The organism is Sphingomonas sp. FUKUSWIS1, assembly GCF_000733135.1.
GTDB classification, from domain to species: Bacteria; Pseudomonadota; Alphaproteobacteria; order Sphingomonadales; family Sphingomonadaceae; genus Sphingomonas; species Sphingomonas aerolata.
On sequence record NZ_JPJC01000013.1, the window covers coordinates 1 to 85,248 of the forward strand.

The following is an 85,248-nucleotide window of genomic DNA, read 5'->3' on the forward strand; positions in this document are numbered from 1 at the left end:
GGGCCTGTCCGCGCCGATCCGCACCCCGCACATCTCGCCGGTCCGCAGCCGCCGCCGCGCGACGCTGCATGCCGAGGCCAAGGGCGGCAGGATCACGCTCGGCTTCACCGCCGAGAAGGCGCATCTGATCGTCGACATCAAGGAATGCTGGATCCTCGATCCGCGCCTCTTCGCGCTCGTCCAGCCGCTCCGCACCCTGCTCAAGCGTCTCAACTTCCGCCGCCGCGCGGACATCCACCTGACGCTCGCGGATCAGGGCGCCGACATCCTCATCACCGGCTTCGCGCCCGAAGGCCTCCCCGCCGCCGAAGCGCTCACCCGGTTCTGCGAGGAGCACGGCATCGCCCGCGTCGCGTTCGACGACGGTCTAGGCCCGGAGACGCGCTGGGAGCCCGATGCGGTGACGATCACGCTGGGCGGCGTCCCCGTGCCGCTGCCACCCGCCTCGTTCCTCCAGGCGACGCCCGACGGCGAGGCCGCGCTCACCGCCGCGGTGCTCGAGGCGATCGGCACGCCCGCCACCGTCGCCGACCTGTTCGCCGGGCTCGGCACCTTCACGCTCGCGATTCCGGCCAAGGTCTATGCCGCGGAGGGCGCGCGCGACGCGCTGACCGCGCTCAAGGCCGCCGCGCACCGCCTGCAACGCCCCGTCTTCCCCGAGCACCGCGATCTCTACCGTCGCCCGCTGACGGTGGCCGAGCTCGACCGGTTCGACGCGGTGGTGATCGATCCGCCCCGCTCGGGCGCGCGCGAACAGGCCGGTGCGCTCGCCGCGTCCAGGACCCCGGTAATCGTCTACGTCTCGTGCAACCCGGCGAGCTTCGCGCGCGATGCCAAGGAGCTGTGCGACGCCGGCTGGCGGATCGACTGGATCCAGCCGGTCGGCCAGTTCCGCTGGTCGACGCATGTCGAACTCGCTGCGAAGTTCGTCCGCTAAGGTGTTAATTCCTTAGGGATAAACAGCGGTTACGAAGAACAACCCATCGGGCGGTGCATTGAGCCCCAGCATCGCCCGATCCTTCGCCGCCAGCGCGTCCGCGACATCGCCGACCGCCCAGCGCCCCATGCCGACCAGCGCCAGGCACCCGACCATCGATCGTACCTGGTGATGCAGGAACGACCGCGCCGCCGCGTAGACGAACAGCCGCTCGCCCTCGCGCACGACGTCGAGCCGGTCGAGCGTCCGCACCGGACTGTCCGCCTGGCAATGCGCAGACCTAAACGTCGTGAAGTCATGCCGCCCGACCAGCGCGCGCGCCGCCTCCGCCATCGCCTCCGCATCGAGCGGTTGCGGCACCTGCCACGCCAGCCCCGCCTCGAAGCTCAGCGGCGCGCGCCGGTTGACGATCCGGTACTCGTACGACCGCCCGATGCACGAGAACCGCGCATGCCAGTCGTCGGGCACCACCTCGCACGCCAGCACCGACACCGGCGCCGGTTTGACCAGAGCATTCAGCCCCTCCATCAGCCGGAACGCCGCGAGCGGCTTCACGATATCGACATGCGCGCGCATCGCGATCCCGTGCACCCCCGCATCGGTCCGCCCCGCCGCCTGCACCGACACGGCCTCGCCGGTCATCTTGAGCACCGCCGCCTCGAGCGCGGCCTGCACGCTCGGCCCATGCTTCTGTCGCTGCCAGCCCATGAACGGCCGGCCGTCAAACTCCACCGTCAGCGCGAACCGCGTCAAAGCTGGGTCCCCGAGGGAATCGCAAACCCGCGCAGCAGCTCCTCGGCCGAGGTGACGCCGCGCCCGGCCCGCTGCACCAACGTGGGCCGGATCGCGCCGTCGCCGCACCCGATCGTCAGCTCGGCGTTCACCGTCAGCCCCTCGCACCCGAGAAAGCTGAACGGCAACACGTCCGCCGCCAGCACCTTCACGCGCTCGCCGGCGACCTCGAACCACGCGCCCGGCGCCGGGTTCATCGCGCGCACCAGCCGCTCGACCTCGACCGCCGACCGCTCGAAATCGATCCGCGCCTCCGCCTTGTCGATCTTGGCCGCATAGGTGACGCCCTCCTCGGGTTGCGGCCGGGCAGGGTAGGCGTCGAGATCGCCCAGCACCTCGACCATCAACCGCGCCCCCATCGCCGACAGCTCGGCGGTCAGATCCCCCGCCGTCTTCCCCGCAACGTCAGTTCGCCCCTCAAGCCGAACCGGCCCGGTATCGAGCCCGGCCTCCATCTGCATGATCCCGACGCCGGTCTCCGCATCGCCCGCGAGGATCGCGCGCTGCACCGGTGCCGCCCCGCGCCACCGCGGCAACAGCGAGCCATGGACGTTGAGGCACCCGAGCCGGGGCGCCTCGAGCACCGCGCGCGGCAGGATCAGGCCATAGGCGGCCACCACCGCGACATCCGCCTCCAGCGCCGCAAACGCGTCCCGCGCCTCAAGCCCCTCGGGCAGCGACGCCTTGAACGACACCGGCGTCCGAACCTCTATGCCCAGCGCCTCCGCCCGGACCTGGACCGGCGACGGCACCAGCTCGCGTCCGCGTCGCCCGCCCGGTCGTGCCGGCTGGCAATAGGCCGCCACCAGTTCGTGCCCCGCCGTGACGAGGGCCTCCAGCACCGGCACCGCGAAGTCCGGCGTTCCCATGAAGATGATCCGCATGCCCCTCTCGAACACGCTGGCGGGGAGCGACGCAACCCCCTATCTGGTCGTGATGGCATCCCCCGAGATCGAGGCGCTGACGCAGGCGCTGGCCCGGCTCCCCGGCCTCGGCCCCCGGTCCGCACGCCGCGCCGTGCTGCATCTGCTCAAGAAGCGCGACGCCGCGCTGGGGCCGCTGCGCGAGGCGCTGACCGCGGTCGACGAGCGGCTGGAGAATTGCAGCGTCTGCGGCAATGTCGACACGACCAACCCGTGCGCGATCTGCGCCGACCCGCGCCGTGACCAGCGCTCGCTCTGCGTCGTCGAGGAGGTCGCCGATCTCTGGGCGCTCGATCGCTCGCGGCTGTTCCCCGGTCGCTTCCACGTGCTTGGCGGTCGCCTGTCCGCATTGGAAGGCATCCGGCCCGAGGATCTCAGCATCGACAATCTCGTCCGCCGGATCGAGGCGGGGGGGATCGACGAGGTCGTGCTCGCGATGAACGCCACGCTCGAAGGCCAGACCACCGCGCATTACATCGCCGAGCGCATCGAACGATTCCCCGTCCGCGTCACACAGCTGGCGCACGGCCTGCCGGTGGGTGGCGAGCTCGACTATCTCGACGAGGGCACGCTCGCCCAGGCGCTGCGCGCGCGTCGCCCGATGGCCTGATGGTCGCGGCCTAACCCAAATGCTTGACGGCTCAACCCGCGGAACCTAGCTGCGCAGCATGACCGTCATGACCGTTCTCGAAGTCCCCGATCCCCGCCTGCGCCTCGTCGCGGAGCCGGTGGCGTCGGTGGACGATTCCACCCGTACGCTCGTCGCCGACATGATCGAGACGATGTACGACTTCAACGGCATCGGCCTCGCCGCGACTCAGGTCGGCGTGCAGCAGCGCGTCCTCGTCATCGACCTTCAGGAAGAGAAGGACGAAGAGGACAAGCCGATCAGGAATCCCAAGGCCTATATCAACGCCGAGATCCTTTCGGTCAGCGAAGAGATGTCGACCTATAACGAGGGCTGCCTTTCGATCCCCGAGCAATATGCCGAGGTCGTCCGCCCCGCCCGCTGCCGCGTGAAGTGGCTCGACGAGACCGGCGCCGCGCATGAGGAAGAGCTCGACGGCCTGCTCTCGACCTGCATGCAGCACGAGATCGACCATCTCGACGGCGTCCTCTTCATCGACCACATCAGCCGCCTCAAGCGCGACATGGTCCTCAAGAAACTCGCCAAGGCCCGCAAGCTCGGCTGACCCGGCGCCGGTTGTTAAGTCGACCGGCCAAGCCACCAATTCCCCGGCGAAGGCCGGGGCCCAGGCAGGGAAGCCCCGCGTAATCGCGGGCGGCACACGCCAAGAAGACTGCCCAGCAAACACCGGCGCCCACCTCCGATAGCTCCGCAGCGAGGGGCGGCGCACCCCCAAAAGCACCACCCCGGCGAAGGCCGGGGCCCAGCTGGCACGTCCCCGGCGATAACGCACTACCGCCCGCAAAGCCCAACTCTGCTACAGTAGCGACCAAGGGCAACGCCCGAAGGTAGGAAAATCCCTCTGTCCCACCCACGTCGTTCGTGCTATGTTCCAACGATGACTTTTCAGACCGTGCCCCCCCAGCCGCCCGCGCCCAAACCCTGCATGGCCGGTTCCGCAGCCGGAAATTGTACGGATCTCGGCGCAAAACACGCTTATCGTCTCAACATTCACAACATTGGGACGCTGGCATGACCGAACTCGTGATCGTCGCGCTGCTCGCGGCCGCCGCCGGGCTCCTGCTCGGCTGGTTGCTCGCCTCGCGTCGAGCCGGCGCGCTCGCCAGCGATCTTGCGGTCGCCAGGACCCGTGCCGCCGACTATGATCTGGTCCGTACCGCGCGCGACGCGGTCGAGCAGGAGCGCAATGCCGCACTCCAGGATCTCGCCACGCTGCGCGCGCAGAATGCCGAACGCGCCGGGGAGGCGGACCGCCTGCGTACCGATCTCGCGACGATCCGCGCCGACCGCGACGCCGCGCGCACCGAACTCGCTACCGAGCATGCCCGCAGCGAGGCGTTCGAGGCGCGGCTGGTCGAGTTCCGCGACGCCAAGGACGTGATGGCGGCTCAGTTCGGCGACGTCGCCAACAAGCTGCTGAGCGACGCGCAGAAGACCTTCCTCGATCGCGCCGACGCCCGCTTCCGCCAGTCCGAGGAATCCGCCGGGCAGAACCTCAAGTCGATGCTCCAGCCCGTCAGCGACCGGCTGCAGCGCTATGAAGAGGGCGTCGCCAAGGTCGAGGCGGAACGCCGCGACGCGTTCGGCGATCTCAAGGGGCAGATCGAACAGATGCGGCTCGGCCAGGAAAAGGTCTCGACCGAGGCCGCCAAGCTCGTCAATTCGCTGCGCAACGCGCCCAAGTCGCGCGGCCGCTGGGGCGAGCAGCAGTTGAAGAACGTGCTCGAGACCTGCGGGCTGAGTGAACATACCGACTTCCAGACCGAGGTCAGCGTCGCGGTCGGTGATGCCGATGAGCGCGCCGGCGCCCGGCTGCGCCCCGATGCGATCATCCGCGTCCCCGGCGGCCGCGCACTCGTCATCGATGCCAAGGTCTCGCTCAACGCCTATCAGGATGCGTTCGGCGCGGTCGACGAGGCCGAGCGTCTGGTCGGTCTGGCGGCGCACGCCGCGTCGATGCGCGCGCATGTCAACGGGCTCGGCAACAAGGCCTATTGGAGCCAGTTCGCCGACACCCCCGACTATGTGATCATGTTCGTCCCCGGCGAACATTTTCTCTCCGCTGCGCTTGAGCACGATCCGACCCTCTGGGATTTCGCGTTTGAAAAGAGGGTGTTGCTGGCCACTCCTACCAATCTGATTGCGATCGCGCGGACCGTCGCCGCGGTCTGGCGGCAGGAGAAGCTCGCCAACGAGGCGCGCAAGATCGGCGAGCTCGGCAAGGAGATGCACGATCGGCTCGCCAAGGTCGCGGACGATCTCCGCAAGGTCGGGGTCGGTCTCAACAGCGCGGTGAAGAACTTCAACGGCTTCACCAACTCGTTCAACGGCCGCCTGATGGTCACCGGCCGCAAGTTCCGCGACCTCAATATCGAGACCGGCGCGCGCGATCTCGAGGACGTGTCGTCGATCGACGCGCTGGCGCTGGGCGAGGGGCCGGCATTGATCGAAAAGCCAGAGCCCGCGGACGTTTAATCCGTCTTTTCAACGCTGTCGGGCAAGAACCTCATAGGCCATCACCGCGGTTGCGACCGCGGCGTTGAGGCTGTCGGCCTTGCCCAGCATCGGAATCTTGACCAGCGTGTCGCAGCCTTCGGCCATCTCTGCCGGCATGCCCTGCGCCTCGTTGCCGGTCAGCAAGAAGGTCGGGGCGCTGTACGTCGCCGCCCGGTAATCGGTCTCGGTGTCGAGGCTCAGCCCGACCAGCTGCCCGGGACCGCTGCGGAGCCACGCCTCGAACGGCGCCCACTCGGTCTTGACGACCGGAATGGTGAACAGCGCCCCCATGCTCGCCCGCACCGCCTCGACCGAGAACGGATCGACCGACTCGCCGATCAGGATCAGCCCGCCCGCACCGACGGCATCGCCGGTCCGCAGGATCGTGCCGAGATTGCCCGGATCCCGCAGGCGCTCGGCGACCAGCCAGATCCCCGCACTGGTCCGGTCCAGATCCTCGAGTGCCGCGTCGAACTCATCGAACACGCCGACCACCGCCTGCGGATTGTCCTTGCCCGACAGCTTGGACAGGATGTCGGGCGTCGTCTGGATCGATTCGCCGCCCGCCTCCTCGACATCCATCGACAGCGCATGGACCAGCGGATGGTTGGCACTCGCCGCAGCGTAGAAAAGCGTGCGGGGCAGCCGGCCGGTCTCGCGAGCCTCGGTCAAGATCCGCAACCCCTCGGCAAGGAACTGACGTGCAGCCTTGCGATGTCGTTTGTCGCGAAGATCGCGGACATATTTGATCAACGGGTTCGAAAAGGCGGTAATTTCGCGAGGCATTTATCGGCCCTTCGGCGCGCGGAAACAGGGGAGGTTGGTAAACACGCGCTGCTCATGCCCTCCGCAACCCGGCGCGGCAAGCGCTGCGGGGAAGGGGGCTCAATCCTCGCCGAACTTGGCTTCGACAAGCTCGACCAGCCGGGCGACGGTTTCGTCCGCGCCATCGCCGGTCGCCGATATGACGATCGAGTCACCCATCGCGGCCCCGAGCATCATCAGCCCCATGATCGACGTTCCCGTCACGCTCCCCGCGCCGTCCTTCTCGACCAGCACGTCGCAAGGTTGCGAGGAGGCAAGTGTGACAAACTTTGCGCTGGCCCGGGCATGCAATCCCCGGCGGTTGGTGATCAGGACCGTGCGCGCAACCGCGGTCACGCGGCCGCCTCGCCGAGAACCTCGGATGCGACGGATATATATTTCCGGCCGGCTTCACGCGCGGCAGCGACCGCCGCCACGACCGTCATCGCCTTGCGGGCCGATCCCAGCCGGATCAGCATGGGCAGGTTCATTCCCGCGATCACCTCCACCCGGCCCCGCTCCATCAGGGAGATGGCAAGGTTGGACGGGGTACCGCCGAACAGATCGGTCAGGACGATCACGCCGCGTCCCGCATCGACCTCGGCGATCGCCGTCGCGATATCCGCGCGGCGTTCCTCCATATCGTCATCGGGGCCGATCGCGATTGCCGCGACGCGTTCCTGTGGGCCGACGACATGGACCATTGCGGTCACGAACTCGTCGGCGAGCCGCCCGTGGGTCACCAAAACTAGGCCGATCATATCAGACGCTTCATACTCATAAGCCGACCGGTGGTCCCTCAAGCGAGTCCTGCGGCGCGGCCCCCAGGTCGCGATGGTTTACCGTGGGCGAAAAACCCTCTGCGCGCAACCGTCCGGCGATCCGTTCGGCGACATGAACCGATCGATGTCTCCCTCCGGTACACCCGATCGCAACGCTGACATAGGACTTGCCCTCCGCCTTGTAGCGCGGCAGCAACAGGAGCAGCAGATCCTCGATGCGGCTGACAGCGGCTTCATAGGCCGGATCGGCCATGACATATTGCGCAACCTCGGCATCCAGTCCGGTCCCAGGACGCAGCTGCGGATCCCAATGCGGATTTCGCAAAAACCGCATGTCGAAGACAAGGTCAGCGTTGCGCGGTAGCCCGCGCGCGAAGCCGAACGACTGGATCGACAGCGTCGGAGCACCCTGATCGTCCTGCGCGAAGCTGTGGCGGATCTGTTGCGCCAGCTCGTTGGCCGCCAATGTGGTCGTGTCGATCAACCGGTTCGCCCAGTCGCGCAGCGGCCGCAGCATTTCACGCTCGCGCGCGATCCCGTCGCCCGCGGGGCGATCGGGGGCTAGCGGATGACGCCGCCGTGTTTCCGAATAGCGTCGCTCGAGTTCTACCCCCGAACAGTCGAGAAACAGCGTCCCGATTTCCAGACCGTGCCGATCGCGGAGATCGCGGATGCGCCCGATGATGCGATCCGCATCAAAATCGCGCGTTTGCGAGCCAATACCAATCGCCAGGGGGGTGGAATCATCCATTTGTCCCTTTGCGCGCGGCGTATCTAGCAACCGATCGAGCAGCATCAGCGGTAGGTTGTCGACGATCTCCCAGCCCAGATCCTCAAGCGTCTTGAGGACGGTCGATTTGCCCGCGCCCGACATGCCAGTGATCAGCAGGATCGGCTTTGATTGGCGCGTCATGCGGCGAGAATTCCGTGTTTCAGAGCCAGTTCAACCTTCAGTGGAGCGGACGCCTGGAGTGGTTCGAGCAGGAGGACCGGGATATCGGCACCAGCGATCCGCCGCGCCTCAAGCTCGGGCATCCGCGGGACCTGACTTCCTAGCCGTACGAGCAAGGCGATGGGTATGTCGACAACATAGGGCATGACGATAATGCCGAGGCCGCGAACCTCGATCCGGCCTGCGATGGAAGCGGGTGGGTGTGCCAGCAACCGGGCACCCGAGCGCACCACGATGGTCTGGTCGTCGCTGACCAGCATTGCGCCGCGGTCGATAAGGCGAAGGGCGAGGTCGGACTTGCCGATGCCGGAAGGTCCTTCCAGCAGGACGCCCTGGCCGCCGATCGAGACGGTCGTCGCATGCAGGCGATCGGACGAGAGGACAGACAGAACTAGGGCTCCCTCATCGTGCATACAGCGGCAGATGGATTACGAACCGGGCACCGCCCAGCCGATCCTCGCGCGATTCGACGGTGATCGTGCCCTGATGCCCCTCGACGATGGTGCGCGCAATGGCGAGCCCCAATCCGGAGTGACGCCCGAAGGCTTCGCCGTCAGGTCTGACCGAGTGGAAGCGGCGAAAGATCGCATCGCGTGCGTCTGGAGGGACGCCCGGGCCCTCATCCTCGACACGAAGGACGACCTCGTGCGCGCCGCGCATTGCAGACAACGTGATCAGGCCGCGGTCGGGCGAGAAGGATACCGCGTTATCGATCAGGTTCTCGATCACACGCTCGAGCCGGGCGCCTTCGCCGAGCACGACGAACGGGCCATCGTCGCTGCGATCGAAGCGAAAACGGATTTCACGTTCGACGTCGCGAGCGAGGCGCTGCGACAGCAAGCCGTCGATCAGGCTGACCATGTCGATCGGTTCGAACTTTGCCCGGCTGAGCTGTGCGTCCAGTCGCGACGCGTCGGAGATGTCGGAGATCAGCCGATCTAGTCGATGGACATCGTCTCGCACGATCGCCATCAGCTGCTCCTTGAGGGCGGGATCCTGCACGCGTGACAGCCCTTCCACCGCAGACCGTAACGACGCCAGCGGGTTCTTCATCTCATGCGTAACGTCGGCGGCGAACGCTTCGGTCGCGTCGATGCGGGCCCTGAGCGCCAGGCTCATGTCCGACAGCGCCCTGGCAAGCATGCCCAGTTCATCCCGGCGCGACGGCAGTCGAGGGACCACGACTTCGCGCGCGCGCCCGAGCCGCACCCGCACCGCCGCCCGAGCGAGACGGCGCAGGGGCCGGACGATGGTGCGTGCAAGGAACAGCGACAGCAGCACGGACACGATTGAGACCAGCAACAGCACCATGCTCAGGCGGAAGCGTTCGATACGCACGGTGCGCGTGATGTCACGCGCGTTCACCGTCGTCATCACCACGCCGCCGCCCGGCACGCGGGCCGCAGCCGTTATCACTGGGGTGCGGTCGGGCGCGCGCCAGACCGTCGTGGAGATGCCATGCCGCAACCGTACGTCCTCGACGTCGGGCCAGCGTTGCCGCGGGCCGCGTTCGCGGTAAAGCGGTGCGCGGGGCGCCATCACGACCACGTCGATGACCGCGTCGAGAAAGCGCGCGGCATCCTGCCCCCAGTCTTCCTTGTCCGGGTCGTGCAGCACGAAACTGCGTAGCCCCAGTGCGCGACTGTCCTTGATGATCTGCCCGTCGCGGTCGAAGACCCGGATCTGCGAGCCCGTATCCTGCGCCAGCCGAACGATGAGCGGCTCACGCAGCGCCGGATCGACTGCGGCGATTGCCTCACCGATCAGCCGCGCCTCGCGTGCGGCCTGCGCGACGCGGCTGTCGACGATACGGCTGCGATAGGAATCGAGGTAGAAAAAGCCGCCTGCGAGCAGCAAGAGCGCGAAGATATTGACGGCGAGGATGCGCCGCGTGAGCGAGATCTGACCCGACCAGCGTAATGTCAGGTCGCGACCGTCATCCTCGTTACGATCGCCCACGTCGTCGCCCGAATCGCTCCGTCCCATGCTAATCTTCGGAGAACCGATAGCCTGCCCCATACAGCGTTTCGATCGCGTCGAAATCTGGATCGACCTGTCGGAACTTGCGACGAAGCCGCTTTATGTGGCTGTCGATCGTCCGGTCGTCGACATAGATGTCGTCCTGATAGGCTGCGTCCATCAACTGGTTGCGCGTCTTGACGATACCCGGCCGCTGCGCGAGCGTTTCGAGGATCATGAACTCCGTCACCGTCAGCGTCACGGGTTCGCCAGCCCACAGGGTCCGGTGGCGCGCCGGGTCCATGCTGAGCCGTCCCCGGTCAAGCGGCCCGGCCGCCTCGGCCTCCGTCTCCGTGCCAGGCGACCGGGTCAACTCCGCGCGCCGCAGGATCGCCCGGACCCGCGCAATCAGCAATCGCTGCGAGAACGGCTTCGCGATATAATCGTCCGCCCCCATCGCAAGGCCAAGCGCCTCGTCGAGTTCGTCATCCTTGCTGGTCAGGAAGATGACAGGTATCTGGCTCTTTTCGCGCAGCCGCCGCAACAGTTCCAGACCATCCATACGGGGCATCTTGATGTCGAAGATCGCCAGATCGGGGGGATTGTCCGTCAAGGCCTTCAGCGCGGTCTCGCCATCCGAATAGACCCGCGTGACAAACCCTTCGGTCTGAAGGGCGATCGACACGGACGTCAGGATGTTTCGGTCGTCATCGACGAGCGCGATCGTTGCCGTCATGGTCTGGCTGTCATCTTCTTGGCGCCCGCCGGGATAAATCTCGGGCTGCGTAGGGCAAAGTGCTAGCGTACTCAACCGGGGTACACCAGACCGCGGCGTGAGTTGCACGCCCTCCGGTCGAATTGACCCGGATCACAGGCCCGCCTAGATCGAGCCTCAACGACATACATACGTATGCGCAAGTGTCTTATGGAGAGATGCCGTGTCCGATTTGCGAACCCCTGCCTCAGGGCTCGATGCGCAGGGAATTGAAACACATGCGGAGGTGCACTGGAATCTGGTGACCGCGCAGCTGGTCGAAGCCGCGCTCGACCGGGGTGAGGGGCGTCTGTCCGCCGACGGGCCCCTGGTCGTCGAAACGGGCGCCCATACCGGACGTTCGGCTCAGGACAAGTTCATCGTCCGCGACGCGGAAACCGGCGCGACCGTCTGGTGGGGCAAGAGCAACAAGCCGATGGCTGCGGCGCACTTTGCCGCACTGAAGGCAGATTTCTACGCCGCGCTGGCGCAGAAGAATACGCTGTTCGTTCAGGACCTATATGGCGGATCGCAACCCGATCACCGGGTGAATGTTCGCGTCGTCACGGAACTCGCCTGGCACAATCTCTTCATCCGGACGATGCTTGTCCGTCCGGAAGCGTCGGCGCTGAAAGGCTTTCAAGCCGACTATACGATCATCGATCTGCCCAGCTTCCAGGCCGATCCCGCGCGGCATGGTTGCCGCAGCGAAACCGTCATCGCGGTCAATTTCACCGATCGGCTCATCCTTATCGGGGGTACGAAATATGCCGGGGAGATGAAAAAGTCGGTCTTCGGCCTGCTCAACTACCTCCTGCCGCCGGCCGGGGTGATGCCGATGCATTGTTCGGCAAACATGGGCGCAAACGGCGATACCGCGGTGTTCTTCGGGCTTTCTGGCACCGGCAAGACGACCTTGAGTGCCGATGCCAGCCGAACGCTGATCGGCGACGATGAGCATGGCTGGTCCGATACCGCCGTCTTCAACTTCGAAGGTGGCTGCTACGCCAAGATGATCCGTTTGTCGGCCGATGCCGAGCCCGAGATCTTCGCGACGACGAAGCGGTTCGGAACGGTTCTCGAGAATGTCGTGATGGATCCCACCACGCGCCTGCTTGATCTTGACGATCACACGCTCGCGGAAAATAGCCGGGGCGCCTATCCGATCGACTTCATTCCCAACAGCTCGGCGGACAATATGGGTCCGGTTCCGCGGAACATCGTGATGTTGACCGCCGATGCCTATGGTGTGCTTCCGCCGATTGCCAAACTGACGCCGGATCAGGCGATGTACCACTTTCTGTCAGGCTATACGGCCCGCGTCGCCGGCACTGAAATCGGCGTGACCGAGCCCGATGCGACGTTCTCGACCTGTTTCGGCGCTCCGTTCATGCCGCGGCATCCCTCGGTTTATGGTAATCTCCTGAAAGCGCGGATCGCCCGCGGCGGGGTCGACTGCTGGCTGGTGAATACGGGTTGGACCGGGGGCAAATATGGTGTCGGCAGCCGGATGCCGATCAAGGCTACGCGTGCGCTTCTGAACGCTGCGCTGGACGGCAGTCTGAAGACTGCCGAATTTCGTACGGACCCTAACTTTGGGTTTCAGGTTCCGGTGAGCGTACAGGGCGTCGACGACGCCATCCTCGATCCGCGGACGACATGGGCAGATACCGATGCCTATGACGCGACAGCGGCAAAGCTGGTCGATCTGTTCGTCGAGAATTTCGCGCAGTTCTCGGAGCATGTCGATGCCAGCGTAATGCAGGCGGCGCCGAAGGTGACCGAAGCTGCGTGACAAACCGAGCGGCCCGGTAGGTTCGCGGGTGCCGGACCGGGATGGGGCGTCGAGCCCTTCTCGGTCCCGCCATCGACATTAAACGGGCCGTCCGAGACGTTGCGACGCCCGTCTACTGAGGTTCCACAGCCACCGCGCCGTCCATCACCGCGACGATCCTGACCCGCGTGCCGACCGCCGCGTCGGGCCCGCGTGCGGGCCAGCTGCCGTCACCGACGAGAACACGGCCTTGGCCACCAACGAGCGCCGTCTCGACGATCACGATCTGGCCGATCAATCGCGCCGCGCGGTCGTTCAGCAGCGGATCCCCGCCCTCGACCGGATAGTCACGATACCATCGTTTGCCGATCGTGACCGCGACCACACTCCAGACCGCGAAGGCTACAAGCTGTACGGCGACCGGCAGGTCCGGAAACGCGAGCGCCATCACCCCGGTGAACGCTGCGGCGATCGCCAGAAAGACCAGGAAAACGCCCGGAACAGCCAGTTCCGCGATTCCCAACACCAGCGCAGCGATCAGCCATGCAACGGCCGGTCCGACTCCATACATTAGCTTTTCGGCACTTCGTTGGCGTTCGACAGTTCAAATGGTCCCCTGGGTGACGGCTTCGCTGCCGAGGTGGCTGACGGCACCGTGTCGCGCAGGGCATCCTTCGCAATCTCGCCAATGCCACCCAGCGTTCCCATCAACTGGGTCGCCTCGACGGGAAACAGGATCGTCTTCGCATTGGGCGACGTGGCGAATTTGCCGATTGCCTCGACATATTTCTGCGCGATGAAATAGTTGATCGCCTGCGCGCCGCCCTCCTCGATCGCCTGCGACACGGCCCGGGTCGCTGACGCTTCGGCAACGGCCGCACGCTCGCGGGCCTCGGCATCGCGAAAGGCCGATTCCTTGCGGCCCTCCGACTCCAGGATCCGTGCCTGCTTCTGGCCCTCTGCCCGGAGGATTTCCGAGGCGCGTGAGCCTTCCGCGTCCAGAATGTTTGCGCGCTTCTCGCGCTCGGCCTTCATCTGGCGGCCCATGGCGTTGACGATGTCTGCTGGCGGACGGATGTCCTTGATCTCCACCCGGGTGATCTTGACGCCCCACGGCGTCGTTGCGTGGTCGACGACGCTCAGCAATCGCGCATTGATCTCGTCGCGCTTGCTCAATGTCTCGTCGAGATCCATCGAGCCCATGACGGTGCGAAGGTTCGTCGTCGTGAGCTGCAGCAGCGCCTGATACAGGTCGGACACCTCATAGGCGGCCTTGGCCGAATCCAGCACCTGGAAGAACACGACCCCGTCGGTCGATATCATCGCATTGTCCTTGGTGATGATCTCCTGCCCGGGAATATCGATCACCTGCTCCATCATGTTCACCTTCCGCCCGACGCGGTAGAAAAACGCCGGATAGAAATTGAAGCCGGGCCTTGCGACCGTGGTGAACCTTCCGAAATGTTCGATCGTGTACTGATAGCCCTGACGTACGATCTTGATACTGGTCATCAAATAGAACAGCACCAGCGCCACTGCGAGCCCGGCGACAATCAACCCCATCGGAATATCCCCCATGCGTGTAGTGCCCGGCTATAGCACGCCGTTCGCAGAGGGGCCTAGCCGTACGCGCCCGCTTTGGTTACATGGCGCGCCACCCCACACCCAGGATCGGCAGCTTTCATGGATATCCGCCTCGGCCTCACTTTCGACGACGTCCTACTGTATCCGGGGGAATCGGACGTGCTGCCAAGCCAGGCGGACACGCGGACCCAGGTAACACGGGGGATAGCCCTCAACATTCCGATCCTGTCCTCCGCAATGGATACTGTGACCGAAGCGGACATGGCGATCGTCATGGCGCAGCTCGGCGGCATCGGCGTGCTACACCGTAACCTGACGATCGAGGAACAGGTTGTCGCGGTCCGTCAGGTCAAGCGGTTCGAATCGGGGATGGTGGTCAACCCGATCACGATCAAGCCGACCGCCACTCTGGGCGAAGCGCAGGCGTTGATGGCCGGCCATCGGATCAGCGGCATTCCGGTCGTCGAGTCGGATGGCAAGCTGGTCGGAATCCTGACCAATCGCGATGTTCGCTTTGCCGGGAACCCGCAGCAGCCGGTCAGCGAGCTCATGACGCACGAGAATCTTGCGACTGTATCGACCGAGGTCGGCAAGGAGGAAGCGCGCCGGCTGCTGCACCAGCGTCGCATCGAAAAGCTGCTGGTCGTCGATGCCGAGTATCGTTGCGTCGGCCTCATTACGGTCAAGGATATCGAAAAGGCCGTCATGTTCCCCGATGCGACCAAGGACGAAGCGGGCCGCCTGCGTGTCGCAGCGGCGACGACCGTCGGCGACAAGGGCTTCGATCGCACGGAACAGCTGGTCGACGCCGGATGCGACCTGATCGTCATCGACACGGCACATGGTCATAATCGTGACGTCGGGCGTGCCGTTGAGCGAGTGAAGAAACTGTCCAACTCGGTCCAGGTCGTTGCCGGGAACGTCGCGACGGGCGACGCCACCCGCGCGCTGATCGACGCGGGCGCGGACGGCATCAAGGTCGGCATCGGCCCCGGGTCGATCTGCACCACGCGGGTGGTCGCTGGCGTGGGCGTGCCGCAGTTGACGGCCGTGATGGATTGCGCCGAAGCCGGTCACAAGGCCGGCGTACCGGTGATCGCGGATGGCGGTATCCGCACGTCGGGCGACATGGCCAAGGCGCTGGCTGCAGGCGCATCGACCGTGATGATCGGGTCGCTGCTCGCCGGGACGGACGAGGCGCCGGGCGAAACCTTCCTCTACCAGGGCCGCGCGTATAAATCCTATCGTGGCATGGGTTCGGTCGGCGCTATGGGTCGCGGGTCTGCGGATCGCTACTTCCAGGGCGATATCAAGGACCAGCTGAAGCTGGTTCCCGAGGGCATCGAAGGGCAGGTTGCGTATAAGGGTCCGGCACGCGACGTCGTCCACCAGCTCGTCGGCGGGATCAAGGCAGCGATGGGCTATACCGGGTCGGCGACGATTCCGGATCTGCAGGCACGCGCGGAATTCGTCCAGATCACCGGTGCCGGCCTGATGGAGAGCCATGTCCACGACGTCACGATCACGCGCGAGGCCCCGAACTACCCGACGCGCTAGCATCGACGCCTCCCGATGCCGCAACGGGATCGGGAGGGCCCGCCGGCCGGGAATGTGGCAAGCGGATACCTGAAATCATTCCCTTCTACGTCCGGGAGGGGGTAGGGGCAGGGGATGATGATGATCCCCTACCAAATCACTGCCCGATATTGCGCAATCCCGGGAGGTCGGCCTTGACCCCGTCGGCGCGGACGCAGGCCGCGATCGAGCTGCTCGACCAGATCATCGCCGCTGCCCGCGAGAGTGGCGCGGCAGCGGACACGCTCATCGCCCGCTACTTCGCCACGCGTCGTTACGCTGGGTCGAAGGACCGTCGCGCCGTGCGTGAGCTCGTCTATGCGGCGATCCGCAAGGCAGGAGATCGACCTGAGAACGGCCGTGCCGCGATGCTGCTGGTGGCCGATGCTGACCCCGCGCTGGCCGCGACCTTCGACGGCTCGACCCATGCACCAGCGCCGATCGGCAAGGATGAACCGCGCGCACGCGCCGGCGTCGCGCCGCAATGGCTGACCAAGGCGTTGCGGGCATCGGGGCTCGATGGCGCGGCGCTCACCGATCTTGCGGGGCGTGCGACGCTCGACCTGCGGGTCAACACGCTCGTCGCGGATCGTCCCGCCGTGCTCGCCGCATTGCCCGACGCTGAGGCGACACCGCACGCTCCCGACGGAATCCGGCTGCCGACCGGCACGAACGTCGAGGCATTGCCGCTGTTCAACGAGGGAGCGCTGGAAGTCCAGGACGAGGGCAGCCAGATCGTCGGGCTCGCGATGCAGGCCAAGCCCGGCCAAAGGATCGTCGACCTCTGCGCAGGCGCTGGCGGCAAGACGCTCGCGCTCGCCGCGATGATGGCGAACACGGGTACCCTCCTTGCCTGCGATACCGATCGTAACCGGCTATCACGGCTGGCGCCGCGCGCGACCCGTGCGGGCGCCGCGATCATCGAGACGCAGTTGCTCAACCCGACCCGTGAGATCGAGGCGTTGAGCGAATGGGCAGGCCGTGCGGACGGCGTGCTCGTTGATGCGCCTTGTTCGGGAACAGGCACGTGGCGACGCAATCCCGAGGCGCGCTGGCGCCTGACGCCCGACCGCGTGTCCAGATTGCAGTCGACCCAACAGCAGGTCCTGTCGGTCGCGGCAACGCTGGTCAAACCGGGCGGTACGTTGGTGTATATCGTCTGTTCGCTGCTCGATGCGGAAGGCACGGACCAGGTTACGTGGTTCCTGGGCGCGCATCCCGGCTGGACGACCGCGCCGCTGTCGTTGCCCGCAGGCGCTGTCCACGGCCACGGGGTTCGCCTCGAGCCCGGCCGCGACGGCACCGACGGATTTTTTGTCGCGCGCCTTATCAGCCCATGCTAGCCAAACCCGCTGTGCCCCGCCTGGAGACCATCATGCGTTTTTCGACCGTTGCCGTTGCCGCCGCGCTGACGGTCGTGTCCGTATCGACGTCACTGAGCGGCCAACGGCCCGATACGCAGATTGATGCGCGGTCGTTGCAACTGCTCGCACAGGGGCGCAGCCTGAAGGCGGCCGGCAATCTCGACGGTGCGACCGACATGCTCGAAACCGCGGTCGCGGTGGATCCGCGCAATCGCGCGGCGTTCGTCGAACTGGGCAGGGTCGCAGAGGCACGCGAACTGCCGGGCAAGGCGATCCGCCTTTACCGCGAGGCGCTACTGCTCGAGCCCAACGATGTCACCGCGTTGCAGGGGCAGGGCAGTGCGTTGGTGATGAAGGGCGCGGTCGTCCGGGCCCGCGACAACCTCGCCAAGATCCGCACCATCTGTAAGGGGCAGTGTCCCGAGGCCGTGCAGCTTGCCGCGATCATCGCCAAGGGTCCGCCCATCACGACTGCGCAGGTCGTAAAGCCCGCTACCCCCGCCAAGGACTGAGCGGGACGACCTCAGCCGCTGACAGTGAGCGGCCGCGTCTTCGCGGCGCGCGCCAGTGCCACGAAATCCAGCACCGACAAGGTCTCTGCGCGTCGCGTCCCATCGATCCCGATCCGCTCCAGCGCATCGAGAGCGCCAGGTACTGATTTCAAGCTCTGGCGGAGCATCTTGCGACGTTGTCCAAAAGCGGCGCCGGTCAGTCGTTCGAGCAGGGCGAAGTCGACGCCCTCGGGCGCAGCCTGTGGCGTGATGTGGACGACTGCGGACATTACCTTGGGTGGCGGCGTAAAGGCCGACCTGTGGACCGGCATCGCAATCCTCGACGCGCTTCGCCATTGCGCGAGCACCGCAAGGCGTCCGTAATGATCGCTGTTCGTGGTCGCAACGATCCGTTCGGCGACCTCTTTCTGGAACATCAGCGTCAGCGATTGCCACCATGGTGCCCAATCCGCCGACAGCCAGCCGACCAGCAAGGCAGTACCGACATTATAGGGCAGGTTGGAAACGATGTGAGGCTTTGTCGTGAACAGCGACGGCGCGTCGATCGCCAGCGCATCGCCTTCGATGACCGTTAGCTGCCCCGGGAATGCTTCCCCCAGTTCGGCTAGCGCGGGAATGCAGCGATGATCCCGCTCGATCGCCGTCACGCGCGCACCCGCCGCAAGCAAAGCGCGGGTCAGTCCACCGGGACCTGGGCCGACCTCGAGGACTTCAGCGTCGTGCAGGTCACCCGGCACAGCGGCGATGCGCGCCAGCAATTGCCCGTCGAACAGGAAATTCTGCCCCAGCGCCTTGCTGGCATTGAGGCCATGCCGCGCGATCACCTCGCGCAGCGGGGGGAGGGCCGGTGCCGGGGCGATCATCGACTTTCGGCGCTTTGCGCGGCACGCCGATCGGATGCCTGGCCGGCCATCGCGATAGCCGCGATCATGGCACCCGGTTCGGCGAGGTTTTTACCGGCGATCGGGAATGCCGTGCCGTGGTCAGGCGACGTACGCACGATAGGCAGCCCGAGCGTGATGTTGACGCCTTCGTCAAAATGGATGGTCTTGAGCGGCACGAGCGCCTGGTCATGATAGCAGCAAAGTACCGCGTCATAGGTCGCGCGCGCGCGCGGGTGGAACAAGGTATCTGCCGCAAAAGGCCCGGTCGCATCGATGCCCTCCGCGCGCAGCAGATCGATCGCCGGGGCGATGATATCAATCTCCTCACGACCGAGCGCGCCCTGTTCGCCCGCGTGCGGATTGAACCCGGCAAAGGCGAGCCGCGGGGCCGCAATCCCGAAATTCCGCGTCAACCCGCGAGCCGTTGCCCGCCCCTTTGCGACGATCAAATCGACCGACAGCAGGGACGCGACGTCGCCGAGCGGTACATGCGTCGTGATCGGCACGACACGGAGCGACGGGCCGGCGAGCATCATCACGGCATTCTCGCCCGCGACGCCGAACCGTTCAGCGACGAACTCCGTCTGCCCGGGATGGGTGAAGCCAATCGCATAAAGCTTTGCCTTCGATACCGGCCCCGTGACCAGTGCGCGTGCTGCTCCGGTCTTGACCAGTCCCACCGCAAGCTCGAGCGCATGCAAGGCGCAACGGGCGCCCTCGACATCCGGATTCCCGGGCACGATCTCGCCCGCGTCTTCGACGCTCAGCACCGGCAGCGCACCGGCGAATACCGTGGCCGTTTCGGTAGGATCAGCGATCCGGACCACGGGCCCGGACCAGACCCGCTCGATCGCCCGGATGTCGCCGATCGCAACGAACGGGGCCAGATCGTGCGCAACACGCGCGGCCCAAGCCTTGGCGATGATTTCAGGTCCGATCCCCGCGGGGTCGCCCATCGAGACGGCGAGGGGGCGCGACTGCGGCATGTCAGGATCAGCGATATTCGACGACGGCGTCACGACGCAGATCGCGCAGTTTCTGCTGGGCCCGCAAATTGACGCGCTGCTGCTCGAGCTGTCCCTGGATCTGCTCCGAACTCGGCAGATTGCCTGACTGCGGATCGTCGCGTCCGCACAGGACGAGGGCACGTACGCCCTGTTCGGCGGACCCAAACGGCGGGCTCGATTCGCCGACTTGCAACTTGAGCATCACTTCCTGAAGCTGCGGCGGAAGATCGCGGATTCGGACAGTATCATTGTCGACAACGTCGGCTCCGATGCCCGCGGCGACCTTTTCGACGGTGCCACACCCACGCAGATCCTTCGTAGCCCTTGCAAACGCCTCGGCACGCGCTGCGGCCTGCGCCTGCGAGGTATTGGGCGGGAAGCGCAACGTCAGCTGCTTCAGGCTGAGCCGCGCGTCGCGTGGGTCGGCGGTCAGCACCTGGCGCTTGTCGGTCAGGTACAGGATGGAATAGCCGCCCGACACCTCGATCGGACCGGCCACCTGGCCGACCTGCATCGACTGCGTCGCCTGGGCGAGCTCCGGCGGCAGCGTCGATGCACGAACCCAGCCGAGATCGCCGCCGACCGCGCGGGTCGACGCCTCGGAGAATTGCCGCGCATAGGACTCGAACGGCTGCGTGCCCTTCTGGATTTCCTGGATCAGCTGGCGGGCATTGGCATAGACCTGTTGCCCGTTCGTCGCATTCCCGGCGAGGTAGATTTCCTTCAGGTTGAACTCGTCCGTACCCTTGGCCGCCTCGAGACGGTCGATGATGCCTTTGACCTCCTCGTCGCCGACGTTGACGAAGGGCTCGACGCGGCGCCGCAGATAGCGCTGCCAGGCCAGTTCGCCTTCGATCTGACGCTTGAGCGAGCGATCCGACGAGCCGGTCTGCCGCAGATAGGCCGCCATGGTGGCAGGGGTACGGTTGAACCGCTTCGACACCGCGTCATAGCTCTGCGTCAGTTCGGCGGGCGTGATCGTGATGTCGGCGGTCTTTGCCTCCTGGATCTGCAGCGTTTCGTCGATCAGCTGCCGCAGGACCTGGAGCTTCAACCGGTCGCGGTCTTCGGGCGAGAGCTTGGCGCCCTCATTGGCCATCGCGATCAAGGCGACGCGCTGATCGACGTCGGTGCCGGTGATCACGGAGTCGTTGACGATCGCCGTCGGCTTGCGGACGTTCGGATCGACCTTGCCGAAGATCTGAAGATTCGTCGGCAGATTAAGCCCGGTATTGTCGGGCACGCTCTGATCGGACACGGTCTGCCCGGATCCTCCAGCGGGCGCGGGCGCAGGCGTTGGCGCGGTCTGGGCAATGGCGCTTGCGGTCAGTGCGGCAAGGACCACAGCGCCGATTACGCGGCCACCACGCGCCGTCAGTCGAACATCATGCTTCAAGGTGTCGGTATCCCATCATCGCGTATCATCGCACGTGCCGCGCGGCCTACCCTGGCTTAGCTGAATGCGGGCTTAGCGGCCAAGATTGGTGAAGGCCAGCGTCAGCAGGAAACTGTTCCCCTTCCGCGCATCACCGGTATCGTTGTACGTCCGCCGCCACGTCGCGCCAAGCCGCAGGCAATCGTCTTCATACTGAACGCCGACACGGTGGCGGATCGGGCTGAAACCGTCGCTGACCGACAGCGGATCTTCCGACTTGTTCGTCAAATCGACGACTCCCGATCCGAAGGCCGACCAGAACCGGGCAAACTGGACACGGCCGGCGACGCGGATTTCCTCTCGGTCGCGCAAATCCTCGATCGCGGCGTCGATGTTGCGGTTGAGCTTTAGATAGCCGACGAGCACGTAAGTCGCGCGCGACCCGATCGTGGCGTCAACCTCGTTGCGGCGGATCGCCAGGCTGTCCTTGTCGAGCCGGTAGCGGTGCACCACCGAAACAAAGTCGCGAAATCGCAATTCGCTGCGGCCGACAATATCGGAGAACCGGTCGCTGAGCCCGGTACCGTCGGGCAGGATCGTCGGCCGCGTACCCAAGCGATAGCTCTGTCCGATATTCGTCGTGAACGCGATCCCCGGAAGGTCGAGCGCCCACTCGCCGCCATAAGTGGCGCGCGAGGAATCCTCGAACCGGTCATACCCGGCGAACCGGTTGAGTGCGAACAGGTTGGTGTCGTCGAGGTCGACGGCGCGCGAATCCTCGTTGGGGATGCGCGTGTTGGCGATGCTCGGCGCGGCGACCAGCTGGACACGCGGCGTGAACCGCTGCGTGCCGCCGAGGAACGTGCCGATGAACGGCCATTTCACGTCCACGGCCGCTGCGCCGATCGCCCGCTTGTGAAATCCTTCGAGTCCGCGATAACTGACGATCGAGGTCGCGTCGGTGTTGTTCGTGTTATAGGCGTCGGCGCGGGCGAATGCCGTGAAGGTGACCTCCTGACCCCAGTTCGTCAGGCGCCGAAGATCCCATTGCGCGCTGGCGAACGCGCGCTGCGTGTCCTGTCCGTCGGTGCGTGTCAGCGCCAGCGTGTTGAGCTGGAGCTGGACGCGGCCCCCGACCAGTCCATCGTCGAAGCGCTTGCGATAGTCGATCTCGGGAAGCGCGATCGGCTGCTGACCCTGGCTGTCATTGACGCGCAGCGTCTGGACGTACCAGCCGGTCAGCGCGAAATAGCTGCTGTCGTCGATCCGCTCGAAGCTGGCCGTGCTGCGCAACCGGTCGTCGCGCGAGATGTCGTAGCGCCGCAGGAACGTCCGGTCGGTCGTTAGGCGGAGCGAGCCGCTGACACTCCAGTTGGGCGTCAGCTGATAGCGCGCCATGCCGTCGAGATAGCCGCGGAACGCCATGCTGGTGTCCGCCGAATTTGCCGTGGTCAGATCGTCGCTTCGGCGGCTTTCGGTCGCATAGGCGCGCAGGCTGAACGCGCCCCTGGTGCTCAGCGCGGAATAATCGGCCTGGAGCATCGGCAGCACGCTGGTGTAGAGATGCGGCGTGATGACCAGGCCCTGGTTGGGCGCGAGCTTCACATAATAGGGAATGCTGACTTCGAAACCGTTGACCCGGCTATATCCGCCATTGGGGGATAGCAGCCCGCTGTCGCTGCCCCCGCCGACGGGATTCGAGAATTTGGGTAGCGGCAGGCTGGGAAGGCCGAACAGGTGCAGGCGCGCGCCGGCGTAATAAATCCGCTTGCGGTCGGGGCGATAGGTGACGCTGACCGCGGTTATCTTCCACGTTGGCTCCTTGGGGCAACCGGCCGAGTTGACGACGGCGCAGGGCGTATATGCGGCACTGCGCAGTTCGACCGTGCCATCAGCCTCGCGCGTCCCTTGCTTGGCGGCCAGCCTGCCGCCCTGTTCGAGCACGACGAGCATATTGTCGACGACGCCGTCTTTCAGCGAGTCGGTCAGCTCGATCGAGTCGCCATAGGCAATGTCGCCCTGGGGGTTGGTGACCGCGATATTGCCCGTCGCAAGAACCTTGCCCGTCTTGCGGTTCCACACCACTTTGTCGGCGCGCAGCCGATCGCCCTGGCGGAACATGCGGACCTCGCCAGTTGCCGTGACGATGTCGGCGTCAGTGTCATATTCAAGACCGCTGGCGCTGAACTGCACCTGATCCGGATCCGTTGGGGTCGATGAGGTCGGCGGTTCCGGAAGGGGCGGCGCTGCCGGACGCGCCTGGAGATCCTGCGCGCGCGCGGACGCTGGAAGCAGTCCCGATGCGAGCAAGGCGAGCGACAGGGCGCAACCCGCCATAAGGTCGATACGCAACACGATCCGAACCAACCCCTTTTGGAACTGCGGCCGGTCGCCGCCATACCGCGCCGCCTATCGCATCGTCCGCGCGTTGCTGCAATCGCCGTGCGTCGGATCACGGCTATCCACAGCCTTGATCGGCCGCGACCTTGCTTTGCCGCCTCCGCAGCATCAGCTTAGGGGCATCTAGCCCAGTCTATTCAATGTTTTTCGAGGTCCCCATGCAGATCGATTTCACCCCCGTCGCCAAGCCCGATGCGGCCATTCTCGCCGTGCCCGTTGCCAAGGACGGACTGTCCAAGACGCGATGGACCGCGATCGGGGATAGCGTCGAGGCGGTAGCGACGCAGGCCGCGGCCGCTGCCCGCTTCACCGGCGAAGCGGGGGCGATCATCGAGGTCTTCGTTCCGGTCGCGGACACGGTACGCCACCTCCTGTTCGTTGGCGTCGGTGCAGGCAGCGATGCGGATTGGGGGAAAGCGGGCGGTGCGGTCACCGCGCGCCTGCTGACGTCAGGCGCCATTGCTGTAACGATCGACCTGGGTGCCGCCTCGACGCCCCCGAGTGCTGCGGCTGCCGCCCGGTTCGCCGCAGCGGCCCTGCAGCGCGCATGGCGTTACGACACGTATCGCACCAAGCTTGCCGAGACGTCGAAGCCCAGCTTGACGACATTCACGATCGCCGGTGCGCCCGAAGGCACCGACGCGGCATGGGCCGAGCAGGCCGCGGTAAGTGGTGGCATGGACCTGACGCGGTGGCTCGTCACATCGCCGCCAAACATCGTCTACCCCGAGAGCTTCGTCGAGAAGGTGACGAAGGACATCGAAGGGCTGGGGCTCGAAATCACCGTCCTCGACGAAGCGCAGATGGCGGAACTCGGCATGGGTTCGCTGCTGAGCGTCAGCCAGGGCTCGCGCCGCGAGGCTCGCCTGCTGGCGCTGAAATGGAACGGAGCCGCTGCCGACGTCCCGACGCTTGCCCTTGTCGGCAAGGGCGTGACGTTCGACTCGGGTGGTATATCCATCAAGCCTGGCGCTGGCATGGAAGACATGAAGTGGGACATGGGCGGGGCAGGGGCCGTTGCCGGCGCGATGAAGGCGCTCGCTGCGCGCAAGGCCAAGGCCAATGTGGTCGGCGTGATGGGGCTGGTCGAGAACATGCCCGATGGCGCGGCGTTGCGGCCTAGCGACGTCATCACGTCGATGTCGGGCCAGACGATCGAAGTCCTGAACACCGACGCCGAAGGACGGCTGGTGCTCTGCGACTGCGTGACCTGGGTCCAGAAGACGCATCAGCCTGCGACGATCGTCGATCTCGCGACGCTGACGGGTGCGATGATTGTCGCGCTTGGCACCGAGAATGGCGGCATCTTCGCCAATGACGACGCGCTGGCGGACCAGTTGCTTGCGGCTGGGACGGCCAGTGGCGACACATTGTGGCGCTTCCCGCTGTCGCCGGCCTACGACAAGCTGATCGACTCCCCGATCGCGGACATGAAGAATGTCGGCCCGCGCGGCGCAGGGTCGATCACTGCGGCGCAGTTCATCAAGCGCTTCGTCGACGAAGGCGTGAAATGGGCGCATCTCGACATCGCTGGCATGGTCTGGTCGGACAAGCCGGGAACCCACCACGATAAGGGCGCGACCGGTTATGGCGTGCGCCTGCTCGACCGTTTCGTTGCCGACAATTTCGAAGGCTGAACGGCACCTATCCCGTCATCCCGGCAGCGGTCGGGATGACGGGGGCACTTGGCCGGCAGTCTGAACTCGGGGGATGAGCATAATGCAGGTCGATTTCTACCACCTGACCACCCCGCTCGACCGCGTCCTTCCGCGAATCGCCGAGCGCGTAGTGCAAACTGGCGGCCGCCTGCTTATTGTCGCCGAACCCGAGGCGCAGCGTGTCGCGCTCGATCGGCTCCTCTGGTCCTATGCGCCGGAGAGCTTCCTGCCGCATGCACATATCGGCGCAGGTAACGACGCGGCACAGCCCGTTCTGATTGCCAGCGACGTGACGACGGCCAACGCCGCGCGCAACGTCGCGATCGTCGATGGTCGCTGGCGGGACGCGGCGCTCGATTTCGAGCGGGTATTCCATGTGTTTGACGAAGAGGCGATTCGCGAGGCGCGGCTGGCATGGAAGACGCTGGGCGATCGAGATGGTGTCGAGCGTCGGTACTGGAGACAGAACGATGCCGGCCGCTGGGAGCAGGCTGCCTGAAATTGGACGGCATAGGCGTTGCCTTGGGGCCGATCCGCGCCTAAGCGCCGCGCATCCTATTTCCGTCAACACAGGAGCCCGTGACCATCATGGCCGCGAACCGTACCTTTTCGATCATCAAGCCCGATGCCACCCGCCGCAACCTGACCGGTGCGGTCACCAAGATGCTCGAGGAAGCCGGCCTGCGCGTCGTCGCGTCGAAGCGCATCCAGATGACCCGCGAGCAGGCCGAAGGCTTCTACGCGGTGCACAAGGAGCGCCCCTTCTTCGGTGAGCTCGTCTCGTTCATGATCTCGGGCCCCGTCGTCGTCCAGGTTCTCGAAGGCGACAACGCGATGCAGCGCAACCGCGACATCATGGGCGCGACCAACCCGGCGAACGCCGAGCCCGGCACGATCCGCAAGGAGCTTGCCGAGTCGATCGAAGCCAATAGCGTTCACGGTTCGGATTCGGACGAGAATGCCGAGATCGAGATCGCCTATTTCTTCAAGCCCGAAGAAATCGTCGGCTGATGCTCTGGCGGCTGCGACGCGCGACGGTGAACGATGCGCCCGCCCTCTCGCTCGTCGGAGCCGCCTCGTTTCTCGACGCCTACGCAACAGCATTTGCGGGCGTCGACATCGTCGATCATTGTACGCGGAACAACAGTGTCGCGACTTTCGCGGCGTGGCTCGACGACCCTGCAACGATCGTGACGCTTGCGGAATATGAGCCTGGCCATGCGCCGATCGGCTATTCCGTGCTCACGAAGCCTGCCTTTCCGATAGAGACCGGTCCTCGCGACATCGAACTGCGCCGTATCTACCTCATGAAGCAGGCGCACGGATCAGGTCTCGGTGCCGCGTTGATGGACCGGGCGCTCGCTGACGCGGCCGAGCGCGATTACGCCCGTGTGTTGTTGGGTGTGTGGGGCTTGAACGCCCGCGCCCGCGCCTTTTACGAACGCCAGCAATTCTCCGTGATCGGCACCCGGCCCTTCAGGATCGGGACGACGCCGTATACCGATCCGGTCTACGCCCGTGAAATCTGACGGTCGCAGGGGTAAGGTGCCTCGCTAGCGTTGTTGGCGTGTCCATAACGCGTCTAGCCTAGCCTGATCGCCGCCACGTTGCCTGAGCTTCAAGCCCTCCAGTTTCAGCGATCGGCCGAACGGAAACACACCGGCTTTCGTGCGCCAGATCACGTCGTAGATGCCGCTTGCCGAACCCGAGACATCGCCGTCGGTATAGGTGACGGCAATGAGGACCGGCAGCCGCCCGGCCTGATCGTCCGCGCCGCCGTCGGTGGCTTTCAGCAAGGCCTTTTCGAACCAGTCGCGTTGGATCTGATCCGTCAGGGCATCCTTGCGCTCGACGCTCAGCGCCGAGGGGAACGCGATCGTCGCCGTCTGGATGTCGTGCCTCTCGTCGCGCAGCAACATCAGCGAATCGCCATTCTCCGCCGCGACGGCTCGGATTTCGAAACGCCGGCTTTCGCGCTGTTCGCTGGCAAGTGCGCTCGCCTTCTCGGCCTTGTCCGCGTTGCGTTCGGACCAGTTGCTCCAGAGCGTGAGTGCCGCGATGAGCACGCCAGCGACCGCGAGGACCTCTGCCAGCGTCACCCAGCGGCGACGCGTTTCGGCGGCTTCACGCCGTTCGGTCGGTGTTTCGCGGCTCATCAGACGTCTGCTTTCGACAGGGCGTTCATCGTGTCACGAACTCGGCGAGCGTTCTGGGGTATAGCGCATGTTCCGCGGCCAGCACGCGATTCGCCAGCGCGTCCGCGTCGTCGGCTGGCAGAATCGGGACTTCGGCCTGGCCCAGCACGACGCCGCCATCGAGTTCCTCGGTAACCAGATGGACCGAGCATCCTCCTGTGGCATCGCCCGCCGCGATCGCCCTCGCATGCGTATCGAGCCCCTTATATTTGGGGAGCAACGAGGGATGGATATTGACGATCCGATCGCGCCATGCGGCGACGAATCCGTCGGAGAGCAGCCGCATATAGCCGGCCAGCGCGATGATATCGACCGCGGCGTCCCGGAGCGCCCGATCGATCGCCGCCTCAAAGGCCGGTTTACCCAACCCGCGGGGAGACAGCGCAAATGTCGCTATCCCCTCGGCCTTTGCCCATGCGATGCCGGCCGCCTCCGGCTTGTCGGACGCGACGAGCACCACCTCATAAGGGCAGTTCGCAGCGCGCGACGCCTCAACCAGCGCGATCATGTTCGATCCGCGCCCCGACAGGAGCACGCCGACGCGCGTTCTGTCAGCCATGAGTCGCGGTCCAGTCGGCGCGCGCGCTCCATGTGCCCGCCGAACCGCGCACGGTGCAGCCATGTGTCCCCGCCTCGATCCGCCCGATCGGGAATACCGTCTCGCCCGCGGCTTCCAGAGCAGCGGTGATCATCGTCACATCGTTAGCGTCGACGATAGCGACCATGCCGACGCCGCAATTGAAGGTCCGTGCCATCTCCTCGGGTTCGATAGCACCCTGCGCCTGAAGGAAGGCCATGAGCCGGGACTGCTCCCAGGCATCTGCATCGACGATCGCATGAACGCCTTGCGGCAGAACCCGTGGAATGTTTTCGAGCAAGCCACCGCCCGTGATATGCGCGAGGCCCTTGATGCGGCGCTCACGCAGAAGTGGCAGGAGGCCGGCGACGTAGATCCGAGTCGGCGCCATCAGATGGTCGATCAGCAGCTTGTCCTGATCGAACAGCGCCGGCCGGTCGAGTTTCCACCCGCGGTCGCTGGCGAGACGGCGGACCAGCGAGAAGCCGTTCGAATGCACGCCCGACGACGCCAGTCCGAGCATCACATCGCCCGCCGCGATATCGCGGCCGGTCAGCATGTTGGTCCGCTCGACCGCGCCGACGCAGAAGCCGGCGAGATCATAGTCGCCGTCCGCGTACATGCCCGGCATCTCCGCGGTTTCGCCGCCGATCAGCGCACAACCGGCCGTCTTGCAACCCTCTGCGATCGACGCGACTACGCGCTCCGCCACCGCGGCGTCGAGCTTGCCGCTTGCATAATAATCGAGGAAAAACAGCGGCTCTGCGCCCTGAACGATTAGGTCGTTCACGCACATCGCAACGAGATCGATGCCAACGCCGTCATGTCGGTTCCATTCGATCGCGAGCTTCAGCTTGGTGCCCACGCCATCGTTCGCCGCGACCAGCAAAGGGTCGACGAAGCCCGCCGCCTTCAGGTCGAACAGGCCACCAAAGCCGCCGAGATCGGCATCGGCGCCGGGTCGTCGCGTCGAGCGGGCAAGCGGTGCAATCGCGCGCACCAGCGCGTTGCCGGCGGCGATCGAAACCCCCGCTTGAGCATAGGTATAGGGCGTGGCGGTGTCTGGCGTATCGGTCATGATCGGTGCTGCTAGCCACATCGCGCTTGGATTTCCACGTCTGCTTCGCCAAAAGGCCCGCGTGATGCGTATCCGTGCCCTTCCCATCGCGCTTGCCGGCGCCGCGCTCCTGCTTGGCGGCGGGGCCGTGCTCGCACAGATCGAGGGCGGCAGCCGCGGCGCAGCGCCCGTCGATAGCGGGAGTGCGTACGAGGTCAGCGGCGTCATCGTCGACGTCGCGGGCCCGTCCGCCGACGCTGCCCGCTATGGCGGCTGGCGACTGGCGCAGCGCAAGGCCTGGGTGCAGTTGTCGAATCGGCTGGGCGGGGGCGGCGCGCTGGTGTCCGACGGCACGCTCGATTCGCTGGTTTCGGGTATCGTCGTCGAGAACGAACAGATCGGGCCGCAGCGTTACGTCGCCAAGCTCGGCGTTCTGTTCGATCGGACTCGGGCGGGATCGCTCCTGGGTATCTCGACTTATTCGGATCGGTCGCAACCGATGCTCGTCATACCGGTCCAATGGTCGGGCGGTGTCGGGCAGGTCTTCGAGCAGCGGACGGAATGGCAGCAGGCCTGGGCACGCTATCGGACGGGTAACAGCAGCATCGACTATGTCCGCCCGTCGGGGTCGGGCCCCGACCCGCTACTGTTGAACGTCGGCCAGACGCAGCGGCCCGGCCGCGGCTGGTGGCGGACGATCATCGATCAATATGGCGCCAGCGACATTCTCGTTCCGGTCGTCACGCTATATCGCCAATCGCCGGGTGGCCCGGTGATCGGGGTGTTCGAAGCACGTCATGGCCCCGACAACGCGCTGATCGGCCGTTTCACGCTGCGGGTCGGGACCCCGGACGGGCTGCCGCAGCTCATGGACACCGGCGTCAAGCGGATCGATGACCTGTACCAGCAGGCGCGGCGGAACGGCACGCTGCGGGTCGACTACAGCCTTTCGCCGCCGCCTGCGCCCGATCCCATTGCGACTGAGACCGTCCCGGGCGATGAAACGGCCGACGCCAATACGGCCGTCCTGACGGGGGGCACCGGCCTCTCGATCACCGTTCAGTTCGATACGCCCGCAGCGGCGGCCGTTACCTCGACGGAGGCGGCGCTGCGGGCGATTCCCGGCGTCCGGTCGGCCGCGACGACCAGCCTCGCACTCGGCGGCGTGTCACTGATGCGTGTTGCCTATGATGGCGATCCGGCAGCGCTCAAGGCGGCGCTCGAAGCGCGCGGCTATCAGGTGTTCGGTTCGGGCCAGACCATTCGGATCCGCCGCACCGCACAACTTCTTCCGCCGGACTTGCCTGCGGACAATGCGACGACAGGGTGAGCGCGGATCGAATGACTCAAATTGCGCTGCCGCTCGGTTGGCCGGCGGATCCCCGTGACGACGCCTTCCTCGTAACTCCTTCAAATGTCCGTGCGGCGCAGACGCTGGAGCATTGGGCGACCTGGCCGGTGATGACCGCCATCCTGACCGGTCCGCGAAAGTCTGGCCGCAGCCTGCTCGCACGGATCTTCGCGGCCAAGAGTGGCGGGACGATCATCGACGACGCAGAACGCGTACCCGAGGCACAGCTATTCCACGCCTGGAACCAGGCCCAGGAAGAGCAAAAACCGTTGCTCATTGTCGCTGACGCGGCACCGCCCGAATGGAAGGTCAAGCTTCCTGACCTGCGATCGCGCCTTGCTGCGAGCCCGATCGCGGCGATCGGTGCACCCGACGACGAGCTCATGCGCCTGTTGCTTGCGCATCTGTTCGAGCGCCGCAACGTCGATGCACGGCCCGATCTCATCGACTGGCTCGCGTCGCGAATCGAGCGTAGTCATATTACCGTCACGCGAACCGTCGATGCGCTGGATCAGGAAACGATGGAACGCCGCAAGCGCTTGTCCATTAATCTTGCACGAACCACCCTGACCGAGGCTGGCCTGATCCTACGGCCGCAACTTGCCCTTGATCTGCCGCTTTTCACGTCACCTTAAGCCCCTAGAGGACCGATGAACCGTCCAGCGCATATCGTCCGCCAAGCGGAAGACGACGACGATCCCATCGGCGCTCAGCCGAACGACCGATTTTTCAACCGTGAGCTTTCCTGGCTCGCGTTCAATCGGCGCGTGATCGAAGAGGCGTGCAATCCGGCGCATCCGTTGCTCGAACGGCTTAGGTTTCTCTCGATTTCGGGATCCAATCTCGACGAGTTCTTCATGGTCCGTGTCGCCGGACTGAAGGGTCAGCAGACGCAGGACGTCGATCGTCGCTCGGCCGACGGCTTGACCGCCGGGCAGCAGCTGACCGCGATCATCCGCGAAGCGGACGCGCTGATGGAGAGCCAGCAGGCGGTCTGGGGTGATCTTCGTGTGCTGCTCGACGAAGCGGGGCTGTTTGTCCTGCGCCGCGATGCCGTCGAGGGCGAAGCCGATGACTGGCTCGAAACGCATTTTCGTGAGCAGATCTTTCCGATTCTGACCCCGCAGGCGCTCGACCCCGCCCATCCGTTCCCGTTCATTCCGAACCGCGGCCTGTCGGTAATCTTCGACCTCGTCCGCCGGTCGGACAACGAGCCGGTCCGCGAACTGGTCATGTTGCCGCACACCATGACGCGCTTCGTGCGGTTGCCTGGCGAGCCCGCGCGCTACGTCGCGATCGAGACGCTCCTCAAGCGGTTCGCGCCGGTGCTGTTCCCGGGCTATGAGGTGCTTGCCGCCGCGAGCTTCCGCGTCCTGCGCGACAGCGACATGGAGATCGAGGAGGAGGCGGAGGACCTTGTCCGCTACTTTGCCAACGCGATCAAACGCCGCCGCCGGGGCCGGGTAATCCGGCTCGAGCTGGAAACCGGGATACCGGACGTGCTGGCAGCCGTGCTCAAAGATGAACTGGGCGGGGCCGAGGCGATCATCACCGAAAGCGGCAATCTGCTGGGCATCGTCGATCTCGACGGACTGGTCGAGGAGGATCGCCCCGATTTGAAATTCCCGCCCTTCACGCCGCGCTTTCCGGAGCGAATCCGTGAATTTGGCGGTGATTGCTTCGCAGCGATCAAGGCCAAGGACATCGTCGTCCACCACCCCTATGAGACGTTCGAGGTGGTGCTGGCCTTCCTGAAGCAGGCGGCGAATGATCCCGATGTCGTCGCCATCAAGCAGACGCTCTACCGCGCCGGCAAGCAACCCGCGGTCATCAATGCGCTGATCACCGCGGCCGAGGCGGGCAAATCAGTCACCGCGGTGGTCGAACTCAAGGCACGGTTCGATGAGGAGCAGAACATGGTCTGGGCCTCCGCGCTGGAACGCGCAGGGGTGCAGGTCGTCTATGGATTCATCGACTGGAAGACCCATGCAAAGGTCTCCCTGGTCGTCCGCCGAGAGGGGCAGGCGTTCCGGACCTACTGCCATTTCGGTACCGGCAATTATCACCCCGTCACAGCCAAGATCTACACTGACCTCAGCTTCTTTACCGCCGACGCGGCGGTCGGGCGTGATGCTGCGCAGATGTTCAACTACATCACCGGCTATGTCGAACCGACGGACATGGCCCGCGTCAGCCTGAGCCCGCGCGACCTCCGGAAGAATCTGATGACCCTGATCGACGTCGAGATCGCCAATGCCCGCGCGGGGCGACCGGCAGGGGTCTGGGCGAAGATGAACTCGTTGGTCGACCCTGCGGTGATCGAGAAGCTGTACGAGGCGAGCGGGGCTGGGGTCGAAATCGACCTCATCATCCGCGGTATCTGCTGTCTCCGACCGGGTGTGCCCGGCCTGTCCGAAACGATCCGCGTCAAATCGGTGATCGGCCGGTTTCTCGAACACAGCCGTATCTGGGCTTTCGGAAACGGGAAGGCGTTACCGAATGACGGTGCAAAGCTGTTCATCTCGTCCGCCGACTGGATGCCGCGTAATTTCGATCGGCGCGTCGAATACATGCTGCCGATCCTCAACCCGACGGTGCACGACCAGATCCTCGACCAGGTGATGGTCGCCAATCTCATCGACAACGAACAAAGCTGGGAGCTAGGACCCGACGGCGATTATTCGCGCGTCGATCCCGGCGATCGTCCGTTCAACCTGCATCGGTATTTCATGACCAATCCGTCTCTTTCCGGCCGTGGTGCATCGCTTGCCACGAGCGCAACCGTGCCGACGCTTTCGCTCCGTCGACAGCGATGAGCGTTACCAACCTCCTGTTCGGCACCGCGACGCCAAAGGTTGAGGTCGACGACCATCCGCGCACCGGGATCATCGACATTGGATCGAACTCGATCCGGCTCGTCGTCTATCAGGGGCCGCCCAGACTGCCGGCGATCCGGTTCAACGAGAAGGTGCTGGCGGGCCTCGGCCGCGGATTGGCGGCGACGGGCACGATCGAAAAGTCAGCACTCAAGACGGCTAAGGTGGCGCTTGCGCGGTTTGCCGCGGTTGCGCGTGAGATGGAGTGTTCGACGCTGCGGACGGTTGCCACGGCAGCAGTTCGCGATGCCCGGAACGGTGGTGACCTCATCGCCGCGGCAGAGGAGTTGGGGCTCAAGGTTGAGACGTTCTCGGGCGGACAGGAGGCGAGCGCTGCGGGCTATGGCGTGCTGTCTGCGATCCCTGAGGCGGATGGCATCGTCGGCGATCTCGGCGGCGGCAGCCTTGAGCTCGTACGCGTCCGCCGTGGCAAGATCGAGGACAGCGTCTCGTTCCCCCTCGGCGTGCTGCGTATCGGACCGATGCGGGCGAAACGCGGCAAGGTGCTCGAGCGCCATGTCGCGCGGCTCGTACGCGACGCCGGCTGGGCCGCACGCGGGCAGGGACTGCCCCTGTATCTCGTCGGCGGGTCATGGCGCGCGCTGGCGCGGCTCGATATGGAGTTGTCGGACTATCCGCTGCCGATCATCCATCAATATTCGATGACCGCAGCGACCGTCACGCGCCTCAGTCGCACCATCCCGCAATTGTCCAAGCCACGCCTGAAAGCCATTCCGGGCCTGTCGTCCGGCCGGATCGCGACGCTTGGGGATGCCGCCGCGTTGCTCGGCATTCTCATGCGCCAGCTTGGTAGCAAGACGACGATCGTCTCCGCCTATGGCCTTCGCGAAGGGCTGCTCTACGGCGACCTCAAACCGGCGGCGCGGGCACTCGACCCCCTGATCGAAGCCGCACGCGAGGAGGGGCGCCTGCTCGGCCGCTTTCCCGAACATGGCGATCTGCTCGATCGCTGGATCGCGCCGTTGTTCGTTACCGAACCCCCTGCGGTGGCGCGCTTACGCCACACCGCCTGCCTCCTCGCCGACGTGGGTTGGCGCGCCAATCCGGAATTTCGCGCCGAGCGCGGGGTCGAAGTCGCGTTGCACGGCAATTGGGTCGCGATCGACGCACCGGGTCGCGGTATGCTCGCCCAGGCCCTGTATACCAGCCTTGGCGGTGACCTGGCCGCCGCGGATCCCGTGGAGCGCCTGGCGACACCCGCAGAGATCCAGAGCGCAACGGCCTGGGGACTTGCGATGCGTCTCGGGCAGCGAATGAGCGGCGGGCTTGCCGGACCGCTCAAACGCTCGCGCATCACCGATGACGGCGTATCGCTGACGCTTACGCTGCTGCTCGCAGATCGGGGACTCTACGGGGAAGCTGTTGAGCGGCGGCACGCGGCGCTAGCCGCGGCCATCGGCCGGAAGCCGGTGCTCGCGATCGCTTGACCGGAGACGAACGCGCAATCAGGGTCAGGCGCAGGTGAAACGCTCGATCCTGCTCGCGCCGTCGACATAGACATTCAGGCGATCGTTCCGGAAGTCCATCGTCACCACGTCGTTCGGCGCGATCCACCGCAGCGTACGCGCGCCCGATCGGGCCAGCATCACATCCGCGCGCGCATCGCTTGCCCGCTTCCCAACCAGATCGCCCAGTGCCTCAATCTTGCACGCTGCACCGGGCGGGGTTGGCGTCGCAACATCGGGTGCGCCGTCGCGCATCTCGACCGGCATGCACCCCGCCGAAGCAAGCACGACCGCAAGCAGCGCCCGCTTCATGCCGCGTCCTCCGTACGGGTCATTTTCAACTTTCCGTTGATCACCGCAAAGGCCAGCCGGCCCTCGACCAGGTCCAGCGCGTCGCGGCCGAACTGGTCGAACCGCCACCCCTCCAGCATCGGCAAGCCCGTCCGCACGCCCGCGGCCAGCGCCTCGAGCTCGTCGGTCCTCGCAAGAAGTTTCGACGCTACATCAATATCTCGCGAGCGGATTTTGAGAAGGAGTTTGAGCAGATCCGCGACCAGCGAGCCCTCCTTGCCAAGACCCGGCTTGCGATCGTCGCGGGGCGGCAGCTCATCGTCGCCGAGCGGCTGTGCCTGCTCGATCGCGAGCATCAGTCGCGCCCCGATATCGTTGCCAGCCCAGGTGGCCGAAAGCCCCCGGACGCGGGCAAGGTCGGACTGTTTCCGCGGCGGGTGCCCTGCCATGTCACCAAGCGTCTCGTCCTTGACGATCCGCCCGCGCGGCAGATCCTTCGCCTGCGCCTCGAGTTCACGCCACCGCGCCAAGGCCTTCAACCGGCCGAGCACGTCGGGCTTGCGCCCAGAGATCCGAACGCGCTTCCAGGCCAGGTCGGGATCGTTCGCGTAATTGGCGATATCGCCGAGCCGCTCCATCTCCTGGTCAAGCCACACGCCGCGCCCGGTCTTGCGCAGCCGCTCGAGCATCTTGGGGAAGATCTTCGACAGATGCGTGACGTCGCCGATCGCATATTCGATCTGGCGCGCATCCAGCGGGCGCCGCGCCCAGTCGGTGAACCGCGCGCCCTTGTCGACCGCGATGCCGAGCCAGCTGTCGACCAAGTTTGAATAGCCGATCTGTTCGCCCTGGCCGAGCGCCATCGCCGCGACCTGCGTGTCGAACAGCGGGAAGGGGGTCTTGCCCGTGAGGTTATAGACGATCTCGATATCCTGCCCGCCGGCATGGACGACCTTCAGCACGTCGTGATTCTCGACGAGCAGATCGAGCAGCGGCTTCAGGTCGATCCCCGGCGCCATCGGGTCGATCGCCGCGGCTTCCTTGTCGTCGGCGATCTGGATCAGGCAAAGCTCCGGGTAATAGGTGCTCTCGCGCATGAATTCGGTGTCGACGCACACATAGTCGGCGTCGGCCAGGCGCGCGCACAGATTGGCGAGCGTGGCACTGTCGGAGATAAGCGGGTGGATATGCATCGCTCGTCCATAGCGAGGCTCCCCCATGTTGACAAAGGGGCGCCTTGACAAAGGCCGGTAGGGAAGGGAAGCGCGGGCCATCCAATTCCCGTCATCCCAGCAAACGCTGGGATCTCCCGTCGCAGGGCGCACCCTTGCTGCACGAGATCCCCGCAAACGCAGGGACGACGTATGAGAGACGAGACACATGCACGCCTATCGCACCCATAACTGCGCCGCCCTCCGCCCCGAACAGGTCGGCGAGGAGGTCCGCGTCTCGGGCTGGGTCCACAAGAAGCGCGATCATGGTGACCTGGTCTTCATCGATCTGCGCGATCATTACGGCATCACGCAGATCGTCACCGACGTCAGCGGCCCCGTCTTCAAGGTCATCGAGGGCCTGAAGAGCGAGAGCGTCGTCACGATCACCGGCAAGGTGACCTCACGCGCGCCCGAAGCGGTAAATCCGAACCTGCCGACCGGCGGGATCGAGGTCCGCGCGACCGCCGCGACCGTCCAGTCGATGGCAGGCGAGCTGCCGATGCCGGTCGCTGGCGAGGCCGAGTATCCCGAGGATATCCGCCTGCGCTATCGCTATCTCGACCTGCGGCGCGAGCGGCTGCACGCGAACATCATGCTGCGTTCGAAGGTCATCACCTCGCTGCGCAACCGCATGAACGATCAGGGCTTCACCGAATTCCAGACGCCGATCCTGACGGCGTCGTCGCCAGAGGGCGCGCGTGACTATCTGGTGCCGAGCCGCGTGCATCCGGGCAAGTTCTACGCGCTGCCGCAGGCACCGCAGATGTTCAAGCAGCTGCTGATGGTCGCGGGCTTCGATCGCTATTTCCAGATCGCCCCCTGCTTCCGCGACGAGGACGCGCGCGCCGATCGTTCGCCGGGCGAATTCTACCAGCTCGATTTCGAGATGAGCTTCGTCACGCAGGACGACGTGTTCAACGCGATCGAGCCCGTGCTGCACGGCGTGTTCGAGGAGTTCGCCGATTGGCAGGGCAAGGGACGCCAGGTCTCCGCCCTGCCGTTCAAGCGCATTCCCTACCGCGAATCGATGCTGAAATACGGCAGCGACAAGCCCGATCTGCGCAACCCGATCCTGATCCACGACGTCGGCCACCACTTCGTTGACTCGGGCTTCGGCCTGTTCGCGGGCATCGTCGCCGGGGGTGACGTGGTTCGCGCAATCCCTGCGCCGAACACCGCCGAGAAGAGCCGCAAGTTCTTCACCGACATGAACGACTGGGCGCGCGCCGAAGGGCATGCGGGGCTCGGCTACATCACGCAGAAGAACGGCGAACTTGGCGGCCCGATCGCCAAGAATCACGGCGAGGAAGCGACGCGCAAGCTGATCGCGGAGATGGGCCTCGGGCCGAACGACGGCATCTTCTTCGCCGCCGGCAAGGAACTCCCCGCCGCCAAGCTCGCCGGCGCAGCCCGCGCGCGCATAGGTGCGGATCTCGGCCTGATCGACGAGAACCGGTTTGAGTTCTGCTGGATCGTCGACTTCCCGATGTTCGAATATGACGAGGACGCCAAGAAGGTCGACTTCAGCCACAACCCGTTCTCGATGCCGCAGGGCGAGATGGACGCGTTGGAGAACAAGGATCCGCTCGATATCCTGGCGTACCAGTACGACATCGTCTGCAACGGCGTCGAACTGTCGTCGGGTGCGATCCGGAACCACCGGCCTGAGATCATGTACAAGGCGTTCGAGATCGCCGGCTACACGCAGGCCGATGTCGACACGAACTTTGCCGGCATGATCAACGCGTTCAAGGTCGGCGCACCGCCGCATGGCGGCTCGGCACCCGGCATCGACCGGATGGTCATGCTACTCGCGGGCGAACCGAACATCCGCGAGGTCGTGCTGTTCCCGATGAACCAGAAGGCCGAGGACCTGATGATGGGCGCACCAAGCCCGGTCAGCCCGCGCCAGCTGAAGGAGCTCAACATCAAGCTCACCGTCGATGGGCCGAAGGACCCGGCCAAGACGGTGACGCCCGCCGCTGGCTGACGCCGAGGCGGCTCGGCCGCCTCGGTCCTTTCCGTCCCGCCCCTAGTGGCCGCCTGATCTTCTGGAGTTTGCTTATGCCCATCGATCTTGCCCATTATGAAGCCGGCGACGCCTATGACGGCAAATACAAGCGCGACTTGGCAAAGCTTCAGAAGAGGCTTGAGCACATCCAGGTCGCGCATATCGTCAACAAGCGCCCCGCTGTGGTGATGTTCGAAGGGTGGGATGCGGCGGGGAAGGGCGGTATCATCCAGCGGTTGTCGGCCGAGTGGGATCCCCGTACTTACCGCGTCTGGCCGATCGCCGCCCCGAGCGCCGACGAGAAGGCACATCACTTTCTCTGGCGCTTCTGGAAACGGTTGCCGGCGGACGGGAACATCGCCGTCTTCGATCGGAGCTGGTACGGCAGGGTACTGGTCGAGCGGGTCGAGGAATTCGCCACGCGCCGCGAATGGGAGCGCGGCTATGACGCGATCAATGCCTTCGAAGCGGGACTGATCGAGAACGACACGACGCTGATCAAGATCTTCGTCCATATCACGCAAGACGAGCAGGATCGCCGGCTCGAGGCGCGGCTGCGCGACCCTTGGAAGCATTGGAAGACCGGTCTCGACGACTATCACAACCGGTCGCGACGCGAGGACTATCTCGCCGCGATGCATGAGATGTTCGCACGCACGGACAGCGCGGCAGCACCGTGGATCGTCATCGACGGGAACGACAAGAAGGCGGCACGGATCGCTGCGCTGACCGTCGTCGCGGATCGTCTGGAGGGTGGAGTCGCGATGGTGCCCCCGCCGCTTGATCCCGCCGTCCTCAAGGTCGCGAAAAAGGCCCTCAAGCTCTAATCTTCGCAAGGCGCAACCCCGCTTTTGGTCGCAGTCCTCTGCAGCTATATCCATTTTGGTCGAAATTCTAACGCCTTCCGAACAACTTATGTTAGCGTGAACAGCTTCCGATGATGGTTAGGCTTGCCCTAAGATAATGGGCGTGTCCGAGTAGCGGACGGCCATTCAGTGGGCGTAGGTCATGACGGAACGCGGTCGAATAGGTGTCGACACCTCAGGGGCGATTGTCGAGGTGGACGCGACGTTCTGCCACACGCTCAATGCGACAGCCGCCATTTTGCTTGGCAGCAACATGCTCGATTTCACCGCGCCTGCCGACCGCGAGCGCTGCCGGCGACTGATGCGTCGCGTGGTGCATACCGGATCCCCGATCAGCACTACCAAAAGGCTGGTCAGAACCGACTCGTCGCATCTCTGGGTGCAGGGCCATTTATCGATCGCGCCGCCAGGGACCGAGGTCTGCGTGACGATGATCTTCGAGGAAACCATGCCTGGGTCCGGCGAGGTCAAACCCGAAGCCTTGTTGAAGACGGCCCAGCTGACGCTGGATGCCCGGCGCGCGCGCGGGGCAATATTCTGCCCGTCGTTGTTTGCCGACAGCGCGTGGGACATCCTGCTTGCGGCCTATGTCAGCGAGGCCGAGGGCGTTCTCCTGACGCCGACCGACCTTGAACCGATGCTCGGGGTCGGACACGCCACACTGACCCGCTGGATTCGCGCGCTCGAGGTTCAGGGGCTGATCGAGTTCGAGGCTGCCGGCGACGGGCGAGCGGGGGGTGCGGCGTTTCAGCTCACGTGCGATGCGCATCAACGGTTCGAACGGTATCTGTCCGATCGATATGCCGTCGCGGTATCGGCTGCGACGGATCTGGAACGGTTCCGCTGAGCCGGTCGGTGCGGTACGACGTGGTAAGTGCGCCCGCTCCGCATATGCGCCGGCGCGGGGGCGTTCTTGCCGGCTTCGCAGGATACCCGTGATATCGGGCGAAGAACCGCATGTGTGTTGTTTCATATAGCCGGGATCGCTATCTGCCTGCCATGAACGAGATGACCCCGCTCGCCGCGCCGCGCGCTCGAAAGCCCGACTGGATCCGCGTCAAGGCCCCGACATCCGCCGGCTTCGCCAAGACCCGCGAACTGATGCGCTCGAAAAGCCTGACGACGGTCTGTGAAGAGGCCGCATGCCCGAATATCGGCGAATGCTGGTCGAAGAAGCATGCAACGGTCATGATCCTCGGCGATACCTGCACCCGCGCCTGCGCCTTCTGCAACGTGAAGACCGGCATGCCCCGCGCGGTCGACCGGATGGAGCCACAGAATGTCGCCGATGCCGCGGCGCAGATGGGGCTGAACCACATCGTCATCACATCGGTCGACCGCGACGACCTTCCCGATGGCGGCGCTTCGCAGTTTGTGAAGGTCATCCAGGCAATCCGCGCGTCGAATCCCACTACGACGATCGAAATCCTGACGCCCGATTTCCGCAACAAGGCGCAGGCCGCGATCGAGTCGATCGTCGAGGCGCGCCCCGATGTCTACAACCACAACCTCGAGACAGTTCCTCGCCTGTACCCGACGATCCGGCCTGGCGCGCGCTATTATGCCTCGTTGCGCTTGCTCGAGAGCGTGAAACGCCACGACCCGTCGATTTTCACCAAGTCGGGCGTGATGCTTGGGCTGGGCGAAGAGCGCCTCGAGATCCACCAGGTCATGGACGACATGCGCTGCGCGGACATCGATTTCCTGACGATGGGCCAGTATCTTCAGCCCACGCCACGCCATGCCAAGGTGGCCGAGTTCGTCACGCCCAAGGCCTTCGATGCCTATGCGTCGATCGCCCGGGCCAAGGGATTCATGCTTGTTGCATCGTCGCCACTGACGCGGTCGAGCTACCATGCTGGGGACGACTTCGCGCAGCTTCGGGCGGCGCGTGATGCCAAGCTCGGGGTCGCACGGATCTGATGCCCAAGCATTCCGAAACACGCCATCTACCCTATACACCCGAACAGATGTTCGATCTGGTCGCCGATGTCGGCCGCTACGCCGAGTTTCTGCCATGGGTCAGTGCGATGCGCGTCCGTTCGAACAGTGAGACGGAAACGCTCGCGGACATGATCGTCGGCTTTAAGGGCTTGCGCGAGACGTTCACGTCACGTGTGCAGAAGACTCGACCGACCGAGATCCTCGTCGACTATGTCGATGGTCCGCTCAAATATCTTCGCAACGAATGGCGTTTTCGTCCTGAGGGGCAGGGGTGCGCGGTCGACTTTACCGTCGACTTTGCTTTCAAAAACCGGATGTTCGAGCTGATCGCGGGTCAGGTCTTCGGTGCCGCATTGCGCAAGATGATTGGCGCGTTCGAGACGCGCGCGGCCGAGCTTTACGGTGCGACATCCTCGACCGGCAGCAAGAGTTCGAGCGCGCACAGCGCAGCCTGAAGGCGGATACCGCCGCGGCCGAGATCGCCAAAATCCTTGCGATCTGCGTCGACATCGCTGCGATCGCCGCCCTTCTCGGCACGGGCGAAGACCACCGTCCCGACCGGCTTCTTCGCCGATCCACCGCCGGGCCCGGCGATGCCGGTGATGGCGACGGCAACATCCGCGCCCGACTGCTCGAGTGCGCCCTGCGCCATGCTCCACGCGACGGCGATCGACACCGCACCGAAAGTCTCAAGCACGTCTGAGCTGATCTTGAGCAGTTTCAGCTTGGCCTCGTTCGAATAGGTCACGAACCCGATTTCGAACACGTCGGAACTGCCCGGAATTTCCGTCAGCGCCGCAGCGACGAGGCCCCCGGTACAGCTTTCAGCAACCGCGACGCGTCGTCCGAGGGCGCGATTTGCCTCGATGACCTTGCGTGCCGCGTCGATCAGCTGGGGAGGGAGAAGGGTATCCATCAGCGGCTCTCCGTTGCCGTGCAGAGCGGAAGGTCGGGCGTCGATCGATCTCCGCGGCGTGCCTTGTCAGCCTTGAGATAGCGCAGCGTCTCGACGACGATGCCAGCGGTGTTCCGCGGCGGCAGCGGCTGGAGCAGCGTCACGAGCCGATCGATCGTCCCACAGTCGCGCGCCGCGATGCGTCCGACAATCTGCGGGACGAGCAGGCTCGTCAGCAATGGCCGGGCATAGTCGGACTGGAGAAGCGCATCGACCGCAGGGTCGCTAAGCTTTACGATCGCGGCCCGAGCGGACGGCCAGGCGCGATCCGCTTCGATCTGATAGCGCGCGATCAGTGTACTGGACTGGTTGCGCACGAGGCTGGTCGCGGGAAGCCTTGCCGCGCAGATTCGGCCCGTTTCACGGATGATGTCGGGCAGCGCGACGAGCGTCATCGCCTCCGCCTCGGGGCCGGAGATGCAGGGGGACTGTGCCGATACCGGCGTTGCGATAAGGGCGGCGAGCGTCAGTGCGGCAGCGAACCTCATGCGCCGACACGGCCACGATTCGAAGGGAGGCTGATCGTCGCGACCGCCTGCGCCGCAATGCCCTCGCCCCGTCCCGTGAACCCGAGTCGCTCGGTCGTCGTCGCCTTCACGCTCACCCGGTCCGTGGTGAGGTCGAGCAGATCGGCGATCCGGTTCGTCATCGCCGCGCGGTGCGGTCCGATCTTGGGCATCTCGCACAGAATGGTCAGGTCGACGAAGTCGATCCGACCGCCTTTGGCCGCGATCAGCTGCGCGGCATGCTGCAGGAACTGCGCGGAGTCGGCACCTTTCCACTGCGGATCGCTCGGGGGGAAATGCGTGCCGATATCACCCGCGGCGATCGTGCCGAGCAACGCGTCGGTCAGCGCATGCAGCGCGACATCGGCATCGCTATGGCCGGAAAGCCCCTTGTCGTGCGGGATCCGGACGCCGCCAAGCCATAATTCCTCGCCCGTTTCCAGCCGATGGACGTCGAAGCCCATCGCGGTTCGGCTTTCATAGGGCGCGCGCGCTTCAGCGGCGGCAAAATCGTCGGGGTGAGTCACTTTGTCGAGCATCGGATCGCCCTGCACCAACGCGACGCTGCCGCCAACCCGTCGCACCATCTGGGCATCGTCGCTGGCATCTTCATCGGCCGGCCAGGCAGCGTGCGCGGCGCGCAGCTTAGCGATCCGGAAGCCCTGCGGCGTCTGGACCCGGTATACGGCCTCGCGCGGAACGACTTCGCCGAGCATGCGACCGGTCAGCGTCGTCGCGCCGCGCGCCAGCGTATCCGCTACCGGCAGCACAGGCACCGCGGCGTCGCTGTTCGTCAGCGCTGCCACGACCGCGCTGATGACCCCGGCAGGAAGGAACGGCCGGGCGGCATCGTGAACGAGAACGTGATCCAAATCGGACAGGGCAGCGATTCCCCTCAGTACCGAATCCCGGCGGGTCCTGCCCCCGACGATGACCGTCGCGTCCGTAACGCCTCCTGCTGCCAGTACCGCCTTTGCATGGTCCAGCTGACCTTCGGCAACGACGACCCTCACGGCGTCGATCGCCGGGTGCGCTGACATTGCGGTAACCGCGTGCATGAGCATCGGCCTTCCCGCAACGGTCGCGAATTGCTTGGGGAGGGTGCCGCCAGCGCGGGTGCCGGACCCGGCTGCGACGATCAGGGCGACGGTGCGGCGCTTTGTCATGGGCGGCGATTAGCGTCTTGAGCGCGGCATCGCCAGTGCAGGCAGTCGTTCCCCATGACGTCGCGCACGACGGGAACAGCTAGACCAGCCTTGCCATTTCTGGCATCGCGGCCTATGTTCTGCCTCTTTTTTGGGCAGCTTATGCGTAATCTCTCACCTATCCAGATCGGCACCGTGCGGATTGAAAGTCCGGTCGTCCTCGCGCCCATGACGGGCGTGACGGATATGCCGTTCCGTACGCTTGTGCGGCGATATGGATCAGGGCTTAACGTTACCGAAATGGTCGCGAGCCAGGCTGCAATCCGCGAGACCCGCCAGTCGATCCAGAAGGCGGCATGGGATCGCCTCGAAGAGCCGGTGTCGATGCAACTGGTCGGGTGCACGCCCTATGAAATGGGCGAGGCCGCGCGGCTGAGTCAGGATCGCGGTGCCGCGATCGTCGACATCAACATGGGATGTCCGGTCCGTAAGATCGTCAATGGGGATGCCGGGTCCGCGCTGATGCGTGACGTCAAGCTGGCGACGGCGATCGTATCTGCGACGGTGAAGGCGGTCGATGTCCCGGTCACGTTGAAGATGCGTATGGGCTGGTGCCACGACAGTCTCAACGCACCCGAATTGTCCAGGATCGCAGAAGATCTCGGGGTGAAGCTGATCACCGTCCATGGCCGGACGCGGAATCAGATGTACAAGGGAAGCGCCGATTGGGGCTTCGTGCGCCGGGTGAAGGACGCGGTGTCGATCCCCGTGATCGTCAATGGCGACATTTGTTCGATCGAGGATGCCGAAGCGGCGCTCGACCAGTCGGGTGCGGACGGCGTGATGATCGGACGCGGCGCCTATGGGCGGCCTTGGCTGCTCAATCAGGTCATGACCTGGTTTGCGACCGGACGCCGCGTGGCCGATCCGTCAATCAACGAACAATATGAAGCGATTGCAGGGCATTACGAGGCGATGCTCGAGCACTATGGGATCGAGACAGGTGTCAACATGGCCCGCAAGCATATCGGTTGGTACACCAAGGGCCTGCATGGGTCGGCGGAGTTCCGGAACCGGGTGAACCAGGTGGCGGACCCCAACCAGGTCAAGGCGATGCTGGCGGAGTTCTACGCGCCCTGGCGTCACCTTGAAGCCGCCTGAGTCGGATCGGCGCGACCGTCCGGGGTTCAACGACGTCTTCGCGGCGCTGCCGGTGGCGGTCGTCGTGGTCGATCCTGACGACAGGATAGCCCATGCCAATGCGCTGGCGGAGCAATTGCTCAACCTGTCGGAACGCCTCATGGTAGGGCAGCCGATCGCGGCGATACTCCCGCCCCCCGACGAATCCCGCAAGCACGATAATCGCGGCCTCGCCGTCTTTGATACCGAGATCGCGACCGCCCGCGGCGTGAAGATCCGCGTCGACTTTGCCGAGACGATCATGCCCGATCATCCCGGCTGGCGCGCGATCACACTGCACGTTCCCGCCATCTCGCGACGGCTGGGCTATTCGGCGGACCGTACTGCGGGCGCGCGCGCGGCAGTCGGGGCCGCGGCGATGCTCGCACATGAGATCAAGAATCCCTTGTCCGGCATCCGCGGGGCCGCGCAGCTGCTCGATGCCGGCGAACTGACCACGCTGATCACGACCGAGGTGGACCGAATCGCGGCGCTGATCGATCGCATGCAGGACTTCAGCGATACGCGCCCGCTCCCGCTCGCCAGCGAGAATATCTACCCGTTGTTGACGCACGCGCGTCGCCTCGCGCTCGCCGGTTTTGCGCGCGGAATCGCGATCGAGGAGCGGTTCGATCCCTCGCTACCGCCCGCGCATATCAATCGCGACGCGGTCCTTCAGATTGTCATCAACCTTCTGAAGAACGCACGTGAAGCCGTTGCAGATCAACCAAATCCCCTGATCATCATGACCACGGCCTATCGCCACGGGATCACCGTCAGCAGCGCGCCGGGCAAACCGCGTCTCCCGTTGCCGATTGAGATCTGTGTGTTCGACAATGGCCCCGGCGCGCCTGCTGATATTGCCGATCACCTGTTCGATCCCTTCGTGTCGGGGCGCCGTGAAGGGCAGGGGCTGGGCCTCGCCCTCGTCGACAAGCTGACGCGCGATATGGGCGGGATCGTGCAATATGCGCGTGAGGGGATTCCAGAAATGACCGTTCTTCGCCTGCTGCTGCCAAGAGCCACATCATGAGCACTGTGCTGGTCGTCGACGACGACGCCGCGATTCGCACCGTCGTCGCGCAGGCGTTGCGGCGCAGCGGCCACGACGTAACCGTCGCCGACAGCCTCGCGCAACTCGAACGCGCCCTGGCTGTGGCGATACCCGACGTGCTGATCACGGACGTGGTGCTGCCCGACGGCGACGGCATCGACCATGTCCGCAATGTCGCCGAACGCCACCCGACGCTGCCGATCATCGTCCTGTCGGCGCAGAACACGCTGACCACCGCGGTACGCGCGGCGGAGGTCGGTGCGTATGAATATCTGCCCAAGCCCTTTGATCTCGACGTCTTGTCGCGTGCGGTGACGGGGGCGCTGGCGCGGGGCGGGGTGCTGTCCGATGACCGGATCGGCGACGAGGATCGTGCACTGCCGCTGATCGGCCGGTCCGCGGCGATGCAGGACGTCTACCGGGTCATCGCACGCGTCATCTCGAACGATCTGACCGTGCTGATATCCGGCGAATCGGGCACCGGCAAGGAACTGGTCGCCCGGGCTATCCACGACCTCGGCCAGCGGAGCGCCGCGCCGTTCATCGCGATCAACATGGCCGCCATCCCGCGCGAATTGATCGAGGCCGAACTGTTCGGGCATGAGCGCGGCGCCTTTACCGGTGCCGCAACGCGAAATGCCGGTCGTTTCGAGCAGGCGACGGGCGGCACGCTGTTCCTCGACGAAATCGGCGACATGCCGATGGAGGCGCAGACCCGGCTGCTTCGCGTGCTGCAGTCGGGCGAGTTCACGAGCGTTGGTGGCGCGCGCACGATCCGGGTCGATGTCCGCATCCTGGCCGCAACCAACCGCGATCTGGCGGCGCAGGTGGCCGCGGGACATTTCCGGGAAGACCTGTTCTACCGTCTCAACGTCGTGCCGGTCACCTTGCCACCGCTCCGCGAGCGACGGCAGGACGTCGCCCTGCTCGCACGACATTTTCTCGATCATGCGGCGATCCAGGGTCTGCCGCGACGTCAGTTGGCGGGGGATGCGATCACCGCGCTCGGCGCGTATGACTGGCCGGGCAATGTTCGCGAACTCGAAAACCTGATGCGCAGGCTAGCGGTGCTCGCGCGCGATGAGGTCATCGGCGCCGAGGCTATCCACGCGATGCTGGGCGCGCGAACACCGACCGCCACTGCAACCGATCTCGACATCGCCGGCGCGGTGAAGGCACTGATTGGGCGGATCGAGCGGGAAAACCCGGCAGCGCTCGACGACGGCAGTCTGTACGACCGCGTCATCGGTGAGGTCGAGCGTCCGTTGATCGAACTGATGCTTGCCCGGCATGGGCAGAACCAGCTTCGCGCCGCACGTGCGATGGGAATCAATCGCAACACGCTGCGCAAGCGTCTCGACACGCTCGGGATCGACATCAGCGGCGACATGACCGAGCTAGACGCGGCAGGGTCACGCTGACCCGGCCATTATGTGGTTTCCCGGCAACAATTGTCGTTGTATCACGGCAACGATGATCGCCCCCGCGACGCTTGCCATCGAAGACGACGTGCCACCGCACCGGTTCGCAGTGACGCCTGCGCTTGAGGCGCTGGTGGTCGCGCTGGCGATTACTGTCGCGGTCGCGAGCTATGTGCTCATCAGCGGCGCCAATTCACCCCAGCGTTTGATGCCGCCACCGCTGATCGCGCTGCTGCTGATCGCCAATCTCGTCCCCGGCATCGCATTGCTGATGCTGCTCGGCCGGCGGGTAGCGATGCGGCGCGCTGCGCGGTCCCCGGTTGGCGGTGGCGGCCGCCTGCACGTCCGGCTCGTCGCCTTGTTCTCGATCGTCGCCGCGGTGCCGATGCTGCTGGTGACGATCTTCGCGTCGCTGCTGTTCCAATATGGCGTGCAATTCTGGTATTCCGACCAAGCGCGGGGCATGCTCGAAAACGCCACCGAACTCGCCCAGTCGTCCTACGCGCGCCAGCTCAGCCGCTGGGAAGAGGCGAGCGTCACGATGGCAGCGGACATGTCCAATTACCTGCGTGAGCGATCGCTGCAGAGCCCGGATTTCTCCGGGTATTTTTATCAACAGGTCTATTATCGCAGCCTGTCCGAAGCCGCGCTGTTCAAGGTCACGCCACAGAACGAGATCCAGACATTCGCGGTCGTGAACCCCTATGAAATCGACTTTACACGACAGGTGACGCCCGAGGCGATCCGCGAACTCCGGAGCGGCAAGCCCGCCGCAGTATCGGTGACGGGGGATCGTATCCGCACGATCACGATGCTGCCCGGCGCCGACGAACTCTTCCTTTATGCTGGGCGCGTCGAGGATACCAAGCTCCTGTCGGAGCAGACGACGCGCGCCAACGCCGTGCTGGCAAGCTATCGGCAGCTGCTTGCCCGGTCGCGCAGCCTCCAGCTCCTGTTCAACGCGGCATTGCTGGGCATTTCCCTGCTCATCGTCGGGGTTGCGGTCTGGATCGCGCTGGCCGTCGCAGATCGTCTGGTACGCCCCGTCGGCGAGCTGGTCGATGCGGCACGTCGGGTGGCCGAGGGGGATCTGACCGCGCGCGTGCCAGATCCGCGCAGCCGCGACGAGGTCGGGACGCTGGCGCGTGCGTTCAACCAGATGACGGGTCGCCTGCAGGAGCAAAATAGCGATCTGATGACCGCGAATGACCAGCTTGAGACCCGCCGCGCGCTGATCGAGGCGGTTATGGCGGATGTCTCGGCAGGTGTCGTCGCGACCGCGAAGGACCGCGTAATCCGGATTGCAAATCGCTCTGCGATCCAGCTGCTCGGCGCGGACGGCCTGGTTGGCAAGCCGTTGCACGAGGTTGCGCCTGAACTCGATGCGCTCGTGCAGGAGGGAGGACGCGAAGCGATCGTCCAGGTCGGCCAGGCTGGCGATGCGCGGACACTCGCCGTCCGGATCGCACATGCGCCGACCGGTCCGATCCTCACCTTCGACGATATCACGCAGCAACTGCTCGACCAGCGCCGCGCCGCTTGGTCTGACGTCGCCCGCCGGATCGCGCACGAGATCAAGAACCCGCTGACGCCGATCCAGCTCGCCGCGGAGCGACTGCAGCGGCGCTATGGGGGCAAGATCCCCGCGGAGGACGGGACATTTGCGCGGCTCACCGACACGATCATCCGCCAGGTCGCGGACCTGCGCCGGATGGTCGATGAATTCTCCTCGTTCGCACGCATGCCCAAACCCGTCTTCCGCGAGGAATCATTGCTCGACGCCGCCCGCCAGGCGATGTTCCTGCATGAGGTTGCGCATCCGGGGATCCGGTTTCTGCTGGTTCATGACGACCCGGGTCCGATGCTCGTCTGCGATCGCCGTCAGATCGGGCAGGCTCTGACGAACATCGTCAAGAACGCGGTCGAGGCGATCGAGACCCGCGGCGATGACGAGGGCGGGGCGGTTACCATGACCCTGACGGAGACGCGCCACGATGGAACGGGGCACTGCGTCGCGATCGAAGTCGCCGACACCGGGATCGGTCTGCCGGTCGAACGCGACCGGATCATCGAACCCTATATGACGACGCGGGCCCGCGGAACCGGGCTCGGGCTTGCCATCGTCAAGAAGATCATCGAGGAACATTGCGGGACGATCGCATTTTCGGATCGCCCCGGTGGTGGCACCATCGTCACCATGAACTTCGACGCCAGAGCGCTGGTCGCGCTTGATCAGGGGGCATCCGCACCCGAGCCGGCAGGGGATGGCCAGCTCGTCGCAATGACTCGCAATCGGACATGAATTGATGGCGCTCGATATTCTCGTCGTGGACGACGAACGTGACATTCGCGAACTGGTGGCCGGCGTCCTGGAGGACGAGGGCTATCAGACGCGCGATGCGGGCGACAGCGACGCTGCGCTCGAAGCGATCGCGGCGCGGCGTCCGTCGCTCGTGCTGCTCGACGTCTGGCTGCAGGGGTCGCGCCTCGACGGGCTCGAACTGCTCGACGAGATAAAGCGGCGGGATCCATCGATCCCGGTGCTGGTCATATCGGGTCACGGCAATCTCGACACCGCGGTCGCGGCGATCCGGCGGGGCGCATCGGACTTTATCGAAAAACCGTTCGAGGCCGAGCGACTGCTGCTCATGGTGGCGCGCGCGACCGAGACCGAACGGCTGCGCCGCGAGGTCGCCTCGTTACGGGCTACGGTCGGCCGCGAGACCGATCTCACCGGCAATTCGGGGGCGATCAACGGCGTCCGGGCAACGCTCAAGCGCGTCGCCGCCACCGGCAGCCGTGTGCTGATCATGGGTGGGGCAGGGGTCGGCAAGGAGGTCGCTGCACGCCTTCTGCACGGCTGGAGCCTGCGCACTGATGCGCCTTTCGTGATCGTCAGCGCCGCGATGATGACCCCTGAACGTGTCGACGAAGAGTTGTTCGGCGCGGAGGAGGGCGGGGACAAGATCCGCCCCGGGTTGCTCGAGCAGGCGCATGGCGGAACGCTGTTCCTCGACGAGATCGCCGACATGCCGATCACGACGCAAGCGCGGATCTTGCGGGTCCTGACCGACCAGAGCTTTACGCGGATCGGCGGTACCAGGGTCGTCAAGGTCGATGTGCGTGTGGTGTCCGCGACGGCGCGCGACCTCGTCCACGAGATTGCCGAGGGTCGGTTTCGCGAGGACCTCTATTACCGGTTGAACGTCGTGCCGGTGGCTATCCCGCCGCTCGCGGATCGCCGCGAGGACATTCCCGCGCTGGTCCAGCATTTCATCGCGCATTATGCGGCAGAACGCCGGGTCCGGACACCGGAAATCGCGCCCGATGCGATGGTTGCGCTGCAATCCTACGACTGGCCGGGAAATGTTCGTCAGCTTCGCAACGTAGTTGAACGGACGATCATCCTCGCGCCGGGCGACCGACTGGGACGCATCGATCTCGACTTGCTGCCGGCCGAAGTCCTGGGCGATCAGGGCGACATGGGCAGCGCCGGGGGAACTGCGATCATGGGCTCGCCGCTACGCGAGGCGCGTGAAACCTTCGAACGGGAGTATCTGCGTGTTCAGATCCGTCGGTTCTCCGGCAACATTTCGCGCACCGCGAGCTTTATCGGGATGGAGCGATCGGCGTTGCACCGGAAGCTGAAGCTGCTTGGGATCACCGAGACGCGCGACGATTGATCGCATATCTGTCGCCCGCCCCTATGGACGAAGCGGTACCGGGAACATAGATTAGACGCTCGCCCGGCAATCGGGTGATCTCCGACGCCGGGAAACGGCGCCACGCGGGCAAAGTCCCGCCAAAAACAAGGGTTATCCCATTGGCCGAAAAAATTGGCTCGCTCCAGGACCTGTTCCTCAACGCGCTGCGCCGCACCAAGACCCCCGTCACGATGTTTCTCGTCAAGGGTGTCAAGCTCCAGGGCATCGTCACCTGGTTCGATAATTTCTCGGTGCTGCTACGTCGCGACGGTCAGTCCCAGCTCATCTACAAGCACGCGATTTCGACGATTATGCCCGCGGGACCGATGGACGTCGCCGCGATCGTGAACGCCGTCGGAGAAACGCAAAAGAAGCAGCCGCTTTTGCAGGAAATTTTCCTGAACGCGGTCCGCAAGTCGGAAGACAGCGTGACCATGTTCCTGATCAACGGCGTCATGCTCCAGGGCCAGATTGCCGGCTTCGACCTGTTCTGCATGCTGCTCCAGCGCGAAGGCATGGCGCAGCTCGTCTACAAGCACGCGGTGTCGACGATCCAGCCTGCGCGGCCCCTGAACCTTGCCGAGGATCCCGACGACAGCGACGAGACGGATGCAGTGGACGACGCATGATCATGACGGCCTGGGGCAATGCGCATGAGTAGTGGTTTTGACCGTGACCGCGACGAGTTCGCCCGCGGCACGAAAGCGATCGTCGTCTTGCCCGACCAAGGCGATGCGACCCGCGATGTCGACGCACGGCTCGAAGAGACGGCGGGCCTTGCCGCCGCCATTGGCGTGGAGGTGGTCGAGCGGATCGCCTATCGCGTCCGCCAGGCCAAGCCCGCAACGTTGATCGGCAGCGGGCAGGTCGAGCTCCTCGCGACGCAGGTGCGAATGGAGGAAGCGGGGCTCGTCGTGTTCGATGCGAGCCTGAGCCCGATCCAGCAGCGCAATCTCGAAAAGGCGCTGGAAACGAAGGTCATCGACCGCACCGGGCTGATCCTCGAAATCTTCGGGGAGCGCGCGGCGACGGCCGAAGGGCGGCTGCAGGTTGAACTTGCGCATCTCGACTATCAGGCTGGCCGGCTCGTCCGGAGCTGGACCCATCTCGAGCGTCAGCGCGGCGGGTTCGGCTTTCTCGGCGGGCCTGGTGAAACCCAGATCGAGGCGGATCGCCGGCTCATCCGGGACCGGATGGCGCGGCTCCGGCGCGAACTCGAGCAGGTCAGCCGCACCCGCGGCCTGCACCGGGAGCGACGCCAGCGAGCCCCTTGGCCCGTCATCGCGCTAGTCGGCTATACCAATGCCGGAAAGTCGACGCTGTTCAATCGGTTGACCGGTGCCGACGTCATGGCCGAAGACCTGCTGTTCGCGACGCTGGATCCGACGCTTCGGCAAATCCGATTGCCCGGTATCGACAAGGCGATCCTGTCCGACACGGTCGGGTTCGTCTCGGACCTGCCAACCCAGCTCGTCGCGGCATTCAAGGCGACGCTCGAAGAAGTGGTGTCCGCCGATCTGCTGATCCACGTCCGTGATATCGCGCATCCCGATACGGAGGCGCAACGTGCCGATGTCGAGGCGGTGCTGGCGGACATCGGCGTCGACGATATGACCCCGCGGTTCGAAGTCTGGAACAAGCTGGATCTGCTCGATCCTGCCGACCATGACGAGATTGTCGGGGAGGCTGAGCATCGCGAGGATGTCGTGGCGATCTCGGCGCTGAGTGGGGAGGGGGTGGACCATCTCGTCGAGCAGGTCGCTGCCAAACTGACGGATGCGCATCGCCGCTATCACATTACGCTCGATGCGACGGACGGCGCAGGCGCGGCATGGTTGCACGCGCATGGCGAGGTGCTCAGCAGTTTCGCGGACGGGCTGGCCACCACCTATGACGTACGGCTGTCCGACACCGATTACGACCGGTTCAGCCGCCGCGACGTTTGACCGTCTGCCAAAGCGCTTCCTTCTCCTCAAGCGACAAAGCTTCGAAGCCCGCACCGGCGATGTGTTCCATCGCCCGGAACCGGGCTTCGAACTTTGCGTTGCCCGCGCGTAACGCCACTTCGGGATCAATACCGAGGTGGCGGGCATAATTGGCCACAGCAAACAGAAGATCGCCGACCTCTTCGGCCAGTGTGTCGGCGGTTGCTGTCGCAATCTCGTCGAGTTCTTCGTGCACCTTGGCCAAGGAACCGGTTGGATCGGGCCAGTCGAACCCGACCCGCGCAGCACGCTTTTGCAGCTTGTCGGCTCGCGCCAGCGAAGGCAGCGCGGTGGCGACGCCGGCGACCGCACTCTGGTCAGGCTTGTTCGCGCGCTCGGTCGCCTTGATCGTTTCCCAGCCGGGCGATGTCTCCGCCGGACCGAAGATGTGCGGGTGTCGGCGCTCCATCTTGTCGCTGATCGCGTCGATGACGTCGGGCAGGGCAAATGCACCCGCTTCCTCTGCAATGCGGGCATGGAATACCACCTGCAACAACAGGTCGCCGAGTTCGTCCTTCAGATCGGCAAGATCGCCGCGTTCGATCGCGTCGACGACCTCATAGGCCTCTTCGATCGTGTAGCGAGCAATCGTCCTCGATGTTTGAACACGGTCCCATTCGCATCCCGTATCCGGATCGCGCAGTCGCGCCATGATGGTCGTGAGGCGGTCAATCATGGCGGCGCTCCGCATAAAGTGAGGATGACGTGGAGATCGCCGTTGCTACGACAAAATCAAAAGCTTCATAACAAATCACTCTCGATCCGATAATATACATTATGTAAAATGCTCTGGGGTTGGTATGTGTCAGGCCTCGAGGATCTGCCCATCAAAGCCCGGCTCCACTGTGTCAGGCAGTTCGGCCCTCAACGCTACATAGTCCATGCTGTTGTCCATATGGATAAGCGCGGTCCGCCCCGGCCTGAACGCATCGACCCAGCCCAAGACGGCTGAAAGTTGCGGATGCGTCGGATGTGGACGACGGCGCAGTGCATCGACCACCCATACGTCCAGGCCCGTATACAGCGCGGCCATATCGTCGGTCATGATGTTGAAATCGGTCGCATAACCGATTGCCTTGCCATCGGCCTCGAAGCGCAGCCCAGCGGCGTGGATCGATCCGTGCGGCTGATCGGTAACACGAATGTCGATCGCGCCGATCGTCAGCCGGTCCGGAAGGACCGCCCCGGTGATCGTCGACGGATAACCGCTGCGGCCCCGGAACGCATAGGTGAAGCGATCCTCGAGCGCGGCGAGCGTCGCGGGCCGGGCAAAGCCGATCACGGGCGTGCCCATTTCGTGATAGAGCTGTCTGAGGTCATCAATGCCGTGGCAGTGATCAGCGTGATCATGCGTCCAGATGACCGCATCAACCTCGGAGACGTTCGCCGCAAGCAACTGCTCGCGCATGTCCGGCCCTGTATCGATCAGGATCCGCGTTCCGGCATGCTCAACAAGCGCGGAGACGCGCGTACGTCGGTTGCGCGGTTCGGCGGGATCGCAGGCACCCCAGTCATTGCCGATCCGGGGAACGCCGGACGACGTCCCCGAGCCGAGGATCGTGATCTTCACGCGCGATGCGCCACGACCGGCGTATCGCCGGGCCGCGTCTTGGCGAACAAAGTATGGAAGTTTTCGGCGGTCCGCTGAGACAACTCGCCGACGGAGACGCCGCGCAGGTCCGCCACGAACTGCGCGGTGTCGGCGACAAAGCCGGGCTCCCCCGTCTTGCCCCGATTGGGCACGGGCGCAAGAAAAGGCGCGTCGGTTTCGATCAGCAGCCGTTCGATCGGCAAGCGTGCCGCGATCGCCTGAAGGTCGCGCGCGTTCTTGAACGTCACGATCCCCGACAGCGATATATAGAGGCCAAGTTCCAGTGCCTTGTCGGCAAATGCTGCGCTCGCTGTGAAACAGTGGATGACGCCGCCATAGGCCCCCTTCCCCATCTCGTCCGACAGGATCGCCGCGGTATCCTCTTCGGCATCGCGGGTATGCACGACAATCGGCAGGCCGGTTTCACGCGCCGCGTCGATATGCGCGCGGAAGCTCAGCGCCTGGCGTGCACGATCGGAGGTCTCGCGGTAATAATCGAGCCCGGTCTCACCCAGGCCCACGACCCGCGGGTGACGTGCGCGCTCGACCAAACGCGTCGCGTCGATCGCGGGATGGGCATCGGCTTCATTTGGGTGGATGCCGACCGTCGCCCATACATCGGCCTCACGGTCCGCGGTGGCGATCACCGCATCCCATTCACTTTCACGCGTCGAAATGTTGAGCATCGCCGTCACACCGCGCGCCCGCGCGCGATCGAGGACCGCCTGCTGATCCTCGATCAAGCCGGGGTAATTCAGGTGGCAATGACTGTCTGCAAGCATCAGGCGTCGGTCTCCGCAGGCATCTCAAGCCGTGGGAACGCGCCGGTCGGCGCGACGATCCGGAAATCGCTTAAGGCCTGCCGATCATACCAATCGTCATCCGCAAGCGCGGCATGGTCGCGGCCCTCTGCACCGATCTGGTCGAGGACCTTGCCCGCTGCGCTCGGCACGACCGGAAGGATCGTGATGGCGAGCATCCGGATCGCACGCACCAATGTCGCCAGCACCGTGTTCATCCGTGCCGGGTCGGTCTTGCGCAACGCCCAGGGCGCCTGGACGTCGATATACTGGTTGCAGGCAAAGACGCCCCGCATCCACGCCTCGATGGCATGCGACAGAGCGAGGTCTGCAAAGCCGGATCTGAACGCGGCGCAGGCCGCGGTGACGTCTTGGAGCAGCGCAGCGTCGGCCGGCTCGATCGCCGTCGCCATGGGCAATGCACCGTCCAGGTTCTTGGCAATGAACGACAATGTCCGCTGGGCCAGATTGCCGAAGCTGTTCGCGAGCTCGGCGTTGACCCGCGTCACGATCGCCTCGGCCGAATAGCTGCCATCCTGCCCAAAGCTGACGTCGCGAAGGAAGAAATAGCGCAGGGCATCGACGCCGAACGCGTCAGCCAGCTCCATCGGATCGACGACGTTACCAACCGACTTCGACATCTTCTCGCCACGGGTCAGGAGAAAGCCGTGGCCAAAGACGCTTTTGGGGAGCGGGATGTTCGCGGACATCAGGAAAGCAGGCCAAAAGACCGCATGGAAGCGGACAATGTCCTTGCCGATCAGGTGAAGGTCCGCCGGCCAGAATCGCGCCAGATTTGCGTCGTCCGTTCCGGTGTTCGGATAGCCCGTCCCCGTGAGGTAATTTGTGAGCGCGTCGACCCAGACATACATGACATGACCCGGGCTTCCCGGCACGGGCACGCCCCAGTCGAAGCTCGTCCGCGACACCGAGAGGTCGGACAGGCCCCCTTCGACAAAGCGCATGACCTCGTTGCGGCGGCTCTCAGGACGGATGAAGTCGGGGTTCGCGGCGTAGAGGTCGAGCAAGGGCTGCTGATATTTCGACAAGCGGAAGAACCAGGTTTCCTCGGCAGTCCATTCGACCGGCGTGCCTTGCGGAGACCGGCGATCGGCGCCCTCCCCCGTCAGTTCGGACTCGTCGTAAAAGGCTTCGTCGCGAACCGAATACCAGCCCTCATAACGATCGAGATAAAGGTCCCCGGCATCCGCCATCGCTTCCCAGATCGCCTGGCTCGCCGCGTAATGATCGCTATCGACGGTCCGGATGAACCGATCATAGGATATATCAAGACGGTCCGCCATCCCGCTGAAATAGGACGACATTTCATCCGCGAACTCGCGAACGGGGACGCCGCGGTCGCGGGCGGCCTGGACCATCTTCAGGCCGTGTTCGTCGGTCCCGGTCTGGAACAGCACGTCGCGTCCGGCCTGGCGCTGAAAGCGGGCGATCGCGTCGGCTGCAACCATTTCATAGGCATGGCCGATATGCGGTCGGCCATTGGGATAATGGATTGCGGTGGTGATGTAGTAAGGGTCGGCCATGTCAGCGCTCCTAGAGCATCCCCCGAAGGAGGTGAAGCCCATGTCGCCGCCTTCATCAGGTGCGCAGTGTCGCAAGGATTCCCGACAGCTCGAAGACGGTCGCCTGCGCATCAAGTGACAGGCCAATGGCGGCGGCCGACAGGTCACGCGCTGCAGCATGCGCGTCGAGGGCGATCTTGAGCCGCGCGCCCGAACGGTCCCGCGCCGCGTGGGCGATGAACGCCGGCACGCGATCGAGAAACGCCTCATAGCGGGGTTGCGACGCCTTCCCAGCAAGGGACTTCGCCAGCCGGAGACGATGGCCGTTATCGCGATCGCCTTCGTCGGCGATCCGCGCAATCGCTTCGTCGAGGCTCGCAATATCGAGACCCGCGTAGCGCAGCGCCCTGCCCGGCGCTCCCTCACTCGCACGTACGAGGGCAGATATCTCGTCGTGGTCGAGGTCCGGCTGCGCCAGTCGCAACGTCACCGCGACCTCGTCGGGCGTCAGTGCCTCGAACCGCAAGACCCGGCACCGCGACCGGATCGTTGGCAACAACCGTCCCGGCGCGTGGCTGACCAGGAGGAATATCGTCCCGGCGGGTGGTTCCTCAAGGTTCTTGAGCAACGCATTGCTGCCGCCGCGCTCCAGATCGTCGATCGCGTCGATCATGACGACCCGGCGCGGGCTCATCGATGGCGTCGTCGCAAAGAGCGGCTGGAGCGTGCGGACCTGCGCGATCGTTATACTGCGCGCAAGATCCTGGTCGGGCTTTTCAGGATCCTTGGGCAGACGCGTCAGCAGGCGGAAATCGGGGTGCGAACCCGCCTCGATCAGCGCGCGCGTGGGGTCGCCGGCCGGCACGGCAAACCCGCGCGGCTCGGTCGACCCGCCGCGCGCATCGGCCAGCATGCGCATCGCCGCCAGCCGTGCGAAGCTTGCCTTGCCAACGCCCTGCGGGCCGGTGAACAGCCACGCATGGTGAAGCGCGCCGCTTTGCATCGCCGCGGCGAAAGCGGACTGCGCCGCGGCATTGCCGATTATGTCGGTCATGCCGGCGACGGGCTCACCCGAACGGTGCACACGCGCGCCGGCACGCCGAGCCTCAACCGAACAGCCCGGTGAGCCCAGACCAAGCGCGCCCGAAGAACCCGGCTTCGGCAACGTCCTTTTCCGCGACCAGCGGCATACGCTGCTCGACCCCGTCAGGCATCGACACGACCAGATCCGCGATGTGCTGGCCCGCCTTGATCGGCGCCTTGACCGGCCCCTGATAGACGACCTTGGCGTTCAGGTTCGGCGATGTCCCCGCCGGCACGGTGACGGTCAGCGCCTTGGGCGCCATGAGGCCGACGCTCGATGAGCCGCCCATCTGCACGCTGGCCTCCTCGACCTTCCGACCCTTCGCTACGATCGGCTTGGACTGCCACGCGCGGAAGCCCCAGTCCATGAACCGTACTGACTCGTTCGCGCGCTCTGTCGAACTCTTCAGGCCGGCGACGACCAATACCAGACGGCGACCATTCTGCTCGGCCGACCCGGTGAATCCGTATCCGGCTTCTTCGGTATGTCCGGTCTTCAACCCATCGGCACCCGCGACGCGGCCGAGCAGCGGATCACGATTGGCCTGGGTAATCGCGCTGCCGCCCATGGTCTTGCCCCAGGTGAAATCGCGCTTTGCATAAAATTGCTTGTAGAGTTGGGGATGGTTGGTGATCGTCGCCGATGCCAGCTTGGCCAGATCATGCGCAGTGACATAGGTCACGCCGTTGTCTGGCCACCCGTTCGACGTCCCGAAATGACTGTCCTTGAGGCCGAGCTGTGCCGCGACGCGGTTCATGCGCTCGGTAAAGGCGGGCTCCGAACCCGAGATCGACTCCGCGAGAACGACGCAGGCGTCGTTGCCCGACAATGTCACGATGCCATATAGCAGATTGGCCACGCTGACGCTCTCGTTCGCCGACAGGAACATCGTCGAACCCGCTGACGGACCATGCCATTTTGCCCAGGTCTCCGGCCGGACGGTGACCATGTGATCGAGCTTGAGCTCGCCTTTTTTGAGCATGTCGAACGCGACATAGACCGTCATCATCTTCGCCATCGACGCAGGCGGCATACGGCGATCGGCATCCCGTGCGAACAGGACCGCGCCCGACGACAGATCTTCCATATAGGCGATCGGTGCGCTGGTCTGGAACTGTGGCGCAGCGGCGATAGACGGCGTCGCAAGCGCGATCATTGCCAGCGGCGCGATGGCGATGCGGCGCCGGACCATTTGAGTAAAGGGCAGCGTGTTCATGGGCAGCTTCGTCATGATATCCGTTACGTCAAAGAGGAACACGATGGGAGGCAGGCTCGCGGCGCCGCCGGGACCTTATCGAAGTCATAGCCGCGCTTGGCAACCGCGTCACGCTTGGCTTTGAGTCTATCGGGCACGCCGGTTAGCGCTCGACTGCATCCGCCAGCAGCCCCACCGACAGCGCATAAAAATTCGAACAATTATAGTCGAGGATCACGCGGTAATTGCTCGTGAGCAGATACGCCGTGGCGCCTGAACCGTCGGGTTCGAGCAGCGTCGCCATGACATTGTCGGCCGGCCACGAGGCGCCTTGCGTCATCACACCCAGACCGCGCCACTCGGCGATCGTTCGCCAGCCGCTATGCCGTTCGAACACGCGCGGGCACCGCGGCGACACGAGCCGATTGCGTACCTGCGACCGATCGAATCCCTGCGGCACGGAGACCGCGACGCCCCAGGGTTGGCCACTGCGCCAGCCGGCATTGGTAAAATAATTGCCGATCGACGCCAGCGTATCGGCCGGACTGTTCCAGATATCCGCGCGGCCGTCACCATCCCCGTCACGGGCCAGTCGTAGATAGATGGACGGCAGAAACTGTGGATTGCCCATCGCGCCTGCCCAGCTACCCTTGAGTTGTTCGCGGGAAATGCCCCGGTCGACGATCTTCAAGCCGGCAATGAACTCGCCCGCAAACAGCGATCGCCGACGCCCCTCATAGGCGAGGCTCGCGAGCGACCGCAGAATGTCGAAATTTCCGGTGTAGCTGCCGTAATTGGTCTCATGCCCCCAGATCGCAACCATGATCGATTCGGGCACGCCTGTTTCGCGCTCGATACGCTGCAGCCTGCCCCGCTGCGCCCGATAGGTTTCCCGACCGCGTCCGATCCGCGCCGCGTCGACATGCTGCGCCTTGTACGGCGCGAAGGCCGGAATGGCGCTGCTTGTGCCGCCGCCCGGCTGTGCACGATCGAGCGCGATGACACGCTCGTTCAGCGTCAACGTGGGAAAGACTGAGTCCACCGTACGCGCCGTGACTCCGGCCTCCAGCGCCTGCGTACGAAGCTGGCCGAGATAGGCCTGAAACCCCGCCTCGTCCTGCGCACATGCGGGGGTGGTGACCGCGGTCATCGCCGCGACGGTCAAAGCGCCACGTCGCAACGCACTCGATAGGATAGATTTTGCCCACATGCCGACCGCTCTGCCATAGGGGCGTCCGCATCGGAACCTCGTCCTGACGCAAGCATGGCTCGCATCGACGCGTGGACCGCCCGCTACGCTGCTACCCTTCTCCGCCGAGGCTATCGTTCGGGTGCCGGCCCCGTCCTTCAGTGACGACTTTCCCTGCCCGCCGACACGAAGCTGCTTGCCTTTCGTCAACCGCACCCGCTAAGGGCTGCGGCGTCGGGGAGTGGCGCAGGCTGGTAGCGCACCTGGTTTGGGACCAGGGGGTCGCAGGTTCGAATCCTGTCTCCCCGACCATGTTGCGCTTGATCGCGACAAACCCGATAGTCCGGGATTATTCCATCGGTATGATCTCGACGATGTCGAGCAGGGATTCGAAGCGCGGACGAGGCAGTATCAGCCGCCAGCGCCGGTTACCGATGCGCTCCATCACACCCGCCAGATCGCGATTTGCGTCGGTGCCGTAGCGCATCGGACGCTGTTCGTCGCCCAACGCCATGCTGCCGAGGAAGATCGCACGCGGTCGCGGAGCCGAATCTGCCCGCGATTCGCGGTACAGCGTCCCGGACGGACGTTGCGATCCTCCCAGCCGCGTGAACGTCAGGTCCCCGTCTCCCCCCGTGCGTGCTGGCTGTTCGATGCGGCACGAGAACCAGCCATAGGCAATGAAGCGTGACGCGCCCGCTCCAGGCGCCCCGAGCTTGATCGTGCGACACCGATAGGTGCCGATCGGTGGCAACGGATCGGGGAGTGCCCGGTCCGGATCGAACAATTGAGGATCCGCGGCAATCTCACGCTGCGGGATCTGCGCAAGCGCATCCATCCACGCATCGCGCCAGTCGCGCAGCCTTGCGCGGTCGGCAACCGTTGCTGCCGTGCGCCATCCTGCCCCTCGTCCGGTGGGATCGGTTCGCTCGACGTCGGGGGGCGGCGCGCTGGCGATCTGTTTTCCGCCCCCGCAGGCAACGAGCAAGACGCATGTCGCCAACGCCCCGATCGCGCGTCGCGCGTCGACACGGGCACCGCCGACACCTATCATGCTGCCGTCCAGCCGCCATCCATCGACAGATTGGCGCCGGTCATCGCGCTAGCCTCGTCGCGGCACAGGAAGAGTGCGAGCGCTGCGACCTGCTCTGGCGTGACGAAGGCCTTGGTCGGCTGCGCGGCGAGCAGAATGTCGTTCACGACCTGCTCGCGGGTCATCGCGCGCGCCGCCATCGTATCCGGGATCTGATCCTCGACGAGCGGCGTCCAGACATAGCCGGGCGAGATGCAGTTGACCGTGATGTTGTCGGTCGCGGTTTCGAGTGCGATCGTCTTGGTCAGTCCGGCGATGGCATGCTTGGCCATGACATAGGCCGACTTGTTCGGGCTAGCGACCAGCGAATGCGCCGACGCCGTCGAGATGATCCGCCCCCAGCCCCGGCGCCGCATATGCGGAATCGCCGCCCGCATCATGTGCCAGGCCGACGCCATGTTGATCGCGATAATCTTATCGAAGGTCGCGACGGGAAAATCCGCAATCCCCGCAACATGCTGGATGCCCGCATTGTTGACCACGATATCGCAATTCCCCGTCTCCGCGACCGCGCGCTCGATCAGTGCGACAATCTCGTCGGGGCGGGTCATGTCAGCGGCATCGTAAAGCGCGGTCGCCCCACTGATCGTGCTCAGCGCCACACGCTCCGCCTCGATCGTCGCGGCGTCGCCAAAGCCGTTGAGAACGACGCAGGCCCCCTCCCCCGCAAAGGCCCGCGCATAGGCGAGGCCGATCCCCGAAGTGGATCCTGTAATGACCGCCGTCCTGCCCGCCAGAAACATTGCCTCGTCCCCCATCTTGACGCGGCCAGAACGCCCCGCCTGCCGTACAACGCTTTGTCATGCCTTCCAAAGGTCGGCAGAATACGATTAAACCCGGCAAGCCAATCGGATGCAACTCCGCATCGTCCCATGCATTTCGTTACCACTCCAGAATGAAAGTCTTAAGACCATGCGGCTCGATGATTTCGACCCCAACATCAACGTCGAGGATCAGGGCCGCGGCGGCGGTTCGGGCGGTGGAGGCGGCGGCCTTCTGTTCGGCCTACTGCCGCTGATCGGCAGCCGTTTCGGGTGCGGCGGCATCGTCGTCGTGTTGATCGTGATGGCGCTGTTCGGCGGCCTCGGCAATATCGGTGGCATGCTGGGTGGCGGCTCGTCGCCCAGCGCACCCTCCGGGCAGATAACGCAAGGTGGGGCCAACCGCGGCGGCGAACAGGGTTCCGGCACCGACGCGCAGTCGATCTGCAAGCTGAACCCCGAGCGACACGCCGCGTGCAACGCCTTCAGCTCGGCGCAGAAAACCTGGGCCGCGATCTTCGCGAAAAACAGTGAACAGTTCCAGGCGCCCAAGCTCAGCTTCTTCGACGACAATGGCCGTTCGGGCTGCGGCGCAGCACAGGCGGCAATGGGCCCCTTCTACTGCCCGACCGACAACGGAATCTTCCTCGACACCAGCTTCTTCGACGAGCTGGCCAACCGGTTCGGCGCGCGCGGCGACTTTGCGCAGGATTACGTCATCGCGCATGAATTCGGTCACCACATCCAGAATCTGGTCGGCACGTCGAGCCAGGTTTCACGCGCGCAGCAGCGCGCTGGTTCGAGCGAGGGCAATGCGCTGTCGGTTCGGTTGGAGCTCCAAGCGGATTGTTTCGCCGGTGTCTGGGCGGCCGCCAATCGCGACCGCCTCGAGCCCGGTGACATCGAGGAGGGCATGACCGCTGCGCAGGCGATCGGCGACGACACGCTTCAGAAGCAGGCTCAGGGCCGGGTCGTGCCGGACAGCTTCACGCACGGCACCTCGGCGCAGCGTCAGACCTGGCTTCGCCGTGGTCTCGACAGCGGGGACCCGAAGGTGTGCGACACCTTCTCGGGCGCGATCTGAATGAATGCCCCCTCCCGCACTACCGGGAGGGGGCTAAATGCTCAGAGCTTGACGAGCATCTTGCCGGTATTTCCACCCGAAAACAGTCCGAGAAACGCGTCGGGCATTGCGTCGAGGCCATCATGCACGGTTTCCTGCCGCTTCAACGTGCCCGCCTTCAGCAGGGCGCCCATGTCCGTATAGAACTCCGCAGCCCGATCCATGAAATCGCTGACGATGAAGCCGCGGATCTGGATACGGTTACCGATCAGCCTTGCGAGATAGCGCAGTTCAGTCGCCGCGCCGCTGTTGTAGACGTCGATCATGCCACAGATCGCGAACCGGGCGTGCAGCTTGGCGTGCGCCAATGCCGCATCGAGATGTTCGCCGCCGACATTGTCGAAATATACGTCAATCCCGCCTGACCCGACCGCGGCCACAGCCTCGCCAAGTCCCTTCACGACCGGTGTACCGGACTTGTAGTCGATCACGGCATCAGCGCCGAGCGACTTGACCCAGGCACATTTGTCCGCTCCGCCTGCCGAGCCGATCACCGTCATGCCCTTGGCCTTGGCGACCTGAACGACGGTTGAGCCCACCGCGCCCGCCGCGGCCGACACGAAGACGGTATCGCCGGACTTGGCGGCGGCAACTTCCAGCAGGCCGAAATAGGCGGTCATGCCCGGCATGCCGAGCTGCCCAAGAAACGCCTGCGGATCGACCGCCAGGTCCGGCAGCTTCTGGACCTGGTTTGCCGGCAGCGTCGCTTCGTCGCGCCATCCCGCCATATGCTGGACGAGATCGCCCGCCTTCAGACCCTCGGCCCGGCTCTCGACGACTTCGCCGATCGCACCACCTTGCATCGGCTTGCCCAGCTCGAACGGCGGGGTGTAGCTTTTCACGTCGTTCATGCGACCGCGCATATAGGGATCGACCGAGAGCCAGCGGTTGGCGATGCGCACTTCGCCGTCGGCCAGTTCGGACTGTGAAACGTCGATCATCTCAAAGTCGGTATGCTTGGGCATGCCTTGCGGACGCGTCTTCAGGCTCCATGCACGGGACATTCTTCACTCCTGTCGTTGAGGTTTCATGACTCGGGTATGGCGCAGAACGGATCCCCCGCCAAGCGGCAGAGCACACATGACGTGCACGTCTGCAGCGAGCCTACCCGTCAATCGCCCGCGCCCTGATCGAAGTTCCGCCGGCCGTTGCCGGGTGCGCCCGTGCGAGCCGCGTTCGCGATGAATGTCCCGTGTCCAAAACATGAGGGGGAGAGCGCGGCGGTGGATTGCAAGCCGGCGGCGCCATCGCTAATATCGCAAGATCCGGCGTCGCCGGACCGCGCGGGGCCGTAGCTCAGATGGGAGAGCGCTGCAATCGCACTGCAGAGGTCAGGGGTTCGATTCCCCTCGGCTCCACCAGCGCAACCTATTCAATACTGTCACCGTCTTTGATAAAGCGGCAAGTGAGGGCGTGTCCGGCGCTAACGTGTTCGGTGCCGGAGCGGACGGCGCCGCTGATAGAATCTCTATACTGGGCGGCGGCAGAATCAGCCCGTCACAGCGCCGTCCGTCCGGTGCAGACCGCAAACGCGGCGCCTTGGTGCCGAACATCCCGCGGACGGTCGCAAGCAGTCGCGCGTTGCGCGGGGTCCACAGACGTCAATCGGCCTGCGCATCTGCCGTTTCGGTCTGACGTTCCCACCGCAGATACGTCAGACGATCGCGCAGCCGCGGCTCGCGTGCATGCTGCTCCAGCGTTGCCAGTTGGACGAGCGACGATGGCCCCAGCCGCCCCACATAGCAGAGGTCGAGCGGCGGCCCCGCCTTACCCATTTTGAGCGCTGTGCGAACATTCCAAGCCGCCGCGACCGCGCCAAGATCCACAACGCTCGCCGTCACCAACGCAGTCACAGCCGCCAGCGCATTGGCGTTGATCAGGCACGCCGCCGACCTATCGACAAGCAATCGCCAGCCGATCAGCGCCAGGCCCGTGGCCACGAGTCCCATCCATGAAGTGCCGACAGTCGCAGCACCGTCATCCCGTAGGCGTCGACATAATCGAGCGTTCGCAATGCACTCGACGCGACCAGCAGCAGGTTCTGGACGAGCCAGACCGTCACCAGCCGCCGCACCAGCGGAAGCGACGCGGCTGTACTGCCCGGACGGAATGCCAACAACACGAATACGCCGGCGAGCGCTGCCGTTACGATCAACGAATACGTGCCACGGTGCGCATAGTCCGCCATCGTCACGCCCGAGGGCACTCCCGCGCCGCTCGACAGGAACACAATGTCGAGCCCATTCTCAACCGCGAAGATCGTATTGAACGTCACGAGTAAGAGAGTCAGCTGCGCCACCGCCGGCTCGAACACCGTACCGATCGAGCGATCGCCGAAACGCGATGGACCCGTCGTATAAGGACTTGGCCGCAGGCTTGCCCAGATGGTGATCAACACGCAGAGGCCGAACAGCGTGCGCCAGATCGTCGCCCACGGATCCGGCAGCACGATTTGCGAAAACGCCCAGCCGATCAGCGGGTTGGCGTTCGCGAACAGCCCAAGGAACGTCGCGCCGCCTACCAAAGGCAACGCGGCGACGGCCCCGATAGCGCGGAAGCGCTGGAGGGCAGTCCTCGACGCTGGCGGACTATCGACACCCGCGCCGCATCCTTCAGCGGCGCAATGGCGGCGGATATCGCGTGCCAGCCGAGCCTGCGCGCCCAGGCGAGCGCATCGTCGAACCCGTGCCGCGGCAGGAGTGCGGCAAGCGAGACAGCCGTCCAGAACAGAACCCAGCCGAGGAAGCTTGGATCGTCGATGAGTACCACCGCCAATCCGGCGCCGGAAAGCAACACCAGTCGCGCCGATCCGTCTTTCCAGATCCCCCGTCGCGTCAGGAACAGGGCGGTAATCCAGGCCAAAGCGAACCCACCAACCACCGCGCCATTGCCGTCGTCGATCGGTATCTCCGCCAGGAAAGGCAGCGCCGATTTTGGCCATCAGTCTTCCATGACGACTCATCTTCGCGCTCCCCGACTGTCGAGGTTCTGCTTTGCAGCGGTCCCGTGAGCGTCAGATCGCAATGTCCGCGTACGATCCGTTCACTTGTCGTACAGATCCTGTGCAGATGATGAATCCAAACCCGGGCGGTGTCCTCAGCGCGCGTTGCGAAAGTCTTGGCGCAGGGCTAGCCTCCGTTCGGGGAGCATCGACACATGGAGTTCAAAATCCGGATCGGCCGGCGTTTCGTAACGAAGCGTTGTCGTCTGTCCGCTACCAGTTCGCCGATGTACAAGCAGCGCGCTCAACATTGCTACGGCTTATGTTCGCGATCTTCCTGACGACCGCTTACGCGCCGTTTGCGATCGCGTTCGTTATAATGTTCGGGATCGGGCTGATCGAGGCGATCGGCCTTGGGCTCGGCCATCTTGATCTCGACGCGGACGTTTATGCCGAAACCGATAGTGGCGTGCTCGATTGGCTCGGGTTCGGTCACGAACTGCCGATCCTGATCTGGCTGACGTCATTACTCGGCTGCTTCACGCTCACCGGGATAGCCATTCAGCAAGGTGCGACCGCGTTGACCGGCGGCCCACTGCACTGGGGTCTCGCCTCGGGTGGTGCGCTGGTCGCTGGCAGCCTGCTCAACACCCTCGCCGCAAACGGGCTTGCCCGGATCATGCCCGGCTTCGAAACCAGCGTGATCTCCACTGACGACTTTCTCCGCCGCCGCGGCACCATCCTCGAAGGCACCGCCCGCCGCGGATCGCCGGCCCGTGCAAAGATCGTCGATCAGCATGGTCAGGCGCACTTCATCATGGTCGAGCCGCACGACGACGCCGACGTGATCGCCACCGGCGAGACCGCCCTGATCGTCCGCCGCGACGGCAAACTCTTCTACGCGCTGCCCGACGCCAACGCGCTCCTGCAGTCGATCCGATCACAATCATAACCGGGGAGGGTTTCATGCCCGCACAGCTTCTGAACGTCCTTATCTACGCCGGTATCGTGCTGTTCGCGCTTGTCGTGATCGGCATCATTCTGACTCGGCTCTACCGGCGCGCGACCAAGGATGTTGCGCTGATCCGCACCGGTTTCGGCGGCGAAAAAGTCGTGCTCAACGGCGGCATCATGGTGATCCCGGTGCTTCATGAGTTGATGCAGGTCCGCCTGACGACAGTGAAATTAGAGGTATCGCGCCTCAACAAGGATGCGCTGATCACGCTCGACAAGCTGCGCGTCGACGTCGTCGGGCTGTTCCACATCAAGGTGAAGCCCGACGCGGAATCGATCGCCGCCGCCGCGCAGACGCTCGGCGATTCGGTCAACAGCCCTGATGCGGTGAAGTCGCTGCTCGACGGCAAGCTGGTGTCCGCGCTGCGTTCGGTCGCGGCGACGATGACGATGGAGCACCTCCACGCCAACCGCGCCGACTTCATCCAGAAGGTGCAGGAGGCGCTGATGACCGACCTGGACATGAACGGGTTCCAGCTCGAGTCCGTCAGCATCACCCATTTCGACCAGACCGCGTTCGAGCATTTCAACGAGAACAACGCGTTCGACGCCGAGGGGCTGACCGTGCTCACGCGGACGATCGAGGAGCGCAAGAAGATCCGCAACGACATCGTCGCAACCAACCGCGTCGAGATCGAGCAGCGTAACCTCGACGCTAACAACCAGTCGCTCGAGATCGCGCAGGCCGCCGAACAGGCGCGCCTGACACAGGAGCAAACGCTGTCCGCGCGCCGTGCGGAACAAGCCACGGCGATTGCCACCGCCGAGGCGGAGCAGACCCGCCTCGCCGAGATCGCCCGCATCACCGCGGGCCAGGCGCAGACCGTCGCGCAGACCGAAGCCGACAAGGTGATCCAGACCGCCACGATTGCTCGTGACGGCGCGATCCAGACCGCGACGATCGAGCGCGACAGGACGATCGAGATCGCACGCATCACGACTGCGGTGCAGACCGCGCAGAAGTCGGAAGAGGAATCGACCGCCACCGCTGCAGCCAACGAGGCGCGCGCACTGGCCGTCCGCGCTGAGGAAAGCGTCGCTACTGCCAAGGCGACCGAGATCGCCAACCGAAACAAGAACGTGGCCGTGATTGCCGCCACCCAGCGCGCGCAGGAAGAAGCCGTTGGCATCACCGTCGCTGCGACCGCCGATAAGGAAGCCGCGGAAGCTCGTGCGAGCGCCCTGCGTACTGAAGCAACCGCCGAAGCAGATGCAGAGAAGGCGCGCGCGGAAGGGCGCGAGGCGGCCTTCAAGGTCGACGCGGCAGGTCAGGCGTCGTTGAACGAGGCGACCAACTTGCTGAGTGACTCGCAGACCGCACTGCTGATCCGCCGCGCGATGCTCGAAGCGTTGCCCGCGATCATCGCTGCGGCGAGCAAGCCGATGGAGAACATCGACAAGATCAGCATCCTGGATGCGCGGGGCCTGCACGGTGACACTGGCAACGATGGCGCGTCCGACGTCGGCCAGGGCAACCTCGCCGACGCCGCGGTCGCAGCCGCCATGCGCTACCGCGTCGGCGGGCCGCTGATCGATGGCCTCATGGCGGAACTCGGCATGACCGGCAGTTCGTTGAACGGCATGCTCGCCGGGAGCAGCGCGGATGCGGCGCCTGCCCGAGCCTCCTCCCACGATGCCCACAAACATTCCGGTTCACTTAATGGTGGGACGGGCAACCCGCCGGCCTGATCAGAGGCACTCGAAGGCCCAGCCCTTGAAAATCGATCTGCGCTTCGAAGAATACGGGGCGCAGATCTTCGCTAGAGACGTCCTGAGTGTAAGGACCGGGTCCGCCCCTGCCCTGGGTCCAGGCGCGCGATCGACGGCCCATTGGCAACATTACCCCATCGGCCTTGGGCTCTACCGCGGGTGCCGTTAGAGACGTGCTGTTCGACCACAGTCCGCAACGACAACGCCAAACTCGCCCGTATCGAACGGATCGTGCGATTCGTCGCGTGGGATGCTGCAATCGGCGCAGGCATGCGGCGATGGTCTGGACCATTGGTGCAACGTGCGGCATCGCTGTCGTGCCAGGGGGCTGGAGCGTAAACGTGTTCAAGACAATGTGGAAAATGCCGGCAAAACTGCTCCGACGTGCGGTTGCCGAAAGCTCTGTCGACGGCGAGAACGCGGCGCCGGTCGCGGATGAGCAGATCGCTTCGGGCTCGCTAGAAGACATGATAAAGGCGGCGGACGAACTTGCCGCCGAGGATGCCGACGCTTTGACCATAGAATGCGTCGGTCGTGACCGGCCCATCACCTGGGCCGAAATTCAAGGATTGCGCCATGCGACGACCTTCCCGGTCGGCGTGTAGCAGTCAGTTGCCCCCTTCTTAGCGCCGGAACTTGCCGAGCAGTCGTTCGAGCAGGCTTGGCTGCATCGCGATCAACTGCTGCTGGCGAAACCGGTCACGATCGGCCGCGGCACGCCGGTAAAGGGCGTCAAGCCTGTCCGCACCATATCGGTCCGACAGGCGTGGCGGAGACTGATCGACGCGGTGAAACGAGGGCTGGTCGCGCTCGGGTCGGTGGGACATAACAGGCATTGATCGGGTTCCGGTGACAGGATGGCAGTCAAAATACACACGCTTTTTACCACCTTTTCAACACGTCTGGTCGTGAGCGGTTCCCGAAAGCGTGCTGAATCGAGGCGTTTTGGCTAAAACCGGCGGAACTTTCCAGCCTTCCACAAGACCCGTTTCCCGGGTCGAGACTCCGGCATTCGAGACCATCGGCAACGTCTGCTGTACAAGCACGACGCTGGTCGGGTAGGCGCCGACCATGGGTGAAATCGACAGACTCGTTCCTTCCGGCGTCATCGAACAATGGGTATTCCATCTGCGGCGGCAGCGGGCCCGTGCGGCGGATACCATCTGGTTGATCGATCAGGGTTTCACGCTTCACGATGGCAAGTGCGGCACACCGACGCACGACGCGACGGCACGCTGGCGCGCCGAGCAGGAAACCGTCATCGCGGAGGTCAGCGATCTTCTCAAACTCTATGACGAGATCAATTTGGGTCGCGACGTCCCGGCGGATGCCGATAGCGACCAAGGCCGTGCCGACAGGCGTTGAGCACCGTCACGGACCTGACCGGCTAGGCAGTTACATAGGAGCGCAGCGATGCGGCAGTCCACGACCCAGATCACGATCGATACCCGCCGGCAGGGGCTGGTCGACATTACCGCCCCGATCCGGCGCTGGGTCGATGCGCAGGCGATGCAATCCGGGTTATTGACGGTGTTTTGTCGCCATACCTCCGCATCGCTGCTCATCCAGGAAAATGCCGCGCCCGAGGTCCGAACGGATATCGAGGCTTATTTCGAGCGCATCGCACCGGAATCAAGTTCGTATCTGCACGACGACGAAGGGCCCGACGACATGCCCGCGCATTTGCGCGCCGCTCTCACGCAGGTACAATTGTCGATCCCAGTGATCGACGCCACGCTCGCGCTCGGCACGTGGCAGGGAATCTACTTGTTCGAGCATCGCCGTCGTCCTCATGGTCGCTCGCTGGCGCTTCATCTGATCGGGGAATGACCCTGCGGCGCGGACGACGGCCTATGACCGCGCCACGCGGTTTATTCATCCAGCGTCATGGACCCGTGGACCAATCCCGTTCATCAACCGTTCCACCACTGAAGGCTAATGTAAGGCGTTTCGCCGCATTCGCCGCGAACGGAGACGACAATCATGTTCATCATGCCTGGTCGCAAGGTCCTGCTGGCAGCTCTCGCCACGAGCACGTTGCTGGTCGCGGGTTGTGCGACCGAAACCACCTACCGCCCGGCCACTGGCCAGGGGTTCAACCGTACCGGCTATAGCGATCGCCGGATCGAGGATAACCGCTTCCTCGTCAGCTTCGCGGGAAACAGCGTCACCTCGCGCGACACCGTCGAACGCTATCTCTTCTTCCGCGCGGCGGAACTCACGCTCCAGCAGGGATATGACTATTTCCTGATGGCGGACCGAGACACCAATCTTCAGTCGCGCACCTATTCGACTCCCGGAATTGGCGGTGGGTTTGGTTATGGCGGTTTTGGCGGCTATTGGGGCCCGTCGTGGCGCTATCGCGGCCGCGGCTTCGGCTGGCGGAGTTGGGATCCCTATATCGGTGGCGGCTTCGGTGGCTTTGGCGGCGGCGGTTTCGGCGGCCCATGGGGCAACGACTTCGACGTCCGCACGATCGACCGCTACGAAGCGACGGCCGAGATCGTGATGCGCAAGGGGCCGATCCCGCGCGACAACATCCGTGCGTTCAATGCCAAGCAGGTCGTCGACAATATCGGGCCGAGCGTCATCCTGCCAAAGTAAGCAGCGTCGCGGCCGCACCGCCGCAACCACGCACACAAGCAAAAGCCGGACCGTCCCCTGGGACGGCCCGGCTTTTTATTGGCTGCAATGCCGCCACCCGGGCGCGGCCGCTAAACGGCTGGCCCGTCAGCGCAGCGTTCAGACCGCGCCGTGGCACTGCTTGTATTTGCGCCCCGACCCGCACGGGCATGGCGCGTTGCGGCTAACCACGCCTTCCCAATTCGCCGGATCCTCGCCGATATCCGCGGCCTGGAGCTGCGGGATCTGCATCGGCGGGAGCTGCGACGTGATGTGGCCCGACATGCCACGTGCCTGGTCGAGGCTGTCATTCTCGCCGGTGAACGGGTCGAAATGCGTCGTGATGAAATCGGGTAGCTCGGGCAGGCCGACCGGCGCCTGGATCTGGAACTGCGCGTGGGCGATCGTCTTGGTCACGTCCTCGCGGATCGTCTCGAGCATCCGCTGGAACAGCGAGAACGCCTCCTGCTTATACTCGTTGATCGGCGTCTTCTGCGCATAGGCGCGCAGATGGACAACCTGGCGCAGCGCGTCGAGCGTCGCCAGATGCTCCTTCCAGTGATGGTCGAGATTCTGCAGCAGGATCGACTTTTCGACCGACGTCCACGTCTCGGTGTCGAGGTCTGCGGATTTCGTCGCGATCGCCTCGTCCGCCATTGCACGAATGCGTTCCTCGACGATCTCGGGATCGATCGCCTCTTCGAGCAGCCACGCCTCGATCTGCGGCTCGAGGTTGAGCACCTCGGCAAGCCGCGTCTTCATCCCCGCAATGTCCCACTGTTCGGGATAGGAATTGGGGGGGCATGCCTCACCGACGATGACGTTGACCGTCTCCGCACGCATGTCCGTCACTACGTCGCCGACGGTGTCGGCATCCATGATGTCCGCGCGCTGCTCGTAGATGACCTTGCGCTGCTCGTTCATCACGTCGTCATATTCGACGACCTGCTTGCGGATGTCGTAGTTGCGCGCCTCGACCTTCTTCTGCGCGGTCTCGATCGCCTTCGACAGCCACTTGCTCCCGATCGCCTCGCCGTCCTCGATATTGTTGCGCATCATCTTGGCGAACAGCGTGTCCGGCCCGAAGATCCGCAGCAGATCGTCGTCGAGGCTCAGGTAGAAGCGCGACAGGCCGGGATCGCCCTGACGACCCGAGCGCCCGCGCAGCTGGTTGTCGATGCGCCGGCTCTCGTGACGCTCGGTACCGAGCACGAACAGGCCGCCCGCGGCGAGCACTGCCTGCTTCTCGGCCTCGATCTCGGTCTCGATCCGCGCCGCCTCGGCGGCATATTCGGGCGTGCCCTCGACCAGATCGGGATGCTCGTCGAGCATGCGGAATTCGAGATTGCCACCGAGTTTGATGTCGGTACCGCGGCCCGCCATGTTGGTCGCGATTGTCACGGCCGACTTGCGTCCGGCCTGCGCGACGATGTGCGCCTCCATCTCGTGGAAGCGCGCGTTCAGCACCTTGTGCTCGACCGCCTCGCCGACGAGGAACTCGCTGAGCAGCTCGGATTTTTCGATCGATACCGTGCCGACGAGCACCGGCTGACCGAGGTCGGCGTGATGCTTGATCTTCTTGGCGATCGCCGCGAACTTGTCCTTGGTGTCCTTGTAGAACTCGTCTTCCTCGTCGACGCGCTTGACCGTGACGTTGGTCGGGATGCTGACGACGTTGATCTTGTAGATGTCGTAGAACTCGGCCGCCTCGGTCGCCGCCGTACCGGTCATGCCGCCGATCTTGGGGTACATGCGGAAATAGTTCTGGAACGTGATCGAGGCCATCGTCTGGTTCTCAGGCTCGATCTGGACGCCTTCCTTGGCCTCGACCGCCTGATGAAGGCCGTCCGACCAGCGCCGGCCGTCCATCATGCGACCGGTGAACTCGTCGATGATGATGACCTTGCCGTCCTTGACGATGTAATCGATGTCCGACTTGAACATCACGATCGCGCGCAGCGCCTGGTTGAGGTGGTGGACGACCTGCGTGTTCTCGAAGTCGTACAGGTTGGCGCCTTCAAGCAGCCCTGCCGCCTCGAGCATCCGCTCGACCTTCTCGGTGCCGTCCTCGGTGAGGATGATCGTCTTCTGCTTCTCGTCCTTGTCATAGTCACCGGGGACGAGCTGCTTCACGACCGCATCGACCTGGATATACAGCTCGGACTTGTCGTCGGTCGGCCCCGAGATGATCAGCGGCGTACGCGCTTCGTCGATCAGGACCGAATCGACCTCATCGACCACCGCGAAGTTGAAGCGGCGCTGCACCATCGAACTGCGCTCGTACTTCATGTTGTCGCGCAGATAGTCGAAGCCGAACTCGTTGTTCGTGCCGTAGGTGATGTCGGCGGCATAGGCTGCGCGACGCTCCTCGTCCGACAAGTTCGGCACGATCACGCCGATCGTCATGCCGAGGAAGGTATAGACCTGCCCCATCCACTCAGCATCGCGCGCGGCGAGATAGTCGTTGACCGTGACGACGTGGACGCCGTCGCCCGGCAGGGCGTTCAGATAGGTCGCAAGCGTCGCGACGAGCGTCTTGCCCTCGCCGGTACGCATCTCGGCGATCTCGCCGCGGTGAAGGACGATGCCGCCGACCATCTGCACGTCGTAATGCCGCTGGCCAAGTACGCGCTTGGCCGCCTCGCGCACCGTGGCAAATGCCTCTGGAAGCAAGTCGTCGAGTTTCTCGCCGTTAGCGAGTCGGGCACGGAACTGCGCGGTCTGCCCGGACAATTCCTCGTCCGACATCGCGACGAGCGCGGGCTCGAACGAGGCGATCTTCGCAAGGATCGGGTTGAGCGACTTGACGTAACGGTCGTTGGACGATCCGAACAGCGATTTGGCAAAGCCACCGAACATGGGCTGATTTCCTGATTATAGGGCGCGACGGCACGCGGGTGGGCGCGCGCAAAGAGGTGGAATGGCCCGTAGGCCGAGAGATCAGGCGCGCGACGCTATTCGCGCCGACGGTCCATCCAGATAGGAGCCGTGATGATCGCGACGACTGGCAGCCTCGCCGAGGTGGCAACGTCGTCGAGCGAGGGAAGCGCAGCGACCGGTCGTACCGCGACCTTTGCCACCGCCACCGCGGCGGTCTGCGCGCAAACGCTACCCTGCGCTACTGCCTGTGCGGACTGTCCACGCACACCCGGCACCGCGCCGGTCAGCGCGGACAGGAGGGCAGAAAGGAGGAGCAGCAGGTTCATGCGGGACCGGCTGTATGCGAGCTTGCGTGTAAAATCTACCATTCGTCGGACGGACGCACCCGGCGAACGCGCGGACGCTCGATCCGTAACGGGACGGCGTCGTGCGTAGGAATGACGACCCTGACGGAGCTCGCCGACCACCGAAGCACGCCGATGTCATTCTATAGCCCCCAACCGCACCGGACCCCGGTCGACGGGCGGCTGTCAGACGCAACCCGCGATCTTGCAGGCCGGACCGCAGCGTCTATGAAGGCCGGATGCAGATCTCGCCGCTCGCCTTGCCCTTCCCCGCCGCCCCGTTGATCGACGGGGTCGTGCCGCATGTCGCGCGTGCCGGCTACAAGGCCTGGGACCGGTGCGACCTGACGTTCGTGACGCTCGATCCAGGGACGGTCGTTGCGGGCGTCCTTACGCAGAGCAAATGTCCGTCCCCCGAGGTCGAGTGGTGCCGCGCGGCACTGACTCTCGGACAGGCGCGCGCGCTTGTCGTCAACGCGGGCAATTCGAACGCCTTCACTGGTGCGCGTGGCCGTGCCGCGGTCGAGGCGATCGCCGCACGAACGGCCGCGCATCTCGGTTGCCAGCCCTCGGACGTGTTCGTCGCCTCGACCGGCGTGATCGGCGTGCCGTTGCCAATCGACAAGGCCGAAGCCGGGCTCGACGCTGCGTTCGCAGCCACGCCGTGCGGCTGGGAGGATGCCGCCGCGACCATCATGACCACCGATACATTTACCAAGGGCGCGGTGACGACCGCGGTGATCGGCGATCGGACCGTCACTTTGGTCGGCATCATCAAGGGCTCGGGGATGATCGCACCGGACATGGCGACGATGCTCGGCTTCATCTTCACGGATACCGCGGTCGAGCCTGCGTTTCTCCAGGCCGCACTGTCCAAGGCCAATGCGCCGAGCTTCTCGTGCATCACCGTCGACAGCGACACCTCGACCAGCGACACGGTGCTCGCATTCGCGACGGGTAAGGCCGGCAACGCGCCGCTCAGCGACGACGATAGCATCGGCGCGGACGCGTTCCGTGCGGCACTGGCCGATCTGTGCCACCAGCTCGCCCTGCTGGTCGTCCGCGACGGCGAAGGCGCGCAGAAGCTGATCGAGATCCAGGTGACCGGCGCAGAGAGCGACCGCAGCGCACACCGCATCGCGATGAGCATCGCCAACTCGCCTCTGGTCAAGACGGCGGTCGCCGGCGAGGACGCCAATTGGGGTCGTGTCGTGATGGCCGTCGGGAAGGCGGGAGAGCCTGCCGACCGCGACACGTTGTCGATCCGGTTCGGCAACACGCAAGTGGCTGAGGGCGGGCTGGCGCTCAGCGGTTATGACGAGGCGCCCGTTGCGGACCATCTTAAGGGGCAGGACATCGAGATCGGCGTCGATCTCGCGCTGGGCGACGGTGCGGCCACGGTGTGGACCTGCGACCTGACGCACGGCTATATCTCGATCAACGCCGACTATCGAAGCTGAGTCTGCCTCTAACCGCCACCTCAAAAGATCTGAGGTGGCGGTAGCGGCGCGTACCGTCTTAGGCGAGCTCGCCTTCAAGCCACGCCTTGAGCTGGCCCTTGGGTGCCGCACCAACCTTGGTTGCTGCCGGGGCGCCGCCCTTGAACAGGATCATCGTCGGGATCCCGCGCACGCCATACTGGCCTGGCGCATCGGGGTTCTCGTCGATGTTGAGCTTGGCGATGGTCACCTTCTCGCCCAGTTCCTCGGACAGCTCTTCGAGGCTCGGCCCGATCATCTTGCACGGCCCGCACCATTCGGCCCAGAAATCGACGAGCACGGGGCCGTCGGCGTTCAGCACGTCGGCATTGAAGCTCGCATCGGTGATCTGCTTGGTCGCCACTGAAATATCTCCTTCGTTATACCGTAATCTAGGGTCCGGCTGCACGCGTCTCAACCGTCGACAGCCTAGCTTTGCTCCATCATCGCATAGCGCGGCTTGTGCCTGTCGAGCATATCGGCCGATATCTCGATCAATCGGGGTGCCGCAGTGTACAGCAACGCCGCTTCGATCGTCCGCCCCGGAAAGATCACCCGCAACGCCGCCGCATAGGCGGCCATCTGCTTGAGATGATAGTCCGGCACCTCGTCGAGCTCGCGCGGCGCACGCCGCCCGGTCTTGAAATCGATCACCCGGATGGTCTCCGCGCCGATCAGCAGCCGGTCGACCGTTCCCGATACCACGATGCCGTCCGCCAACGTCGCCGCGATCGGCGCTTCGGCAAGCGAGTCGATACCGAACAGGTCAGCGAAGCGCGGATCCTCGATCACGCCGATCGCGCTTGCTGCAATTTCCGCACGCGCGGCGGGATCGGAAACACCGCCGGCCTGGCCGAGCCAGCGATCCGCCGCCGCCGCACGCGAACCGCCGTCGACCGCGGGAAGGCGCTCGAGCAGCTTGTGGATCAACGCGCCGCGTTCGGCCGCAAGCCGCATCTCCGGGGTCGGCGGCGGGTCGGACACCGCATCCTCGCCGAGCGCGGACGGCGACAGCGGGCGCGACGGTCGTGACTCCTTCGGTGCCGCGTGCCGGGCCCAGTCCGGTATAGTCTGGGAAGGCACGGCCACGTCGTTCGCCGCGGGCTTGACCGGTACCGGAAATTCCGTCCCGTCGCCGACGAAGATTCGCTCGCCCTCCGCGTCCGCCACGCCCAACGCCGTCAGCGCGCGATCCGCGGCGCCATACCAGCTCGTCACCGGCGCAATGCCCTGCGCCCGCGTACCGAGCGCGCCCGCGATGACCAGACGCTCCTCGGCGCGGGTCGCCGCGACATAGAACAGCCGCCAATGCTCCTCCAGTTCGCGCCGCTCGGCTGCCGTCACCACCGCATCGAGGGGGCCACCCCGCTCGTTGCTGCGCGGACGGAACACCGGCAGCGGCGCGACCATGTCCTCGGGAGTCCATTTCAGGATCGACCGCGGTGCGGCGGCGGGATCGGCCGTCGCATCGGCAAGGATCACCAGCGGTGCCTGCAGACCCTTGGCGCCGTGCGCGGTCATCACGCGCACCGCATCGAGCGGCGCCGACGGATCGCGGACGATGTCGACATCGCCGCGATCGAACCAGTCGAGAAAGCGCTGCAGCGACGGTGTCGTATTGCTCTCGAACGTCAGTGCTGCGTTGAGCAGTTCCTCGATCGGATCGCGCGCTTCGGTCCCCAGCCGCAGGATCAGCTTGCGCCGTCCGTCGAGCGGCCCGGACAGGAGCTCCTCCAGAAACTGATATGGCGTTGCGATGTCCGCACGTGCGAGCATCGCGAGCAGCGGCGCGAGGCGCTCGGCGGACTGCGTCCGCTGAAGATGTCGCCACAACGGGCCGGCCTCACGTGGCGCCGCCGCCATCAGTTCGTCCTGCGTCCAGCCGATAAGCGGCGAGACCAGCAGGGAGGCAAGGCTCAGATCGTCCTCCGGCTGCAACACGAAGCGGATCGTCGCGAGCAGATCCTGGACCGCGAGCGGCGCGTTCAGGCGCAGCCGGTCGACGCCCGCGACGGGCACGCCCTCGGCATAAAGCCGCGCGACGATCAGCGACGCGAGATCGCCGCGCCGCTTCACGAGGATCATCACGTCCTCGGGACGCAGCCGTCGCCCCTTGCTCTCGAGCATCAGCCCGTCGGGCGCGAGCCAGCGTCGGACCGCCTTGGCGATATCGCCCGCGAGCTTGCGGACCGCATCATCGACCCAGCCCTCCTCGTCGTCCTCGCTCCCCCCTGCGATGACCGGTGGCCACAGCGTCACCTTGCCGGGGCCCTTGACCTCGCTCGCATGGACCTCGAGCTCGCCGATCGCGCCAAGGCCGGGGTCGCCCGCCGCGGCGACCGCGGCATCGACGAACGCGAGGATCGGCCGGGTCGACCGGAAGGAATGGGTCAGCGACAGCCGCTCGAGCGGCAGGCCCCGCTCCGCCTCCGGCCATTCGTCGTCACCCGCAACCTCAAGCGCACGCCGCCCGAAATGTAGCTCTGCGGCGGCGAAGTTGAACGGGTCAGTCCCCTGAAAGCCGAAGATCGCCTGCTTCCAGTCGCCGACCGTGAACAGCGTGCGCGTCGACGGCGCATAGATGCCGCGCCCGACGAAGAATTCGTCGGCGAGCGCGCGGACGATCCGCCACTGGTCGGCATTGGTGTCCTGCGCCTCGTCGATCAGGACATGCTCGGTCGCCTGATCGAGCTTGTAGCGGACCCATTCGCCGATGCCGGGCTGGTCGAGCAACGCCACGGTCGTCGCGATCAGATCGTCGAAATCGACCCCGCCGACGCGCCGTTTCGCGAGTGCATAAGCGCGCGCATAATCGCGCCCGACCTCCAGCCCGTCGGCGAGAAGATCGGCATAGGCGACGCGCTGGATCATCGATGCGATATCGGCGCAGGCCGCGCCGACATCCTGTGCCAGGATCTCATAGTCAGGTTCGAGATCGATCAGCTTCTTCTGTGCCTTGCGGGGCTCCCCCTTGGCCGTCAGCACGACGCCTGTGAGGTCGGGAAGCATCGCCGCACGGTCCGGCGACACGAGCCACGCCTCGACCACCGCCGCCTGCTTCAGCCCTGTCGCGGTTCCCCACGCGCGGTTGGCCGCGCCGATCCGCATGATCGCGTCGATATCCAGCGCCTCGCACCAGTCCGCGACCGCCTCGTCGATATCGCCCGCGGGCAGCTCGAGCGTCCGGCGCAACCAGGGGCGGATACCCGACGGCAACACCTCGAGCGCGGGCAGCGCCCGTGCGCAGGCCATCAGGAACCCCTCGGCACCGCCCTCCCCCATCCGCAGGGACAAGCGGCCGACGATCTCGACGGGACGCTCCCGCCCCTCACGCTCGGCGTCCGCGAGCATCCCCGCCAGCGCCTCACGCGCAAGCCCGGCTTCCTCGCGGGCCTCCAGGGGGCGAAAACCCGGGGTCAGCCCCGCTTCGACCGGAAACGCCGCCAGCAGGCCCTGGCAGAAACCGTGGATTGTCTGGATCCGCAACCCGCCCCCCGGCGCGTCGAGCACCTTGGCAAACAGCGTCCGCGCACGATCCTGCAACGCCTGGTCCGGGACCTCCCCCAGGGCGATCAGATCGGCACCCAGCGCGGGACCGGGCATCCGCACCCATGCGGCAAGACGCCCGTTGATCCGCTGTGCCATTTCGGCGGCGCCCGCCTTGGTGAAGGTCAGGCACAGGATCGCGCCCGGATCGACACCGCGCAGCAAGAGCCGAAAGACGCGCGCCGCGAGGACCTGGGTCTTGCCGGTTCCCGCCGATGCGGACAGCCAGACATGGGCGCGGGGGTCACTCGCCGCCGCCTGCGCGCCCTTGAGACGGGGCAATGTGCGAAGCTCGCCGCTATTCACGACCATACCATTCATCGCGGCGCATCAGCTGGTCATACTCGGCATAGGGGGCGTATTCCGGCACGAGCTTGGCGGTGAAGGCGGCGCTGCCGGTGAGCCAGTTTCCCGCGACCTCGGTAAAGTTGTGTGCCGCCGTCGCGGTGAAATCCGCGGTCGGGATCTTGTCGCGTTTGCCTTCGGGATCGACCGGACTCTCGACATAGCCAAACGCATCGCGCTTCTTGCCAAGCGACCAATATTCGAACGCACCCGCCTTGCCCGCGACATCGGCAAAGCCGCCGCGCTCGGCGATCAGGCCGAGCAGCCCCAGCTGCAGGCTATAGCCCGCGCGCACCGCGGTCGCCGAGGGTGGCTTGCCGGTCTTGTAGTCGATGATCGCCAGCTCGCCGCCCGGCAGCCGGTCGACACGGTCGTACCGTCCCCGCAGCGTGACCCCCGCAATCGCGATTTCGCCCTTGCCTTCAGCGCTGGCGACGACCCGGCCATCGACGGCCTGCGCCGCGATCGTGCCCGCGATCCAGTCGATCGCCTCGAGCAGCCGCGGCTGCCAGAGCGCACGCATCATCGGGTGCGTCCGCTCGTCGCGCAGCATCGCTTCGGCACGCGGCCGCAATGCATCGATCGCGCAGGCGTCGTGCTTCCACCATTGTTCGAGAATGTCGTGGACCGCGGTGCCGCGCCACGCCGCGCTCGGATCCGCATCGACCGGGTCGAGCGGCATCAGTCCGAGCACCCGGCGCGCATAGAAGGCATAGGGGTCGGCCTTCAACCGGTCGACCTCGGTCACCGAAATCAGCCTTGGCCGCAGCGCGGCGATCGGTGACGGTGCCGGACGGTCGGCGGGCCGGTGCGCCCGCGGATCGTCGAGATCGCGTGTCCACGCCTCGAGCGCCTCGGCGCGCTCGAACCTGTCCCCTGCAAGTGCCTGCAGACGCAGCCACAGTCGCGACGCCAATGCCGGCGATTTGGCGTCGCGGCGCGCACGTGTGACGATCGCCCGCGGCGCGCCGAGCGCCTGGGCGAAATCATGCGCCGACGTCCCTACCTGCCGCTCAAGGCCCGGCAGCCCGAGTTCAGCGCGGATCCGCGGCGCGAGCCACGGGTCCGGCGCAGGACGGCCTGGCCACATGCCTTCGTTCAGCCCGCCCAGGACCATCAGGTCGGCGGTCTGCAACCGCGCCTCGAGCAGTCCGTAAATCGCCAGACGCGGATGCGCGCCCTGCAATGGCCGCACCGCAACCTCGTCGAGCAAGGTCCGCAAAAGCTGCGCGAGTTCGCCCGGATCGACGAGCGGCGGACCAGCATCGGCCTCGATCTCGAGATCGGCAAGGCATTGCGCCGCGGCCCGCCCCGCGGGGCCGGCCCAGAGTTCATCGCCGCACAGCGCCGCGGCCGTCTCGCGAACGGTCGCCAGCAACGGGCCGAGCGGCTGGGCGCCGCGTTCGAATACCGTGGCGATCGGCGTGAGCAGCGCTTGCGCCTCCGGCCACCAGCGCTTCGCCGTTCCGGCGCGCAGATGCGCATCGACAGCATCGAGCCCCGCAGCGGGCCGCGGTCCGCGCAACGCGCGATCGAGCGCACGAACGCCGTCGAGCCACGCCAGCCGGGTATCGCCACTGCGAACCAGCGGGTGCTTCAGCAACGCCAGTAACGCGAGCGGTGCGAAACGCTGTGCCGCAGCCTCGACCAGCGCGAGGATGAGAGTCCCGGGCGGGAGGATCGACAAGGGCCGGCCCGCGCTGTCGTCGATCAGGATCTGCCAGCGCCCAAGATGCGCCGCGACACGCCGCGCCAGAGCGCGATCGGGCGTAACGAGCGCGGCTGTCCGTCCCGGCTCCTCCAGCACGCCGCGCAAGGCCAGCGCGATCGCCTGCGCCTCTTCGGCGGGCGTTGCCAGTTCGGCGACCGTCACCCCCTTCAGGCGGCGATCCTCTGCCCCCAGCCGGGTCCACTTTCCCGTGAAGTCGGCGGGGGCCAGTGCATTGGCGATAGCGCGGCTTCGGGTCGTGTCGGCGTCATGGCCACCGCCCTCGCGCCAGGTCGCAACCTCGGCGCGCCCGACGCCCATGCGTTCGAGCAGGAGCTTTAGATGAAATTGCGGATGCGTTTCGATCGACCGCCGCGTCAGCCCGGTATCCGGGTTTCGCGGGTGGGGTCCCAGCGCATCCCACTCCTCGTCGGGCAGGTGCAGATCGAGATCCGCGAACACCACCATGCCGCCTGGCAGGTCTGCGACGCAACGCAGGGCGCGCGCGACCGACGGTGCGGAGTCGGTGACGCCCGCAGCGCAGACCAGCCCGGCCGGCGGCGTCGCACGCCACCGCACCACCAATCTGTCGAGCAGCGCGGCGCGCCGAGTCGCCGCGTCGATCCGCCCCAGGCGGGCCAGCTCGCCCGGCCATCGCTGCAACACGACGTCGAACGTCGACAATGCGCGCTGCCAGTGTTCGGTCAGTTCGGGACCGAGTTCGATCTCGTGCAGGCGCGTCGGCGCGACCTCCTCGACGAGCAGCTGGTCGAGCGTCTTGGCGAGTTCGCCGGCAAGTCGGACCGCCTCGGCCGCATCGATCGGATGCCCCCCGCGCCGGCGTTCTTCCGACACCAGCCGCGCAAGGATCATCCGCCGCTGATAGGGCGGCACTGCTGGCAGCGGCGGATCGACATCGTCCGCAGGATCGAGCGCCGCGCCGACCGCTTCGCCCAGCCCAGTGTCGCCCAGCGCGATCATCCGCGGCAACACCAGCCCCCCGCCGCTCGCCCGCACGAACGCATCGGTCACCGCCCGGATCGCGCGGTTGTTCGGCAACAGGATCAGCGCGCGGGCGAGCGCCAGCGGATCCTGCCCTGCCCGCCGGAGCAAACCCGCGACCAGCGCGTCGGCAAAGGCGCGATGGGCGGGGATGGTGTAGAGGGTTGGCCCCGTCCGTTCAGCCACCGGCCAGGATCGCCTCGGTCTTCGGAATTGCGCCGGGCGTGCCAACGTCGAACCACAGGCCCTGATGGACCTGGCCAAATGCACGACCCGCGGCGATCGCACGGTCCCAGAACAGGTTCGTCGAAAACGGTCCCTCGGGCCAATCCGCGATGACGCGCGGGTGGAGAATCTGGATGCCCGTAAAGGCGAAGGGTGCGACCCGCCCCGGCTTGCGTCGTCCGGTGATCCGCCCGTCCGCTGCCAGATGGAAGTCGCCGGGACCGCCATGATTGTGCGCGCGGGCGAGCGGAACCATCAGCAGCAGCGCATCCATCGTCGCATCGTCCCAGCGCGACGCAAGCAGGCGGATCGCGTCGACCGGTCCGTCAATCCAGAGATTGTCGCTGTTGACCACCAGAACCGGCGCATCGCCGAGCAGGGTACGTGCCTGAACCAGCCCGCCGCCCGTCTCCATCAACCGGCGACGCTCGTCCGAAATCACGACCTCGATATCGGGGTAACGATCGGTGACATGCGCCTGCAACGTATCCGCCAGATAGTGAACATTGACCACCGCGCGGGCGATCCCGGCACGCTGCAGCCGATCGAAGACATGGTCGATCAGCGCCTTGCCGGCCACTTCGACCAGCGGCTTGGGGCGCGTCGCGGTCAACGGCCGCATCCGTTTGCCGAGCCCGGCCGCCATCACCATCGCCGTCTCGGGCACCGTCCCGCGCGGGATCGGACGGATCATCCGCTGGCCGCTCATGCCGCCAACGCCAGCGGGTCGCCGCGCAATGCTGCCGGCACATTGGCATCGAACCAGGCCGCGACCGGTGCCATCACCGGCTGGGCCAGGTCACGCTCGAGATACGTCCAGACCCGGGGACACAAGGTCGGGTAGCGCAGCTTGCCGTCGCGCTTCCACAGCCGCGTGAAGATGCCGAGGATCTTGGCGTTCCGCTGCGCGCCGAGCACGTGATAGGCGTCGAGAAACTCGTCACCGACGCCCGTCGCTTCGCGGTAGCGCGCGAGCATCGCTGCCTCGACCACCGGATCGACGTCGCGGCGGGCATCCTGCAACAGCGACACGAGGTCATAGGCCGGGTGCCCGGCGAGCGCATCCTGGAAGTCGAGCAGGCCGAGCGCTCCGTCCGGCGCGAGCAGCATCAGGTTCTCCGCATGATAATCGCGCAGGACGGTGACGGGGTCGGTCGCGATCCCGTGATCGAACACGGCGTCCCATGCCGCATCCCAGCCCGCCCGGTCCGGGACGATCCCGAGGGCCGGGCAATACCAGTCGACGAACAGCGCGGCCTCGCGCGCCAGGACGGCACGATCATAGGGTGCGAATGGTCCGGCCGGGTGCGAGTGAAGACGGCCGAGCAGGTCGATCGCGGGCGCGTAGAGCGCCATGCCCTTGTCGGACGATGCGTCGATCGCCTCGCGCAACCGATCATCGCCGAAATCCTCGATCAGCACGAGCCCCTGCGTCAGGTCACTCGCGAGGATCGCAGGCGCCCGGAACGTCCGCTCGACCAGCCACTGTGCGACCGCGATGAACGGGCGCGGGTCTTCATGTGGCGGCGGCGCGTCCATCAGGATCGCGTGGCGTGTCCCGGCGACGACGCGGAAATAGCGACGGAACGAGGCATCCCCCGCAACCGGCAGGAGCGTCGCCCCCGCCCAGCCATGCGCGTCGAGAAATGCGGCGGCGCCCGCCGGGGGTGTCATATCGGCCATCGCCGCGTCCAACCCTCCGGCACTCCGGCTGTCAAGCCGCGCGTGCCGTCCGGTTCGATCGTGAGGTCGAGCCGAAGCGCGTCCGGCCAATAGTCCGGCCCCGCCCGCTCTGGCCATTCGACGATCAGAACGGAATCATAACGCGCGTCGTCAAGCGCGAGCTCGACGATCTCGTCCGGATCGTCGATCCGGTACAGATCGACGTGGAGCACCGGCAGACGCACCTCGGGTGGTGCATAGGGCTGGACGATCGCGAAACTCGGCGATGGCGCCTCGCCGACCAGACCGAGCGCGGCCAGCAGCCCGCGTGCCAGGCTCGTCTTCCCCGCGCCGAGCGTCCCCGTCAGCGCAATCACGTCACCCGCCTTGACGTGCGCTGCCAGTTTCGCGCCGAACGCCTCGGTCGCGGCGGG

At 65.3% G+C, this 85,248-nt stretch carries 78 protein-coding genes, 2 tRNA genes and 1 pseudogene; 38 read left to right on the plus strand and 43 right to left on the minus strand.

Annotation, left to right across the window (positions count from 1 at the left end; translation table 11 throughout):
- Window positions 1–937, plus strand: a 937-nt coding sequence (locus sphsw_RS00985; protein WP_031438984.1) for a class I SAM-dependent RNA methyltransferase, incomplete at its 5' end; no start/stop codon positions are given.
- Between the two features lie 12 nt (window positions 938–949).
- Here the strand turns inward: sphsw_RS00985 and truA are convergent.
- A complete protein-coding gene (truA, locus tag sphsw_RS00990) occupies window positions 950–1,690 on the minus strand; it encodes a tRNA pseudouridine(38-40) synthase TruA (RefSeq protein ID WP_031438985.1) in 741 nt (246 codons plus the stop codon).
- On the minus strand, window positions 1,687–2,613 hold the full coding sequence (gene fmt / locus sphsw_RS00995) for a methionyl-tRNA formyltransferase (RefSeq protein WP_031438986.1): 927 nt from the start codon (window positions 2,611–2,613) through the stop codon (window positions 1,687–1,689). Before fmt ends, truA begins: the two co-directional genes overlap by 4 nt.
- 52 nt (window positions 2,614–2,665) lie before the next feature.
- Between fmt and recR the strand changes: the two genes are divergently transcribed.
- From recR to rmuC, 3 genes are all read left to right on the plus strand, one after another.
- Window positions 2,666–3,262, plus strand: coding sequence for a recombination mediator RecR (gene recR, locus sphsw_RS01000; RefSeq protein ID WP_031393413.1), 597 nt, complete (start codon window positions 2,666–2,668; stop codon window positions 3,260–3,262).
- A 58-nt stretch (window positions 3,263–3,320) separates the two neighbouring features.
- A complete protein-coding gene (gene def / locus sphsw_RS01005) occupies window positions 3,321–3,845 on the plus strand; it encodes a peptide deformylase (RefSeq protein WP_031438987.1) in 525 nt (174 codons plus the stop codon).
- Between the two features lie 467 nt (window positions 3,846–4,312).
- Entirely contained in the window at window positions 4,313–5,776 is a 1,464-nt protein-coding gene (rmuC, locus tag sphsw_RS01010; protein ID WP_031438988.1) for a DNA recombination protein RmuC, read from the plus strand.
- 9 nt (window positions 5,777–5,785) lie between these two features.
- Here the strand turns inward: rmuC and sphsw_RS01015 are convergent, their stop codons facing one another.
- The 7 genes from sphsw_RS01015 to sphsw_RS01045 all read right to left on the minus strand — a co-directional run bounded on the left by sphsw_RS01015 (window position 5,786) and on the right by sphsw_RS01045 (window position 11,030).
- Window positions 5,786–6,583: a TrmH family RNA methyltransferase gene (locus sphsw_RS01015; RefSeq protein ID WP_031438989.1), complete on the minus strand. Its 798-nt coding sequence runs from the start codon at window positions 6,581–6,583 to the stop codon at window positions 5,786–5,788.
- Between the two features lie 99 nt (window positions 6,584–6,682).
- On the minus strand, window positions 6,683–6,958 hold the full coding sequence (locus sphsw_RS01020; protein WP_031393409.1) for an HPr family phosphocarrier protein: 276 nt from the start codon (window positions 6,956–6,958) through the stop codon (window positions 6,683–6,685).
- Window positions 6,955–7,362 (minus strand): PTS sugar transporter subunit IIA, encoded by a 408-nt coding sequence (locus sphsw_RS01025; protein ID WP_031393408.1) that lies wholly within the window; start codon window positions 7,360–7,362, stop codon window positions 6,955–6,957. The genes sphsw_RS01020 and sphsw_RS01025 overlap by 4 nt, the downstream gene beginning before the upstream one ends.
- Before the next feature lie 16 nt (window positions 7,363–7,378).
- Complete coding sequence (rapZ, locus tag sphsw_RS01030) at window positions 7,379–8,296, minus strand: RNase adapter RapZ (protein ID WP_031438990.1); 918 nt, start codon at window positions 8,294–8,296, stop codon at window positions 7,379–7,381.
- Window positions 8,293–8,748: an HPr kinase/phosphorylase gene (locus sphsw_RS01035; protein ID WP_031438991.1), complete on the minus strand. Its 456-nt coding sequence runs from the start codon at window positions 8,746–8,748 to the stop codon at window positions 8,293–8,295. The genes rapZ and sphsw_RS01035 overlap by 4 nt, the downstream gene beginning before the upstream one ends.
- Window positions 8,738–10,321, minus strand: a complete 1,584-nt coding sequence (locus tag sphsw_RS01040; RefSeq protein ID WP_042466269.1) for a sensor histidine kinase — start codon at window positions 10,319–10,321, stop codon at window positions 8,738–8,740. The genes sphsw_RS01035 and sphsw_RS01040 overlap by 11 nt, the downstream gene beginning before the upstream one ends.
- A gap of 1 nt (window position 10,322) precedes the next feature.
- Window positions 10,323–11,030 (minus strand): response regulator transcription factor, encoded by a 708-nt coding sequence (locus sphsw_RS01045; protein ID WP_031393404.1) that lies wholly within the window; start codon window positions 11,028–11,030, stop codon window positions 10,323–10,325.
- Window positions 11,031–11,232: 202 nt separating this feature from the next.
- On the opposite strand from sphsw_RS01045, the gene sphsw_RS01050 reads away from it, so the two are divergent.
- Entirely contained in the window at window positions 11,233–12,843 is a 1,611-nt protein-coding gene (locus sphsw_RS01050; protein ID WP_031438993.1) for a phosphoenolpyruvate carboxykinase, read from the plus strand.
- A gap of 112 nt (window positions 12,844–12,955) precedes the next feature.
- Here sphsw_RS01050 and sphsw_RS01055 read toward each other — a convergent pair whose 3' ends face one another.
- A complete protein-coding gene (locus tag sphsw_RS01055) occupies window positions 12,956–13,393 on the minus strand; it encodes an NfeD family protein (RefSeq protein WP_031438994.1) in 438 nt (145 codons plus the stop codon).
- A complete protein-coding gene (locus sphsw_RS01060; protein WP_031438995.1) occupies window positions 13,393–14,385 on the minus strand; it encodes an SPFH domain-containing protein in 993 nt (330 codons plus the stop codon). Before sphsw_RS01060 ends, sphsw_RS01055 begins: the two co-directional genes overlap by 1 nt.
- A gap of 120 nt (window positions 14,386–14,505) precedes the next feature.
- Here sphsw_RS01060 and guaB point away from each other — a divergent pair, with 120 nt between their 5' ends.
- The 3 genes from guaB (at window position 14,506) to sphsw_RS01075 (ending at window position 17,857) form a co-directional block, all read left to right on the plus strand.
- The gene (guaB, locus tag sphsw_RS01065) at window positions 14,506–15,963 is read left to right on the plus strand and encodes an IMP dehydrogenase (protein WP_031393400.1); all 1,458 of its coding nucleotides are present in this window, start codon (window positions 14,506–14,508) and stop codon (window positions 15,961–15,963) included.
- Between the two features lie 173 nt (window positions 15,964–16,136).
- Complete coding sequence (locus tag sphsw_RS01070; protein ID WP_031438996.1) at window positions 16,137–17,324, plus strand: RsmB/NOP family class I SAM-dependent RNA methyltransferase; 1,188 nt, start codon at window positions 16,137–16,139, stop codon at window positions 17,322–17,324.
- Between the two features lie 32 nt (window positions 17,325–17,356).
- Window positions 17,357–17,857 (plus strand): tetratricopeptide repeat protein, encoded by a 501-nt coding sequence (locus sphsw_RS01075; RefSeq protein WP_031393398.1) that lies wholly within the window; start codon window positions 17,357–17,359, stop codon window positions 17,855–17,857.
- Window positions 17,858–17,868: 11 nt separating this feature from the next.
- On the opposite strand, the gene rsmA is transcribed toward sphsw_RS01075, so the two are convergent.
- From rsmA to sphsw_RS01095, 4 genes are all read right to left on the minus strand, one after another.
- Window positions 17,869–18,720: a 16S rRNA (adenine(1518)-N(6)/adenine(1519)-N(6))-dimethyltransferase RsmA gene (gene rsmA / locus sphsw_RS01080; RefSeq protein ID WP_031438997.1), complete on the minus strand. Its 852-nt coding sequence runs from the start codon at window positions 18,718–18,720 to the stop codon at window positions 17,869–17,871.
- Window positions 18,717–19,727, minus strand: coding sequence for a 4-hydroxythreonine-4-phosphate dehydrogenase PdxA (gene pdxA, locus sphsw_RS01085; RefSeq protein WP_031438998.1), 1,011 nt, complete (start codon window positions 19,725–19,727; stop codon window positions 18,717–18,719). Before pdxA ends, rsmA begins: the two co-directional genes overlap by 4 nt.
- Before the next feature lie 7 nt (window positions 19,728–19,734).
- Window positions 19,735–21,078 carry a peptidylprolyl isomerase gene (locus sphsw_RS01090; protein ID WP_373929164.1) on the minus strand — a complete coding sequence of 448 codons (1,344 nt, stop codon included), beginning with the start codon at window positions 21,076–21,078 and terminating at the stop codon, window positions 19,735–19,737.
- A gap of 138 nt (window positions 21,079–21,216) precedes the next feature.
- Complete coding sequence (locus sphsw_RS01095; RefSeq protein WP_031439000.1) at window positions 21,217–23,460, minus strand: LPS-assembly protein LptD; 2,244 nt, start codon at window positions 23,458–23,460, stop codon at window positions 21,217–21,219.
- 221 nt (window positions 23,461–23,681) lie between these two features.
- On the opposite strand from sphsw_RS01095, the gene sphsw_RS01100 reads away from it, so the two are divergent.
- The 4 genes from sphsw_RS01100 to sphsw_RS01115 all read left to right on the plus strand — a co-directional run bounded on the left by sphsw_RS01100 (window position 23,682) and on the right by sphsw_RS01115 (window position 26,710).
- A complete protein-coding gene (locus sphsw_RS01100; RefSeq protein ID WP_031439001.1) occupies window positions 23,682–25,160 on the plus strand; it encodes a leucyl aminopeptidase in 1,479 nt (492 codons plus the stop codon).
- An 82-nt stretch (window positions 25,161–25,242) separates the two neighbouring features.
- Window positions 25,243–25,680, plus strand: a complete 438-nt coding sequence (locus sphsw_RS01105) for a DNA polymerase III subunit chi (RefSeq protein WP_031439002.1) — start codon at window positions 25,243–25,245, stop codon at window positions 25,678–25,680.
- Between the two features lie 89 nt (window positions 25,681–25,769).
- Window positions 25,770–26,192, plus strand: coding sequence for a nucleoside-diphosphate kinase (ndk, locus tag sphsw_RS01110; protein ID WP_031439003.1), 423 nt, complete (start codon window positions 25,770–25,772; stop codon window positions 26,190–26,192).
- A complete protein-coding gene (locus sphsw_RS01115; RefSeq protein WP_031439004.1) occupies window positions 26,192–26,710 on the plus strand; it encodes a GNAT family N-acetyltransferase in 519 nt (172 codons plus the stop codon). The genes ndk and sphsw_RS01115 overlap by 1 nt, the downstream gene beginning before the upstream one ends.
- 24 nt (window positions 26,711–26,734) lie before the next feature.
- Here the strand turns inward: sphsw_RS01115 and sphsw_RS01120 are convergent, their stop codons facing one another.
- The 3 genes from sphsw_RS01120 to purM form a co-directional block, all read right to left on the minus strand.
- Window positions 26,735–27,247, minus strand: a complete 513-nt coding sequence (locus tag sphsw_RS01120) for a hypothetical protein (RefSeq protein ID WP_235188239.1) — start codon at window positions 27,245–27,247, stop codon at window positions 26,735–26,737.
- A 115-nt stretch (window positions 27,248–27,362) separates the two neighbouring features.
- Window positions 27,363–27,935, minus strand: coding sequence for a phosphoribosylglycinamide formyltransferase (purN, locus tag sphsw_RS01125; protein ID WP_031393388.1), 573 nt, complete (start codon window positions 27,933–27,935; stop codon window positions 27,363–27,365).
- Entirely contained in the window at window positions 27,928–29,031 is a 1,104-nt protein-coding gene (gene purM / locus sphsw_RS01130; protein ID WP_031439005.1) for a phosphoribosylformylglycinamidine cyclo-ligase, read from the minus strand. Before purM ends, purN begins: the two co-directional genes overlap by 8 nt.
- 64 nt (window positions 29,032–29,095) lie before the next feature.
- Here purM and sphsw_RS01135 point away from each other — a divergent pair, with 64 nt between their 5' ends.
- Genes sphsw_RS01135 through sphsw_RS01150 form a run of 4 tightly spaced genes read left to right on the plus strand, consistent with a single transcriptional unit; the run spans window position 29,096 to window position 34,685 of the window.
- On the plus strand, window positions 29,096–30,340 hold the full coding sequence (locus sphsw_RS01135) for a heavy-metal-associated domain-containing protein (RefSeq protein ID WP_031439006.1): 1,245 nt from the start codon (window positions 29,096–29,098) through the stop codon (window positions 30,338–30,340).
- 11 nt (window positions 30,341–30,351) lie between these two features.
- Window positions 30,352–30,996, plus strand: a complete 645-nt coding sequence (locus sphsw_RS01140) for a DnaA ATPase domain-containing protein (RefSeq protein ID WP_031439007.1) — start codon at window positions 30,352–30,354, stop codon at window positions 30,994–30,996.
- A 15-nt stretch (window positions 30,997–31,011) separates the two neighbouring features.
- Window positions 31,012–33,177: an RNA degradosome polyphosphate kinase gene (locus tag sphsw_RS01145; RefSeq protein ID WP_031439008.1), complete on the plus strand. Its 2,166-nt coding sequence runs from the start codon at window positions 31,012–31,014 to the stop codon at window positions 33,175–33,177.
- The gene (locus tag sphsw_RS01150; RefSeq protein WP_042466272.1) at window positions 33,174–34,685 is read left to right on the plus strand and encodes a Ppx/GppA family phosphatase; all 1,512 of its coding nucleotides are present in this window, start codon (window positions 33,174–33,176) and stop codon (window positions 34,683–34,685) included. The genes sphsw_RS01145 and sphsw_RS01150 overlap by 4 nt, the downstream gene beginning before the upstream one ends.
- A gap of 24 nt (window positions 34,686–34,709) precedes the next feature.
- Here the strand turns inward: sphsw_RS01150 and sphsw_RS01155 are convergent, their stop codons facing one another.
- Both sphsw_RS01155 and rnd read right to left on the minus strand, forming a co-directional pair.
- Window positions 34,710–35,015: an I78 family peptidase inhibitor gene (locus tag sphsw_RS01155; protein ID WP_052148993.1), complete on the minus strand. Its 306-nt coding sequence runs from the start codon at window positions 35,013–35,015 to the stop codon at window positions 34,710–34,712.
- Window positions 35,012–36,187, minus strand: coding sequence for a ribonuclease D (gene rnd, locus sphsw_RS01160; RefSeq protein WP_031439011.1), 1,176 nt, complete (start codon window positions 36,185–36,187; stop codon window positions 35,012–35,014). The genes sphsw_RS01155 and rnd overlap by 4 nt, the downstream gene beginning before the upstream one ends.
- A 187-nt stretch (window positions 36,188–36,374) precedes the next feature.
- Between rnd and aspS the strand changes: the two genes are divergently transcribed.
- From aspS to sphsw_RS01185, 5 genes are all read left to right on the plus strand, one after another.
- Entirely contained in the window at window positions 36,375–38,198 is a 1,824-nt protein-coding gene (gene aspS, locus sphsw_RS01165) for an aspartate--tRNA ligase (protein WP_031439012.1), read from the plus strand.
- A 74-nt stretch (window positions 38,199–38,272) separates the two neighbouring features.
- The gene (locus sphsw_RS01170) at window positions 38,273–39,046 is read left to right on the plus strand and encodes a polyphosphate kinase 2 family protein (protein WP_031439013.1); all 774 of its coding nucleotides are present in this window, start codon (window positions 38,273–38,275) and stop codon (window positions 39,044–39,046) included.
- 181 nt (window positions 39,047–39,227) lie between these two features.
- A complete protein-coding gene (locus tag sphsw_RS01175; protein WP_081874044.1) occupies window positions 39,228–39,932 on the plus strand; it encodes a PAS domain-containing protein in 705 nt (234 codons plus the stop codon).
- Window positions 39,933–40,084: 152 nt separating this feature from the next.
- Entirely contained in the window at window positions 40,085–41,008 is a 924-nt protein-coding gene (gene lipA, locus sphsw_RS01180; RefSeq protein WP_031393377.1) for a lipoyl synthase, read from the plus strand.
- Complete coding sequence (locus sphsw_RS01185; RefSeq protein ID WP_031439015.1) at window positions 41,008–41,484, plus strand: type II toxin-antitoxin system RatA family toxin; 477 nt, start codon at window positions 41,008–41,010, stop codon at window positions 41,482–41,484. The genes lipA and sphsw_RS01185 overlap by 1 nt, the downstream gene beginning before the upstream one ends.
- Here the strand turns inward: sphsw_RS01185 and sphsw_RS01190 are convergent.
- The 3 genes from sphsw_RS01190 to sphsw_RS01200 are packed head-to-tail and all read right to left on the minus strand — an operon-like array spanning window position 41,427 to window position 43,656.
- Window positions 41,427–41,945, minus strand: a complete 519-nt coding sequence (locus tag sphsw_RS01190) for a CinA family protein (RefSeq protein ID WP_031439016.1) — start codon at window positions 41,943–41,945, stop codon at window positions 41,427–41,429. The two genes, sphsw_RS01185 and sphsw_RS01190, sit on opposite strands and share 58 nt — an antisense overlap.
- Window positions 41,945–42,472 carry a hypothetical protein gene (locus sphsw_RS01195; RefSeq protein ID WP_031439017.1) on the minus strand — a complete coding sequence of 176 codons (528 nt, stop codon included), beginning with the start codon at window positions 42,470–42,472 and terminating at the stop codon, window positions 41,945–41,947. Before sphsw_RS01195 ends, sphsw_RS01190 begins: the two co-directional genes overlap by 1 nt.
- On the minus strand, window positions 42,469–43,656 hold the full coding sequence (locus tag sphsw_RS01200) for a bifunctional 2-C-methyl-D-erythritol 4-phosphate cytidylyltransferase/2-C-methyl-D-erythritol 2,4-cyclodiphosphate synthase (RefSeq protein WP_031439018.1): 1,188 nt from the start codon (window positions 43,654–43,656) through the stop codon (window positions 42,469–42,471). The genes sphsw_RS01195 and sphsw_RS01200 overlap by 4 nt, the downstream gene beginning before the upstream one ends.
- A 141-nt stretch (window positions 43,657–43,797) precedes the next feature.
- On the opposite strand from sphsw_RS01200, the gene dusB reads away from it, so the two are divergent.
- The 7 genes from dusB to hflX all read left to right on the plus strand — a co-directional run bounded on the left by dusB (window position 43,798) and on the right by hflX (window position 52,939).
- Complete coding sequence (dusB, locus tag sphsw_RS01205; RefSeq protein ID WP_031439019.1) at window positions 43,798–44,796, plus strand: tRNA dihydrouridine synthase DusB; 999 nt, start codon at window positions 43,798–43,800, stop codon at window positions 44,794–44,796.
- The gene (locus sphsw_RS01210; RefSeq protein WP_031439020.1) at window positions 44,783–45,847 is read left to right on the plus strand and encodes a two-component system sensor histidine kinase NtrB; all 1,065 of its coding nucleotides are present in this window, start codon (window positions 44,783–44,785) and stop codon (window positions 45,845–45,847) included. The genes dusB and sphsw_RS01210 overlap by 14 nt, the downstream gene beginning before the upstream one ends.
- Window positions 45,844–47,289 (plus strand): nitrogen regulation protein NR(I), encoded by a 1,446-nt coding sequence (ntrC, locus tag sphsw_RS01215; protein WP_031439021.1) that lies wholly within the window; start codon window positions 45,844–45,846, stop codon window positions 47,287–47,289. The genes sphsw_RS01210 and ntrC overlap by 4 nt, the downstream gene beginning before the upstream one ends.
- A gap of 52 nt (window positions 47,290–47,341) precedes the next feature.
- Complete coding sequence (locus sphsw_RS01220) at window positions 47,342–49,591, plus strand: sensor histidine kinase (protein ID WP_042466283.1); 2,250 nt, start codon at window positions 47,342–47,344, stop codon at window positions 49,589–49,591.
- Window positions 49,592–49,595: 4 nt separating this feature from the next.
- The gene (gene ntrX, locus sphsw_RS01225) at window positions 49,596–50,972 is read left to right on the plus strand and encodes a nitrogen assimilation response regulator NtrX (RefSeq protein ID WP_031393368.1); all 1,377 of its coding nucleotides are present in this window, start codon (window positions 49,596–49,598) and stop codon (window positions 50,970–50,972) included.
- A 74-nt stretch (window positions 50,973–51,046) separates the two neighbouring features.
- Window positions 51,047–51,622: an RNA chaperone Hfq gene (gene hfq / locus sphsw_RS01230; RefSeq protein WP_268745750.1), complete on the plus strand. Its 576-nt coding sequence runs from the start codon at window positions 51,047–51,049 to the stop codon at window positions 51,620–51,622.
- A gap of 24 nt (window positions 51,623–51,646) precedes the next feature.
- Entirely contained in the window at window positions 51,647–52,939 is a 1,293-nt protein-coding gene (gene hflX / locus sphsw_RS01235; protein WP_031439024.1) for a GTPase HflX, read from the plus strand.
- Here the strand turns inward: hflX and mazG are convergent.
- From mazG to sphsw_RS01270, 7 genes are all read right to left on the minus strand, one after another.
- Complete coding sequence (mazG, locus tag sphsw_RS01240; RefSeq protein ID WP_128082083.1) at window positions 52,920–53,654, minus strand: nucleoside triphosphate pyrophosphohydrolase; 735 nt, start codon at window positions 53,652–53,654, stop codon at window positions 52,920–52,922. The two genes, hflX and mazG, sit on opposite strands and share 20 nt — an antisense overlap.
- Before the next feature lie 129 nt (window positions 53,655–53,783).
- A complete protein-coding gene (locus tag sphsw_RS01245; RefSeq protein WP_031439026.1) occupies window positions 53,784–54,548 on the minus strand; it encodes an MBL fold metallo-hydrolase in 765 nt (254 codons plus the stop codon).
- Complete coding sequence (locus tag sphsw_RS01250) at window positions 54,545–55,351, minus strand: TatD family hydrolase (protein WP_031439027.1); 807 nt, start codon at window positions 55,349–55,351, stop codon at window positions 54,545–54,547. Before sphsw_RS01250 ends, sphsw_RS01245 begins: the two co-directional genes overlap by 4 nt.
- Window positions 55,351–56,913, minus strand: a complete 1,563-nt coding sequence (gene metG, locus sphsw_RS01255) for a methionine--tRNA ligase (protein ID WP_031439028.1) — start codon at window positions 56,911–56,913, stop codon at window positions 55,351–55,353. The genes sphsw_RS01250 and metG overlap by 1 nt, the downstream gene beginning before the upstream one ends.
- Before the next feature lie 55 nt (window positions 56,914–56,968).
- Window positions 56,969–57,946, minus strand: coding sequence for an AAA family ATPase (locus sphsw_RS01260; RefSeq protein ID WP_031439029.1), 978 nt, complete (start codon window positions 57,944–57,946; stop codon window positions 56,969–56,971).
- Window positions 57,947–57,998: 52 nt separating this feature from the next.
- The gene (locus sphsw_RS01265; protein ID WP_031439030.1) at window positions 57,999–59,168 is read right to left on the minus strand and encodes a D-alanyl-D-alanine carboxypeptidase family protein; all 1,170 of its coding nucleotides are present in this window, start codon (window positions 59,166–59,168) and stop codon (window positions 57,999–58,001) included.
- Between the two features lie 166 nt (window positions 59,169–59,334).
- A complete protein-coding gene (locus sphsw_RS01270; RefSeq protein ID WP_152555340.1) occupies window positions 59,335–60,321 on the minus strand; it encodes a lytic murein transglycosylase in 987 nt (328 codons plus the stop codon).
- Between the two features lie 274 nt (window positions 60,322–60,595).
- Here sphsw_RS01270 and sphsw_RS01275 point away from each other — a divergent pair.
- Window positions 60,596–60,672, plus strand: a tRNA-Pro gene (locus tag sphsw_RS01275).
- A gap of 37 nt (window positions 60,673–60,709) precedes the next feature.
- On the opposite strand, the gene sphsw_RS01280 is transcribed toward sphsw_RS01275, so the two are convergent.
- Together sphsw_RS01280 and sphsw_RS01285 are read right to left on the minus strand one after the other, a co-directional pair.
- Entirely contained in the window at window positions 60,710–61,318 is a 609-nt protein-coding gene (locus sphsw_RS01280; protein WP_042466284.1) for a DUF4893 domain-containing protein, read from the minus strand.
- 92 nt (window positions 61,319–61,410) lie between these two features.
- Window positions 61,411–62,196 carry a 3-hydroxybutyrate dehydrogenase gene (locus sphsw_RS01285; protein WP_031439033.1) on the minus strand — a complete coding sequence of 262 codons (786 nt, stop codon included), beginning with the start codon at window positions 62,194–62,196 and terminating at the stop codon, window positions 61,411–61,413.
- Window positions 62,197–62,365: 169 nt separating this feature from the next.
- Here sphsw_RS01285 and ypfJ point away from each other — a divergent pair, with 169 nt between their 5' ends.
- The gene (gene ypfJ / locus sphsw_RS01290) at window positions 62,366–63,298 is read left to right on the plus strand and encodes a KPN_02809 family neutral zinc metallopeptidase (RefSeq protein WP_031439034.1); all 933 of its coding nucleotides are present in this window, start codon (window positions 62,366–62,368) and stop codon (window positions 63,296–63,298) included.
- A 41-nt stretch (window positions 63,299–63,339) separates the two neighbouring features.
- On the opposite strand, the gene sphsw_RS01295 is transcribed toward ypfJ, so the two are convergent.
- On the minus strand, window positions 63,340–64,341 hold the full coding sequence (locus sphsw_RS01295; protein ID WP_031439035.1) for an NADP-dependent oxidoreductase: 1,002 nt from the start codon (window positions 64,339–64,341) through the stop codon (window positions 63,340–63,342).
- Between the two features lie 281 nt (window positions 64,342–64,622).
- On the opposite strand from sphsw_RS01295, the gene sphsw_RS01300 reads away from it, so the two are divergent.
- Window positions 64,623–64,698: transfer RNA gene (locus tag sphsw_RS01300), tRNA-Ala, on the plus strand.
- Between the two features lie 240 nt (window positions 64,699–64,938).
- Here sphsw_RS01300 and sphsw_RS19140 read toward each other — a convergent pair.
- Window positions 64,939–66,299 (minus strand): annotated as a pseudogene (locus tag sphsw_RS19140) (DUF4153 domain-containing protein).
- Window positions 66,300–66,360: 61 nt separating this feature from the next.
- Here sphsw_RS19140 and sphsw_RS01315 point away from each other — a divergent pair.
- The 3 genes from sphsw_RS01315 to sphsw_RS01325 all read left to right on the plus strand — a co-directional run bounded on the left by sphsw_RS01315 (window position 66,361) and on the right by sphsw_RS01325 (window position 69,607).
- Window positions 66,361–67,230, plus strand: a complete 870-nt coding sequence (locus sphsw_RS01315) for a YqiJ family protein (protein ID WP_235188241.1) — start codon at window positions 66,361–66,363, stop codon at window positions 67,228–67,230.
- Between the two features lie 14 nt (window positions 67,231–67,244).
- Window positions 67,245–68,981 (plus strand): flotillin family protein, encoded by a 1,737-nt coding sequence (locus sphsw_RS01320; RefSeq protein ID WP_042466278.1) that lies wholly within the window; start codon window positions 67,245–67,247, stop codon window positions 68,979–68,981.
- 299 nt (window positions 68,982–69,280) lie between these two features.
- Window positions 69,281–69,607 (plus strand): hypothetical protein, encoded by a 327-nt coding sequence (locus tag sphsw_RS01325; protein ID WP_031439039.1) that lies wholly within the window; start codon window positions 69,281–69,283, stop codon window positions 69,605–69,607.
- An 18-nt stretch (window positions 69,608–69,625) separates the two neighbouring features.
- Here the strand turns inward: sphsw_RS01325 and sphsw_RS01330 are convergent, their stop codons facing one another.
- Complete coding sequence (locus sphsw_RS01330; protein ID WP_152555338.1) at window positions 69,626–69,838, minus strand: hypothetical protein; 213 nt, start codon at window positions 69,836–69,838, stop codon at window positions 69,626–69,628.
- Between the two features lie 235 nt (window positions 69,839–70,073).
- Between sphsw_RS01330 and sphsw_RS01335 the strand changes: the two genes are divergently transcribed.
- From sphsw_RS01335 to sphsw_RS01345, 3 genes are all read left to right on the plus strand, one after another.
- Window positions 70,074–70,367, plus strand: a complete 294-nt coding sequence (locus tag sphsw_RS01335; protein WP_042466279.1) for a hypothetical protein — start codon at window positions 70,074–70,076, stop codon at window positions 70,365–70,367.
- 48 nt (window positions 70,368–70,415) lie between these two features.
- Window positions 70,416–70,832 (plus strand): secondary thiamine-phosphate synthase enzyme YjbQ, encoded by a 417-nt coding sequence (locus sphsw_RS01340; RefSeq protein WP_031439041.1) that lies wholly within the window; start codon window positions 70,416–70,418, stop codon window positions 70,830–70,832.
- 153 nt (window positions 70,833–70,985) lie between these two features.
- Entirely contained in the window at window positions 70,986–71,606 is a 621-nt protein-coding gene (locus sphsw_RS01345; protein WP_183937588.1) for a CC0125/CC1285 family lipoprotein, read from the plus strand.
- A gap of 138 nt (window positions 71,607–71,744) precedes the next feature.
- On the opposite strand, the gene secA is transcribed toward sphsw_RS01345, so the two are convergent.
- Entirely contained in the window at window positions 71,745–74,483 is a 2,739-nt protein-coding gene (secA, locus tag sphsw_RS01350) for a preprotein translocase subunit SecA (protein ID WP_031439042.1), read from the minus strand.
- Window positions 74,484–74,578: 95 nt separating this feature from the next.
- A complete protein-coding gene (locus sphsw_RS01355) occupies window positions 74,579–74,830 on the minus strand; it encodes a hypothetical protein (protein ID WP_152555339.1) in 252 nt (83 codons plus the stop codon).
- Between the two features lie 257 nt (window positions 74,831–75,087).
- On the opposite strand from sphsw_RS01355, the gene argJ reads away from it, so the two are divergent.
- Entirely contained in the window at window positions 75,088–76,308 is a 1,221-nt protein-coding gene (argJ, locus tag sphsw_RS01360; protein ID WP_031439044.1) for a bifunctional glutamate N-acetyltransferase/amino-acid acetyltransferase ArgJ, read from the plus strand.
- A gap of 58 nt (window positions 76,309–76,366) precedes the next feature.
- Here the strand turns inward: argJ and trxA are convergent, their stop codons facing one another.
- The 6 genes from trxA to tsaE form a co-directional block, all read right to left on the minus strand.
- Window positions 76,367–76,690 (minus strand): thioredoxin TrxA, encoded by a 324-nt coding sequence (trxA, locus tag sphsw_RS01365; protein ID WP_031393340.1) that lies wholly within the window; start codon window positions 76,688–76,690, stop codon window positions 76,367–76,369.
- 65 nt (window positions 76,691–76,755) lie between these two features.
- Entirely contained in the window at window positions 76,756–80,184 is a 3,429-nt protein-coding gene (addA, locus tag sphsw_RS01370; protein WP_031439045.1) for a double-strand break repair helicase AddA, read from the minus strand.
- The gene (addB, locus tag sphsw_RS01375; RefSeq protein WP_031439046.1) at window positions 80,171–83,113 is read right to left on the minus strand and encodes a double-strand break repair protein AddB; all 2,943 of its coding nucleotides are present in this window, start codon (window positions 83,111–83,113) and stop codon (window positions 80,171–80,173) included. Before addB ends, addA begins: the two co-directional genes overlap by 14 nt.
- Window positions 83,106–83,861: a nucleotidyltransferase family protein gene (locus sphsw_RS01380; protein ID WP_031439047.1), complete on the minus strand. Its 756-nt coding sequence runs from the start codon at window positions 83,859–83,861 to the stop codon at window positions 83,106–83,108. Before sphsw_RS01380 ends, addB begins: the two co-directional genes overlap by 8 nt.
- Window positions 83,858–84,826: an aminoglycoside phosphotransferase family protein gene (locus sphsw_RS01385; protein ID WP_031439048.1), complete on the minus strand. Its 969-nt coding sequence runs from the start codon at window positions 84,824–84,826 to the stop codon at window positions 83,858–83,860. The genes sphsw_RS01380 and sphsw_RS01385 overlap by 4 nt, the downstream gene beginning before the upstream one ends.
- Window positions 84,823–85,248 (minus strand): tRNA (adenosine(37)-N6)-threonylcarbamoyltransferase complex ATPase subunit type 1 TsaE (gene tsaE / locus sphsw_RS01390; protein ID WP_081874046.1); only part of this gene is annotated, 426 nt, incomplete at its 5' end. The genes sphsw_RS01385 and tsaE, both read right to left, overlap by 4 nt.

Excerpts from the sequence above, each read along its gene's own strand:
- fmt (WP_031438986.1), bottom strand. The coding sequence starts at position 2,613 with ATGCGGATCATCTTCATGGGAACGCCGGACTTCGCGGTGCCGGTGCTG.
- recR (WP_031393413.1), top strand. The coding sequence starts at position 2,666 with ATGGCATCCCCCGAGATCGAGGCGCTGACGCAGGCGCTGGCCCGGCTC.
- def (WP_031438987.1), top strand. The coding sequence starts at position 3,321 with ATGACCGTCATGACCGTTCTCGAAGTCCCCGATCCCCGCCTGCGCCTC.
- rmuC (WP_031438988.1), top strand. The coding sequence starts at position 4,313 with ATGACCGAACTCGTGATCGTCGCGCTGCTCGCGGCCGCCGCCGGGCTC.
- sphsw_RS01015 (WP_031438989.1), bottom strand. The coding sequence starts at position 6,583 with ATGCCTCGCGAAATTACCGCCTTTTCGAACCCGTTGATCAAATATGTC.
- sphsw_RS01025 (WP_031393408.1), bottom strand. The coding sequence starts at position 7,362 with ATGATCGGCCTAGTTTTGGTGACCCACGGGCGGCTCGCCGACGAGTTC.
- rapZ (WP_031438990.1), bottom strand. The coding sequence starts at position 8,296 with ATGACGCGCCAATCAAAGCCGATCCTGCTGATCACTGGCATGTCGGGC.
- sphsw_RS01035 (WP_031438991.1), bottom strand. The coding sequence starts at position 8,748 with ATGCACGATGAGGGAGCCCTAGTTCTGTCTGTCCTCTCGTCCGATCGC.
- sphsw_RS01040 (WP_042466269.1), bottom strand. The coding sequence starts at position 10,321 with ATGGGACGGAGCGATTCGGGCGACGACGTGGGCGATCGTAACGAGGAT.
- sphsw_RS01045 (WP_031393404.1), bottom strand. The coding sequence starts at position 11,030 with ATGACGGCAACGATCGCGCTCGTCGATGACGACCGAAACATCCTGACG.
- sphsw_RS01055 (WP_031438994.1), bottom strand. The coding sequence starts at position 13,393 with ATGTATGGAGTCGGACCGGCCGTTGCATGGCTGATCGCTGCGCTGGTG.
- sphsw_RS01060 (WP_031438995.1), bottom strand. The coding sequence starts at position 14,385 with ATGGGGTTGATTGTCGCCGGGCTCGCAGTGGCGCTGGTGCTGTTCTAT.
- guaB (WP_031393400.1), top strand. The coding sequence starts at position 14,506 with ATGGATATCCGCCTCGGCCTCACTTTCGACGACGTCCTACTGTATCCG.
- sphsw_RS01075 (WP_031393398.1), top strand. The coding sequence starts at position 17,357 with ATGCGTTTTTCGACCGTTGCCGTTGCCGCCGCGCTGACGGTCGTGTCC.
- rsmA (WP_031438997.1), bottom strand. The coding sequence starts at position 18,720 with ATGATCGCCCCGGCACCGGCCCTCCCCCCGCTGCGCGAGGTGATCGCG.
- pdxA (WP_031438998.1), bottom strand. The coding sequence starts at position 19,727 with ATGCCGCAGTCGCGCCCCCTCGCCGTCTCGATGGGCGACCCCGCGGGG.
- sphsw_RS01095 (WP_031439000.1), bottom strand. The coding sequence starts at position 23,460 with ATGGCGGGTTGCGCCCTGTCGCTCGCCTTGCTCGCATCGGGACTGCTT.
- sphsw_RS01100 (WP_031439001.1), top strand. The coding sequence starts at position 23,682 with ATGCAGATCGATTTCACCCCCGTCGCCAAGCCCGATGCGGCCATTCTC.
- sphsw_RS01105 (WP_031439002.1), top strand. The coding sequence starts at position 25,243 with ATGCAGGTCGATTTCTACCACCTGACCACCCCGCTCGACCGCGTCCTT.
- ndk (WP_031439003.1), top strand. The coding sequence starts at position 25,770 with ATGGCCGCGAACCGTACCTTTTCGATCATCAAGCCCGATGCCACCCGC.
- sphsw_RS01115 (WP_031439004.1), top strand. The coding sequence starts at position 26,192 with ATGCTCTGGCGGCTGCGACGCGCGACGGTGAACGATGCGCCCGCCCTC.
- purN (WP_031393388.1), bottom strand. The coding sequence starts at position 27,935 with ATGGCTGACAGAACGCGCGTCGGCGTGCTCCTGTCGGGGCGCGGATCG.
- purM (WP_031439005.1), bottom strand. The coding sequence starts at position 29,031 with ATGACCGATACGCCAGACACCGCCACGCCCTATACCTATGCTCAAGCG.
- sphsw_RS01135 (WP_031439006.1), top strand. The coding sequence starts at position 29,096 with ATGCGTATCCGTGCCCTTCCCATCGCGCTTGCCGGCGCCGCGCTCCTG.
- sphsw_RS01140 (WP_031439007.1), top strand. The coding sequence starts at position 30,352 with ATGACTCAAATTGCGCTGCCGCTCGGTTGGCCGGCGGATCCCCGTGAC.
- sphsw_RS01145 (WP_031439008.1), top strand. The coding sequence starts at position 31,012 with ATGAACCGTCCAGCGCATATCGTCCGCCAAGCGGAAGACGACGACGAT.
- sphsw_RS01150 (WP_042466272.1), top strand. The coding sequence starts at position 33,174 with ATGAGCGTTACCAACCTCCTGTTCGGCACCGCGACGCCAAAGGTTGAG.
- sphsw_RS01155 (WP_052148993.1), bottom strand. The coding sequence starts at position 35,015 with ATGAAGCGGGCGCTGCTTGCGGTCGTGCTTGCTTCGGCGGGGTGCATG.
- rnd (WP_031439011.1), bottom strand. The coding sequence starts at position 36,187 with ATGCATATCCACCCGCTTATCTCCGACAGTGCCACGCTCGCCAATCTG.
- aspS (WP_031439012.1), top strand. The coding sequence starts at position 36,375 with ATGCACGCCTATCGCACCCATAACTGCGCCGCCCTCCGCCCCGAACAG.
- sphsw_RS01170 (WP_031439013.1), top strand. The coding sequence starts at position 38,273 with ATGCCCATCGATCTTGCCCATTATGAAGCCGGCGACGCCTATGACGGC.
- sphsw_RS01175 (WP_081874044.1), top strand. The coding sequence starts at position 39,228 with ATGACGGAACGCGGTCGAATAGGTGTCGACACCTCAGGGGCGATTGTC.
- lipA (WP_031393377.1), top strand. The coding sequence starts at position 40,085 with ATGAACGAGATGACCCCGCTCGCCGCGCCGCGCGCTCGAAAGCCCGAC.
- sphsw_RS01185 (WP_031439015.1), top strand. The coding sequence starts at position 41,008 with ATGCCCAAGCATTCCGAAACACGCCATCTACCCTATACACCCGAACAG.
- sphsw_RS01190 (WP_031439016.1), bottom strand. The coding sequence starts at position 41,945 with ATGGATACCCTTCTCCCTCCCCAGCTGATCGACGCGGCACGCAAGGTC.
- sphsw_RS01195 (WP_031439017.1), bottom strand. The coding sequence starts at position 42,472 with ATGAGGTTCGCTGCCGCACTGACGCTCGCCGCCCTTATCGCAACGCCG.
- sphsw_RS01200 (WP_031439018.1), bottom strand. The coding sequence starts at position 43,656 with ATGACAAAGCGCCGCACCGTCGCCCTGATCGTCGCAGCCGGGTCCGGC.
- dusB (WP_031439019.1), top strand. The coding sequence starts at position 43,798 with ATGCGTAATCTCTCACCTATCCAGATCGGCACCGTGCGGATTGAAAGT.
- ntrC (WP_031439021.1), top strand. The coding sequence starts at position 45,844 with ATGAGCACTGTGCTGGTCGTCGACGACGACGCCGCGATTCGCACCGTC.
- sphsw_RS01220 (WP_042466283.1), top strand. The coding sequence starts at position 47,342 with ATGATCGCCCCCGCGACGCTTGCCATCGAAGACGACGTGCCACCGCAC.
- ntrX (WP_031393368.1), top strand. The coding sequence starts at position 49,596 with ATGGCGCTCGATATTCTCGTCGTGGACGACGAACGTGACATTCGCGAA.
- hflX (WP_031439024.1), top strand. The coding sequence starts at position 51,647 with ATGAGTAGTGGTTTTGACCGTGACCGCGACGAGTTCGCCCGCGGCACG.
- mazG (WP_128082083.1), bottom strand. The coding sequence starts at position 53,654 with ATGATTGACCGCCTCACGACCATCATGGCGCGACTGCGCGATCCGGAT.
- sphsw_RS01250 (WP_031439027.1), bottom strand. The coding sequence starts at position 55,351 with ATGCTTGCAGACAGTCATTGCCACCTGAATTACCCCGGCTTGATCGAG.
- metG (WP_031439028.1), bottom strand. The coding sequence starts at position 56,913 with ATGGCCGACCCTTACTACATCACCACCGCAATCCATTATCCCAATGGC.
- sphsw_RS01260 (WP_031439029.1), bottom strand. The coding sequence starts at position 57,946 with ATGACCGACATAATCGGCAATGCCGCGGCGCAGTCCGCTTTCGCCGCG.
- sphsw_RS01265 (WP_031439030.1), bottom strand. The coding sequence starts at position 59,168 with ATGGTCCGGCGCCGCATCGCCATCGCGCCGCTGGCAATGATCGCGCTT.
- sphsw_RS01270 (WP_152555340.1), bottom strand. The coding sequence starts at position 60,321 with ATGACCGCGGTCACCACCCCCGCATGTGCGCAGGACGAGGCGGGGTTT.
- sphsw_RS01285 (WP_031439033.1), bottom strand. The coding sequence starts at position 62,196 with ATGTTTCTGGCGGGCAGGACGGCGGTCATTACAGGATCCACTTCGGGG.
- ypfJ (WP_031439034.1), top strand. The coding sequence starts at position 62,366 with ATGCGGCTCGATGATTTCGACCCCAACATCAACGTCGAGGATCAGGGC.
- sphsw_RS01295 (WP_031439035.1), bottom strand. The coding sequence starts at position 64,341 with ATGTCCCGTGCATGGAGCCTGAAGACGCGTCCGCAAGGCATGCCCAAG.
- sphsw_RS01315 (WP_235188241.1), top strand. The coding sequence starts at position 66,361 with ATGTCCGCGTACGATCCGTTCACTTGTCGTACAGATCCTGTGCAGATG.
- sphsw_RS01320 (WP_042466278.1), top strand. The coding sequence starts at position 67,245 with ATGCCCGCACAGCTTCTGAACGTCCTTATCTACGCCGGTATCGTGCTG.
- sphsw_RS01325 (WP_031439039.1), top strand. The coding sequence starts at position 69,281 with ATGGTCTGGACCATTGGTGCAACGTGCGGCATCGCTGTCGTGCCAGGG.
- sphsw_RS01330 (WP_152555338.1), bottom strand. The coding sequence starts at position 69,838 with ATGCCTGTTATGTCCCACCGACCCGAGCGCGACCAGCCCTCGTTTCAC.
- sphsw_RS01335 (WP_042466279.1), top strand. The coding sequence starts at position 70,074 with ATGGGTGAAATCGACAGACTCGTTCCTTCCGGCGTCATCGAACAATGG.
- sphsw_RS01340 (WP_031439041.1), top strand. The coding sequence starts at position 70,416 with ATGCGGCAGTCCACGACCCAGATCACGATCGATACCCGCCGGCAGGGG.
- sphsw_RS01345 (WP_183937588.1), top strand. The coding sequence starts at position 70,986 with ATGTTCATCATGCCTGGTCGCAAGGTCCTGCTGGCAGCTCTCGCCACG.
- secA (WP_031439042.1), bottom strand. The coding sequence starts at position 74,483 with ATGTTCGGTGGCTTTGCCAAATCGCTGTTCGGATCGTCCAACGACCGT.
- sphsw_RS01355 (WP_152555339.1), bottom strand. The coding sequence starts at position 74,830 with ATGAACCTGCTGCTCCTCCTTTCTGCCCTCCTGTCCGCGCTGACCGGC.
- argJ (WP_031439044.1), top strand. The coding sequence starts at position 75,088 with ATGCAGATCTCGCCGCTCGCCTTGCCCTTCCCCGCCGCCCCGTTGATC.
- addA (WP_031439045.1), bottom strand. The coding sequence starts at position 80,184 with ATGGTCGTGAATAGCGGCGAGCTTCGCACATTGCCCCGTCTCAAGGGC.
- sphsw_RS01380 (WP_031439047.1), bottom strand. The coding sequence starts at position 83,861 with ATGAGCGGCCAGCGGATGATCCGTCCGATCCCGCGCGGGACGGTGCCC.
- sphsw_RS01385 (WP_031439048.1), bottom strand. The coding sequence starts at position 84,826 with ATGACACCCCCGGCGGGCGCCGCCGCATTTCTCGACGCGCATGGCTGG.